This is a genomic window from Streptomyces brevispora, from assembly GCF_007829885.1.
Classification (GTDB): domain Bacteria; phylum Actinomycetota; class Actinomycetes; order Streptomycetales; family Streptomycetaceae; genus Streptomyces; species Streptomyces brevispora.
In genome coordinates, this window is record NZ_VIWW01000001.1 from 1362558 (window position 1) to 1476837 (window position 114280).

Here is a 114280-nt window from a genome sequence, read left to right on the forward strand (position 1 = left end):
CGGCGACCACATCGCCAAGGCCACCGACATCCCGTTCCCGGAGTACGCCCGCCAGGCGGTCCTGGAGCCCCTGGGCATGACCGCGACCACCCTGGACGGCTCGCCCGCCCGCGACGGCGTCTCCACCGTCGACGACCTGCTGCGGTTCGCGGCCGAGGTGCAGGCCCCCCGCCTCCTCGACCCGCGCACGGTGCTCGCCGCGCAGAGCGTCGTCCACCCCGGGCTGAAGGGCGTACTGCCGGGCTACGGCCACCAGAACCCCAACGACTGGGGTCTCGGCTTCGAGATCCGGGACTCCAAGTCGCCGCACTGGACCGGCGCGAACTCCTCCCCCGCGACCTTCGGGCACTTCGGCCAGTCCGGCACGTTCCTGTGGATCGACCCGGTGGCGGGTGCGGCCTGCGTGGCGCTCACCGACCGGGCCTTCGGGCCGTGGGCCGCCGAGGTGTGGACCCCGTTCACGGACGCGGTACTGGCCGAACTGTCGGCGTAACCGGGGCGGCACCCACGCCCGACGCGGCGGCCGGGCACTCGAACCACACGCTGTTGCAGACGGAGGACTACGCGCGGGCCGTACTGGCCACCGGAATGCCGGACGATCTGGAGGCCGTGCTCGCCGCCCGGATGGAGCGTCAGCGCATTCTGGAGCGCGAACGGCCGCCGTTGGCCTGGGCCATCCTGGACGAGGCCGCACTGTACCGGCCGATCGGCTGCGAGGAGGTCATGCGCGCCCAACTGCTCCGGCTGTTGGAGTTCACCACCAACCGGTGGATGCAGATCCAGGTGCTGCCCTTCACCGCAGGTGAACACGCAAGCCTGGAAGGGTCATTCACCACCATGCGCTTCGACGACGACCCGGACATCATCTATACCGAGGACATCATCTCCGGCCATATGACGGCCAGTCCCGACATGGTCAGGGAAGCCTCGCTCCGTTACGCTCACTTGCAGGCCGGCGCCCTCTCCGTGGAGGATTCGGCGGCTCTGATCGCCCGCGTGATGGAGGAGCGTTATGGAGACCGGCCCCGACCTGAAGAGCGCGCAGTGGCGTAAGTCCAGCTACAGCGGAAGCTCTGGCGGCGAGTGTGTCGAGTGCACCGTAACCGGCGGCGCGGCCTGGCGTAAGTCGTCGTACAGCGGTACGAACGGCGGCGAGTGCGTCGAGGTGGCGACCGGCTGCGCCGCCTCCGTTCCCGTCCGTGACAGCAAGAACCCCGGCGGGCCCGTCGTCGTCGTCGGGGCCGATGCCTGGCGGGGCTTCGTGGAGAGTCTCTGCGCGAAGTGACCTTGTCCGGGTTCGTCCGGCGGGGCCCACGATGACGAGGCCCGCCCACTACACCCGGCGTGCCTGAGCCCAGTTGCGGCCCCTGCGGCACCCCGCTGCCGCGCCGACCGCCGCCCGGTGCCGCTGACGCGGCGGCGGCCGTCGCGCCGGCGAGGCCCCCGTCAGCGGCAGCCCGATACCTTCCGCGTGTTGGGGCAGCCCCTCCGGGCGGGGTGGGCGAAACACGTAGAACGGCAGGGCCAAACCTCTCCGTCAACACGGAGCCGGCTCATCGGGAACCTTCGGCCGGTTGCCGGACACGTATAGAGCATGGAACTGAACGACGCTGGTCCCGCCACACCGGTCAGAGGTGTATCTGACCGGGAGTTGTGGATGAGGGCCGTCGGCGGCGACCGGGAGGCGTTCGGCCGGATCTTCGACCGTCATGGCAAGACCGTCTACAACCATCTGTTCCGGCGGACGGCCGACTGGGCGGAGGCCGAAGACCTCACTTCGGCCGTCTTCCTGCATGCCTGGCGTCGGCGATCGGAGACGGTGCTGGACCGCGACTCGGCCTTGCCGTGGCTGCTCGGCATCGCCGACCGTCTGCTGTCGAACACCAGGCGGCGGCTGAGGCGGGCCGAGGCGTTGCTGCACCGGCTCATCTCGCACGACGAGCAGGTGGGCGACCACGCGGAGCGCGTCGCCGTCCAGGTGGACGACGAGCGTCGCATGTCGGAAATCCACCGGGCGCTGGCCCGGCTGCCTCGCCACGAACGCGAGGTCGTCGAGCTCTGCGTGTGGTCGGGCCTGGATCAGCAGGCGGCCGCGGCAGCGCTGAAGGTGGCGGTCGGAACGGTGAAGTCCAGATTGCACCGGGCGCGGCGGAGGCTGGGGGCCGACCACGACCTCATTGGCGGAACCACGGTCACGGCGTCGTTCAGTTCGAAGAATCCCGTCAACGCGGAAGAGGTCGCACGATGAATGACACGCAGGGCATTCCTGCGGCTCCTTCCGATCGTGATCTGCCGAACCACCGGCGGACCCGAGAGGAGCTACTGATGAAGATCGATCCCGAGGAATACCGTGCTTCGCTGCGACGCGGGTGGGCAGTGCCGCTGGGTGTCGCCGCAGGCGTTGCGGCGCTGAGCGTCGCGGCCGTGGCCGGCTTCAGCGGGGTAGGGGACGCCAAGCCGCTTCTCGCCAGCCCCGCCGGAAACCCGACGAACACCACCGCGTCACCGAGTGCGAGCGCAACGCCCGGCTCCACGTCGGGCGGAGCCGGCTCGACACCGTCCTCGGCTCCCGAGTCCCCCGCCCAGGACACGTTCACCATCACCAGCACGAAGACGACCCCGATCGACACCGGGACCGTCGCCAAGATCCTGTCCTCCTGCCTGGGCTCGGACGCGGCGCGCTACCACGCGGTGATCGCGGTCCGCACTCCCGTCGCCTCACAGGACGCGGACGGCGTGGTCGTCGCCGTCGACTCCGCCGGCCAGTACGTGCAATGCGAGTCGAAGGGCGACAAGGGCAACAGTCCGGACTCGCCGCCCACGTTCATCAACAACCGCCTGTGGGGCACCGGTCACACGATCTCGTACTTCGACTCCATCGGCGCGCCCGCCGGCAAGAAGCAGCACCTCATGCTGGGCGCCGGGCACTACGCGTCCAACGTTGCCAAGATCACCATCAGCTACGGCGACAGCCCGAAGCAGTACCCGGCGGTCATGGCAGGCGGCGCGTTCGCCTACGCGGCGGCGCTGACCCCCGGCACGTCTCACTCGGGCCAGCGCTTCACGGGTCCGAACCCTTACGTCCATGCCTACGACGCGTCCGGCAAGGAGATCTACAACCAGAAGAAGGACCCGCAGTTCGCCAACTAGCAGTGGGCCTGCTGCCTTCACTGTGGTCACTGCCGCCCCGGCACATCGCCGGGGCGGCAGTGACCACGTGGCTTTCTTCGAACTGCTCGGCGTCACACGCAGCACCCTCCGAGGGCGTCGTAAGCCCGTACGCGGTGCAACGCCGGGCGCGTCAGCCCGTGGTCACCGTCCAGGGCCCGTGCGGGTCGCCCGGCTTCTGGTTCCGGGTCCACCACTTCGCCCGGTACGTCACGCCCTGGTGGGTCGCGACGTCGCCCGCCAGGAAGATCCTCGACGCGGTCCACACGGCGGTGCCGTCCTCGGCCGTGCTGATCTCCTGCCACGGCCCGTAAGGGTCGCCCGGCTTCTGGTTCCGTGTCCACCAGGCCGCCCGGTAGAACGCGCCCCGGTAGGTGACCATGTCCGTGTTGTCGTAGATCTTCGACGCGTCCCAGGGCTCGGTGCCCACGACCTCGACGGTCGCCGGCCGGTTCGCCGTGAAGCCCCACTCGTCGGTGGCCGTCACCGTCACCGGATAGGCGGCGGGCACCCAGGCGTCCACGCCCGACAGATCGACGTTCACCGCACCCGGTACATCCAGGATCGGTTCGAGCCGCGCCAGGACGGCCGCCTCGTCGAGGGGGTCACCGACGGCGAAGGTCGCGGTGCCGGCGGAGAGGGTCAGTCCGGGGACGGGTGCCACCCGGACGGTGATCGCGACCGGGTTCGAGGTGTAGCGGCCGCTGACCGCCGTGATCAGCACCGTGTACCAGCCGGGGGTGGCGAAATCGATCGTGGCGAGATCGGCCGAGAGGGTCGCGTCGGCCGGGTCGGCGGTGGCGCCCGTCCTCTTGAGGAACGCGGCGACGTCCGCCGGGCCGTGGCCCTCCTGGTACGCGACGGTGCGGTTGTCCACCGAGACGACCGGCAGCTCGGGCGCCGGTTCGGTGGAATCCTCGCCGACGGTGAAGGTGGTGACCGCCGCCGCGTGGTCACTGGCCCAGGAGTTGTCCGCCACGTCGTCCTCGGACGGCCAGCCGACAGTGAGCGGGTGCGCCTCGGCCACCTGGACACCGTCACCGGCGTACCAGACGTAGTCGATACGGTCCTGCGGTTCGGGCTGCCCGTCGGAGTGGGTCGAGGTGATGGGCGACCAGGTGTTGCCCGGGTCGGCCGAGGGGTCGGTGTTGACGACCCGGTAGGAGTCGGTCAGACCGAGGTCCGCGAAGACCTCCGGCACCGGCCAGTCCACGGCGCCCGCGCCGCAGTGGGTGTCCGAGGTCGCCGAGGTCCAGTCGGTGCCCGACGGGGAGGCCAGGTCACCGAGGAGGAGCACCGGGGTGCCACCGCTGCCGGACAGGTCGCCCGCCATCTTCCGGGCGATCTCCCGGGCCTGGGCGTAACGGGTGGTGGTCCTCTCATGTGCCGTCAGGTCTGCGGCGCCGTCGAAACACGCCCGGTAGGGGCCGTAGTCGGCCTCGTCCAGACGCGCGTCCCACACCCGCACCGGCGTACCGGCCACATCGAGGGTGACGGCCGCCGCCGGGGCTGCGTCGCTCGGGGCAACCCGGTCGGTGGCCGCGATCGGGTGGGCGGAGACGATACCGAGATCCCCGGAGGCGTGCACGTGCCAGCCCAGCGCGTCGGCGACCTGCCGGGCCATGTCCGCCCCGCCGTCCTGGAAGCCGATCAGGCCGATGCCCTGGGTGGCGATCACCGCGACGTTCTTCCCCACCGCGTCCGTGACATGGCCTCCGCCCTCCCAGGCGTTCCACGAAGCGCTCTGGATCCGCGGCGCCGCGCCCCGAGCGGCGACCGGGACCTGCACCTCGATCTGCGCGGTCGTCGTGCCGTCGGTGGCCCGGACGGTGATCGTGCCGTCGTCCTGCGGTACGTCGTCGGGGGCGGTGCCCGTGACAACGCCCCCGGGGCTCACGTCGAGCCAGCTGTCCCCCGTCACCTCGGAGAAACTGACCGGCGCATCGTTCTGTTCGGTCCAGCCGGTGCTCCACAGCCCGGCGAGCGGCTGGTCGATGTCGCCGGAGACCACCGTGGCGGGCAGCCTGAAGGTGGCGGACATGAAACCTGCCGTGCCGAGCGGGCCGAGCTTGGTCACCGAGAGCCGGTCGAACGACACGCTCGCCGAGTCGAGTTCCAGACCGAGCACCCCCTTGGCCGTGCGGGGAATCCTGACGCCGGTGAGCACCGGGCGGCCGTTGAGGTGGAGGTTCGCCACCGTGCCGTGCACTTCGAGGGCGATGTCCACATCGGTGCCGGTGCCCAGGTCCGAGCTGTACGCCGCGCTCTTGATGCCCGTCGTGGACGCGGGGAACCGGGTCATCGCGCGGACCCCGTCGGCGGCCGTGGTGTCGGCGGCGACCGCGAAGACCGGGTACGGGCGGACGCCGTTGCCGGGCGTGTCGGCGACCACCCCGAACCACGGGCCGGTGGGCCGGAGCACGCTGTCGAAGCGGGCGGTCGCCCGGAGGACGTAGTCGTCCAGATGCGGGCCGAAGGTGATCAGCGGATCGTCCCCGGCGGCGGGCGAGTTCCCGGTCAGACGGCCGCCGGTCACCTTCCACGAGGCCGAACCGGTGGCCTGGTTCCAGCAGTTGACACCGGCCGCATCCGAGAAGTCCTCGTTCAGGACGACGGACCCGGCGGCGGCGTCGGCCGCGTCCGCGATCCCCTTCCGGTACGCGGAGCAGTCCGGGGCGTCCGGCGGCGGGGCCGTGTTCCGCCGCACGAAGGACGCCACCTGGTCGGCCGAGAGCGCCGAGTCCCAGACATGGGCGGTACTGAGGGTGACCGGCGAGGGGGTCTCGATACCGCCGCCGCCCGCCGAGTCGGCGCCCAGGGTCCAGTTCTGCGCCCCGGCGGCGGGGACGGTGAGCGGGCCCGCGGCGGCCGTGGTCGAGGCGAGGGCGCCGTCGACGTACAGCTTGACGCTCTGGCCGTCCCAGGTGGCGACCGCGTCGTACCACTGGCCGGGCACGATCGGGGCGCGGGTGTACTTGTAGCCGCCGACGTTCACCGAGAACGCCAGCCGGCCGCTGTCGATCTGCAGGTCGGCGCCGCCCGACTGGGCGTTGGAGCAGATCGCCGCCTGCCCCGAGGCGGGCAGGGAATCACCGTTCCAGCGGAACCGGCACTCCACCGAGAACCCACCGGTCAGCTTGGGCCACTGCGCGGCGAACGGATAGGTGTACGCGTCCGTGGTGCCGTTGAAGGTCGCCGCGCGCTTGGCCACGCTCTGGTCGTGGGTGATGGACGGGGTGCCCTTGGTGACGGGCGCAAGATTCTGGGCGTGGTCCGTCGGCTTGCCGTCGGCGAAGTCCACGTCCAGGACGTTCGGATCGGGAACGGGGACGGCGGCTGCCGCTGTCGGCGCGATGTCGGCCGCCGTCGCCGTCATCACGGAGAACGGCGCGAGGAGCGCCGCGAAGGCGGCCGTGGCGGCCACCAGGAGTCTGGCTCTGGGTCGCATGCTCTTCTCTCTCCTCAGACCGTCGAGACACGGCCGGCGTACCGCTGGGTCCAGCCGGTCCCGGTGCTGGCGGTGAGCACCACGTCGTAGTAGCCCTGCTCGGTGGGCCAGTCCACGACGGTGGAGGCGCCGCCGGCGACGGTGTACCTCTGGGTGCCGCCCAGGTAGTCGTTGGCCGTCAGCGTGTAACGGACGGCCTGCGTACCGTCGTTGTGGAGCGTCAGCCTGACCTCGCCGTGCCTGCCCCTGCCCAGCTCCGCCTCGATGCGCGGAATGCCGATGTTCTTCTGGCTCGCGGGAATCACCTGTCCGGCGAAGGAGCGCAGGAAGCCGTCGGGCCCGTAGACGGAGAAGGCGTACTTGCCGTCGGTCTTCTTCACGTCCCAGGTGTACGAACGGGGGGCCGCCTCGGTCACCGTGTACGGCGTGTTGGCGAAGGCGAGGTACTGGTCGGGGAAGACCTGGAGGCTCACCGCCTTGCCCGCCGCACCGCCGGACAGCGTCATGGACGCGGTCACCGTGCCGGCGGAGCGGTTCTCGGTGAACGTGGCGTGCGGGTGGAAGGAGAGGCCGCGCGGCTTCATCCTGTCCGCCGGGAGCTCCGGCGGGGTCCCGGTGACCGGGTCCGCGATGACGACCGGACCCGGCTGCGGGTGCGCGAAGTCGATCGCGCTGGTCAGGTCGCCGGCGACGGCCCGGCGCCAGTCGGTGATGTTCGGGCAGGTGAACGGCTTGCCCAGGGAGGCGGCCCAGGTCTCCAGGAACTTCACCGTCGAGGTGTGGTCGAACACCTCCGACGCGACGTAGCCGCCTCGTGTCCACGGCGAGACCAGCAGCATCGGCACCCAAGGCCCGAACCCGTACGGAGTGGTGCCCGAGAACTCACCGGCCGTGCCCGGCTCCGGGCGCGGGGGCAGTACATGGTCGAACTTTCCGTCGTTCTCGTCGTAGGTGATGATCACCAGGGTGTGGTTCCAGATGTCCTCGTTGCTCTGGAGCGTCCGGAGCACCTTGTTCATGTAGCGCTCACCGTGCACGGTGTCGAAGCCCGGGTGCTCGCTCCACGCGGCGGGCATCACCACCCAGGAGACCTCGGGAAGCGGATGCTCCGCCCCCGGCTCGCAGGCGGCGATCAGGTCGCGGAGGACCGCGTCGAGGTTCGCCTCGGAGTCGTCGTTGGGCGTGGTGGCGCCCGCGTAAACAAAGGAGTTGGCCTTCCAGATCTTGCCGGTGCCGGGTGCGAGATCGTCCTCGTCCGCCGTGTGGGGGTCGAAGGACTTGAAGCTGTTGGTGACATTGCAGCCGTACTCACCGACATAGCCGCTCTGGAGGCTGCCGCCGACGCCCTTGCCGCTGTTGTCGGAGTAGACCCGCCAGTCGATGCCGGCCTGCTGGAGCTGCTCGGGGACCGTGGTCCAGCCGCGGCTGTAGTTGTTCTGGCCGGCGTTGGAGATCTCGCCGCCCGCCGAACCGGTCATCAGGTAGTAGCGGTTCGGGATGGTCGGCCCGTGCAACGAGCAGAAGTTCATGTCGCAGACGGTGTACTGGGAGGCGAGCGAGTACATCCACGGCATGTGGTCGGGCGTGTAGTACCACATGCAGTGGTCGCCCTTGTCCTTCACCCAGGTGTTCCACCGCCCGCCGTTGGCACCGTAGAAGTTGTGGTTGTCGCCCCAGGTGGCGGTCGACACGGCGGGCGTCACGATGGCGCCGGTGGCGTCGCGCTGCTGGAAGACGTCGGTGCCGTCCTGGAACCTCAGGACCTGCTTGTCGTGGTGCCCGCGCACACCGGGCAGCTGACCGAGGTAGTGGTCGAAGGACCGGTTCTCCTGCATGAGGATCACCACATGCTTCAGATCGGACATATCACCGCTGAAGCCCTCGGGCAGGACGTATTCGGCCGCACTGGCCCGCGCCCCGCCGACCGCTTCGGCGACCGGGCCGACAGCCATCGCACCGAGGGCGACGGCGGCCGACTGGAGCATCCGGCGCCGGGTGATGCGGAATTCACCGGCGGGGCTCACGGCGTTTTCGGTGACTCCGGTTCTTTCGGCAATTTCTCTGTCCGAGATGTTCACGATGTTTTCGGTGTTCTCGGTGATCTCGGCGATCTCGGTGTTCTCGGTGATCTCGGTGATCTCGGTGATCTCGGTATTTCCGGTGTTCTCGATGCCGAGGCACGGGGGCTCGATGGTGGTGAGAGTCATCAGGGGACCTCTGGGGGAGAGAGATTCAGGGGGCGAACGGCGGCGCGTGCCTGCGAAAACTAGGCCGTCGGGGCGAACGGCGGGCGAACCACGGCCGTACTCCTGAGACACCGACAGATGATCTCTCGCCCGTTCCGCCGGGTGGGAAAGTACCGAGGCCAACATGCCAACAGGCCGTGCCATCCCGGTAGTCGGAAATCACGAATGGCCGATACCCTCCCTGGCCATGACCGACATAGTCCGTGCCACCGCCTCCGACGTACCGGCGCTCGCCACCGTCCTCGCCAGCGCCTATGCCGAGGACCCCGTCTGGTCGTGGCTGATGCCGCACGACCGGGACCGGCGGCTGCGGCTCCTGTTCACCGCGCACCTGGCGCAGCAGGTCCCGGCGGGCCGGGTGTGGACCGACCCGGACCGCACGGTGGCGGCGGCGTGGGCGGAGCCCGGACAGTGGAAGCTCCCTGCGAGCTACCTGCTGCGCAACGCGGGCACCCTGCTGCGGGCGGCGCGCACCCAACTGCCCCGTACCGGGATGCGGCTGCTCGCCCTGGAGCACCGCCATCCGGCCGACCCCGCGCACTGGTACGTCGAGTACATAGGCACCCACGCCGACGCGCGCGGCACGGGGCGCGGGTCGCAGGTGCTGGGCGGGCTGCTGGCGCAGGCGGAGGCTGACGGGCGTCCGGTGTTCCTGGAGTCGAGCAACCGGCGCAATCTGACGTTCTACGAGCGGCACGGTTTCGCCGTGCACGAGGAGATGACGTTTCGGTCCGGGCCGCCGATGTGGTCGATGTGGCGGCGGGAGAACGATCGGTAGCGCTCTGACCGCATGGGTTCGCCGGCTCGACCGGTGTCCGGGGCTGGAGGTATCGAGCCGGTGGCTGTTCATCGCCGGCCGTCGGGGTGTTCCCCGTCGCCCACCGGCGGAAGAGGATCGGCGCGCCTCGGTGAGGTCGCCTGGTCCGCACCCACGACGCCACCTGCTTTCAGGGAGCTGGCTTCGCCCTCAGCCACCGGTGAAGAACACTGTGGCTGGGATGATGCCTCGGTGAGCCACTTCTCGTACTCCGGCACCGGCCCTGGTCATGAGCGGCAGTATCTTTCGGAGTTCGAGCGAGTCCAGCCCGGTCAGTGGCCGGAGTGGGAGGCCGCGCTCGCCGTGGTCAATCGCGACCTGACGGCGACCCTGCCGGGTCAGGACGCGCTGGTACTGATGGTCGCCCCGCCTTTTCAGCCCTTGCCCCCGAACGGAACCGACAGGGGGCAGGTCTACGTGGCGATGCCCGACGGCCGTTGGCACGGCAATTCGGTGAATGCGGACGACCTGGAGGAGGGCGACCCGCCGGAGCCGGACGATGCGACGACGGTCCTGACCGTGGTCGCGGATGCGGCTCAGGCGACCGTCATGGAGTTGCTCCGGCAGGTCTGGCCGCTCTGCTGGCAGCACAGGATCGGAATGCATCCTCGTCCCGCAGGAACCACTGACGGCTGGTCCCAGGGCGAAACGGACGCGACCGGTCCACCGGTGTGGTGGTGCCGGGGCGGCCGGGACGGCAAGTGCCACGACGTGTCCCTGGTGGGCGAGTTGGCCGCCACCCTGCCATGAGCTCGGCGTCGCGCACTGCGGCGCAGCGAGTGCAGACGAGGCAGCCGATAGCCGTGGGACCGGGCGGTTGCGCCTCGCCGCCGGACGAGAACACAGCGGGACGACCCTGAAGCCGGCCCGGCAGCTCAGCCCGGCAGCTCAGCCCGGCACCTCAGCCCGGCAGTTCCCAGACCAGCGCCTCCGCCGCCCCGCCGCAGCCGACCAGCTCCAGCCCCTCTTCCCCGGTGATCCGCGCCGAGTCGCCCGGCCCCAGCTCCTCGTCGCTGATCCGCACCTCCCCGGCCACCACATGGACGTACACCCGAGGCGCGTCCGGCACCGCAGAACGCTCGCCCTCCCCCAGTCGCCGGACATGCAGCATCGCGCCCGCCTCCGGGAGGGCGTACGGGGTGGAGTCCGCGATGCCGGGGACGGTCGTGTACGAGGGCTCGCCGCCCGGCTCCAGCGGTGCGAGCCACATCTGGAGGAAGGTCAGCGGGACGTCCCCATCGTTGCGTTCGACGTGCCGGACGCCGCCCGCCGCGCTGAGGTGCTGGATGTCCCCGGCCCGCACGACGGTGGCACGGCCGGTGGAGTCGCGGTGGGTCAGCTCCCCCTCCACCACCCAGGTCACGATCTCCGTGTGGCTGTGCGGGTGCTCGTCGAAGCCCGCGCCGGGGGCCAGGCGTTCCTCGTTGCAGGCGAGGACCGGGCCGAAGCGGAGGTTGTCCGGGTCGTAGAAGGTGCCGAAGGAGAAGGAGTGCCGGGACTCGATGCCGGCCGCCTCTTCCCCGCCCCTGAAGCGGTCGCCCGAGCGACGTACGGAAATCACCCGGCCCACGGTAGCCCGCGCCGCCGGACCAGGGCCCCGGCCGTGGGCCACTACCCGACGGAACGACCCGCGGACCGCCCCACCCCTCCGGGTGGCCGTCCGGATAGGGCAGTCTTGTGTCCGTGCCCCGACCCGATCCTGAGCAGCCCGCTGCGAACGACGCCCATCTCCATGCCGCGACCCTGAAACGGCTGGAGCAGTCCTCCGGCCGGCTGGCCGCGAACGCGATCGCCCGCATGGACGAGTCACTGCCCTGGTACCGGGCCATGCCGCCGGAGAACCGGTCGTGGATCGGCCTGGTCGCCCAGGCCGGTATCGCCGCCTTCACCGAGTGGTTCCGGCATCCGGAGACCCCGCAGGCCATCTCGACCGATGTCTTCGGTACGGCTCCGCGCGAGTTGACCCGGGCGATCACGCTGCGGCAGACCGTCGAGATGGTGCGTACGACGATCGAGGTCATGGAGGCCGCGATCGACGAGGTCGCCGCGCCCGGCGACGAGTCGGTGCTGCGCGAGGCACTGCTCGTCTACGCGCGGGAGATCGCCTTCGCGACCGCCCAGGTGTACGCCCAGGCCGCCGAGGCCCGGGGCGCGTGGGACGCCCGGCTCGAATCGCTCGTGGTGAACGCGGTGCTGTCCGGGGAGGCCGACGAGGGCGCCGTGTCCCGGGCCGCCGCGCTCGGCTGGAACTCCCCCGAACACGTCTGCGTGCTGCTCGGCACGGCACCGGACGGGGACAGCGAGCTGACCGTGGAGGCGATCAGGCGGGCCGCCCGGCACGCCAAGCTCCAGGTCCTGACCGGGGTGCTCGGCAACCGGCTCGTCGTCATCGCGGGCGGCAGCGACAATCCGCTCCAGGTCGCGAAGGCCCTGATCGGCCCGTACGCGGCGGGTCCGGTCGTCGCCGGTCCCGTGGTGCCCGACCTGCTGGCGGCCACCCGGTCCGCGCAGGCCGCCGCCGCCGGGCTCAAGGCGTGCAGCGCCTGGCAGGACGCGCCCCGGCCGGTCCTCGCGGACGATCTGCTGCCGGAGCGCGCGATGGCGGGTGACCCGGCCGCGCGGGACCAGTTGGTAGAGGAGATCTACAGACCGCTTGAAGAAGCGGGTTCCGCTCTCCTGGAGACGCTGAGTGTGTATCTGGAACAGGCGAGCAGTCTCGAAGGGGCCGCCAGGATGCTCTTCGTCCACCCCAACACCGTGCGCTACCGGCTGCGACGTGTGACGGACGTCACCGGGTGGTCACCGTCCGATGTCCGCTCGGCGTTCACGCTGCGGATCGCCCTCATCCTGGGGCGTCTGGCCGACAGGGATCCTCAGTCCTAGACTTTTGTCGGACATCAACAATTCCCCATACGGTTCTTCGTCCCTGTCCCCACGGGTGTTCCGGACCGTTCACAAGAGAGAGTGTGAGGGTGCTCGTACTCGTCGCTCCCGGCCAAGGCGCTCAGACGCCCGGCTTCCTGACTCCCTGGCTCGACCTCCCCGGTGCCACCGACCGCATCGCGGGCTGGTCCGACGCCATCGGGCTCGACCTTGCCCACTACGGCACGAAGGCCGACGCGGACGAGATCCGCGACACCGCGGTGGCTCAGCCACTGCTGGTCGCAGCCGGTCTGCTGTCCGCAGCGGCACTCGACGCGTCACCGAACGTCGTCGCAGGTCACAGCGTTGGCGAAATCACTGCGGCCGCTTTTGCCGGAGTCATCGACGACGAGGCCGCCCTCCGTCTCGTACGCACCCGCGGGCTCGCCATGGCCGAGGCCGCGGCGGTCACCGAGACCGGCATGGCCGCGCTGCTCGGCGGGGACCCCGAGGTCACCATCCAGCACCTGGAGAAGCTCGGCCTGACCCCGGCGAACGTCAACGGGGCCGGTCAGATCGTCGCCGCCGGCACCGCCGCGCAGATCGCCGCGCTCGCCGACGACAAGCCCGAGGGTGTGCGCCGCGTGGTGCCCCTGAAGGTCGCCGGCGCGTTCCACACGCACCACATGGCACCCGCCGTCGAGCGGCTCCGCGAGGCCGCCGCGGCCCTGGAGGTCTCCGACCCGGCCGTGACATATGTCTCGAACGCCGACGGGCGGACCGTCGCCACCGGCGCGGAGGTCATCTCCCGCCTGGTCGGCCAGGTCGCCAACCCGGTCCGCTGGGACCTGTGCATGGAGACCTTCAAGGAACTGGGTGTCACGGCGCTGATCGAGGCCTGCCCCGGCGGCACGCTCACCGGTCTCGCCAAGCGTGCGCTGCCCGGCGTGCAGACCCTCGCGCTCAAGACCCCCGACGACCTCGACGCGGCCCGCGCGCTCATCGCTGAGCACGCGGGCGCCTAAGGAGCCCGAGAGCATGTCGAAGATCAAGCCCAGTCAGGGCGCCCCGTACGCACGGATCATGGGTGTCGGCGGCTACCGCCCGACCCGTGTCGTGCCGAACGAGGTGATCCTCGAGACGATCGACTCCTCCGACGAGTGGATCCGCTCCCGGTCCGGCATCGCCACCCGCCACTGGGCCTCCGACGAGGAGACCGTGGCGGCGATGTCCGTCGAGGCGTCCGGCAAGGCCATCGCCGATGCCGGGATCACCCCGTCGCAGATCGGCGCGGTCATCGTCTCCACCGTCTCGCACTTCAAGCAGACCCCGGCCATCGCCACCGAGATCGCCCACAAGATCGGCGCGGGCAAGCCCGCCGCGTTCGACATCTCGGCCGGCTGCGCGGGCTTCGGCTACGGCCTGACGCTCGCCAAGGGCATGATCGTCGAGGGCTCGGCACAGTACGTGCTCGTGATCGGCGTGGAGCGGCTGAGCGACCTCACCGACCTGAACGACCGCGCGACGGCGTTCCTGTTCGGCGACGGCGCCGGAGCCGTCATCGTCGGCCCGTCCAAGGTGCCCGCCATCGGCCCCACGGTATGGGGCTCCGAGGGCGACAAGTCCGAGACGATCAAGCAGACCGTGGCGTGGGACACCTTCCACGCCGAACGACCGGAGAAGTTCCCGGCCATCACGCAGGAGGGCCAGGCGGTCTTCCGCTGGGCCGTGTTCGAGATGGCGAAGGTCGCCCAGCAGGCGCTGGACGCGGCCGGGATCGCCCCGGAAGACCTGGACGTCTTCATTCCGCACCAGGCCAACATGCGGATCATCGACTCGATGGTGAAGACCCTGAAGCTGCCGGAGCACGTCACGGTCGCCCGTGACGTGGAGACCACCGGCAACACCTCCGCCGCCTCGATTCCGCTCGCTATGGAGCGGCTTCTGGCGACCGGTCAGGCGAAGAGCGGCGACACCGCGCTCGTCATCGGCTTCGGGGCGGGTCTCGTCTACGCCGCGACGGTCGTTACTCTCCCCTAGGCACACCGGGTCTTTCCGGCCCGGACACCCGAACCCAGCAGATATACACCGAAGGAGCGCCAACATGGCCGCCACTCAGGAAGAGATCGTCACCGGTCTCGCCGAGATCGTCAACGAGATCGCCGGTATCCCGGTCGAGGACGTCCAGCTGGACAAGTCCTTCACCGACGACCTGGACGTCGACTCGCTGTCCATGGTCGAGGTCGTCGTCGCCGCCGAGGAGCGCTTCGACGTCAAGATTCCCGACGAGGACGTCAAGAACCTCAAGACGGTCGGCGATGCTGCCGACTACATCCTCAAGCACCAGGCCTGATCCAGCCGGCTCGTGTGTCGCCACCCGGCGGTGGCGCCGCTGATTCACGACCCCCTACACGTGGAGAAGATTTTCCAGTGAGCTCGACCAATCGCACCGTGGTCGTCACCGGTATCGGCGCAACCACTCCGCTGGGTGGCGATTCCGCATCGACCTGGGAAGGTCTGATGGCCGGCCGGTCCGGCGTCAAGCCTCTCGAGGGCGAACGTTTCGCCGAACTGCCTGTCCGGATCGCGGCCCTCGCGGCCGTCGACCCGGGTGACGTCCTGCCCCGCCCGCTCGCCCGCAAGCTGGACCGCTCGGCGCAGTTCGCGCTGATCGCGGCCCGTGAGGCGTGGGCGGACGCGGGCTTCACCGGCAAGGCCGGTGAGGACGAGAACATCCAGCCCGAGCGGCTGGGCTCGGTCATCGCTTCCGGTATCGGCGGCGTGATCACCCTGCTCGACCAGTACGACGTGCTGAAGGAGAAGGGCGTACGCCGCGTCTCCCCGCACACCGTGCCCATGCTCATGCCCAACGGTCCGGCCGCCAACGTCGGTATCGAGGTGAACGCCCAGGCGGGCGTCCACACCCCGGTCTCCGCCTGTGCGTCGGGCGCCGAGGCGATCGGGTACGCCGTCGAGATGATCCGCACCGGCCGTGCCGATGTGGTCCTCGCCGGTGGCACCGAGGCGGCCATCCACCCGCTGCCGATCGCCGCGTTCGCCAACATGATGGCGATGTCCAAGAGCAACGACGAGCCCGAGAAGGCCTCGCGCCCCTACGACACCGCCCGGGACGGCTTCGTCCTCGGCGAGGGCGCCGGCATCGTCATCCTGGAGTCCGCGGAGCACGCCGCCGCGCGCGGCGCCCGGGTCTACTGCGAGGTGCTGGGCCAGGGGCTGTCCGCGGACGCCCACCACATCGCGCAGCCCGAGCCGACCGGGCGCGGTATCGCCGCGGCGATGCAGAACCTGCTGGACCAGACGGACCTCAAGCCGTCCGAGGTCGTGCACCTCAACGCGCACGCGACGTCCACGCCGCAGGGCGACGTCGCCGAGCTGAGGGCGCTGCGCAAGATCCTGGGCGACGACCTGGACCATGTCGCGATCTCCGCGACGAAGTCGATGACGGGTCACCTCCTCGGTGGCGCGGGTGGCATCGAGACCGTGGCGACGGTCCTGGCGCTGCACCACCGGATGGCTCCGCCGACCATCAACATCGACAACCTCGACGACGCGGTCGAGGCCGACATCGTGCGTGACACTCCGCGGCCGTTGCCCGAGGGGCCGATCGCGGCGATCAACAACTCGTTCGGGTTCGGCGGGCACAACGTGGTGCTGGCGTTCCGGAGCGTGTGATCCTTTCCCGCTGTACGTGTGAAGCCCGTCTCCCCGGTTCCGGGGAGGCGGGCTTCACACGTCGCGGGGATGAGATCAAGCCTCGCCGGTGTTCGAGGCGCGGGGTCCGCGGCCGGGCCCCGGTCATACGACTCCCCGTCACACGGCCCCCGGTCACACGACCTGGTGGAGCCAGCGGACCGGGGCGCCCTCGCCCGCGTGACGGAAGGACTCCAGTTCGTCGTCCCACGGCTTGCCCAGGAGCGTGGCGATCTCCGCCTCCAGGTCCGTCTCGCCCCGCACCGACCGCGCCAGCGCGGCCCGCAGCCGGTCCTCGGGGATCAGGATGTCGCCGTGCATGCCGGTGACCGCGTGGAAGATGCCCAGCTCGGGCGTGGAGCTGTAGCGCTCGCCCTCCGCGGCCGGCGACGGCTCCGCCGTCACCTCGAAGCGCAGCAGATCCCAGCCGCGCAACGCGGAGGCGAGCTTCGAGGCCGTGCCCGGCCGGGCCTGCCAGGAGAACTCGGACCGCCAGGTGCCGGGCACGGCCGGCTGTCTGATCCAGTCGAGCTGGACCCTCACACCGAGTACACCCTCCACCGCCCATTCCACGTGTGGGCAGAGCGCGCGCGGTGCGGAGTGAACGTACAGAACTCCACGTGTCGTCACCGGGACCTCCAGTCTGGGACGAGGTTCGCCTTCCCCCGCGGCCTCGCGCCCGAACCGTCTCTTCTCGGCCGGTTCCCGAGGCTTTCATCAGTTAACAGCATCGGGAGTTAATCTCCGGAAAAGGGACAGTACGTGACGTGATGTGATGTTCGGAAGCCACCCGAGTGGAGCCTGGCTGCCGAAAGAGCCACTGGTTCGACGGGGAAAAGCTACCGTGCGGCGGCGTCCGAGGTGTGACGTACCGTCGGTCCTGGGCCCATCATTCGCTCTGCATTCACCCGGCGGGGCACGGGGGCCCGCCGACCGGTGCCAGGAGGGTTTGCCGGGGGCATGGGACAGGAGGGGAGCAGGGAAATGCCGGATCGCTTCGCGGGGCGCCGATCGCGCACAGCGCTGGCCGCGGTGGCCGCGCTGTCGTGCCTCGGCACGGCCGCACTGGCCGGCTGCGACTCCGGACCGGACCGCACGACGAAGGGCGCGGCGGCCGGGCAGCGCCCCTCCGCGGCGGCACCGGTCTGGGACCGCAGCCCGGGGTCGGTCGCGGCGGTCGGGGACTCCATCACCCGCGGGTTCGACGCCTGCTCGGTGCTGGCGGACTGTCCCGAGGCCTCCTGGTCTACCGGCACGGACAGCACGGTGCGCAGCCTCGCGGTGCGGCTGCTCGGCGCCTCCGGCGCGGCGGAGCGCAGTTGGAACCACGCGGAGACGGGGGCCCGGATCGCCCAGCTGCCGGAACAGATGGCGCTGGCCGCGAAGGAGGACCCCGATCTGGTGACGGTGATGATCGGCGCCAACGACGCCTGCCGGGACTCGGTGCGGGTCATGACGCCGGTGGCCGATTTCCGTGCGTCGTTCGAGGCGTCGATGCGCCAGTTGCGCAGCACCGCGCCGAAGACGCAGGTGTACGTGTCGAGCGTGCCGGATCTGAAGCGGCTCTGGTCGACGGGGCGCGGCAACCAGCTGGGCAAGGAGATCTGGAAGCTGGGGATCTGCAAGTCGATGCTGGGCGACGCGGACGACATGAGCGCCCCGGCGGTGGCCCGGCGCGCGGCGGTGCGGGAGCGCGTGGTGGCGTACAACGACGTGCTGCGCGAGGTGTGCGCGAAGGATCCGCGCTGCCGTTACGACGGCGGGGCGGTCTTCGACTACCGGTTCACCGGCAAGCAGCTCAGCCCCTGGGACTGGTTCCACCCGGGGCGCAACGGGCAGGCCCGGCTGGCCGAGATCGCGTACCGCAATGTCACGGCGGCCCGGCCCCCCGCGTGAGAACCGGCCGGTCTAGAGTTCGTGATCATGGACACGGGTTCGAGTACGGCGATGCGTACGGAAGACTTCGGCACCCTCGGGGACGGCACGGCCGTGCACCGCTGGACGCTGGAGCGGGACGGCACGCGGGTGCGCGTGCTGACGTACGGCGGTGTCGTGCAGTCGGTCGAGGTGCCGGACCGTGACGGCGTGCGGGCCGGTGTGGCGCTCGGCCTGCCGGATCTCGCCTCGTACCTGAAGTACACCGGGCCGTACTTCGGCGCGCTGGTCGGGCGGTACGCGAACCGGATCGGCGGCGCGGCCTTCGAACTCGACGGCCGGACCCGTCACCTCACGCGCAACGAGGGGCGCAACCACGTGCACGGCGGGGCCCTCGGCTTCGACAAGCGTGTGTGGGACGCCAGGGAGATCGCGGACGGGGTCGAGCTGTCCCTGGTCTCGGCGGACGGCGAGGAGGGCTTCCCGGGGCGGCTGGAGGTCACGGTGGCCTACACGCTGGACGAGGGCGGGGCGCTGCGGATCGCGTACCGGGCGACGACGGACGCGCCGACCGTGCTGAACCTGACGAACCACACGTACTGGAACCTGGCGGGCGCCGACAGCGGCAGCGCGCTCGGGCAGCGGCTGCGGATCGCGGCCGGGCGGATCACCCCGGCCGATGCGGAGTCGCTGCCGACGGGTGAGTTCCTGCCGGTGGACGGGACCCGGTTCGACTTCCGGGAGCCTCGGCCGGTCCCCGAGGAGTACGACCACAACTACGTGCTGGACGAGGGCGTGACGGGTCCGGCGGCCGAGTTGTACGACGAGGTGTCGGGGCGCGCCCTGACCGTCACGACCACGGAACCCGGTCTTCAGCTCTACACGGCGGACCACTTCGACGGGGAGCCGTTCGGGCCGTGCGCCGGGATCGCGCTGGAGACCCAGCACTTCCCCGACTCCCCGAACCGGCCGGAGTTCCCGAGCACGGTGCTGCGGCCGGGCGGCGCGTACGTGTCGACGACGGTGTACGGCTTCTCGGTGCGCTGAGGCGGTACGGGGGAAGAGCCCCGGAGCGGGGTCAGGGACCGCTCCGGGGCTCTTCCGTACATGGGTGCCGCCGGGGGGGGTGGACGGGGGGGGGGGCACCCGGCGCGGGAGTTCTTCACCCACCACTACACCCAGGTCCGGGCGAGCATGGCGGCGATGCTGCGCACCGAGTTCGGGGAGCGGCTGCCGGGCGGGCTCACGCCGGAGCGTGCCGCGCCGCTCCTGATCGCGACGATGGACGGGCTGCAGTACCAGTGGCTGCTGGACCCGGAAGCGGTGGACATGCCGGCAGCGTTCCAGGACTTCCTGCGGCTGCTGCGGCCCGACGCCGCACAGACCTCGCGGCCGGAGTCCGCGGACGCCCCCGAAGCCGAAGGCCACGACCCCGCCCACGACTGACATGACCTGCGGCAACGCCGATACGACAAGATCGTTAAGCGTCACCTGAGGGTGATTCCCGGGCGGTCTACGCGCGTCCATGTGAATGCGCCCGTTTCGCGCCCCCCAGGGTGTCCGCATGACTTCCAAGCCAGCCGAACCGACGTCCGGCCTGCCCTCCAGGCGCACCATGATCGCGGGCGCCGCCGCAGGCGCCACCGCCCTTGCCGCGACCGCCATGACCGCGGCGAACGCCGCCACGCCCGGCTCCCCCGCCGCGCCTGCCGCCCCCGCCCCCGCGGCGGCCCCGGGCTCCGACTGGAACGCCTGCCTGACCGTCGCCCGCGCCATCCTCGTACGCGACGAGCAGGACGAGCCGCTGGTGCCGCACTACCGTGACGTCCTGCTCTCCAAGGGCCTGCCGCGCAGCCGCAAGGCGCCCAAGAAGGTGCTGATCATCGGCGCGGGCCCGGCCGGGCTCACCGCCGCCCGGCTGCTGCGCGACGCCGGACACACCGTCACCGTGATCGAGGCCAACGGCAACCGGGTCGGCGGCCGGATCAAGACCTTCCGCAAGGGCGGCCACGAGAACTCGAAGGCGCCGTTCGCCGACCCGAAGCAGTACGCCGAGGCCGGGGCCATGCGCATCCCCGACAGCCACCCGCTCGTCACCGGGCTCATGGACAGCTTCGCGCTCAAGCGCCGCCGCTTCTACCTCGTCGATGTCGACGAGGCCGGCCGGCCCGTCAACCACACCTGGATCCACGTCAACGGCATCCGGGTCCGCAAGGCGGACTACGCGAAGAAGCCGCAGGCGGTCAACCGCTCCTTCGGGGTCCCCGCCGAGTTCGAGAACAAGGCGGCCTCGACCATCGTGCGGGAGGCCTTCGCCCCCGTGCGCGCGGAGTTCGAGGGCAAGGAGGGCTCGGAACTCGTCAATGGCTGGGCACGCGTCATCCAGCGGTACGGGCACTGGTCGATGTTCCGCTTCCTTACCGAGGCGGCCAAGCTCGACGAACGCACCATCGACCTCATCGGCACGGTCGAGAACCTCACCTCACGGCTCCACCTCGCCTTCGTGCACAGCTTCATCGGGGCCTCCCTGATCAGCCCGGACACCGCGTTCTACGAACTGCCCAACGGCACGGCGACGCTGGCCGACGCGATGTACGCCAAGGTCAAGGACCTGGTGCGGCTGGACCGCCGGGCCGCCAGGATCAGCCACGGGGCCGACGGCGTCCGGGTCGAGACGGTGTCCGAGGGCCGGGACGGCAAGGTCGTGCGGGAGACGTTCACCGGCGACCGCGCGATCGTCACCGTGCCGTTCTCCGGGCTGCGCCACATCCCGGTCACCCCCGCGCTCTCGTACGGCAAGCGGCGCGCGGTGACCGAGATCCACTACGACGCGGCCACCAAGGTGCTGCTCGAATTCAGCCGCCGCTGGTGGGAGTTCGAGGAGAAGGACTGGAAGACCGAGCTGAACAGCATCCGGCCCGGTCTGTACGACGCGTACCGGCTCGGCAAGGCACCGGCCGACGGTTCACTGCTGGGCGCGCACTCCTCCGTACCCTCCGGCCATCTGCCGCCCAACCAGCGCGTGCACTATGCGGCGTACCGCGCGACCGCCCGCAACCAGCCCGAGGCGGCGCACGTCATCGGCGGCGGATCGGTCACCGACAACGCCAACCGGTTCATGTACCAGCCCTCCCACCCGGTCGACAAGAGCAGGGGTGGCGTTCTCCTCGCCTCGTACAGCTGGGCCGACGACGCCCTGAAGTGGGACTCCCTGGACGACGACGAGCGCTACCCGCACGCCCTGGGCGGGGTGCAGGACGTGTACGGGCAGCGCATCGAGGTCTTCTACACGGGGGCCGGTGCCACCCAGTCGTGGATGCGCGACCCGTACGCGTACGGCGAGGCGTCCGTGCTGCTGCCCGGCCAGCACACCGAACTGCTCGCCGATGTGCGCTCCGCCGAGGGGCCGCTGCACTTCGCCGGCTGCCACACCTCGGTCAAGCCCGCCTGGATCGAAGGGGCGTTGGAGTCGGCGGTCCGCACCGCGCTGGAGGTGCACACGAGCTGACGCGTACCGGCGGGCTCAGTCGTTGACGGTGTGCGGCGAGGTGGACGGCAGCATCGCCTCGCCCTCCCCGTCGTCCCCTTCGTCGTCCGTGTCGTCGCCCTGTCCCACCAGTTCGCGCGCCAGCAGGGTCGCACCCGCGACGGCCCCCGGCATCAGGAACACGGCGACGAACGGGACCAGGAAGGCGAGGCCCAGCGGCACGCCGAAGCCGAGGATCAGCAGGCGGCGGCCGCGCAGCAGCACGAGCCGGTCCTTCAGCACCATGCCGCGGCGCTGGAGCGCGACGGCGGTGAGCTCCTCGGCGAGGAAGTAGCCGGTGACGCAGAAGCCGATCAGCGGGACGACGGTCTGGCCGGCGACCGGGACGAATCCGAGGGCGAAGAGCAGGACGGCGTACAGGGCGACCCGCACCAGGATGCGCACGCTGTCCCGGGCGGAGATCCACAGTTCCCGCCAGAGCGTCAGCCCGGAGACGGGGACCTCTCCGCCCTCGGCCCGGTCGACCTCCTCGGAGAGCGACTCGTAGAAGGGCTGCCCGACCAGCAGCGTCACGGCGGTGAACGTGATCACCGCGAGGAACAGGCCGAAGGCGAAGACCAGCACGGTCAGGGTGGTGCGGAGCAGCCCCAGCCAGGGCGAGGACCAGTCGTCGGCGAAGGGGGTCGCCCAGGCCGCCAGGTCGTCGGCCCCGTAGCCGAGGCCGACGAGCGCGCCCGCGTACACCACCAGGGTGATGAGGCCGGGGATCAGGCCGATGCCGAACCACCGTCCGTGCCGGGCGACCCAGCGCTGCCCGTTGAACAAATAGCCGAATCCGGCTGCCGCTTCACGCATTCCGTCAGGGTACTTGCGCGGGTCCGCCCGGCCGACCCGGGAGACGGGTGCCGCCGACGGTGACGGTGGACGCCGGGCCGAGCGTGGAGCGCGGCGCCGGTCACGGCTCCCCCGCCGTGCCCGGAGCACCGGACAGCGCCGAGGGCCGCACCCCGGCTGGGATGCGGCCCTCGGCCACGTACGAGCGGTGTCCGTGGCACGAGCGGTACGTACCGTACGGGTCGTGCGCGCCGTACGAGTCGTGCGTGCCGTACGAGACTTACGCGCGGTACGAGCCGTGCGCGCCGTGCAAGTCGGCCGTGCCGTACGAGTGTTGCGCGCCGTAGAGGTCGTGCGTGCGGTCAGGCGACCGACAGTTCGACCTTGATGTTGCCGCGCGTCGCGTTCGAGTACGGGCACACCTGGTGGGCCTTCTCGATGAGCGCCTGCGCGGTCGCCGTGTCGACGTTCGGAATGGTCGCCGTGATCGCGACCTCCAGGCCGAAGCCACCGGCTTCGGTCTTGCCGATGCCGACCGCGGCGGTCACCGTGGAGCCGGAGATGTCGGCCTTCTCCTGGCGGGCCACGACACCCAGCGCGCCCTGGAAGCAGGCGCTGTAGCCGGCCGCGAAGAGCTGCTCCGGGTTGGTGCCCGCACCGCTGCCGCCCATCTCCTTCGGCGGGTTGACGACCACGTCGAGCTTGCCGTCGTCCGAGGAGACCCGGCCGTCGCGGCCGTTCTCGGCGGTGGCGACGGCGGTGTACGCGACGGCGATGTCCTGAATGGTCATGATGTATGAATCCTTCTGCTGATGCGCCGCGACTCGCGCCCACGATCGCGACGGCCTGGGATGAGCCTAACGGGTGCCTTGACAGCGGTGTCAGCCGAGAGAAACGATCATCTTTCCGGTGTTCTCGCCACGGAGCAACCCGAGGAAGGCCTCGAAGCCGTTCTCGATGCCCTCGACGACGGTCTCGCGGTACTTCAGCTCGCCCGAGGCCAGCCAGCCGGCCACCTCCTGGACGAACTTCCCCTGGAGGGCGGCGTGATCGCCGACGAGCATGCCCTGAAGGCGCAGCCGCTTGCCGATGACGAGGGCGAGGTTGCGCGGGCCCGGGGCCGGCTCGGTCGCGTTGTACTGCGCGATCATGCCGCAGATGGTCGCGCGGCCGTGCACGTTGAACGAGGAGATCGCGGCTTCGAGGTGCTCGCCGCCGACGTTGTCGAAGTAGACGTCGATACCGTCGGGAGCGGCCTCGCGCAGCTGCTCGGCGACGGGGCCGTTCTTGTAGTTGAACGCGGCGTCGAAGCCGTACTCCTCGACCAGCAGCTTGACCTTCTCGTCGGAGCCCGCGGAGCCGATGACCCGCGAGGCGCCCTTGATCCTCGCCAGCTGGCCGACCTGGCTGCCGACCGCACCGGCCGCGCCGGAGACGAAGACCGCGTCGCCCTCCTTGAAGGAGGCGACCTCGAAGAGGCCCGCGTAGGCGGTGAGCCCGGTCATGCCGAGCACGCCGAGGTAGGCGGAGAGCGGGGCGAGGGAGGCGTCGACCTTCACGGCGCGCTCGGCCGGGACGTCGGCGTACTCGCGCCAGCCGAGGCCGTGCAGGACCTGGTCGCCGACCGCGAACCCCTCGGCGTTGGACGCGACGACCTCGCCGACCGCGCCCCCGTCCATGGGGTGGTCCAGTTTGAACGGCGGGGTGTACGACTTCACGTCGTTCATCCGGCCGCGCATGTAGGGGTCGACCGAGAAGTACCGGTTGCGGACGAGGATCCGGCCCTCGGCAGGAGCGGTGACCGGTGCCTCACGCAGCGCGAAATCCTCGGCCTTCGGCCAGCCGTGCGGACGGGCTACGAGGTGCCATTCACGGCTGGACGTGGGAAGTGCTGCAGACATGGGCTCGGTGTCTCCTCAATGTCTCGGGGGGGGAGGGAGGTGCGGGAAGCCGTTCGGCCGGAGCGGAAAAGCTTCACCATGTGAAACAACCATGCGCCTAGATATTTCATGTTGTCAAGTAACCGGCTATCCTGGGCGTCATGGCCACCCGTACAGACCCACTGACCCTCGAAGTCGTCGAGCTCATCGGCACCGTCGTGGCGCGCTACTACGAGGAGTACGAGCAGGCCGCGGCCGCGCACAGCCTCACCGGTGCGCAGGCCCGGGTTCTCGGGCTGCTCTCCCTGGAGCCGATGCCGATGCGCCGGATCGCGCAGAAGCTGAAGTGCGAGCCGTCGAACGTGACCGGCATCATCGACCGGCTGGAGGTGCGCGGCCTGGTAGAGCGTCGGCCCGATCCGGCCGACCGGCGGGTGAAGCTGGCCGCGCCCACCGAGAAGGGCACCCGGACGGCGCGGCAACTGCGTGAATCGCTCGACTTCGCCCGCGAACCACTGGCCGGCCTCTCCGACGCGGACCGCGCGGTGCTGCGGGATCTGCTGCGCCGGATGCTGGGCATGGAACCGTCGGCCTGAACCTCCCGGTTTCGGGCCCCGGGGCTCAGCCTCTGGTGGCCCTCAGCCCGTGGGTCTCGGTCCCCGGGTTTCAGCCAGTGGGTCTCAGTCCCCGGGTCTCAGCCCGTGGGTCTCAGCAGAACCACAGGAACCAGCAGGTGTCCGAAGGGGCCGGCGCCGGGGTGGGGGTCGGCGTGGGCGTGGGTGCCGGCTCTTCGGGGGCCGGGGACTGCGACGGCTCGTCGCCCGTGCCGTCCGGCTCGGACGGCACGGCGGACGGGGTGATGGGCGCCGCCTCGGACGGGGTGACGGACACCTCCGCGGTGGCCGCCGGGGCCGAGGTGGCGCCTTCGGGGCGCGGCCGGCCCGTGCGGCCGGCGCCGGAGGGGTGGGCGTCGGTGGCCGGAACCACCGAGGGGCTGCCCGCGGGGGTGTCCACGGGGCCGGGCGGCTCGACGGTGCCGCTCGTCGTGGGTTCGGGGGCGGGCGCGGGCGCGGTCGTGACGGACGTCGACTCGCGTACGTAGTCCGAGGCGCCGTCGCCGCCGCCGGACTCGGTCGCCAGCTCGGCCAGGCTCAGCGCCCCGGCGGCGAGGACCACCCCGAGCAGCCCCAGCAGCACCGTACGGCCGCGACGGCTACGGGCCCGGCGGCCCCGGCCCGGCCGACGTGAGCCGCGCCCACCGTGCCCCGCCGGGGCGGCGGCGCGCTCCGTCCGGGCAGCGTCGCGCCCGGGGCGGCGCCGGCCTCCGGAACGGGACGGCGCGGTCTTCTCGTCCCGCGCGTCCCGCTCGTGGCGGAGGGGCGCGGGCGCGGCGTAGTGGCTCAGCGCCTCCGCGGGGGTTCCGCATCCGGCACAGGCCAGGGCTCCGTTGAGATGCCGCTGACAGGGGTGGCAGTAATCCATGGCGCCCGCAGATTAGATGCCCATCGGACAAAAGAGAAAGCGACTCAGGTGAGGATGTTGTGTGGAAGCGTTGATTCCATGACCGCCGCCACGCCTTTCGGCCCCCGTGAATTCCAGCTTGTCCTGTTGCGCCGGATGGCCGACCACCAGCCCGGCCTCGTCGAGGACGCCCGGTACGAACTGAGTGCCACGCTCGCCGAGATGCGCGAGGCCAACCGCCGCTGGCAGGCCATGGTGCGGGCGCCGAGGGGGCGGGGGTCGCTGCGCCGCTACCGCTCCGTGCTCGGTGAGCCCGAGTCCTCGCTGCGCCGCACGGTCGGTGATCTGGAGTGCGACGCGCTGCTCTGGCCGGTGCCGCTCTGGCCGGATCTGCGGTTCGAGGTGATGGCCGGGCCGGGCGGGGCCGTATGGAACGAGTGGCTGGTGCGGGCCCCCGGCGCGGCCGCCCCCGCCCTGCACACGGCCGGGGATCTGCGCCCCTGGTCGTGCACCGTGGACGAGGTGGCCCGGGCCTTCGCACCGGCCCGCCCGATGGAGGGCAGCGCGCCGACCCGCTGGGCGCTCGCGATCACCGCTCCGGCCACGGCCACGCCTCCAAAGACCGCTCCGATCACGGCTCCGGGCACCGCCCCGGACACCGCTCCCGCCACCGCGCCGGAAACCGGCGAACCCTACGTCGCCGAGTTCACCTGGGGCCTGCTCCAACGGCTACTCCCGCGCTGACGGGACCGAGAGGTCATCGGCCGACGAGCCGTCAGCGCCTTACCCCCTACGGCCCATCCCGCCGCGCACAACACCTCCCACCGGCGCACGATACGAAGAGAACCGGCTGCCCGTCGGTACCCCCATCAGTGCTCTCGGGAGGACCTGCCGTGACCGTCAGCCTTGAGCAGTTGCGCCGTTGCCATGTCGCTGTCGACCTCGGGGCCGCCCGGACCCGGGTGTACATCAAGGGGCTCGGGCTCGTCGTCGACGAGCCGAGCGCCGCCGCCGTGAACACCCGGACCGGCTCGCTCATCGCCGTCGGCGCGCTCGCCGAGCAGATGACGGGCCGCACCCCCGACTACATCCGGGTGGTCCGTCCGGTCTCCGGCGGAACGGTCGTGGACATCGAGATGGCCCAGCGCATGCTGCGCCAGCTGCTCGGCGAGAAGCTCCGCCGGCAGCTGCGCCGCAAGCCACGGCTGCGCGCCGCCGCCAGCACCCCGCACGACAGCGATCCGCTCGCCCAGCGGGCCGCCGTCGAGACCCTGGTCGGCCTCGGTGCCCGTCGCGTCGAACTCGTCGACACCCTGATCGCGGCGGCCGTCGGCTGCGGACTGCCGGTCGAGCAGCCGACCGCCACCATGATCATGGTGTGCGGGGCCGCGACCACCCAGATCGCGGTCCTCTCGCTCGGCTCGATCGTGACCGCCGTACGCATCCCGATCGGCGGCGACGCGATCGACCACGCGGTGATCGAGCATCTGCGCCAGTACCACGAGCTGATGCTGCCGAGCCAGTCCGTACGCCCCCTGCAACTGGCGCTCAGCGGCATCGGCCCAACCCCCCACGGGCCCACCGTCACCGAGATCCACGGCCGGGACGTGGCGACCGGCCTGGCCCGCTCCGTCCAGGTCGACACCGACTCGGTGCGGCAGGCGCTCCACCGCCCGCTGACCGCGGTCCTCGACGGTCTGGGCAAGGTGCTGCGGGGCTGCCCGCCCGATCTGGTGGCCGACCTCGCCGACTGCGGGATCATGATGGTCGGCGGCAGCGCGCTGCTGCCCGGTCTCGACCAGATGCTGCGCGACGCGACGGGCATGCCGGTGCACATCGCCGAGCGGCCCGACGTCTGCTCCGTACTGGGTCTCGGCGCCATGCTGGACGGCAAGATCCGCCCGATGGTCCTCGACCCGCTCGGCTGCTGAGCGCCACGGGTCGTACGGCGGATGACGGACGAACAGCGCGACGCGACACCCGGCGGAGGAATCCCGCAGGCGCCCCGGCTGCCGATGCTTCTGGAGGCGGTGCTGAGCGTCGGCACCGATCTCGAACTACGGTCCACCCTGCAGCAGATCATCGACGCCGCCACCGCGCTCACCGAGGCCCGCTACGGGGTGCTGGGGGTTCTGGACCCCGAGCGCGGCACCATCGGCGAACTGTTCGTCTCCGGGCTGAGCGACGCCGAACGGGAAGCCATCGGCGACTACCCGGACGGCCACTCGGGCATGCTCGGCGCGCTCATCGACGAGTCGGGGCCGCTGCGCTCCGACGACGTGACCACCGACCCCCGCTCCACCGGGGTGCCGCCCGGGCATCCCCCGACGCGCTCGTTCCTCGGCGCCCCGATCCGGGTGCACAACGAGGTGTTCGGGAACATCTACCTCACCGAGAAGAGCACCGCGCACTTCACCGACACCGACACGGCGCTCCTGCGGATCCTCGCCTCGCAGGCCGGGATCGCGATCGGCAACGCCCGGCTGTACGAGACGGCCCGGCAGCGGGAACGCTGGATCGAGGGCGCGGCCGCGGTCACCAACACCCTGCTGACCAGGAAGAACGCCGCCGACGCCCTGACCACCGTGGCAGAACGGGCCAGGATCCTCAGCGACGCGGCAGCCGGGGTGATCCTCCAGCCGACCGAGGAGGGCGGGATGGAGATCGTCGCCGCCTCCACACTCGACGATCCGGCCGGTCTGGTGGGCACCGCCATCGCACCCGGCTCCCCCGTCCTGGTCCAGCTGCTGGGCGGCGAGCCGGTCTTCATCGAGGACTCGTCGACCGATCCCCTGATGACGACGCCCGTACGGTCCCGGTTCGGGCCCAGCATGCTGCTTCCGCTGCAGAGCGGCGGGCGGCTCATCGGCACCCTCGCCCTGCCCCGGCGGCGCGGCGGCCGCCCGTACACGGCCACGGACCGGCTGCTGGCCTCGCAGTTCGCCTCGCAGGCCGCACTCGCGCTGGTCCTGGCGGACTCCCAGCACGACCGCGAGCAGCTCGCGGTGTACGAGGACCGGGACCGGATCGCCCGCGATCTGCACGATCTCGTCGTCCAGCGGCTGTTCGCCACCGAAATGATGCTGGAGTCGACCCGCCGCCGGGCCGGTGGCGGGGAGACCGACGAGCTGCTCGGCAGGGCCGTCGACGAGCTGGACTCCACGATCCAGGAGGTGCGGACGACCATCTTCGCCCTCCAGCAGCCGCCCGCCGAGGCCCCCACCACCTTCCGCGGTCAGGTGCTGCGGGAGACCCGGGGCGCGGCCGCGGTGCTCGGTTTCCAGCCGTCGGTGCGCTTCACCGGGGCGGTGGACGCCCTGGTGCGGGAGCCGGTGGGCGAGCAGCTGCTCGCCGCGCTGCGCGGGGCGCTGGCGGCCGCGCACCGGCGGACCGGGGTGTCGGAGATCGAGGTGGAGGTCGATGCGACGGCCGTGCTGCCCGACGGCAGGGCCGCGGTCCGGCTGACGGTCGACGACGACGGCCGGGAACGGGACGGCTCGCGCCCGCCGGCCGTCATCTGGCAGGCGCCGCTCTGAGCGCGACCCGGGTGTTGGAGTGGGCGACGCCCGCCTCCCGCCTGAGTCTGCGCAGCAGTGCGTCCAGCGCCGCGGTGTCGGCGGCGGTGGCGCGGACGAGATAGTCGTGCCCGCCCGTCACGTGCACCACCTCGGTGATCCCGGGCAGGGTCAGCACCGCCCGCTCGAAGACCTCGTTGGTGGTGTCCATCCGCAGCGTCACGTCGATGAAGACGACAAGACCGGTCCGGGTGTCGGCGGCGGGGTCGACGATCACGGTGAAGCCGCGGATGACACCGTCCCGGCGCAGCCGCCGCACCCGGTCGGCGGCCGCGTTGGCGCTGAGCCCGACCCGTGCGCCCAGATCCCGGTACGAGATCCGCGCGTCCTCCTGGAGAACGCCGAGGATTTCCCTGTCCAGACGATCCATACCGCGATTGTCTCAGCTTCCGGGTGACAGTGACTGCTCAGGCGCCCGTCGGCGGCGGCCGCCCCCGTTCCCGCATGGAGCAGGCCGACGGGCCCGGAACCGGCTTCCGCCCTTGACTGGCACCGTGGACACAGCCGTCAAGCAGCCCGCCGTGCCGGACACCGCGCAGCCACCCGGCGCCTACCGCAACCTCGCGATGGCCACGATCGGCTTCGCGCTCACCTTCTGGGCGTGGAATCTGATCGCGCCCATGTCCGGGGACTACAAGGACCGGCTGGGACTGAGTTCGTTCCAGCAGTCGCTGCTGGTCGCCGTGCCGGTGCTGGTCGGCTCGCTGGGCCGGATCCCGGTCGGCGCGCTCACCGACAAGTATGGTGCGCGGCTGATGTTCCCGCTGATCTCGGCGCTGACCGTCGTACCGGTGCTGCTGCTGATCCCGGCGAAGGACTCCTACGGCGCGATGCTGGTCGTGGGCTTCCTGCTGGGTCTGGGCGGCACGACGTTCGCGATCGGCATCCCGCTGGTCAACTCGTGGTTCCCGCCCTCCGAACGAGGCCTCGCCCTCGGTGTGTTCGGCATGGGCATGGGCGGCGTGGCGCTGTCCGGGTACTTCACCCCGCGGATCGCCGAGCACGGCCACAACCTGCCGTTCCTCGTGGTCGCCGGAGCGCTCGTGGTGTACGCGGCGCTGGCGGCGGTGCTGGTCGGCGACCGGCCCGGCCGGCAGGTCCCGACCGGCACACCGGCCCGTCGGCTGGCTGCGGCGGGGCGGCTGCGGGTCACCTGGGAGCTGTCGGCGCTGTACGCGATCGGCTTCGGCGGCATCGTGGCGTTCGGCGTCTATCTGCCGACGTACCTGAAGACCTGGTACGACCTCTCGCCGACCGACGCCGGAACGAAGTCCGCCGGATTCGCCCTGGTCACGGTGGTCTTCCGGCCGATCGGTGGCTGGCTCTCGGACCGGATCCACCCGGCGCTGGTCTCCTCGGCGGCGCTCGGAGTGGCCGCCCTGATGGCGATCGTCCAGGCCTTCGACCCGAAGCTGATGCCCGGCGGCACGATCGCGCTGCTGATCATGGCGGCCGGGCTGGGTGCCGCGAGCGGCAGCGTCTTCGCCCTGGTCTCGCAGGTGACACCGCAGGCGAAGGTGGGCAGCGTCACCGGGATCGTCGGCGCGATGGGCGGACTCGGCGGCTTCGTGCCGCCGCTGGTGATGGGCGCGATCTACAGCGAGAAGGGTTCCTACTCGATCGGCTTCATGCTGCTGTCCGACCTGGCACTGGCCGGCTGTGTGTACGCGTACGGGCGGATGCGGAACATCCCGCGGGACGCCTGAGGCCCGGTCCGCCGGCGCACGACGAACGGCAGCGTCCTGGCGGGGACGCTGCCGTTCGTCGTGCGCCGGTTCAGCCCCTTGCCGCGGGCCGGTTCAGTGTGTGCTGGCGACGCAAAATTAATAAGTCAAGGTCGTATCCAAATCCCCGCAGGATGTCCTCTCCAGCCATCCGCCGCCGGTTCGAGAGAGGTATGGGGTCGAAAGCGCTTCACCGATCTAGGGTTCACAGGGTGATGCCACTCCTGCCTGAACTCCAGAACCCGGCCGGCCCTACGGCCGCCCGCGAAGCCGTCCGGTTCGGCGAACACCGCCTCACCTACGCGCAGTTGGCCGCTGCCGCGGACGCGCTCGCGGCCCGGATCGCCGACGCCGGACGGGTCGCCGTCTGGGCCACCCCGGCCCCGGAGACCGTGGTCGCGGTGGTCGCCGCGCTACGGGCTGGGGTACCGGCCGTACCGCTCAACCCGAGGACGGGCGAGCGGGAGCTGGCCCATGTCGTCGCCGACAGCGCGCCCTCCGTGGTGCTGGCCGCGCCCGGTGACGTACTGCCGCCCGCGCTGGCCGCGTTGACGCGGGTGGACGTGGACCCGGCCACCGCCGGACCGGCCGGCTCCGCGCTCACCTCCACGTTCGCCTCCACGTTCGCCGAGCCCTCCCCCGAGTCGCCCGCCCTGATCGTGTACACCTCCGGCACCACCGGCCCGCCCAAGGGGGCGGTCCTGCCGCGCCGGGCGATCGCCGCCTCCCTGGACGCGCTGGAGGACGCCTGGCAGTGGACCGGTGACGACGTACTCGTCCACGCGCTGCCGCTGTTCCATGTGCACGGCCTGATCCTCGGCATCCTCGGCCCGCTGCGGCGGGGCGGTTCGGTGCGCCATCTCGGCCGGTTCTCCACCGAGGGCGTGGCCCGGGAACTGGAGTCGGGCGGCACGATGCTGTTCGGTGTGCCGACGATGTACCACCGGCTCGCGGAAGCGCTTGCCCGCCCCACCGCGTCCGGAGAGCCCACCTCGTCCGCCGGGCCCACCGCGTCCGCCGGGCTCGCGAAGGCTCTGGCGGGCGCCCGGCTGCTGGTCTCCGGATCGGCCGCGCTGCCGGTCCACGACCACGAGCGGATCGTGGCGGCGACCGGCCGCCGGGTCATCGAGCGGTACGGCATGACGGAGACGCTCATGAACACGGGCGTGCGGGCCGACGGCGAACCGCGCCCCGGCACCGTCGGCGCCCCGCTGCGCGGCGTCGAGCTCCGTCTGGTCGAGGAGGACGGCAGCGCCCTCGCCGACCCCGCGTCCATCGGCGAGATCCAGGTGCGCGGCCCGAACCTGTTCACCGGCTACCTCAACCGCCCCGACGCGACGGCCGCCGCGCTCACCGCCGACGGCTGGTTCCGTACCGGGGACATGGCCACCCTCGACCCCGACGGGTACGTGCGGATCGTCGGCCGCAGGGCCACCGACCTCATCAAGAGCGGCGGCTACAAGATCGGCGCGGGCGAGATCGAGAACGCGCTCCTGGACCACCCGGGCGTCCGCGAGGCCGCCGTCACCGGCGAACCCGACCCGGACCTGGGCGAGCGGATCGTCGCCTGGGTGGTGCCGGCCGATCCCGCCGCCCCGCCCCCGGCCGGTGAACTCGCCGACCATGTGGCGGCCCTGCTCTCCCCGCACAAGCGGCCCCGCACGGTCCGCTACCTGGACGCGCTGCCGCGCAACGACCTGGGCAAGATCATGAAGCGGTCGCTCCATGGCTGACCGGCTCTCGGCCCGTGGCGCGATCGCCGCCGTCACCGCCGACTTCACCGAGTCCACCGACCGGCACGAGGACACCGCGGCCGACGGACCGCTCGGCTGGACGGGATACGCGGACTCCCGGGCGCGGGCCACCGCCCGCACCGGCGAGCGGGAATCCGTCGTGCACGGCCTCGCCCGCATCGGCGGGCAGCCCTGTGTCCTGGTCTCGTTCGAGTTCGGGTTCCTCGGCGGCTCGCTCGGGCAGCGCACCGGGGACCGTCTGGAAGCGGCGTACGAGGAAGCCGTGACCCGGCGGCTCCCACTCGTCTCGCTGATCGCCACGGGCGGCAGCCGGATGCAGGAGGGCATGATCGCGCTCACCCAGCTGCACCGGGTGGCCCGTGCGTCGGCGCGGCTGCGGGCGGCCGGTCCGGCGCAGCTCGCGGTCCTGCGCGACCCGACGACCGGCGGCGGCTGGGCGACCCTGGGCGCGGGCGCCGATGTGATCCTGGCGCTGCCGGGGGCCCAGGTCGGGTTCGCCGGTTCCCGGGTGCGGCCGCCCGGCGCGGACCCGCTCGCGTACACCGCCGAGGGTCAGTTGGCGGCCGGCCAGATCGACGCGATCGTGCCGCCGGAGGAGCTGGCCGCCACCCTGGGCCACTGGCTGGGCGTGCTCGCCCACCGCGACTCCGCGCCGGTGCCGGCGCCGGTGCCGGCCGCGCTCTCCATGACCGGGGGTCCCGCGCCCGCGCCGGTCCCCGCCGCGCTCTCCGCGACCGGGCTGCCCCGGACCGGCTGGGACGCCGTGGTCCTGGCCCGCTCCGCGTCCAGGCCGCGCGCCGAGGCGTACCTGGACGCCTACTTCGGGATACGGCTCCCGGTCCACGGGGACCGCTGCGGGGGTACGGACCCCGGGCTGCTCTGCGGATTCGGGCTGCACGAGGGTCGGCCCGTCGCGTATGTCGCCCAGTGCGGCACCGCGACCCGCCCAGCGGGCTACCGGACCGCGGCCCGGGTGATCAGGCTGGCCGACCGGCTCGGCGTCCCGGTCCTCACGCTGGTCGACACCCCGGGCGCCGCCAACGACGCCGAGGCGGAACGGGCCGGTGCGGGTGCGGCCATCGCCGACGCCTTCACGGCGATCGCGGCCGCCCGGGTCCCCGTCACCACCCTGGTGATCGGCGAGGGCGGTTCGGGCGGCGCACTGGCCCTGGCCGCACCGGACAACACCCATGTCACGGCTGACAGTTACTTCTCGGTCATCGCGCCGGAGCTCGCCGCGGCGATCCTGAAGCGCGGGCCCGGCGAGGTGCGGGCCACCGCGGACCAGCTCCGGCTGCGTCCGCAGGATCTGGTCGGCCTCGGTGTCGCCCGCTCGGTCGTCGGCCCGGCCCCCGACCCCGGCCCGGACCCGGACCGGGCCGGCGCCCGCCCGGTCGTCGGTCCGGACCCCGAGCAGGCCCCTGAATGAGCTCCGGCGGGGCAGGGGCCGGACCGCCCGCCCCCAGGCCGGTCGCGTCAGGCCGTCGGAAGGGCCGTGGCCAGTGAGTTGGCCGCCTGCAGCCCGATGTTCAGACCCGCCGCCGCCGGGTCGTCCGACCAGGGCTGCACCTTGGCGCTGGCCGTGATCCGGCGCATCGCCGCGGTGGGCGTGCTGCGTGGCGCGAGCCGGCCCGCCCGCCACGCCTCGCGCAGAGCGATGCCCGCGCCCTTGCTGTTGCGGTGGGCCACCCGGAGCGCGGGAACGAAGTGGACCCGCCCGTCGGCCTGCGCCAGCCGCTCCACCAGGCCGTTGTCGCTCGCCGTGACAACATCGGGAAACCCGTCGGCGGCCAGGAACCGCTCCGTCCACACCGCGGAGTTGCCGCCCGCGAAGAAGGTCACCTCGCTGTACGCCGCGTGCTGGGCGTAGCGCACCTCGTACCGGTACTGGCGGGCGCGGGCCACGACGCTGCTGTCGAAGGGGAGCACCCGGCCGGTGACGGCGGCCCGGTCCTCGGTCAGCGCCGAGTCCAGGACGTGGAACCAGTCGGGCAGGGGCCGGGCGTCGTCGTCGAGGAAGGCCAGCACATCGCCGGTCGCCTCCTTCGCCGCCCAGTTGCGTCCCGCGGCCGCTCCGCGCCGTCGGTCGTTGCGGAGCAGCCGTACGGGGAAGGGGTGCGCCGCGTCGTCGACCCGGAGCGGGGTCTCGGAGGCGTCGTCGACGAGGATCACCTCGTGGACGATGCCGGTGTCGCAGTCCGCTATCGCGGTCAGCAGCACCCGGATGTCGGCGGGACGGTTGCGGGTGGCGACCACCACGGAGACCTTCTTGGCGCGGTCCGGTCGCTGTTCGGTCGTGCTCATGGCCGTACTCCTTGCGGACGTTCGTCGATGGTCACGGGCTGGGCGGTCACGGGGCGGCCCGTCGCAGGTTCGCCGTCGCGGGTTCGCCGTCGCGGGTTCGCGGTGCCGCGAACGGGTCGAGCACCTCGTCGACCTCTTCGAGGAGGTCCCCGAGCGTGGCCTGCGGCCGCGCCCCTCCGGCCGCCGGTTCGGTGGCGATCACGATGCGGGCGGCGGCCTCCCGGGCGCGTCGCACGGCCGTCCCAGTGTCCGCGCCCCGGGCCACGACGTAACCGCAGCGGTCCTCCGACCAGCGCAGTTCGTGCACGGTGTCACCGGCCGCCACCTGGACGTCGACCTGGACGACCCCGTCGGCCGCCTCCGCCTCCTGGACACCGCTCACCGAGGTGACGACACCGGGCTCGGCGACCAGGAACCGGATGGCCGCCGCACCGTCGGCCGCGGGGCCGGCGGGCACCGGGTTCTCCTCCAGGGCCAGCCGGTAGGTGCTCTCCTCCAGGTCCACGCCGTGGACGAGGCGTACGAGATCGTTGATGCGGTCGCCGCCACGCCGGCTGTGCGACTCCACGACGCGGGGCCCGTCGGCGGTGAGGATCAGCTCGGTGTGTGCCGGGCCGTCCACCAGTCCCACCGCGTCGAGCAGCGCCACCACCATGTCGTGGACGGAGGCGAGGTCGGCGTCCCCGATCCGGGCGGGCACCACATGCCCCAGCTCGACCACTCCGCCGCCCGTCTCCTTGCCGGTGAGGGCGACGACGGTGTGGGCGCCGGCGGCGGAGAAGGACTCGACACTCAGTTCGTCCCCGACGAGCAGTTCCTCGACCATGAAGTCCGTCAGGCCGAACTCCTCGCGCCAGGCCCAGGCCCCGTCGACCTCGTCGGGTGACGTGATGACGCGTACGCCCAGGCTCCCGGAGCCCATCGTCGGCTTGAGCACGGCGGCCCCGTGTGCCTTCACGAAGTCGCGCAGCTCGGCGTGGGCGGGGCCGGTCAGGGTGCGGACCGGGCCGATGCCCCGTTCGTTCAGCAGCGCGCGCAGCGCGGGCTTGTCGTGCAGCAGCCGGGTGGTCCGGGCGCTGTTGCCGGGCAGGCCCAACGCCTCGGTGAGGTGGCCCACGACGGCCTGGGCCGCCTCCGTCTGGGTGAACACCCTTGAGATGGGGCGCTGTTCGTGCAGTACGCGGACGAGCGCGGTGACGGTCGGTACGTCCTGGTAGTCGACCAGCAGGAGCTGGGCGCAGTGCTCCACGACGTCCGGGTCGAACGCGGACGGCTTCTGGATGTGCACCACCTCGAAGCCGAGGCCGGCGGCCTTGCGTACGATGCCGGCCTTGCCGCCGACGACGAGAACGCGGGTTGCGGACACGGGGATCACCTCTGCGTGGTTGTCGTGAGCGGTGCGGGGGATGCGGCTTCGCGCAGCGCCGCCCAGACGGCGGCCGTTTCCTGCGGCAGGTCCGCGTCGGGGGCGGCTGCGGGGGTACGGGCTTTGAGGCCGGCGAGATAGGGCCGCAGCTCCAGCCCGGTGAACGCCTCCAGGCGTTCCGTCTCCTCGCCCCCGCACAGGGACCGGTAGTCGATCACCAGCCGGCGGTCTGCGGGGATGCCCGGCGCGAACTCCAGCCAGTGCCCGTTCCACGCCGTCCACTTGTCGACGGCGGCCCGCTCGCTCGTCGGCAGCCAGGGCCGGTCGCCGGTCCAGCTCAGCATGGAACGCGCGGCCTCCGCGGGGTGCCGTACGAGCATCACGTAGCGCGCGTCCGGCAGCACCTCGCCGAACCACGGCAGGTGGAGCAGGTACTCGTTGTACTTGTCCCCCCAGCAGGGCAGGCCCTCGTTGCTCTCCGTGAGGATGCGCCGGGCGAGCACGGCCGGGTCGTCCCCCGCCGCTCCCTCGGCCACGTCGCGTGCCGCCCGACGCAGGGCCTCCTCGACGCGGGCGCGCCAGCGTTCGACACCGGCCCCGTCCGGCGGCCGGCGGTCCAGCGCGTGCAGGATCTCGTCGGTACGCAGATGGCGGGCGGCCAGGTCCTCGCGGCCGAGCCAGCGGTGCAGCAGGTAGGGCAGTTTGCCGTTGACCGTGAAATGCCCTCCCGCGTCGTGGAAGGCCATGTTCATGGCGTAGGCCAGGGCTGTCGTGCCGCAGCGCTGACTGCCCAGCAGAATCACGGGTGTTGTGCTCATGCGTTCGCCTCCGCCGCGTCACCGGGCCGGTCCGGTGACGCGGTGACCTCGGTCAGGGTCCTCGTCATTTCCCGCAGCAGCCGCATGCAGGTGGAGCTCGCCTCGAAGCCGCCCCGGGTGAACTCGTCGCCCCAGGGCTCGTCCCGCTGGGCCTGGGTCAGGACCCGGCCGATCCGCCAGTGCGTCTCCAGGGAGAGCCAGCCGCGGTATCCGTCGTCCGCGAGCCGGCGCAGGATCCGCGGCCACGGCAGGTCGCCTTCGCCCAGCCGGACATAGCTGTCGCGGCCGTCGGGGTCCTTCACGTGGACGTGCCGGATCCGGTCGCGGCCCAGGGCGTAGTCCTGCGGGAACGGCACCGGGTCCCAGCCGCTGAAGACACTGTTGCCGGGGTCCCAGAGGATGCCCAGCCGGTCGTCCCCGAGCTCGTCGAGGAACTCCAGGGTGTGCCGCATGGTCGGGCTGTTGGTGCGCATTCCCGTCTCCACCACGAGCGGGACACGGTCGGCCGGCACGCCGTGCAGTACCTCGCGCGCCGCCCTGGCCGCCGTGACCGGGTCCGGGTCGCCGTCCCGGTAGAAGGTGAAGACACGGACGAACGGCGCGCCCAGCAGTTCCGCCCTGCGCACGGCGTCCACGACCAGGGCCCGCACCGCGGCGATCTCCGCGTCGGTGCGGGGCACGGCGCACTTGAGGGCGGGCGGGTCGAAGCCGACGACCTGGAGCCCGTGACGTGCCACGGAGTCCCGTACGGCGGTCAGTTGGGCGTCGTCCATCAGATGGGGCGGCACTTCGCCGCTCGATCGGATCTCCAGCCCGCCGAAGCCCTGCCGGGCCGCCTCGGCTGCGGCCTCGTCGATGTCCTGGGACAACTCGTCGTTGATGATGGCGAGTCTCACGTGAGGATCTCCTCGCTGGGGGCAGGGGAAGCGCCGGCGGGATACCACGCGAGGAGCTGAGCGGTGTCCTCCGCGAGCGACGGGGCCTTCGACTCGACGGTCACCGCGCGCAGTCCGCCGGCCGCCGCGAGCACCTCGCGGGTCCGCTCGGGACGGGACGCGCCGAGCGGCTGGTGCCGGGAGGTGTCGGGGGCACTCCAGTCGAACCCCTTCACCTGGGCGTACGAGGTCCACGGGGCCAGCCGGGCGGCAGCGGCCACGGGGTCCCGGTCGATCCTGGCCAGGCCCATCGTGTCGAGCAGGATTCCGGTGCCCGCGCGCCTGCACAGCTCCTCGAGTTCCGGGACGGGCGCGTAGCCGTGGTGGGTCTCGACCAGCACCAGGGCGCTGTCGCCGACCCGGCCGGCCAGTGCCCGGACCTGGGCGAGCGTCAGTTCGATGCGGTCGGGCTCCGTGCACCCGGCGGCCGCGAACACCTTCACCGGCAGCCCCGGCTCCGGCCACCGCAGGTCCGCCGCCCCGCCGGGCGGGTGGGCCTGGTCACCGAGGACGGTGGAGACGCCGACGAAGCACACCTCGGCCCCGGCGGCGCGCAGCGCGGGAAGCCCGTCCTGTTCCCAGGCGTGGCCCTTTCCCTCCCGTACGTCGACGGCGGAGCCGCCGAGCGAGAGGGCGAGCCGGGCCAGCTCCCCGGCGGGGAGCCGGGACGCGGAACCCGACGACAGTCCGATCAGGGGAGTCATGCGAGCACCGCCGGTTCCCCGGCCACCGCGGCCAGGATGTCCGTGACGGCGCGCGCGCCCTCGAGGTGGCAGCGCCGGGGAGGCAGCCCGGTCGCCACGGACTCGGCCATCTCCTTGTACACCTCGCCCCGCAGCGCCGCGGTCGGGGCGGTCGGCCAGGTCCGGCCGGTGTCGCCGATCTGGGTGATCACCGTGCCGTCGGTGATGCTCAGCCCGCCGTCGGGTCCGAGCACCTGGAGGCGTTCGGTGCGCACGGTCGACTCGGCGGTCACGGTGAACGCGAGGGTGGCTCCGGACCGGAAGACGACGGTTCCGGTGACCCGGGTGTCGATGCCCTCCGCGAGCTGCCTGGTCGGCGCCAGCGTCACACTGTCCGGCCGGCCCAGCACCTGGCAGGCCAGGTCGAGGTAGTGGACGCCCAGGTGGGCGGCGATGCCGCCGAGCGCCGCGACGGGGTCGCTGCGCCAGCCCGTCCTGCGGTAGTGGGCCGGCGGCCGGAACCGCGACACCTCCAGCACGGCGGTCACGGCGGGGTTGGCCCAGTCCACGGCGAGCACCTGGGCGGGCAGTCGCACCCGGTGCTGGAGCATCACCCCGACCGGCCTGCGGGCCCGTGCGGCGGCGTCCGTGATCATGTCGATCTCGGCGGCGGAGACGGCCGGCGGCTTCTCCAGGAGTATCGCCTTGCCCGCCTCCAGTGCCTCCACCGCCATCCCGGCACGTCCGCCCGGCGGCACGCACAGGGCGACCAGCTCGACGTCCGGGTCGTCCAGCAGTTCCCGCCAGGACCCGGCCCGGCGCAGGTCGCCGGTGTCGACCGAGGCGTCCAGTTCCAGTACGGCGGCCACTCCGGCCTCCGGCATCGGATCCAGTGCGGCGGCATGCTGACGGCCTGCGACCCCGAAGCCGACGATTCCCACTCCGAGGCTCATCGGGCGCTCCCCGAACCGGCGGGGGCCTCGCCCATGGCCCAGCCGAGCCGTTCGACGACCGCGGCGGGCACCGAAACGCCCTGCTCACGGGCGACGGCCTCGGCCAACTGCTCCTGCTGTTCGGGCAGATGGACGTCCGGCGGGCCCTGCGGGTAGCCGGCCGCCACCGCGCCCGAGAGCACCGCGAGCAGCTCGTCCACGGGCGGGTTCCCGAAGGCCGCGGGGGAAAGGGCGAGGAACAACTGGGAGCAGTCCATGGCGCGTTCGGGCTCGGCCCGCTGCTTGTGCACCAGCGGGCTGACCGTGCCGCCCGCCAGGATGCCGGCCAGCACCTCGGTGATCACGGCCACGCCCAGCCCTTTGTAGCCGCCGAACACCGGTACGGCGCCGCCCCGGTCGAGCTCCTCCGGGTCGGTGGTCGGCCGCCCCTGACGGTCCACCAGCCAGCCCGCCGGTATCTGTTCGCCGCGGTGCGCGGCGTGCCTGATCTTGCCGCTGGCGACGGTTCCGGTGGCGAAGTCCACGACGAGCGGGAGTCCTTCGGCGCGGGGGACGACCATGCACACGGCGTCGTTGCCGAGGGTGGGGCGTCCGGCGCCCGGCGCGGCGACGCTGGGGCCGGAGACGTTGAGCACGAGCCCGACGACGCCGTGCCGCACGAAGTGCTCGCGGTAGGCGGCGAGCATGCCCACGTGGTTGTTGCCCCGGACGGCGACGGCGGCCAGACCCGTCTGGGCGGCCCTGCGCGCGCAGGTCTCGGCCGCGCTCTCGGCCGCGATCTGGCCGAAGCCGCCGTGGGCGTCGAGTACCGCGACGGTCCCGCCCTCGCTCAGCCACTCGGGCTTGGCGTCGGGGTCGATGCCCCCGCGCTCCAACCGGTCCAGGTACATCGGGAGCAGTCCGACGCCGTGCGAGAAGTGGCCCCGTACATCGGCGTCGACGAGGACCCGTGCCACCAGTGCGGCGCGGTCGGCCTCGACGCCGGCGGCCGTCAGCGACCCGACGGCCGCGTCGGTCAGCGCCGCGACGGTGAACCGGATCTCCGGTTGTGCCTCCTGCACGGCGTCGGTGCGGGGGGCCCGGTTCAGCTCGACGACCCGGTCGGCGGCCGACGCGATGTCCGCGTCGGTCGTCACCAGGAGCACCGCGCTGCCCCGGCGGGCGGCGGTCCGCGCCTCCTCGGTGTGCGGGTCGGCAGACCCGGACGGGCCGGACACCGCGTCGACCACGACCACCGGTGGAACGGCCTGCCCGGCCGGCGTGTGCTGCCCGGCCCGGACCACCGTGACCCCGGCCGGGCGGACGGGGGTGATCCGCCGGGGCCGGCCCGCGTCGCCCACGGTGATCGAACCGTACTGGGCGCGCCGCCGGCCCGACAGGACCTCGGTCAGGGCCGCCGCCGGTCCGGTGCCGTCCGCGAGTACCGCGACGATCTCACCGGCGGCCACGCTGACGGTCAGCCCTGCGATCAGGATGCGCTCGGCGCCCTCCGGGCCCTCGGCCACGATCAGGTCCGCCATGCGGAATGCGGGCTGCCTGCCCGCTGCTTCGGTCATTTCTGGCTCCTAGTGATGCCGTGGTACGGATGCGGTACGGCGCCGGCCGGTCAGGGACGGTGTGTCAGGAAGCGGCCTTCGGCTCCAGGAACTCCAGCCTGTTGCCGAGCTTGTCGAAGGCGTAGAAGCGGTCGTGGCCGGGGAAGTTGTCGTCCCACGTCACCTCGTGGCCGCCCGCCTCCAGCCGCTTGGCCAGGCCGCCCAGCGAGCGGACGAGGATCCCGGGGTGCGCCTTGAGGGCCGGGGCGAAGTCCTTCTCCACCCCGAGGTGGACCTCCAGGCCGCCGCCGCGGAACCAGCAGCCGCCTCGGGCGGCCAGGACCGGGGGCTTCTCCAGCTCGGTCATGCCGAGCACCTCTCCCCAGAACTGGCGGCACAGGTCCTCGGCACCCGGCGGGATGGCGAGCTGGACGTGGTGCAGGCCGCCGAACGCGTAGTCGGTGGTGTTCTCTGCGGTGTTCTCTGCGGTGTTCTCTGCGGTCATCTTTCTTCTCTCTCTTCTCGCTGTTGTACGGGCGGCCCGCCGCGACGGGTCGCCGTGTGGCCCGGACTGCCTTGCCGTGCAGGTCCGTTGCTGCCGACAGACTCTCAGCCGGAGGCGGTGAGCGCCTCGTGGCGGGCGGCCATACCGTCGCTGCGGACGGTGAACGACAGCTTCCGCACGCCCTCCTGGGCACGCCGCAGCGCCTCGTCCGGTGTCGCGCCCACCGCGCACACATGGGCGCCGCGGGCGAACGAACCGGTCACGCCCTTGAGTCGCTTGCCCACGTCCATCAGCACCTCGACGTCCACGACCCCCTCCAGGGCACGGGCCTCCTCCTCGCCGGAGACCTCGACGATCTCGCCGACGGCGTCGGGGCACGCGTACCAGATCGCGGCGGCGCCCGGCCCCTCCCCGGGCTCCGCCAGGGCGGCCCGCACCTCGTCGAGGACCTTCAGCCCGACGGCCTGCCGGGCGACGAGGCCGATCATGTCGACACCGCGCACACGCGCCCACAGCTCGGGGATCTCGTCGCCCGCGGGCCGCAGATGGGTCTCCACGATGTGCACGGCGTCGGCGGCCACGATCACCTCGGTGTGCGTGACGCCCTGCTGTACGCCCAGGGCCCGGAGCATGTCCCCGACCACGGCGCGGATGCTCTCCTCGTCGGCGTCCGGCAGCGGGGCCGGCACGACGTGCCCGACCTCCACGAAGTGGTCGCGCTCGGAGATCTTGCGGGTGATGCCGACGACCAGGTGCTCGCCGTCCTCGCTGACGCTCTCCACGCTGTACTCGTCGCCCTTGACGTACGGCTCGACGAGCAGGGCCGCGGAGTCCAGGCCGCCGGCCCCGGTGGCCCCCCACTCCAGCGCCCGTTCGATGTCGTCGGGTCCGTCGATCCTGGTGACGCCCTTGCTGGCGACGCCGCGCACGGGCTTGCAGATCAGCGGGTATCCGGTCTTCTCCGCGACCTTGATGACGCCCTCGGCGTCATGGACGGTCTCGGCGGTGACGTCGTCGACACCGGCCGCCGCGAGCACCCGCCGCATCTCGTACTTGTCGGCGACGGCCGCCACCGTGTCCGGGGTGTGCCAGGACAGGCCCAGGTCGAGGCCGATGGCCGCGGTCTTCTCCGTGTCCTTCTCGGTGAAGTTGGTGAGCCGGTCGACGGGGTCGACTGCGTTCACGAACCGCGCGGCGGCCACCCATTCGTCCACGGGGGCGTCCTCGCGCAGCACGATCAGCCGCTGGATCTTCTCCCGGCTGCGCAGCCGCGGCACGACCTCCGGGCGGCAGATCACGGTGGTGCGCAGACCGGGCCATGCGTCGCGGGCCCGGTCGGGCAGGTCTCGGCCACCGCTGACGATCAGCAGATGCCGGGGCTCGGGTGTGTCGGACATGGCAATCCTTCGTCGGTACGGGATCCGTCGGTGCGGAGCGGAATCAGGAGCCGCCGGCGGCGGGCACGGGGTCGGGGTCCTGGACCGCCTGTTCCGGGACGGCGGGCTTCTCCCGGGTGCCGACCCAGCTCAGCGCGGCGGACAGCGGGAAGCAGACGGCCAGGATCAGCCAGCCGCCGGGGCCGGTCCGGGTGAGCAGCCACAGCACCACGGCCGGGCCCGCGATCTCGGCGGCGGAGAAGCCCACGTTGAAGAAGGCCAGGTAGCGGCCCTGGGCTGCCTCGGGTGACAGCGCGAACGAGATCTCCCACGACGAAGCGGAGTGCAGCAGTTCGCCGAAGGTCAGCAGCAGCAGCGCGACCGTCAGCGCCACGATCGCCCACGCCGGGGTGTCCACGACGCCGCTCACCGCGAAAGCCACACAGGCGAACAGCAGGAGTACCGACGACTGGGTGGTGGCACGGGTCGCGGAGGACAGGCTGTTGATGTGCCGGGTCGCCCTGACCTGGGCCACCACGGTGATGACGGTGTTGGTGGTGACCAGGACGGTGATCATCCAGATCGGCGAGCGGGTGTGCTCGGCCACCCAGAGCGGCAGCACGGTGATGAGGATCGCGTCGTGGAGGAACAGCACCCCGTTCGCGGCCGTCGCGGCCACGAACCGCCAGTCGCGGCTCGGTGGCACGAGGGGCTTCGCGTCCTTCGCGTCACCCGTGTCCTTGACGACCGTGCGACCGACCTTGGGCAGCATCGTGATGAGGGCGAAGACGAACAGGAAGCTGATCGCGTTGCCGACGAACAGCAACTGGAACCCTGTCTTCGACCCGGTCGTCAGGGCGATGCCCGCGAGCGAGAATCCCACCGTGAAGCCCAGATTTCGCAGGGACCGGATGAATCCCATGGTGCGGTTGCGTTCCGTGCCGGTGATGAGCCGGCCGACGAGTGCCTGGTTGAGCGGCTGTCCGGCCCGGTCCATGATGTACAGCACACACGCCGTGAAGACGAACTGGGTGAAGCCCTCGACCCGCAGGTACGCGATGTAGCCGATGGCCCGCCAGATACAGACGACGAGCAGGACGTTGCGCGGACCGAACCGGTCCGCGAGCATGCCCATCGGCACGGTGGTGGCGATGCCCATGATGCCCGCGATGCCGAGCCCGACGCCGAGCTGGGTCGCGGTGAGACCCGCGAACCGGGTGAAGTACAGGGCGGAGCCCGCCAGGAACATGCCGGTGCCCATGGAGCCGACCAGCGCGTTCACCGCGATGATCCGGGACTCCCGGGTGGCCGGCATGGCACTGGTCAACCGGTCGCGCCAGGAGGGCTTCTCGGCCGGTTCGGCCCGGGTGGCCGGGTCGGCCCCGGTGGCCGGGTCGTCCTGCTCGGCCGGTTCGGCCTGGGCGGCCGGGTCGGTCGGTTCGGGCATCGGGTTCCCCTCGGAAGGACGGTCGGGACGGACGGCGGGCGTCGGACGTGGGGTGTCGGACTGCGTGCGTCGGACGTGGGGTGTCGGACGTGGGTGTGGGTTACGCCCACCCGGTGCGCCAGTGGCGCACCAGCCCGTCCCATGCGTCGGCCGATCCGGACGGCAGATAGGTGCGCCTGATCGCCTGTGGGCTCTCGGTCCAGGGGGCGGCGGGCGAGCGCACCGTCCCGAAGGCCAGCACCTCGTCCGGGAGTGCGGGATCCTCCGGGACGCCGCCGTACGGATAGGCGAACAGCCGGGCGGGCCCCGGCCCGTACCTGGCCCGGACGTCCGCGAGCGACCCCTCGGTCTCCCGGCGCCCCTCGTCGGCCGGAGCGCGGTCGAGATGCGGGTGGGTGCGGGTGTGGGCGCCGATCAGATGACCGTCGTCCGCGAGCCGGTCGCACTCCTCGTACGTCAGGTGGTCCTGGCGCGGCTGTTCGCTGCGCTGTCCCAGCAGGCCGGTGCAGACGAAGAACACCGCCCGCACGCCGAACCGGTCGAGGATCTCCCTCGCGTGGACCGTGTTGTCGCGGTAGCCGTCGTCGAAGGTGACGAGCACGGCCGGCCGGTCCGGCCGGCGCGGCCCGCCCTCGGCCAGCAGGTCCGCGGGGTCGTAGGGGTCGAAGTCCTTGAGCACCCGCTCCAGGCCGGTCGCGAACTCGTCCGGGGTGACGGACGTGTAGTGCCGCAGCTCGGGGTGGACGTGGTGGAAGTAGAGGACCAGCGGCCAGCCGGGCGCGCTGCCGGTGGCCGGCTGGTGCTCGGCCGGTATGCCGGGGAAGTACGGGGCTTCGGGCACGGTCATCGGGCTGCTCCGGACACGTTCTTCGGGGTGGGCGCCGCGGCGGGGGCGAGCGGGCCGAGGATCTGCCGCATGACCCGGTCGATGTGGCCGGCCAGCGCTTCGACGCGTTCGGGAGCGAAGTGGCCCGTGGAGTACTTGAGGCTCAACTCCAGTTCCCCGCCGACGATGTCGCCCTCCGCCATCAGCAGGTAGCGCTCATGCTGGAGGGGTGAGCGGTGCGCCCCGAAGCTCTCCGCCGCCGGCCTCAGCACGGCGCCGGGCGCCCGCTGTTCCAGCCGCAGGAGATGCCCGCGGAAGTTGAGGCGGACCGCGGGCCGCGCGGCGGAGTCCAGCGCCGCGCGTTCCGCGGCGTCGGGCGAGGAGAACCGCAGCGCGTCGAACCCGTACCGCCGCTCCGGAAGAGCGGCCGGCCGTGCCAGCGCTGTCCGCAGGGCGGCGATCGACTCGCCCTCCCAGCGGAGCACCGCGGGGAACGTGCTCTGTACGTAGCCGACGGTTCGGGACAGGTCGAGGTGGCCCGGGGCGACATCGCGGCTGTGTGCGTACACGTCCACACCGTGTACCGGTTCGCCGGTCCACGCCGCCAGGCCGCCCACCAGGCAGCCGAGTGCGAAATCGTGCGGGGCCACGCCAAGTGCGGGCAGTTCGTGGGTGACCAGCCGGGTCGCGTCGGCGGGCAGCCGGAAGCGGTGGGTGCGCAGGGTGGGCAGCTCGGCGGGGCCGTCGCCGTCGGGTCGCAGGACGGCGAACCCGCCGGACGCCGCCGCCCACACGGCGGCGTCCGCCCGCGCCTGGTCCGTGCGTACCCACTCCTGGAGTGCCTGGCCGACGGCGCGCGGGCCGGTGACGGCCGATTCGGGGGCGTCGCCGCCGAGCAGTGCCTCCAGGTCGTCCACCAGCAGGCCCATGGACACGCCGTCCAGCACGAAGTGATGAACCGTCAGCAGCAGCCGTGCCGTGCCGTCGCCGATCTCGGCGTGCAGCAGCTGGAGGACGCGGCCCGAGGACAGCGACATCGACCGCTGAGAGGCGGCCAGTTCCTCCTCCAGGCGCTCGGTCCGCTCCTGGGGTGCGACCGCCGAGAGGTCCACATGGCGCACGGCGGAGTGGGGCGCCGGTTCGGTGAGTTCGGCCGTTCCGTCGTCGTGCAGCGCGGTGCGCAGCGCCGAGTGGCGCCGCATCAGCGCTCCGGCGACCAGCGCGAGGCGCTCCGCGGGCAGTCCGGAGTCCAGGGTGAACAGGGCGTTGAGGCAGAAGTGGTCGCGTTCGGGGAGGTCGCCGTCGCCGAGCCACCGCCGCTGCGCGGGCAGCAGACGGAGCGGGCCCGCGGGCTCGTCCGCCACGACCGGGACCGGCGCCGCGCGCTCCGCCGCCCGTGCGACCGCCGCGCGGGCGGTGCGCCCGGCGAGCAGGTCCCCGGGGGTCATGGGCACGCCGAGGGCGCGCATCCGGGCACACACGCGCATGGCCATGAGGGAGTCGCCGCCCTGGGCGAGGAAGTCGTCGTCCGGTCCGAGCAGGGGTGCCTGCAGGAGGCCGCGCAGCGCCCGGACCACCGCGTCGAGCGGCGCCGGTCCTTCGCCCCCGGTGTCCGACGGGCCGGTGTCCGCGGCCCCGGCCCGGTCTGCCAGCAGTTCGGCGGCCGCCGCGGCCGCGGCGCGGCGGTCGGTCTTGCCGGAGGTGGTGAGCGGCAGCCGGTCGAGCACGGCGATGCGGCCGGGCACCAGGTAGCCGGGGACCCGGCCCCTCAGGTGTTCGCGGACGGCCCGCGGATCCGGTCCCTGCGCGCTGCGGGCGACGGCGGCGGCGAGCAACTGCCCGCCGTTGCCGTCGTCCAGGGTGAAAGCCGTCGCCGAGCTCACCCCGGGCACGTCGAGCAGGTGCCGGTCGACCTCGTCCAGTTCGATGCGGTGTCCGCGCACCTTCACCTGGTTGTCGATACGGCCCAGGAATTCGAGGGTGCCGTCCTCGTACCGCCGCACGAGATCGCCGGTGCGGTACATGCGGGCCCCCGGCTGCTGGGTGTACGGGTCGGGGCAGAATCGTTCGCGGGTGCGCTGCGGGTCGCGCAGGTAGCCGGCCGCGAGGAGGTCGCCGCCGATCCACAGCTCGCCCGGTTCTCCCGGCGCGGCGGGCAGGCGGTTCTCGTCGAGGACATGGAGGACCCTGGTGCCGACGGGCCCGCCGATGGGCAGTCCCCCGGTCTCGGGAAGGTTGTGGTGGGGTGCGATCACCATGGCCGTCGCGGTGATCACGGTCTCGGTCGGCCCGTATCCGTTCACCAGGGTGGTACCGGCGAGCGGGGTGCGCCGGTGGGTGCGGGCGTCGGCGGTGGTGGCGTTCTCGCCCCCGATGACGACGGTGCGCACGGCCCCGAAGGACGGGCCGGCCGCCCCGTCCAGCTCGGAGCAGATCATCCGCCAGTAGGCGGTGGGCAGTTGGAGGACCGTCACGCCGAGATCGCGGACGAGCGAGGCGAGGTCGTCCGTGCCGGGGACGCCGCCCTCGTGGAAGGCGAGGGTGCCGCCGGCCGCCAGCGTGGGCCAGATCTCCTCCTGTGCGACGTCGAACCCGATGCTCGCGAACTGCAGCACCGTGTCGTGCTCGTCGAGCCCGAACAGACCTGTCGCGGCGGTGACATGGCCGGCCAGCGCCCGGTGTCCCACCAGAACGCCCTTGGGGGCTCCGGTGGATCCGGAGGTGTAGATGAGGTACGCGGCGGGTCCGTCGGCCGTCATCGCGTCCCGGTCGTCTTCCGCTCCGTCGCGCGGGGCGGCCAGAGCCGTCGGTCCGGTCTCCGCGTCGATGAGTGCGACGGCGCGGGAGTGGCCGAGCAGATGGCTGCGGCGTTCCTCGGGGGTCGCGGTGTCGATCGGCAGGAAGACGGCGCCCGCGAGCCAGCTCCCGAGCATGGCGGCGACCGCGCCGGGGCCGGACGGCAACCGCACCGCGACCGTGTCCCCGGGGCGTACCCCCAGTTCCGCCAGGGTCTGTGCGCGTTCCCGCGCCCGCTCCCACAGTTCGGCATAGGTCACGGTGGTGTGCCTGGTGCGGAGCGCGATCGCGGTCGGCCGGTTCTCGGCGTGCGCGCGGACCATCGCCGGCGCGCCCATGGGCTCGGTCATGCGAGTGCCCCGTCCGTGGCAGCGGTCGGCCCGCTGGGGTCCAGTACGAGCCGGGCCTGCGCCAGCAGTTCCGTCCGGTACATCTGGTGGTGCTGGACGACCAGGGTCAGGTCCGCCGTGGCGAGATCGTCCATCAGGTCGCCGCTGGGGCGGACCGCACGGCCACGCGCCGTGAACGTGGTCACGTACGGGTCGTGGAAGACGACCTCCGCACCGGCGGCCAGCAGTTCGACGGCCAGCGGCTCCGCCGGGGAGTGACGGGTGTCGGCGACATCGGGCTTGTAGGTGACACCGAGCAGCAGAATCCGGGCGCCCCGTACGGCGATGCCGCGCGCTGCCAGCATCTCCTGTGCCCGGGCCGCGACCCAGACCGGTACCGAGTCATTGACGCACTGGGCCTGTTCGGCCATCCGGAACGGCATACCCGCCTGCGCGGCGCGGTGCACCAGGTAGAGCGGATCGACCGGGATGCAGTGGCCGCCGACCCCCGCACCCGGCCGGAAGGGGGTGAAGCCGAAGGGCTTGGTCGCCGCCGCCTCGATGGTGTCCCACACGTCGACGCCCAGCCGGTGGCAGATCTGCGCGAACTCGTTGACCAGCGCGAGGTTGACCTGGCGGTAGGTGTTCTCCAGGATCTTCGCGGCCTCGGCCTCCCTGGTGGAACGGGTGACGTGCACGCGTTCGGTGAGCTTGCCGTAGAAGGCCGCCGCCCGGGTGCCGCACTCGGGCGTGAGGCCGCCGACGACCTTGGGCGTGTTGTGGAAGCCGTACCGGGTGTTGCCCGGGTCGACCCGCTCGGGCGAGAAGGCCAGGAAGAAGTCCTCGCCCGCCACCAGTCCCGACTCCTCCAGGATGTCGCGGATCACCCCGTCGGTCGTGCCGGGGTAGGTGGTCGACTCGATGATCACGAGCTGACCGGCGGTCAGATGGTGGCGGACCGTGCGCGCCGCGGACAGCAGCGGTCCCAGGTCGGGCACACCGCGGGCATCCACCGGGGTGGGTACACACAGGGCGATGACGGAGCATTCGCCCAGGTAGTCGGGGTCGGTCGTGGCGTCGAGGAGGTCGGACACCGCACCGAGCTGGGCACGGGTCACGGTGTCCACGGGGGGCCGGCCGATGTTGACCTGCGCGACGAGGAAGTCGCTGAGGTCGAGGCCGCGGGTCCGGTGACCGGCCGCCGCCGCCGCGACGGCGAGCGGCAGGCCCGCGTACCCGATGCCGACGACGGCGACCTCGACCGTCCGGTCGTGGCCGGGCGTGGCGCGGGAGTCGGCCTCTGGGCAGCCGGAGGTGCGGGCCGCTCCCGTCGGGTCGGGCGGCGCGGCGGCGATGACGTCCATCGAGAGGCTCCTGGGAATGCGGGCTGGGAGTGGGTGCGTTGCTGCGCTGCGCGCTGCTACCACCAGCCGTTGTCGTCCACCCGGGCCTCGGGCGCGGCGGGCAGGCCGATCGACGCCAGGTCACGTTCCGGCGCTTCCGCGCCCGGTGCGGCACAGAGTCCAATTCCGGACAGACCGAAGAAAGTGCTACAACGAGAGTCATGGACGGTCACAGACATACGTATCCCCCGGGTGTCTGTTGATGATGAAGGTTCGAGCTGATGACACCGGTGTGCGGGTGGTGTCCTGGCATGCTTGCGCGATCAATGCTGCGGGCCTCGCCCTGCTCGATCAAGCCACAACAGCGGCGTGGACATGCCATGGCGAAAGAAGGACATGCCCCCAAAGTTTCTCACTATGTGAGACAGGAACGGAATGGGAACCGCCAGTTCCGCTACCGCTCCGCGGCTTGGCCCGACTTGGCACGGCACGGCATGACATAGCGCGGCGCGGCCCGGTCCGGAGCCGCACGACTCGGCGCGGCGCGGCGCGACCGCGCGTGACGTGACATGCGCGGCACGACCGCACCTCGTCAGTCCAGCAACCCCAACTCGGCCACCCGCAGGGCCGCCTGGAACCGCGTCTGCGCCCCGAGCCGCTCCAGCAGCCCGGCGATGGAGCGGCTCAGGGTGCGCGGAGAGACACCCAGGCGGCGGGCTATCGTCTCGTCCTTCAGCCCGTCGGCGAGCATCCGCACCACGGCGAGATCCTGGGCGTCGAGCACCGGGTCCGCCGTCCGGCCGGCCGGTGCGAGGTGGGACGGCGTGGCCGCGTGCCAGATGTAGTCGTAGAGCGCGTGCAGCGATCTGACCAGCGCGGGCCCGTGGATCGCGAAGGCGCCCCGGCTGCTGTCGTCCGGATCGATGGGAAGCACCGCGAGGTCGTCATCGAAGATGATCATGCGCAGGGGCAGGTACTCGGCCGTCCTGGCCTCCCTGCCCGGCCGTTCCGCGTCCGCCAGATAGGCCGCCATATGGGGAGTCTCCGCCGTCCGGCGGGAGTACAGCGCCTCCACCCGGATGTCCCGGCTCTCCATCTCCTTGTCGCGCAGCAGCATGTCGTCGATGATCCCCTCCGGCGGGGCGCCGCCCGGGTGCATCGACCGCATGCGGACCGTGGCCGTGCTGCCGGCGTCCTCCAGGAACGCGTTCACCAGCGCCGGCGCCGGCAGGATCTCGATCTCCACCGCCTCGCGCCGCTCGTCCCGAAGCCGCGGGTAGTCGCTGATCAGCGACGATATCGCCGTACGGATCCTCGACACATGCTGGAGGTGGGCCGTGGTCTGCCGGTCCTCGGCCGACAGCAGCCGTGTCAGCGCCGCCTCGGGCGTCACCGTCACATAGCCGCACGGCGCCTCGGACGCCGGAACCAGCAGCCCCACCCCGCTCAGCTCGTCACAGACCTGCTCGGCCTCCGCCAGGGAGCAGCGCACGTCCCGCGCCATCTCCTCAAGGGAGCGGTCCGGGTTCCGGTGGATCAGCCCGTACAGCCTCCAGCGCACCCGTTCGGGTCCCACGGTCACGAAGCCCCCCTGCCCCACATCCGGTCCCGGGGCCGTCGGCCCCGGGCGGGCCGTCCGCCGGACGGCCTCCGATGGGCCACATGTTGGCACAGGAGTACGAGCCATATACATGCAAGGGCCATACGAGTGGGATCTCCTGTTACCCGCCTCCGACCATGCCGTCACATTTCACCGACACGCCCGACGCGCAGGGGAGGCAATGGGTGGTTAACGTAAGAAAACGGACCACCGTCGCATGACGGGTACCGAGTGGATCAAGTGAGGAGAGGACCGGCCATGGCCGCAGAATCAGAGGGCACACCCTGCTGGGCCGATGCGACGTTCGGTGACTTCCCGGCGGCGAAGCGCTTCTACGGTGAGCTCCTGGGCTGGACCTACGGTGACGCGCGGCCCGAGTTCGGCAACTACACCCAGGCCTACGTGGACGGCAAGGCGGTCGCCGCCCTGATGCCTCCCGTGCCCGGCCATGACCTGCCGGCCGCCTGGACGCTGTACCTCGCGTCGCCGGACGCCGCGGCCACCGCCGCGAAGATCCGCGAGCACGGCGGCGAGGTGCTGGTGGGGCCCATGCGGGTCGGGGAGTTCGGCACGATGGTGCTGGCCCGCGACCCGGGCGGGACGGCCTTCGGGGTGTGGCAGGCGGGCAGCCACGAGGGGTTCGGTGCGCGCGCGGTGCCCGGTGCCTACACCTGGGCCGAGGTCTTCACCCGGGAGCCGGAGAAGGCGGACACCTTCTTCCGCGCCGTCTTCGGGTACGGGGTGAAGCGCATGGAGGACGACGCGATCGACTTCACGCTCTACGACCTGGGCGCGGACCCCGTGCTCGGCAGGATGAAGATGACGGAGGACTTCCCGCCCGAGGTGCCCCCGTATCTGAACTTGTACTTCACGGTCGCGGACTGCGACGCGGCGGTGGAGAAGGCGCAGGAACTCGGGGCGCAGCTCCGGTTCGGCCCGCTGACGATCCCGTTCGGCCGGTTCGCCTCCCTGACCGACCCGCAGGGCGCGCCGTTCTCACTGATCGACAACAAGACGACCGGGGGCGAGCTGCCGAAGATCTCGGATGTCTCCTGACGGGACGGCACCCCCTACGCTTCTGGATGGCGTGCGTCGTACCGCGCGAACCTGGGCCACCGCAGCGCCAGCAGCCCCACGGCGACCACGCACGCGATCCCTCCCCCGGTCACCGCGAGGCCCGGGGAGGCGAGGTCGGCGACGGATCCTGCCAGGAAGTCTCCGAGGCGTGGGCCACCCGCCACCACCACGACGAACACGCCCTGGAGCCGTCCTCGCATCTCGTCCGGCACGGCGGCCTGGAGCATGGTGTTGCGGAAGACCATGGACGTGGTGTCGGCCGCCCCGGCGAGCGCCAGGAAGATCAGCCCGAGCCAGAGCTGCCGGGTCAGCCCGAAGACGGCCACGGCGGTGCCCCAGCTCGCGACCGCGAGAAGCACGGCCAGCCCGTGCCGCCGGATCCGCCCCAGCCAGCCGGAGAACACCCCGCCCAGCAGCGCCCCCAGCGCGGGGGCGGCGACCAGCAGTCCGGTGGTCTTCGCGTCGCCCCCGTACCAGAGGACGGCGACGACGGGGAACAGTGCGCGGGGATTGGCCAGCACCATGGCGCACATGTCGGTGAAGAACGTCATCCGCAGATTGGGCCGGGTCCCGAGGAACCGCAGCCCGTCCATGACCGACGGCCGCTTCCCGGCCGCGGCGCTCTCCGCCCCCCGCTCGGGCAGCATCGCGGGCAGCCGCCACATCGCGTACAGCGAGGCCGTGAAGGTGACGGCGTCGATGCCGTACGCCGCCCGGTACCCCCACCAGCCGACGATGAGGCCCCCGAGCATCGGTCCGACGAGCGCGCCCGTGGTGCTGGTCATGGAGTTCAGCGCGTTTGCGGCGGGGAGTTGCTCGGCCGGCAGCAGCCGGGCGATCATCGAGCTGCGGGCCGGTGAGTTGAGCGCGAAGCAGACGGCCTGGAGCGCCACGACCGCGTACAGCGGCCCCACCCGCTCCACCCCGGCGACGGTGACCGCCACCAGCCCGACGGAGAGCACGAACGACCCGAAGGCACTGACCAGTCCCAGCTTGCGCCGGTCGACGGTGTCGGCGATGGCACCGCCGTACAGTCCGAAGACGACCAGCGGCACGAGCGAGCAGAATCCGATGAGCCCGACGGAGAAGGCGGAGCCGGTGAGTTCGTACACCTGGAGCGAGACGGCGAGCGCCGTCATTCCCTGTCCGACCCAGGAGACCGTGTTCCCGAACCAGAGCCGCCGGTAGTCGGGCGAGGTCCGCAGCGGGGTCAGGTCGGCGAATATGCGGGATCGAGGAACGGGCTCATCGGCCTCGTCCGTCGTTTCGGTCAGGGATTCGGTCACGGAGAATGGTAACGACGGGCCGGAAGCGCCAGCCGTCGGGAGCCTTCCCTACGGCCTGCGGTTCCGGCGCCTCGGAGACCGACGTCGCGGCTGTTGATGCCGGCCAGGGTCTCCCGGCGGACCAGCGGCCGTGCGCCGCCGTCGTGGACGGCCACCACCGGCGGGGTGCCGCCCCGGCACCCCGCCCGTCGTATCACTCCTCGTCGCGCAGACGGGCCGCCAAGGAGATCAGCGGCGCGGCCTCCTCGGCGTGGCCCAGGGCGGTCAGGCGGGAGATCGCCGCGTCGAGCCGGGTGAGGGCGGGGGCCGTGCGTTCCAGGTAGATGCCCTCCACGGCGCCCGCGAGACGGGCGCACTCGGCCCACTCGCCCGCGTCGTCCCCGGCCGCTGTCGGCTCGCCGATCAGGACGAGGGCCTTCTCCAGGGCGGCCAGGGCGTCCTCGTACTCACCGGCGTAGGCGTTGACCCGCCCGTGTTCGTAGGCCAGGGCGGAGTCCAGGGAACGGCCGAAGGCCTCGTACTCGGCGGCGCGGGCCTCGTCGGCGATCCGGCCGGCGCGGGCAAGGTGGGCGAGCGCGTCGGCCAGGCCGTCGGGGCCCTGCTGCTGGGCCTGAAGGCGGGCGATTTCGCGCAGGCAGTTGCTGAGCTGCTCATAGCGCGGGGCCTTGGCATGGGCGGCGAGCGCCTGGTCCGCGACCTCGTGGGCCCGGCCGAACTCGCCGGACTCGGCGAGGAGTACGGCCGTCTCCGAGGCGATCAGGGCGTGGCTCCCCGGGTCGTCGGCCCAGTCGGCCGACTGGGCCGCGAGGGCGACCAGCTCCGCCGTGGCGGCCTTGAGGTCCTCCCCCGCGTGCAGCGCGCGGGCGCGGGTCAGGCGCAGCTGTGCCACGAGCCGGTCGTCGAGCTCTCCGGCGGCGACGTCCGGTTCGGCCAGGAGGGAGTCGAGCAGGGCGATGCAGTCCTCGACGCGGCCCAGGTCGAGGCTGAGCTGCGCCGCGTTGCTGTAGGCGCAGAACGCGTCGGTCCGGTTGCCCCGGCGCAGTTCCAGCTCCGCCGAGCGCGTCAGGTGCCGCAGTGCCTCGTCGGGGCGTTCGAGGTGCATGCATGCCTCGGCCTGATCACCGTGGAGACGGGCGTCGTCGGACACCACGGCCGGCCAGTCGGCGGCCAGTCGCAGAGCCTCGGCCAGGTCCTCGTGCGCCGCCTGCGCGTCCTTGAGGCCGAGCCGGAGCCGGCCACGCAGTCCGAGGGTGCGGGGCAGATGCCAGGCGGGGCCGTGCGTCTTGAGCCGGTCGAGGAGGGTGTCGAGTTCGGTGACCGCGGCGGGCAGGTCGCCGGAGAGCGCGTGCGCGCCGGCCCGCAGCAGCGCGGCGCCGGAGATCTGTGCGCCGATGCCGTGCCGGGTGGCGAACTCGTGCAGCAGGTCCACCTCGGCGAAAGCCGGCGCGATGTGTTCCTCGCTCCCCGACGTCTGCAGGCGCAGGCCGAGCGTGGTCGCCCGCATCCGCAGCAGGCGGGCCTCCTGGTACGGGGCGAGATCAGGTGCCTCCTCGTGCAGGCGGACCATGGAGGCGTGGGCGGCGGTCAGCGCGGCGGCCTTCGCCCCGGCTCCGCCGTCACCCTCCGCGGAAGTCTCGGCAGGAGCTTCAGTGGAGGTCTCGGTGGGGGTCTCGGCAGGAGTTCCGGTGGGAGTCCCGACAGCGGTCTCGGCAGGAGTCCCGGAGGCAGCCCCGGCAGCGGTCTCGGTGGGGATTTCGGCGGTGGCGAGCAGCGCGCAGGCGCGGGCGTGCGCCGCGTGGCCGGGCTCCCCGGCGTCGTCGTACAGGCCCGCGGTCTCCTCGTGGAGGGCGGCGGCGTCGGCGAACTCGCGCTTCTCGCCGGCCCGGACCGCCTCGTCGAACAGCAGATCCGCGCGCAGTCGCACGAGCGGGCCCACGGCCGGGTCGTCGGGGTGGGAGTAGTCGCGGGCGGTGACGAGCGGGCGCAGCTTCGCCCAGCACGCCTGTGCGTCCGGGTGCCCCTGCTCGTCCAGTGCCCGTGCCTGGCGGATGAGTTCGGGCAGCGACTCCGGGAGCGCGGCGGCCGTGCGGGCGGCGGGCGCGGCAACCGGGACGGCCGGGCTCACGTCGTCGAGGCTGCGGGTGCGCAGCGTCAGGTCCAGCGCGTCCAGGAGCGGGGCGCGGCCGAGGCGGATCGCGCGGCGTTCGGTGTGGGCCTCGGTTCCGTTTCGGGCGTCGAAGCGGGCGGCGAGGTCGTCGGCGCGACCCCGCACCTCGGCGCGCAGGCCGGCCACCGTCCAGGTGCGGCCCGGGTATCCGGCGGCGGGCAGTTCGCCGTGGCCGAGGAGTTCGACTCGCTGGAGGAGGACCTCCACGCCGGTGAGGAAGTCGAACAGGTCCAGCGGTGAGTCCACCTCGTCGAACAGGTTCCGGTTCTCGGCGAGCAGCTCCAGGCCGCGTGCCTCGTTGCCGGTCAGCGCGCAGAACTCCAGGTGCCGGCCGACCTCTCCGGACATCGAGGGGTTGCGGCGGCAGCCGCGGTAGCCGACGAGGTGCAGTTCGCGGGCCCGGTCGATGCGGCCGGTGCGCAGCAGGGGCAACAACGCGTACGAGACGGAGCGGGCCGGTTCCTCCAGGCAGGACCCCTTCCCGTCCAGGACGGGCTCCCAGACGGCCAGCGCCCGTTCGTCGTCACCCGCCGTGAGGTGGTGGAGGGCGAACTCGCAGATCTCGCAGGCCTCGCAGTCGCTGAGCTGGGTCCGGGGGCGGGCCGCCCACAACTCGTAGGCGAGGGCGGTGCCCTCGCCCATGTGGGCGGCGAGCTGGTAGGCCTGTCCGTAGTAGGGCTGGAGGCCCAGGCCGGCCTTCGCGTACCGGTCGCGCATCTCCGTCAGCCACTGGCGCAGGCCGGCCAACGGCATCTCGGGCAGCGCGTGCAGGGCGTTGGCCACCCACTTGAACCGCCAGAACAGCGTGTGCCGCCGACGCTCGTCGAAGGCGTCGGGCTGCTCGTCGAACATGGTGAGCAGGCGCGCGAAGACGACGGGCGACTTGCGAGGTTCGGAGCCGTAGGTGTACGCCTCCTGAAGCTCGAAGAGCGCGTGGACGAGGGGAACGGGCTCCGCGAACTGCTCGGCGGCGTCCACGAGCTCCTCGGCGGTGACCGTGCGGGTACGGCCGTAGGGGCGCCGGTCGTTCTCCTGGAGCGCCCGGTACAGCTCGTCGGTGTTCTGGGGTGCGGTCGGCATCGTCAGCTGTCCTTGCGGAGGGCGTGGGCGAGGAGATCGAGGAAGGAGCGGTTGATGAGGCTCGATTCGGCGGGCCTGAGCGGGCGCCTGGACAGCAGCGCGGCCTGCCCGTACAGGGCTTCGGCGCTGGTGCGGGCCAGCTCGGGTTCGTCGATGGCGACGGCGGTGCGGACCAGCGGGTTGAGCTGGTTGAGGATCAGTTGCGCCCGCGGGGCCTCCTGGCGCAGGGCGCCGAGGATGTCGCCCCACAGTCCGCCCTCCTGCTCGCGGGCGAGCTGGGAGCGGGTGCGCTCGTGCCGGGCCTCGCGGCTGTCGACGAGGAGGGCGGGGGCGGAGGCGGGCTGGAAGGTGCGCAGCGCGACGTCGCAGTCGAAGACGGCAAGGGCGTCGCGGGCCCGGGCGAGGTAGGCCGTGGCGGCCAGTTCCGTCTCACGGTCGACGGGGTCGAGGTGGGCGGTGAGGGTCGCCGGGTCGAGGTCGGCGACGCTGACCTCGGACCTGATCTCGGGCAGCCGGTGGACCAGTTCGCGGTCGTAGGTGTAGCCGCCGTTGACGACGCCGAGCCCGGCGGCCGAGGCGATCGCCGCGACCTGCCGGAACTCCTCCACGCTCGACGTCACGAGCACGGTGCGGTGGGTGCGCGCGAACTCGTCGAGGGTGGTGTGCCCGTCGGTGGTCTCGAACGGCAGCCAGGGCAGCAGCATGCGCAGGATCTCGTCGTCGTGCACCGCGAGCGACTTCACCGCCAGGTGGTGGGCCTGGAGGAAGCGGGCGAGCAGGTCCGGATCGCTGGCGGCGGCCCGGGCAATCCACGCGCGTAGCCGCTCGGCGAGGGCGTCGCGAACGGCGGCGAGCGTGTCGTCCTCGTACAGGGCCTCGCGGGACGCCGTCGGGCGCAGGCTCTCGGCGTCGACGACGCAGCGGACGAAGAACGCCCACTCGGGCAGGATCTCCTCGGCCCGCTCGGACAGCAGCATGCCCTTGACGTGCACGCGGTGGCCGTGGCGGCGGCCGGCCGGCACCGCCTCGGGCAGCACGCACGCGATGCCCTTCAGTCCCACGGCGGGCAGGTCCAGCTCGATGGTGTCCAGCGGCTTGAACCCGAAGACGCCCTCGCCGTACGCGGCCAGCGCGCGGGAACGGGCTCCCGGAGTGGGGTACGTACGCGCCCAGGGCGCGGACTCGGGGTTGACGGATGCGCCGGGGCCGCCTGTGCCCGCTGCACCGCCGGGGCCGCCTGCACCACCTGCACCGCCTGTGCCGTCGTCAAAGGTCACCGGGTGGCGCAGCAGGGAGCCGAAGTGCCGGGCCAGCGCGTGCACCTGTGCCGGCCGGGTCCACTCGCCCGTGTCGGCGCGCGGCGTCAGCGTGACGGTGGTGCCCGGCCGGGGGCGGGCGGAGGCGGGCAGGGTGCGGACGGTGTAGCTGCCGTCGCCGCGTCCCCGCCACTCCACGGCGCGTGCGTCGGGGGTGCGGGCGGAGCGGCTCAGGACGTGGATCTCGTCCGCGACGAGGAAGCAGGAGAGCAGACCGATGCCGAACTGGCCGATGAAGTCGCCGCGTTGCTCGGCGATCCTGTCGGCGCGCTTGCTGCTGCGGCCGATCGTGGCGAGGAAGGTGTGCACGTCGGCCTCGGTGAGACCGACGCCGTCGTCCTCGACGCGCACCACCGAACCGTCGGCGTACAGGCGGATGCCGAAGACGTCGGCGGGGGCGCCCGGTTCGAGGCCGCGCCGGGCGGTCAGCGCGTCCACCGCGTTCTGCAGGAGTTCACGCAGGTAGACGCGGGGGCTGGAGTAGAGGTGGTGGGAGAGGAGATCGACCAGGCCGCGCAGATCCACCTGGAAGGTGCGATCGGCGTCGGCCGGGGTCGCTGCGGCGTCGGGCAGAGTCATCGGGCAGTCCGAGGTGAGAGGGGAGACAGGGTGACGGGAGGGACCGGGACCGGCGTGCGCTCAGGAACTGCGCTGCCACCGGGCGAACTGCTTCTCGGGATGCGCGAGATAGGTCCACGGATAGCCGGTGTAGGCGCCGTCGAGCGCCTGGAAGACGCGCCGGACGGTGTGGCGCTCACCAGCCAGCGACAGGGCCATGGCGAACGTGTTGAAGTCCTGCTGCCATCCCGGACGCCGCATGTACGCGGGGTGGAGGATGCTGTGATCGGCCGCGTTCCGCAACTCCGCCTGGATCGCGGGAGTTTCGAGCGAGTCCATCCGGTCCGTCTCGACCCAGTCCTCGATGTGCGCGATGGCGATCACACAGCCGAGCCGGTGCCCCTGCGGGGCGCGGGCGAACGCGTCGCGGGCGAACGCCATGGCCTGGCCCGGCTCGCCGCCCCAACGGGGCTGCAACTGCGCCACCCAGTCGCCGTGGACCCCCAGGTCCAGCGGGTCTCTGCGCAGGGCTGCGTCGCGCCGGGTCTCGTTGATGGCGTTGCCCAGCGACATGCCGCGGCCGGAGGTGAGGAGTTGGCGCCACGGCGTGACCCATTCCGGCCGCAGCTCGGCGGCCTCGAACAGCTGCTCCTCGGCGATGTGGAGCCGCTCGTGGAAGACCCGCCACTGCTCCTGCGTGACGTTCACGGCACGCTCGGCCGTGCGCGCCTCCCAGCCCCAGTTGATGTGGCGGGCCCCGGATATCAGCAGGGCCGTCGCCCGGTGCTCCTCGTCCTCCGCGACGGCCCGGCCGATCCAGTCCTGCACTCCGTCCAGGTCGGCCAGTTGACCGAGGACCTGGTGGTCGCGGCCGAGATCGAAGGGGACCAGCGCCGCCTTGACCGCCGCCCAGTCCCCCGCGTCGGCCGCCTCCACCAGCGCGAGCACCCGCACGTCCCCGAGCGCGCGCAGCGTGTACATCCCGTTCTTCCGCCTGCGCGGGACGGGAAGTGCGTACGGATCCGCCGCCGGCCTCTCCCCACTCCTGCCGAGCAACTTGCCGAACATCCCGAGCCCTCCCCTGGTCCCGCGCGATCATCGGATGCAGCATAAGCGGGCCCACCGACATCGCCTCCACAGGGCGTTCACGAGTGCTTCACCGGCCTGGTCCCGGTTCCGGACTCGGCCCCGATCCCGATGCCGATCCCGATCCCGGCGAGGAAAGACTGCACCTACCCGTTCCCGTGCAAATGGTCCGGGAGCCGTCTCCGTGTGCGGGTGAGGTCGCAAGTGGTTACGGATAGTCAAAAATTGGGCCCCGCACGGGTGACGCGCGCCGGAGTCGACCGCATGGTTGTCAGTGGGCCCTGCTTGACTGTGGCCATCGAACCCGGGGAGCGAGTTGTGCCGACTGTGATCCATAGGACGCGCAGCGAGCTTGAGGCCCAGCGCGAGCGGCTGTTGGCCCGGCGTGAACATGAGCTACGAAGAGCTCGCGGAACGCGCCGCCACGTACAGCCTCAGCATGGACGAGCTGGACGTATGGCACACCATTGAAGGTGTCGACTACCTCCTCGATGGTGACAGCTGAAGAAGCCAAGGCCCTTGATGCGTTGGCAGCAGGTTTCGCCGACCAACTGACGAACTTGACGCGGGGTGTCCTCGGCGAGGACACCCCGCGTTTTCATGCCATCCGGCCCGTGTGCGTCGATCCCCCGCGCTCAAGTCATCAAGACCTCGCCCGATTGCACCGCACCGGCCAGCCCCGCACCTCGGCGCCTGTCAACGACCACGCATTTCCATCAGCCGATAATCGCGACCGGGGCGTCCCACGCGTTGCGGTCAACGTTGATCGTGTAACCTCCGCGGGTTTCCTTGCTGTTGACCATGTACTGGTAGCCGCGGCTGTGGTCGGTGTACTGGGTGGGATTCCACGGCCAGTCCGTGGTGGTCGTGTTCTTCTTGTCCCACAGCGCGTACCAGAGGTTGCCCGGCAGGTCCGTCTTGTTCGTAGCGGTGGCGACGGCCTTGGCACTGGAACTGCTGAAACCGTACAACCCGCCCCGGTAAGTCGCGTTGCGCAGCGTTTTGGTGAAGGAGCGCACGTAGGTGAGGGTGGCCTCATTGCACGCCTTATCAGTGATGTCGTACGACTCCATGTTCAGGTAGATCGGGCTGCCGGCTTTCATCCCGAGCGCTGACGCCTTGGCCACCGCGTCCTTGGCGTTGTCGGCGCCCACGGAGGCAGCCGTGGAGGGGGTGAACCTCTCCGGGTTCGTGCTCTTCTGGCAGGGCGGCTGCGCGCCGACATAGAGCGGGATGAGCTTCCAGCCGGTAGCGTTGACCGACTTCACCCAGGAGTTGGTCAGGTTGGGCTGGGCGCAGCCACGGTTCTTTCCGCCGATGTAGACAGCGGCAGCGCCGTAGAACCCCGTGTGCCACGCCTTCATCGCACTGAGCGAGGGTGCGGTGCACGCGTCGAACGCCCGACCGGTGTACGTCTTCTGTGCAGGCCACGCGGTAGCGGCCATGGATGTCTGTGCCGCGATTCCGGCACCCGCGACCACCACGACCCCTGTGGTCGCCCACGCAATGTAACGGCTCAGCGACGCGAGGGTGGGCCGGTCCAGGAAACCCGCCCAAGCCCGCTGCCAGAGGGGGCGGGCCCGCTGCCGCGCAGCGCCGGCAGTGCGGTGCCCTCGTCCGGCACGGTGGCCCAGCCGAGCCGACTGCCGCCGCCGCACAGTTTCGCCAGCGAGGTCGTGCCCCAGCAGCCGGGCGGCAGCTCCTCCGGCGGCGCGTACCACCGGTAGACCTGATTGACGACCACCTGGTGTCCCGCACGGGCCAGTTCCGCCAGAGCGGCCCGCCCGGCGGTGTCGAGCGAGCGCCCGTCGGGGTTGCGGTACGGGCTGGTCACCCAGACCGTGACCGGCTCGGGGCAGTCCCTTGCGGCGCCGGGCAGTTCCTCCCAGGGCAGCGCGCGCACGGTGGCCGGCCCCGCGAGCACCTGCCCGATGTCGGCGAAGCCTGGCCGCTCCACCAGCGCCGTGCGGGTGCGTCCCGCCCAGCTTCCGGCGAACTGGCGCACCCCGCCGGTGACCACCGTCCGCCCCGGTGGCGCGCCGAACAGGCCGGCCAGCCGTTCCAACAGCTCCGGGTCGCCCTCGGCCGGCGGAGTGGCCCAGCAGTCGGCCCGGTCCAGTGCCCGGTCGTGCGCCGCGCCGAAGCGGCGCACGAGGGCGTGCGGCCAGGGCCGCGGCGGGCCGGTGAGATCCAGGGTCATCCCCGGGCCGCTGAGACCGCGCGGGCACCGGCGATCAGCTCGGGGGCCAGCTGGTAGTCGACCGTGGCCAGGAAGGTCTCGTCCTCGATCAGGACGTACTGCCCGGACGGGGTGTCGAGCCGCTGGATGCCCCGGTCCACCCTGAGCGCCTTGGGACAGCCGGGCGTGGCGGGGTACGTCGGGACCGGTTCGCCCGCGAGGAGATCCTCGGCGATGTCCACCGGCACCAGCCGTACGCAGGTCCAAGGGGTTCAGCCCGAACGGCTCGGCGGCCTCCTGGCCGGCCCGCAGGTCCACGGCCAGCGACAGCCGGTCGCGGTAGTAGCCGTACGCGTCGGCCGCCACCCGCACCGCGGGGACGAGTCCGCCGCGCTGCCACCCGGCCTCGAACGCGTGGACCGTGGTGCCCAGGCAACGCCGCTCCCAGTGCGGCTCGCGCGGGTCCGGGGCCGGCTCCAGGGTGCGTACGCGGGGCAGGGCGCGCAGCCGTTCCTCCTGCGCCGCGGTGAGTGCGGTGCCGGCCCGCAGCTCGTCCACGATGAAGCCGAGGAAGCCCACGAGGCCGGCCTGCCGCAGGCGCGCCGCGAAGCGCGGAACGTCGAACTCCGGCAGCGAGAGCGCCATCAGGAGGTCGTTGGTATGGAGCGCTACGGCTCCCCATCCGCCCTGCGCAAGGCCGGCCGCCGCAGACTCGTGGAGCTGATCCGCCCGAAGGCCCCCCGCATGGCAGCCCGGCTGATCGTCGGCGACGGCACCAACTTCCCCACCGCCGCCCACCTACCCGGTCCTGACGTCGATGCCCGGCGTCGGCGTCAGGACCGCCGCCGTCGCCTCCTACGCCGGCCTCGCCCCCACCACGAGGTCCCCGGGCACCTCCATCCACGGCGAGCAAGCACCCCGAGGCGGCAACCGGCAGCTCAAACGCGCCATGTTCCTCTCCGCCTTCGCCTGCATGAACGCCGATCCCGCCTCCCGCGCCTACTACGACAGGCAACGCGCCCGCGGCAAAACCCACACTCAAGCCCTCCTCCGCCTCGCCCGCCAACGCATCAGCGTCCTGTTCGCCATGCTCCGAGACGGCACCTTCTACGAACCCCGCACACCTGCGGACGTCGAACTCGCCGCATGACCTCAGCAACCAGCACCGGACCACTCGGCAGCTCATCGCGCACAAGACACGTGCGGAAGGGGCGATATCGCATCGATGCGGGGGGGCGGGCAAAGCGCGGCGCCTTCCTGAACGGCCGGGGGACCGTTCCACGACGCTCCCACGGTGGCGTCGCTACAAAACCCCAGGTCAAAACCGTTCAGAGCTCATCTTCAACGTGCCAAGACCCCCGTTCGCCACACCCCCGTGAGGCGAACGCCACACGCGAAACGCCTCCGCGAAACGCGTTTCTCCAGGTCAGAACGATTCTTCCTGGGGATGCTGGGTGGGGCGGGTGGGACTCGAACCTATCCCGGTGATGCGTCTCACCTGCGGTTCACCGACAGAGCGGACAAACACCCCCGTCTCGATCCGGCTGCGTCCCACTCGCTCCTTCACGATCCCAAGCGGTTAGGCGTTCGCCACACCGCTCACCCGCCCGGCTTCCCCAGGCAACCACGTCATCCCAGCGAACAGCTCCGCGGGGCCACACGTGAACACCAGCGCGGCCCGGCCGCACCAAGCCGAACGGGAGCACACGCCCACCCAGGCGCGCTTTCCGCCTCGTTCGTTTCCTCGTTGGCTGCGGTCGGGGCGCAACGACGGCCCAGCAAGGCGCTTCCCCACGATCACCAGGCCGATGGCGACGACCTCGGCGGCCTGGTAGTAGCCGGTCGTCAGGCGGTGTCGAGAGACGCACCGCTCGGCCGCTTCGCCGCGGTTGCGCCACAGGTTGAACCGGTCGGCGACCTGGACGGCGGTGGGCGCCCCGATGCCGGCCCCTTCAGCGAAGAACGGAGCGCGGTCGCAGCAGGACGACCTCGACTCCCGGGCGGTCAGGCTCGTGCGTCCCGTTGCTGCACTTCCTTGAGGACCGCCGCCACCGTGGCGAAGTCGTTGTCCACGTGGAGCACCGTGTGACCGTGGTGGACCGCTGTCGCACACACCAAGAGGTCGATGGCTCCGGCGGCGCGGTGCTGCGCTCGCTGGGTGAGCTTGTACTGCGCGGTTTCGACCCAGCGCCACGCGTTCTTGGGAACCGGCGAGAGATGGCAGAGATCATCCATCTCTTCGGCCAACTCGTCCCGATGGGCCGGACTTGTGGCCGAGTAGAGGAACTCCGCCCTCGTAGGCTCGCAGATATGGAACACGCCGGCAGCGATGTGCCCTTCCCAGGACCGCAACGCCCCCGGCGTACGGAAGAGGTACCACAGGGCGGACGTGTCGAGGAGGTACGTGATCACTCGAAGGCTGCCCGCCGGGCGCGCTTGGCCGCTGCATGAGCCGTAGCCGCAGCCTCGAACTCGCCCCGCTCACCCCGCGCAGCCAGCTTCTCGGCAGCCTCCAGCCGCTTGATGCGCGCCACATAGTCCCGCAGAGCCCCGTTGACCGTCTCCTTCTTCGTCGAAACACCCATGAGCCGCATCGCCTCGGCCAACGCCTCATCATCGAGATCGACCTGGGTCACAGACATACCAGCCACCCCTCACCACGAGTCCGCGATGTACATAACCATGATACGTCACCAACATTCGCGGCGGCAGTTCATTAAGCACGAGGCAGACCAGGTGCGGAGGGGGCGATGTCGCGTCGATGCGGTGGGGTTGGGCGCAGTGCGGCGTCTCCCTCAACGGCCGTGGGACCGTTCCACGACGCTCCCACGGAGGCATCGCCACAAAACCCCAGCTCGAAGCTGTTCAGCGCTCGTCTTTGCTGTGTGAGGACTGGCGTTCGCCGCACCTCCGTGGAGTGTCCGCCGCACGCAAAACGCCCCCGGAAAACACGTTTCCCCAGGTCACAACGATTCTGCCTGGGGTTGCTCGGTGGGGCGGGTGGGACTCGTGTCGGGGGCGTCTGAACTCGGACCCACTTTGGTCGGTTGAATCGTGACCCGTGTGGCGTGTGGTTGTGGTGGTTCAGTCGGTTTCTGTGGTGGCGGTGGGGACACGGCCGAGTTGCCGTCCGCGTCCGCGCATGCGATACGAGTCGCCTTTCACCCGTGGACCCCCATGGACACCACGGGCGACGACAGGCCCGACGTCGTCGCCCTGGCCACCGACGGTGCCCGGGTGCCCCCTCAGGACGACGGCGAGCTGCTCCTCAAGGCGTTCGGACACGGCAAGCAGGTGGGCGGGTGGGTTGCCGACAAGCACCCCCGCCTCCTCGTCGACACCATCGGCGACGGCAGACTCGACATCGTCGGCTGCTACGACGGCGGATTCGTCGCCGGGGTGTGCCGACTGAGGTTGGGTACTCATGTCGGGAGGCTCTCTCGGCCGTGATCCACGGCGGCGACTGGGGCACATCGCTGCAGGTCGGAGAGTTCTAGACGGATACGATCTCAGATTCAAATCGGACTCGAGTCCGCACTCAAGCTAGACTAGAATCACTGACGTGAAGCGTAGAGACCTCATGAAGCGGCTGAAGCAGATCGCAGCTGAGAAGGAGGTTGACTTCACGGGACCGGAAGGCAGCGGACGTGGTCGGCATGAGACGTACAAGATCGGCGCCGCCAAAGTCCATGTCCCCCGGCACTCCGAGATCACGGAGGGCACCGCCGCATCGATCATCCGGACGGCCGAGGAGGCGTGAGCCTCCTCGGCCTCCGGGCCAACCGTCTTCAACTGAGTGAAAAAGGGGCGCACTGAATGACCACGCACAAGGCAACAGCAGAGCGTCAGGGACGCTTTTGGGTCGTGAGCATCGACGGCCTTCCAAAAGGAGAGCAGAACGTCACGCAGGGCCTCACCTGGACCGAGGCCCACGACAACGCGCGGGATCTGGTCAGCCTCGTTCTGGATATCGAGGACGATCCGACTGCCTACACCGTCGAACTCATCCCGGGCGACCCGGCGATGTTCAAGGTCGTGCGGGAGGCCGAAGAGGCCGACGTCGCCGCACGGGAGGCGGAGAGGCGTCGCCGCGTAGCGATGACACGAGCAGCAAAGACACTCGTCGGCCTCGGGCTGACGCAGGCCGAGGCCGGTCGCATGCTCGGCGTCACACACCAGCGCATTGCCCAGCTCGCACCCAAGGCACCGAACAAGAGCGCCAAGAAGAAGCCTGTTGCCGCGCCTGACAGGCATGACGTGAGGGGTGGTTCTGCTGACGCGTCCGACTCGCCGCCTGGCTGAGTTCAACTGTCCTGGTCGGGATGTATCGGTGTGCCAGCGGTTCTGCCGCTCACGAGGTCGGAGGGGTCAAGGCCCCCGCCCGCCGGCACACCCGCAATCGGCTCGGCCGCCCTGGATCAGTGCGGCCGAGCACAGCAGACCATCATGGCTGTCAGGCGGTACGGGCCGCGGCGAGGTCGAGGGCGATGTCGGTGATCATGTCCTCCTGGCCGCCGACCATCTTGCGACGGCCCACCTCTACGAGGACAGCGCGGGTATCGAGGCCGTGACGAGCGGCGGCGGCTTCGGCGTGGCGCAGGAAGCTGGAGTAGACCCCGGCGTAGCCGAGGGTGAGGGTCTCCCGGTCCACTCGGACGTCACGGTCCTGCAGAGGACGGACGATGTCGTCGGCGGCGTCCATCAGCGGGAACAGGTCGCAGCCGTGTTCCCAGCCCATGAGGTCGGCGACCGCGACGAACGCCTCCAGGGGGCAGTTACCGGCGCCTGCGCCCTGTCCGGCCAGTGACGCGTCCACGCGGGTGGCGCCTTCCTCCACGGCGACGACGGTGTTGGCGACGCCGAGAGCGAGGTTGTGATGGGCGTGGATGCCGGTCTCGGTACGCGGGTCGAGGACGTCACGGTAGGCGCGGAAGCGATCGCGCACCCCGTCCATGGTCAGCCGGCCACCGGAGTCGGTGACGTAGACGCAGTTGGCGCCGTAGGACTCCATGAGCTTGGCCTGGCGGGCGAGTTCGGCGGGCTCGGCCATATGGGACATCATCAGGAACCCGGCCACGTCCATGCCCATCTCGCGGGCGGCGGCGATGTGCTGGGCGGAGATGTCGGCCTCGGTGCAGTGGGTGGCGACGCGCACCGAGCGGATGCCGAGGGAGTGGGCCTGCTTCAGCTCGTGCAGGGTGCCGATGCCGGGCAGCAGCAGGGTGGTGGGGATCGCGTGGGTCACGGCATCGCAGACGGCCTCGATCCACTCCCAGTCGGTGTGGGCACCGACGCCGTAGGTGATGCTCGAGCCGGCCAGACCGTCGCCATGGGCGATCTCGATCGCAGCGACGCCGGAAGCGTCCAGAGCGCCGGCAATGGTGCGGGCCTGCTCCACGGTGTACCGGTGCCGGACGGCGTGCATGCCGTCCCGGAGGGTGACGTCCTGGACGTACAGAGGGGTTGTGGGGCTCGTGGTCATCGGGATGCCACCTCCGGGGTGCGGTGTGCGGCCATGCGCTCGGCGGTGCGCAGGGCGGCCGAGGTCATGATGTCGAGGTTGCCGGCGTAGGCCGGCAAGTAGTGGGCGGCGCCCTCCACCTCGAGGAAGACCGACACCTTCGCGGCCCCGCCGGACCGGGAGTCGGACGGAAGCAGCGAGCGCAGCGGGTCATCGGCGGCCACCCGGTCGAACTGCACCTTCTGCTTGAGGCGGTAACCGGGGACGTAGGCCTGGACGCGGGCGATCATCTCCTCCACCGAGGCGGTGACCGCGGCGTCGTCGCAGTCACCGACCAGGCAGTGCACGGTGTCCCGCATGATCAACGGGGGCTCGGCCGGGTTGAGGACGATGATGGCCTTGCCGCGGGCCGCTCCGCCGACCTTCTCGATGGCGGCGGAGGTGGTCTCGGTGAACTCGTCGATGTTGGCCCGGGTTCCGGGACCGGCCGAGCGGGAGGAGATCGAGGCGACGATCTCCCCGTAGTGGACCGGCGTCACCGCGGCGACGGCGGCGACGACGGGGGCGGACGCGAACACGGTCGAGACCGTGCCGAGTCCTTCGATGTGTGCCGAGAACTCGTCGCCCTCAGTGGCGACAGCCATGGGCCCGAGGGCGCCGGTCAGGACGACGTCGCCGGCACGCAGCGGATCGCCCAGGGCCGGCGAGGGTCGAGGCGAGCCAGAGGGCGGCGGTGAGCGGGCTGCCCAGACAGTCGGCGCCGGTCCCCCGCGAGACCGTCTCGCCGTTCTTCGTCAGCGTCATCCGTACGGCACGCAGGTCGACTCGGTCGAGCGGTACAGGGGTGCCGCCGAGGACGAACAGACCGCTGGAGGCGTTGTCGGCGACGGTGTCGACGATGGGTGATGTCCCACCCTGCGATGCGGCTGTCGACGATCTCCAGTGCGGGCAGTGCGAAGGCGGTGGCCCGCAGCAGGTCGGCGACCGTCGGGTCCCGGTGCTGCAGATCCGCGCCCAGCACCAGGGCCACCTCGGCCTCGACCTTCGGCTGCAACAGCCGGCCGGCCTCGATCGGCCGCCCCTGGGGCACCGCCATGTCGGCGAACAGCGCGCCCAAGTCGGGCTGGTCGACGCCGGTGACCACTACATCGCGCTCGGCGAGGTCCGCTCTCTGGACGTGCAGCGGCCGACCTCTCCGCTGCTCTTCTTCCAGGGCGGCTTCGGCGGCTTCGCGCAATCGTCGTTCCTGGCACCGGCCGACCACGACCTGATCCGGGCCGCCCGGCTCAGCGAGGCGGCGATGGAGCCGCTGGCCGCCCTGGCCGCCGAGGAGTCGGCCGATGTCTCGCTGCTCGCGCTGGGCGGCGACCACGACGTGGTGATCGGTACCGAGCGCGGCTCGGCGACGCGCACCTATTTCGAGATCGGCCTGCGGCTGCCGCATCTGCCGCCGACAGGCGCGGTACACCTCGACCCCGGGGACGAAGCCGCCGTCACCCGCTGGCTGGACCGGCTGCCGCGCAAGGACGACGCCGCGCGCGAGCGCTGCCGGGAGATCCTGGAACGGGTGGCCGTCCAGGGCTACTCGCTCAACCTGGTGGGCCACGGCCCGGACCAGAGACCTGGCAGGGCGTCACGCGGTACATCCACGGCGAGCCGACACCGCAACGCCAGCGTCAGGTGCTCACCATGCACCTGGACCACCTCGACTACTACGAGCCCGAGCTGGATCCGGACGACACCTACGACGTCCGCTCCATCACGGTGGCGGTGCCGTTGGACGGCGCCCCGCGGCTGGCGGTGCGGATGTCCTTCCCGCCGGGAGGGGCCGACGGCGCGACCGTCGCCCGGTGGGGCGCCCAGGTGCGCGACCGGGCCGCCGAGGTCGCCGACCTGATCCAGATCCGGTTCGGCCAGGACCGTGTGCTGGGCTGAACCCACCCTCAGAGAACGACTGCAAGGAGAGACATGACCGCCCGTGTCACCGCCCTGGGTTACCTACAGTTCACGGCCACCGACCTCGACCACTGGCAGGACTTCGGCCGGCGGGTGCTCGGGCTGATGGCCGACCGCCGCAGCGACGACCGCCTGCTGTTCCGCATCGACGAGAAGGCCTACCGGCTCGAGGTGCGCCCCGGCGAGCGGGGCGGCGTCTCGGCGGTCGGCTGGGAGACCAAGGGACCCGTCGAGCTCGCCGAACTGGAGGCGCGCCTGGTCGCCGCCGGATACGAGGTGACCCGGCCCGGCAAGGCAGTGGCCAAGGAACGGATGGTCTCGGACCTGATCCGCTTCCGTGACCCCGACGACTGCTACGACCACGAGATCTTCTGGGGCCTGAGCACCTCATCGGTGCGGTTCGCCTCCCCGATCGGCGCGGAGTTCGTCGCCGGGAGCGAGGGCCTGGGACACGTACTGCAGGTGGTCTCGGACCGTGCCCGCTACGAGTCGCTCTCCCTCGACGTGCTGGGCTTCCGGCTCTCCGACCACGTCGACCTCGCCCCGGGCCTGGCGGCGACGTTCCTGCACTGCAACCCGCGCCACCACTCCTTCGCCTTCGCCCCGAAGGTGGAGGGCCGCCCGCTGGGCGTGGGCCACTTCATGCTCGAGGTCACCGACCTCGACGTGATCGGCCGGGCGATGGAGCACATCGAGGACGAGCCGCACCGCCTGCTGAAGACGTTCGGTCGGCACAGCAACGACCGGATGACCAGCTTCTACCTGCTGACCCCGTCCGACGTGGGACTCGAGTTCGGCACCGGCGGCATCAAGATCGACGACGAGACGTGGACGCCCACGCGGTACGACACCGCGCACTTCTGGGGCCACCACTCCGTCGACCACCACTGACCCGACTGCCACACCAGAGAGGAAGGCGCCATGAACGCCGTGCTTGACCGCGTGATGGAACACGCCGAGCTGCTGGAGAGCGACGGACCTGTGTCCGAGGGACTCGGCCGGGTCAGCGACGAGGTCGCTGCCGTGCTGCGCGAGTCCGGTGTGATCCGGATGCTCCAGCCCCGTGACTTCGGCGGCTTCGAGTCCCACCCGACCGACTTCCTGCGCACCGCCTACGAGATCGGCCAGCGCAACGGTGCGGCCGGCTGGGTCACCGGCGTGGTGGGCGTGCACCCGCACGAGCTCGCCCAGGGCGACCCGCGGATGCAGCGCGAGATCTAGGGCGAGGACCCCGACACCTGGGTCGCCTCGCCGTACGCCCCGATGGGCCGGGCGCGGCCGGTGGAGGGCGGCTACGTCTTCAACGGCCGCTGGCCGTTCTCCTCGGGGACCGACCACTGCCAGTGCGTGATGATCGGCGGCCTGATCACCGACCAGATCTTCAAGGTCAGCGGCGGCTCCCAGCTGCACGCGAAGAACCCGATGCAGCGATGTGGCGCGACTGCCAGAGCGCCCTGCACCACGTGCAGAACTACGCCGGCCCGCTGTATCAGGCCTACGGCATGAACTACTTCGGCGGCGAGATGCCTGCGGCGGTGAAGGTCTGATGACGGTCGGCATCCACGAACCGCTCACCCGGGAGTCCACGTCCCGGTTCGTCACGGTCGACGGCACCCGTATCCACTACCACGAGGCGGGCACCGGCCCGGAGGTCCTGCTGTGCGTCCACGGCGGGGCGCCCGGGGCCTCGGGCTGGGGCAACTTCGGCACGAATCTCGCCGAGCTGTCCCGGCATGCCCGGGTCCTGGTCGTCGACCTGCCCGGCTACGGCCGGTCCGACGCCATCGAGCTGTCCGGCGGCAAGTACCGGCCCTACGCCGACGTGTTCGCCGCGATGCTCTCCGAGCTGGGCATCGCGCGAGCGAGCGTGGTCGGCCTCGCGACCAACGGCGCGGTCGCGATGGCCCTGCACCACGCCGAACGCGTGGACCGGCTGGTGCTGGTCTCCAGCGCCGGCGGGGTGCCGCTGTTCAGCACGATGCCCTCCGAGGCCCAGAAGGCGATCCGCTCCTACTACGCGGGCGAGGGCCCGTCGCGGGAGAAGATGCGCGCCTACCTGCGGATGATGATGTTCGACCCCGGGCTGGTCACCGACGAACTCGTCGAGGAGCGGTACCAGGAATCGGTCGCCGGCGGCGAGGAGCGCCGGGCCGGTGCCGAGTCGGCGGGTGTGCCGGCCGAGCCGCTGCGGCAGGAGCTGGGCCGGATCGCGGTGCCGACGCTGGTCGTCTGGGGCACCGAGAACCGGGTGCAGGGCTTCGACAACGCCCTCTTCCTGCTCAAGCAGATCCCCGACGCCCAGCTGCACCTGTTCAAGCGCACCGGACTGTGGGTGCCCCACGAACGCGCCTCGGAGTTCACCTCGCTGGTGCTCGGATTCCTCGCCGAGCGTACGTCCGGCCCGGCCGCCGCCTGAACCCGCCCGAGCCGGGCGCGAGATCCAAGGAGAAGAAGATGACGTGTACGAGCGTGTGGTCCGACCTGGCGCGGGTCGAGTTCCGGCAGGGGTACCTGGAGACGGGACCGTACCGCACCCGGTTCCTCCAGTCGGGCAGCCTGGACAAGCCGTTGCTGCTGATGCTGCACGGGATCACCGGGCACGCCGAGGCGTACGTGCGGAACCTGGCCGCGCACGCGGAGCACTTCAACTGCTACACGATCGACTTCATCGGCCGGTACAACACCACCCTGCTCGAGGCGCGGGACTACGAGGACGTACTGACCCGGCAGCGCTGTGACCGGCTCTCTACGAGCGCTACTACACCGGCGACCCGATCGTCGCCAGGGTGCTGTTCTTCAACGCTCCGAAGACCCGCGAGGCAGAGGCCCTCGCCGAGCGCCTGGTCGGGGCCGCGTCTACGAACTGACCCGCGCTCACCATGCGGGCGTAGGGGGTTTCAGCGTCCCCGCGGCTTACTCCTCCGTGACTACCGAGCGGGGCGCGCCCGCCAGCTCGGGCGAGCGCAGTTGCGGGCCGTCCGGCGGCCCTGCTCGTCATGTCCCGTAGCAATCGGACCCATCCGAACCGTCGCCTCCCAGCAATCCGGAACAGGCTCACGACTCCTCCTGGCCCCGCCACAGCCCTCGCTGGGCGAGGGTCTCGACCAAGGCGTCGCCACCGCTGAGGATGTGGTCGACCATGAGTTTGCGGGCCCGGCGGGCATCGCTGTTGCGCAGCGCCTCGACGATCTGCGGATGGTCGTCATTGGTGTGCTCCACCTGTCCCTCGATGGCCGTGTAGAAGGTGTTCGACAGGTGCTTGACGACCGAGCCGAGCAGCAGCGCGAGCCGCTGCGAGCCGGCCACCATGTTGACCGTCCGGTGGAATTGGTGCCCCAGGACGGCAAGGGCGCGGTCGTCACCCTCGCGGACAGCCACCTTGTACCTTTCGCCGATCGCTTCCAGTTGCGCGATCTCGGCGGGCGTGATCACCTTCGCCGCCCGAGCCCCCAGCTCACCCGCAAGGGTGGCCTGCGCCCAGAAGAGGTCCCGTACGTCCTGGCGGGTGAAGGGCTCCACGACGAAGCCCTTGCGGGGCACGAGCTTGACGAAGCCCTCGCTGCGCAGCGCCAGGAGCCCTTCGCGGACGGGGGTGTTGCTTACGCCGACCGCCTCGGCAATGGGCTCCATCCGGAGAAAATCGCCCGGGCGCGCCTCACCGGAGATGATCAGTTCGCGCACGTACGAGGCAACTTCCTCCGGGAGCTGCTGCCTGGGGCTACGCGCGTTCGCCTTGATCACATACGGGTTCGACATGTGCCCCCTCACATCCCCCAGATAAGATACTAAATATATTGTACGGCACTCCTTCGATCGAGGGCCGCCTTCACGGCACCGCCCGGGTGGATGGCAGGACCGACGTCCCGCCGGCCACCGATGCGGAGGTCATCCCTGGCGGCTGTGCGTCACCACATGACTCATGCACAGCACGGCCCGGTCGGGCTCGCTGTACGTCGGGACCCCGGCCCTCAGGAGTTCCAGCCGCGGCCGTCCGCTGCCCCCGGTCCAGGCGACCAGGAAGGGCTTCTCCGTGCTGCGGTACGCCTTGGCCAGGGTCTCGACGATCTCGTCGGAGCCCTTGTCTGCGTTGCCGAGCACTACCAGGACAGCATCGGTGTCGTCGTTCTCGTTGACGACCCGCAGCGAGCGCTCCAGCAACGACCGGTCGTTGATCATCGACCCGGTCATGTCGATCGGGTTCTTGACCGCGCCGAAGTACGGGAGTTCACCGGCGAGGGCCTCCCGGTCCGCGTCGCTCGCCCATGTGTCCACCTGCAGGCCGAGCTCGACCGCCCGGTCAGCGGCCAGCGCGCCCGCGCCACCGCTGAGCGTGACGATGGTCAGCCGGCTCCCCGCGGCGCGGCGCCCGTCAGCGAAGGCCAGGGCGGCGTCCGACAGCGCTTCCATGCTGTGGACCCGGATCGCGCCCTCGGCGACACTGGCCGCTTCGAACTCCGCGTCGTCCCCCGCGACGCTGCCGGTGTGCGCGGCAACTGCCCGGGCCCCGGCCGCGCTGCGCCCCGACTTCAGCAGTACGAGGGGCTTGTCCTTGGCCTTCGCGGACCTGGCGAGGCCCCGCAGGGCCTCCACATTCTTGACGCCTTCGATGTGTCCGAGGAGAACGTGTACGTCGTCCGCGTCGACCAGTGCCGACAGCACCTCGGGGACCGTGACGTCGGCTTCGTTGCCGGTGTTGGCGAAGTACGTGACACCGAGGCCGAGGCTGTTCATCGTGCTGTAGGTAAAGGTGCCGACCGCGCCGCTCTGCGAGACCAGGGCGATCGGCGAAACCGGCCGCTCGCTCTCGTCGTCGAAGGCCGTGGAGAAGGTGGCGAAGGCCCGGTCGGCCAGCGCGAAGGTGCCCAGGCAGTTCGGGCCGACCACGCGCATTCCGGCGCGGGCCGCGATGTCCGATATCTCCTGCTGCTCGGGGTGGCCCTTCTCCCCGATCTCTGAGAAGCCGGAGGCGAAGACGGTGACGGCTCCGACACCGGCGTCCGCGCACGCGCGCACCGCGTCCACGACCGACGGTGCCGGGACCACGACGATCGCCAGGTCCACCGGGCCGGGTATCTCCCCGACCGAGGCGAATGTCTCCACGCCCTGTACCTCGCTGCGGCGCGGGTTCACCGCGTACAGGCCGCCTTTGTAGCCGAACTTCTTCAAGTAGGCCAGTGGGCGGCCCGACAGCTTGTCCGGATCGGAGGAGGCGCCCAGCACCACGATGCTGCGCGGCCGGAAATACAGGTCGGCAACCGACCGGGTCATGAGTGGGCCTCCGGGCGGAAGACGGGCTTGCGGCGCTCACGGTGGGAGGCGACGCCCTCACGGACATCGGGCCCACCGAAGCCGAGGAACTCCAGGCCCAGCGAGGCATCGAAGATCGGGCCCTGCTGGCGGTACCACTGGTTCATCGAGTGCTTGGTCCAGCGGATGGCCTCCTGCGCACCGCCGCTGAGCTCGTCGGCGATCTTGCGGGCCTGCTCCAGCAGCTCCTCCGGCGCCACCGACAGCGACACCAGGCCGGCGCTCTCCGCGTCGGCGCCGGAGATCTCCCGGCAGGTCAGCAGGAGGTACTTGGCCTTCGCCATGCCGCACAGCAGCGGCCACACCATCGCCGCGTGGTCGCCCGCGGCAACACCCAGGCGAGTGTGGCCGTCGATGATGCGGGCGTTGGTCGCCGCCACGGAGATGTCGGCCATCAGTGCGACCACCAGCCCCGCGCCGACCGCCGGGCCGTGGATCGCGGAGATGATCGGTTTGGAGCAGTTGATGATGTTGTAGAAGAGGTCGCGGGACTCGCGCATGACGCGCATCCGCACGTCGTAGTCCTCGATCTGGGCGTCGATCAGGGCGAAGTCGCCGCCTGCGGAGAAGGCCTTGCCCTCGCCACGGACCAGCACGGCCCGTACCTCCGGGTCGCGGTCGATGACGGGCCAGATCGCGGGGATCTCGCTGTGGGTCTCCTCGTCGACCGCGTTCAGGTTCGGACCGTCGAAGACGATCTCGAGCACGCCGGGGTGGTTCCGTTCGATGCGGAGCCGCTTGAACTGGCTGTAAAGGTCGGTCACGGGATGTCCTTTCGGTCGGCGGCCGGCGCGTCGTCGCGCCAGGCCTCGATGAGCTGGGTCACGCCGGTCCGTTCCCCGGTGGGGGCGGCCGGCTCCCGGGCGGGTGTACGGCTGAACCGCGGGGCGGGAGCGGGGTGAAGCACATCCCCCAATTCCTTGTACAGCCCCCGGTAGGCGTTGTGCGGGTGCACGGCTGCCTCGTCGAAGTCGAGGACGGGTGTGACGCAGGCGTCCGTGCCGCAGTAGGTCTCCGCCCACGCATCACGGCTGCGGGTGCGGATCACACCGGCGATCAGGCCGCGCAGCCGCGGCCACTGGGCACGGTCCTGCTGGCCGGGCCAGTCGTCGGTGTCCACGCCGAGGTGCTTGAGAAACTCCGCGTAGAAGTCGCTCTCCAGCGCCCCGACCGCCAGGTACTTGCCGTCAGCACACGGGTAGGTGTCGTAGAACGGGGCGCCGCCGTCGAGGTAGTTGGTGCCGGCTTCGTCCGAGTAGGTGCCGGCTGCGCGCAAGCCCTGGATGCGGGCCGTCAGCGCGGCCACGCCGTCAACCATGGCGGCATCGATGACCTGGCCGTTCCCGGAGGACTTCGCCTCCAGTACTGCGCAGACGATGCCGAAGGCGGCGAAGGTGCCGCCGCCCGCGTAGTCCCCGAGCAGGTTGATCGGCGGCATCGGCGAGCCGCCCTCACGGCTCAGTGCCTGCAGAACGCCCGACTGCGCCACGTAGTTGATGTCGTGCCCGGCGGTGTGGGACAGCGGCCCGGACTGCCCGTACCCCGTCAGCCGTGCATACACCAGCCGTGGCCGGTGGCGCAGCAGCTCGCCGGGGCCCAGGCCCAGACGCTCGGTGACGCCGGGACGGAAACCCTCGACGAACACGTCCGCCTGCGCCACGAGGTCGAGCACCGCGGCCCGACCCTGGTCGCTCTTCAGATCCAATTCAACGGTGTCGACACCACGGTTGGCGATGTCGTGCGCCGGATCCATGTTCTGCGTCTGCGCCAGGGCCCGCGCGGGCCGGGTGGCCGGGCGTGCGACCCGTACGACATGAGCGCCCATGTCCGCCAGCAGCATGGAGGCGTACGGTGTCGGCCCCATGCCCTCGACCACCACGACCCTGATACCGGCCAACGGCCCGGTTCCCCTGCCCATCTTCGTCACCTCCGCTCGAAGATGGCCGTCAGTCCCTGGCCGCCGCCGATGCACATGGTCTCCAACGCGAAGCGCCCCTGCCTGCGGTCGAGTTCGCGCAGCATGGTGGTAAGGATCCGCACACCCGTCGCGCCAACGGGGTGGCCGAGCGAGATGCCCGAGCCGTTGACATTGAGGCGCTCGAAGTCCGCCTCCCCGAGCCCCCACGCCTTGGTGACGGCCAGGGCCTGGGCAGCGAAGGCCTCGTTGAGCTCGATGATGTCCATGTCGGCCAAGGACATACCTGCCCGGGCCAGGGCCTGTTCGGTGGAGGGCACCGGGCCGATGCCCATACGGCTCGGCTCCACGCCCGCCGCGGCCCAGCTGACCACCCGGCCCAGCGGGCGCAGTCCCAGCTGTTGGGCCTTCTCCGGCGTGGTGACCAGACAGGCGGCGGCGCCGTCGTTCTGGCCGCTGGCGTTGCCGGCGGTGACGGTTGCCTCCGCGTCGACCTTGCTGCGCACGGGGCGCAGCGCAGCAAGGCTTTCCAGCGACACGTCGGGGCGTGGGTGCTCATCCGTGTCGACGACCACGTCACCCTTGCGGGAGGTGACCGTCACCGGGACGATCTCCTCCTTGAACCGGCCGTCCTGCTGGGCGGCGACGGCCCGCTGGTGCGAGGTGTAGGCGAGCCGGTCCTGCTCCTCGCGGGTGACGCCGTACTCGCGGCGCAGGTTCTCCGCAGTCTCGAGCATGCCGCCCTCGACGGGGTGGAACTTGCCGCCGGAGGTGATGCGGCCGCGGGCAATCCGGTCCCACATCGGGCTGGAGTCGCCGCGGAACCCGAAGCGGCCGCCGACCACGTAGTGCTCGGCCTGGCTCATGCTCTCCGCGCCGCCGGCGATCACCACGTCGCAGGCGCCGGTCTGCACCCGCATCGCCGCGTCCAGCACCGCCTGCAGCGCCGAACCGCAGCGCCGGTCGAGCTGTGTGCCCGGCACGGTGATCGGGAAGCCGGCGTCCAGCGCGGCGATGCGGCCGATGGCCGGAGCCTCGCCGTTGGGGTAGCACTGCCCGAACAGCACATCGTCGACCTGAGCCGGGTCGATGCCTGTACGGCTGACCAGCTCCTTCAGAACCGTAGCAGCCAGCTCCGCGGCCGACAGGCTCTTGAAGACCCCGCCGTAACGGCCCACCGGCGTGCGCAGCGGCTCGCAGATGACTGCTTCGCGCATGTCGTCCTCTCTTCGTTCAGGTCCGTGATCTACGCGGGGCGGTCCTCAGATCCCGCGTCCGCCGGTGACTTCGAGTACGGCACCGTTGACGTACGACGCCATCGGGCCTGCCAGGAACACCACCGCGTCGGCCACCTCGTCGGGCGTGCCCGCACGCCCCATGGGCACTTCGGCCTCCTTGGCGGCGAAGATCTCCGGCTTCATGGCGAGCGTCATATCGGTGCGGATCAGACCGGGCTGGACCGCATTCACCCGGGCTCCGGAGGGGCCGAGCTCCTTCGCCGCCGCCTTCGTCAGCCCGATCAGACCGGCCTTCGCGGCGCTGTAGTTGGTCTGACCGGGATTGCCGATCTTCCCCGACAGCGAGGACACATTGACCACGGCGCCGCTGCCCTGCTCACGGAACAACCCCGCCACCGCGCGGGTGCCCAGCCAGGCGCCCTTCAGGCTGACGTCGAGCACCAGGTCGAAGTCGTCGGCTGTCATCTTCGTCATATACCGGTCGCGGGTGACGCCCGCGTTGTTGACGAGGATGTCGACGCCGCCGAAATCCTCCAGGCAGCGCGCCACCAGCTGCTCCTGGTCTCTCTCGCTGGTGACGTCGCATCCGGTGGCCAGTACCGGCGCGCCGGCCGCCCGCCACGGCTCGATCGCCGCGGCCGCCTTGTCACCGTCCACATCCGCGATCACGACCTTGGCACCGTGGTCCAGCAGGGCCCCGGCAATCGCCAGCCCGATGCCCTGGCCGCCACCGGTGACGATGGCGACCTTGCCGTCGAGCATGCGGTCCTTCTTGCTCATGCGCCCCTCCATCAGTACGACTTGGGAAGGCCGAGGATCTTGGTGGAGACGTAGTTGAGCACCATCTCCTGGGAAATCGGCGCCACCTTCAGCAGGCGCGACTCCCTCCAGAACCGCTCGACGTAGTACTCCTTGGCGTACGAGTAGCCGCCCAGCGTCTGCATCGCGCGGTCGCAGGCCTGGAAACCGGCCTCGCTACCGAGGAACTTCGCCGCGTTGGCCTCGGGGCCGCACGGCTGCTCCGCGTCGTACATCTGGGCGGCCTTCATGGCGATCTGCTCGGCTGCCTGCAGACGCATCCAGGAGTCGGCCAACGGGTGGGCCACGGCCTGGTTCTTACCGATGGGGCGGTCGAAGACGACGCGGGAGTTGGCGTACTTCACGGCCTCGTCCAGGGCGGCGCGGCCCAGGCCGATCTGCTCCATGGACACCACGATGCGCTCGGGGTTCAGGCCGTCAAGAAGGTAGGAGAAGCCCTTGCCGACCTCGCCGACGACCTCGTCGTCGCGGACCTCGAGGTTGTCGATGAACAGCTCGTTGGAGTCGACGGCCGAGCGGCCGAGCTTTTCGATCTCACGGACGGTGATGCGCTCGCGGTCCAGATCGGTGAAGAACAGCGTCATGCCGTCCATCGGCTTCTCGTCGGTCCGCGGGGAAGTACGGGCCAGCAGAAGGATCTTCTGGGCGTTCTGAGCGTTGGTGATCCACACCTTCTGCCCGTTGATGACCCAGCCGCCCTCCTGCTTCACCGCACGGGTGGTGATGCGGGAGGTGTCGACGCCGGCGCTCGGCTCGGTCACGCCGAAGGCCATGAGCAGCTCGCCCTTGGCGATCTTCGGGAGGAACTCGCGCTTCATCTCCTCCGAGCCGTGCCGGATGATGGGGCCCGGCGGGAAGATGTAGAAGTGGATCGCCGAGGCACCGGAGGCGCCGGCGCCGGAGTAGCCGATCTCGTGGAGCATGACGGCGGACTCGACGAGGCCGAGACCGATCCCGCCGTATTCCTCGGGGATCATCGCGCCGAGCCAGCCGCCGTCGGCGAACGCCTTCACGAACTCCCAGGGATACTCATGCTTGGTGTCCTTCTGGCGCCAGTACTCCAGGTCGAACTTGCGGGCCAGTTCTCGCGTCGTCTTACGGATCAGTTCGAGGTCCGCAGGGTCCTTCTCTGTCATCGTCACTCTCCTGCTTCGTGGTGGGGTATGTCTTCCAACGGGGTGGCCGGATCGAGCGACGACATGTCTCCGAGCGGCAGGCCGAGGTGGCGTGCACGGATCGCGCGGCGCATGATCTTGCCGTTCTTGGTCTTGGGAAGGGTCGGCACGACGACGACGGCGGGTGCGAACGACCGGCCGACGTGGTGGACTGCGGTGGCGACGAGGTCGTCGTGGTCGGTGCAGTCGCCGACGACCACGAAGGCGACGACGCGCTGCCCGCGGTCGGGGTCGGGGACGCCGACCACAGCCACTTCGGCGATGCGTGGGTCCTTGAGCAGGGCCGCTTCCAGTTCGGCGGGGCCGACCCGGCGCCCCGACACCTTGATCGTGTCGTCGGAGCGTCCGTGGACCCGCCATGTCCCGTCGGCGTCCACGCCGGCCAGATCGCCGTGGTGCCACACCTTCGGCCACCGCTTCCAGTACGTCTCCAGGTAGCGGGGGCGGTCCCGCCAGAAGGCGTGGGTCATACCGGGCCAGGTGTTCCGGACGACCAGTTCGCCCACCTCGCCGATGACTTGCTCGCCGACGTCGTCGAGGACGGCGACGTCCATGCCGGGCAGCGGACCATTGAAGGCTGCCGCCTCGCTGGCCAGGAAGGGATAGGTGACCAGGATGCCGCCGCCGGTCTCGGTGCCGCCGCTGTAGTTGACGATGGGGCGGGTGCCTCCACCGACGGTCTCGAAGAGCCAGCGCCAGGTCGGCTCGTCCCAGGCTTCACCCGTGGAGGCGAAGGAACGTACGGTGGGCAGGTTCGCGGCGTCTCCGCCGCCGGCGTTCTTCACCGCGCGGGCCGCCGTGGGCGCGATGCCCTGGAAGGTGACGTTGTTGCGCCGGGCGATGTCCCACAGCCGGTCGGGGCCGGGATGGGTCGGCACCCCTTCGGTGAACACCACCGTGGCCCCCAACTGCAGCCCACCCATGATCAGCAGCGGACCCAGCATCCAGCCCATGTCCGCGATCCAGGCGATCACGTCGTCCTCATGGATGTCGAAGCCGTACGCGAAGTCGACCGCCGCCTTGACGGCGAAGCCGGCGTGCGAGTGAACGATGCCCTTGGGTGCGCCAGTCGTCCCGGAGGTGTAGATGATCGTCAGCGGATCCTGGGCCTCGGCTTCCACGGTTTCGACCAGCGCCGGGTTCGCCGGAAGGTCGTCCCAGTAGATGTCGCGGCCCGCCTGCATGTCGGTGCCGTCGCCGAGGTGCTGCACCACGACGACGCTGCGCACCGACGGCGCGTTCTTCAGCGCCTCGTCGGCGGTGGCCTTGAGGCCGACTCCCTTTCCGCGGCGGGTGGTGCCGTCGGCGGTCACCAGCGCCACCGCCTCGGAGTCGCGCAGCCGCATGGCCAGCGCTTCCGCGCCGAAGCCGGTGAAGGCCGGCACCGAGATGGCGCCGATCGCCGCGCAGGCCAGGAAGGCCACGACGGCCTCCGGCACCACCGGCAGGAACAGCACGACCCGGTCGCCGCGCATGACGCCCAGGCCCGCGAGGTTGGCCGCGAACCGACGTACCTCACGGTCGAGTTCGGCGTATGTCAGCGCGCGGCGCTGGCCCGCGTCGCCCTCGTAGACGACGGCCGTGGCCGTCGCCCGGTCGCTCGATGCGTGCCGGTGGGAGCACAGGTCGGCCGCGTTCAGCCGGCCCCCGGTGAACCAGCGCGGGAACTCGTGTCCCTCGGAGTCGTCCCGGACTGTCTTGAACGGGGTAGTGAAGGCGACGTCGAGGTCGTCGACCACGGCCCGCCAGAACCACTCCGGGTCCCGGAGCGACCGGTTGTGCAACTCCTCCAGGTCAGAGATGCCCCAGCGATCCAGCGCCCGCAGCAGTCGGCTGCGGCCGCGCTCCGCGTCGCCGGGAACCCAGGCGGGCTCCCGCGGCGCGGCGAACCGTCGCGGCTGTGTCATCAGTTCTTCTCCCCTGTCGGCAGGTTGCTCAGGCGGCGGTCTCAGCGGTGTCCCGCTTGAACATCAGGCCGGCGCGGGCGCAGTCGCACACGATCTCGTCGCGCTGGTTGATGCCGTAGTGGCGGAACTGGACGATCCCGGAGTCCTTGCGGCTGCGGGACTCGCGCTTGCTCACGATCTCGGTGCGCACCCGGACGGTGTCGCCGTGGAACAGCGGCTTGGGAAAGGTGATCTCGCTGAAGCCGAGGTTGCCCAACGTGGTGCCCTGGGTGGTGTCCTGCATGGAGATGCCGGTGACCAGACCGAGGGTGTAGAGGCTGTTGACGATGCGCTCGCCGTAGATGCTGTCCTTGGCGTACTCCGCGTCCAGGTGGAGCGGCGCCAGGTTGAGCGTCAGGGCGCAGAAGGTGATGTTGTCGCTCTCGGAGACGGTGCGACGGGTCTGGTGCTCGATCACCATGCCGGGTTCGAACTCTTCGAAGTACAGGCCGGACATCTTCGGTCCTCTTTCTTCTGTGGGGGGCTTCAGCTGGCTGCGGCGTCGGTGCGCTCAGCGAGGAGGCGGCTGTAGGCGAGCACCTCGCGCGCGGTCTTGATGTGGGCGTAGTCGACGTGCATGCCCTCGTAGAGCACGGCTGCGGCGCCGGCGGCTTCTGCCTTCTCGAAGGCGGTGATCATGCCCTCGTAGAACTCGACCTCGAACGTGGAGGGGCTGAAGACCTCGTTGGCCACCGCGATGTGCGAGGGGTGGATGAGGACCTGGCCGCGGAAGCCCAGTTCACGGTTCTGCTCGGAGAAGCGGCGGGCCCCGTCCGGGTCCGAGAGGTCCTGCCACACGCCGACGAGCGGGAATTCCAGGCCGGCGGCGCGGGCCGCCAGGACGGCGCGGCTGCGCAGGTACAGCGTTTCCAGGCCCTCGGGGGTGAACTGGAAGCCGATGGAACGGGACACATCCGCGTCCCGGGCGGTGCCGGCGAACAGGGTCGCCACCCGCGGGGAAGCCGTGGCCATCGCCTCGCAGTTCGCGTACGCCTCGGCGGTCTCGAGGTTGCAGATGAACTCCACCGAGCCGGGCTCGACGCCGTTCTTCAGCTCGAAGTGGGTCACCAGGGCGTCGAACCGGACGATGTCCTCGGCCCCGTAGGTCTTGGGCAGGCTCAGCCCGCGCAGGCCGGGCACGACCACCGCAGCGATGTCGTCGCCGGCGATGCCGGTGTCCAGGGCGTTGACCCGTACGTACACGCCGGCCAGGGAGCCGGCCTCGTGCAGGCGGGCGATCGAGCGGGCGACTTCGGTCCGGGCCTCGTCCTTGAGGTCGGCCGGGACCGAGTCCTCCAGGTCCAGGATCACCCCGTCAGCACCGGCGGCCAGGGCCTTCTCCACCCAGGTGCCGCGGTGGCCGGGCACGAAGAGAACGGAGCGCATCGGCTTCATCAGAACCTCCTTGTCATGGCATTCAGCGTACATCATATATTTTCCGTGCCAAGACTTTTGAATATCGTATATCTTCAATCGTGACGTGGATCACTCTGCCGGGCGGGCTCGTCAGGCTTCTGCACCGGTGAGCCCTCGCCTCGCTCCGCATCCGGCACGGCCTGAGACCGGCGGACGACGCCCCACACCGCCACGGCCGCGAACGCCATGACGACGGAGGAACCCAACCAGGCCCAGGTGAAGGAGACATGCGTGACCGCCAGGCCGAAGACGGCAGGGCCCAGCAGACCGCCCAGGAAGGTGCCGGACTGTAGACGGGTCGTCGTCCGCACGAGGTGGTACGGATACATCTGGATCGCGGCATGGTGCAGTAGCCCAGGCCACGCCCAGCCCAGACCGAACGTCACCACCGCGGCCGCGCCGACCACGACCGCGCCCTCCCCCAGCGCCAAGCCGAGCATCCCGAAACTGCCGGCCATCAGGCTGAGGACCACACCGGTCAGATGCAGCTGCGGACGCGGCAACCGGTCGGAGACCACTCCGACGACGATGCGCGCCCCCATGCCCAGCCAGGACCCCACCGCCAGAAAGATGGCCGCGGCGCCCGGCGTCGTTCCACCGTGCACCATGCCCTCGACCAGGAACGGCGGGAGCACCGCCCCACCCGAGGCCGCCAACAGACCCGCAGTCGCCAGCAGTCCCAGACCCCGAGCCTCCCCGGGGCCGTCCCAGGGCGCAGAGGACTGCGGCGCTTCGGGCGAGGACCGGGCACTGGGCCCGATCCAGCCCATCGCCGCAATCGTGAGCAGGCACAGAACGGCGTATCCTGCGTACACCGCCCGCCAGTCGTGCCCGTGGCCGACCACGAAGTAGGCCGCCAGCGCGGCCAGCGACGCACCTCCCGGTACGGCCGACATCCGCACTCCGAAGGCGAGGCCACGTCGGTGCGAGGGAACCACCCTGGCGATGAGTAGGTTGACGGCCGGCGTGGACAGGCCGTTGGCGGCCCCGCATATCCCGGCTGCCGCGAAGAGCTGCCATCGGCCGCTCCACAGGGCGACGGTGACGGTGACCGCGGCACACAGGGCGAGGCCGAGGCGGATCAGCGTGAGCTGACTCCATCTGGCCATCAGCCGCCCGGCGAACTGGGCGACCACTGCCGAGGCGAGGTAGAAGCCGGCGAAGCTGAAGCCCACGTCGCTGGCGCTGAACGCGAAGTCCTCGCGGATCGCGAACACCAGGGCGCCGGGCAGCGGGCCGACCATGGCGATGACGGCGCTCGCCAGTCCGGGAAGGACGACGAGCGCCGTCGTTCGCGGTGCGGCTGCCATCCTCAGAGCCGCTCTAGCGCCCGGCGGCCGCCGAACGCCATCGCCAGCGCGACGCCGAGACCCGTCACCACGGTCATCAGCAGGGCGATCACCGCGACCTGGGCGTAGGTGCCGCCGCCATACTCGTCGAACAGGACGACGGACAAGACCTTGGTCGTCGGCCCGCGCAGCAGCAGCGAGACGCCGAACTCGTGGGTGAGCAGCACGAAGACGATCGCCGCCGAGGAGGCGATGCCCGCCCGGGCCAGCGGCAGCAGCACCTGAAAGAAGGTACGCAGCGGATGCGCCCCGCTGACCTGCGATGCCTCCAGCGTCGGGCGGCCCAGCGACATGATCGTGGCCAGCTGGTAGCGGACGGAGTACGGCAGCATGATCGTCACATACGCGATGATCATGCTTGTCTGGCTGCCATAGAGGCCGATGCCCGGGTGGGAGAACGCAAAAAGGAAACCGAAGCCGAGCAGCGCGGCCGGAACGGTCAGCGGCATGTTCGCCATCAGGTCGAGGACCGCCGGCACCGGGCGCCACATGCGGTCCCGATTGTAGATGGCCAGAGAGATCAGCATGCCGAGCGGGATGACTATCGCCACGCCGGTCAGGGACACAGTGAGCGTCGTGGTTACGGCCTGCAGGATCTGCGGGTCGTTCAGCACGGCCGAGAAGTGCTCGGTCGTCATGGCGCCGAAGGAGGGCGTGCCGCTCCAGTACGGCGACAGACCGACGAAGGCGATGGCCAGCAGCGGCAGAAACGCCGCGATCGTCGTGTACGCCAGCACGATGCACGCCGACACCGCGCTGCCCGTACGGGTCAGCTGCCGGTTGTCGAGGGAGGAGGCACCCTGCCCCACGAAGCGGTTCTGGTTCGCCAGCGAACGGGTCTGGAAGATCACCAGGAAGATGGCCAGCAGGAGCAGCGGCGTGCCGAGTGCGGAGGCGAGCTGGTAGTCGACCGGGTACTCCGCGCTCAGCGTGTACATCTTGGTCGTCACGACGTCCAAGCCCTCGCGGCGGCCGAGCAGGAGCGGGCCGGTGAACTGGCCCAGCGCCAGGAGGAAGACCACCACGGAGGAGTAGACCAGGGTGGGGCGCAGCAGCGGCAGGGTGATCGTGAACAGTGCCCGGACGGGGCCCGCTCCGTTCACCCGGGCGGCGAGCGCGTAGTCGGAGCCGAGGTTGCGCAGGCCGGTGTAGACGAACAGGTAGACGAACGCGGCCAGGTGGGTGCCCGTGTACACGACGATCCACTCAAACGTGTACACGTTGATCGGCCCTGAGGCCCCGTCGAAGAACGGCGTGGCGCGCAGCAGGGTGTTGGCGTAACCGTTCTCCGGTGAGAAGAGGAACACAAAGCCGACGACGTGTGCGACGGACGGCACCACCATCGGCAGCACGGGCAGGAACTCGAGCTTCTTCCGCAGCCGCGGCCGCATCGAGTAGGACGCGAGGGCCAGCACCGTCCCGAGCACCATGCCCACGACCAGCGCACCGATCCCGAGGGTCAGCGTGTTGACCGCGACGTTCTGCAGGTCGGACATGCCGACCAGGCGGCGCATGCCGTCGGCGCCGTCGCTCCATGCCTGCCATTGCAGGGGGATCACCGGCACCAGGACCAGGGCGGTGGTGACGACCGTCAGGAGGACCCACGGCCAGTGCGGGCGGGCGGCCCGGCCCACCCGGATTATCGCGGTGCTGCGGTCCGGGTGGTCGGCCGCCTCCGGCGCCGGACGTGTCTGCAGGTCAGGCGCCATGGGTCCAGCCCTCCACGAGTTTGCCGTCGGCGTCGTAACAGAGCGTGTGCCGGGGGTCGATCCCCAGTTCGACGTCCGTCTCGGGCGCGTACCGCTCCTTGCTCGCCGGGATGCCGACCCAGAACCGGATGCCGTTGACGCGCACCACGTGCTCGTTGTGGTTGCCGCCGGGCAGCACCTCGTGGACCGTACCGCCGGTGAGCCAGGAACGGCCCGCCGCGCCTTCGTTGCCGCCCGCGCCCCGCAGTTCGAGGTCCTGGTCGCGGAAGAGGAGGGTGTAGGTGCCGGGCATGCCGGGGCGGAAGAAGCCGCGCAGGGTCTGTCCGTCGACTTCGGCGGTGCCGAGGTCATCGACCTTGACCTCCAGGCGGTTGCGGGCCCCGAGGAAGTCGGCGACGTACGCGGTCGCGGGGCGCCGGTAGACCTCCTCGGGGTCGCCGATCTGCTCGAAGCGGCCCTCGCGCATCACGGCTACGCGGGTGCCCAGCGCCAGAGCCTCCTCCTGGTCGTGCGTGACGTAGACGCCGGTGAAGCCCAGCTGGCGGTGGAGGGAGCGGAGTTGGGCGCGCAGTTCGATGCGCAGCAGCGCGTCCAGGTTGCTGAGCGGCTCGTCGAGCAGGAGCAGGCCAGGGTTGGAGGCCAGTGCGCGGGCCAGCGAGACGCGCTGCTGCTGGCCGCCGCTGAGCTCGGGCGGGTAGCGGTCGGCGAGGTGGTCGCACTGGACGAGCTTGAGGATCTCCTCGACGCGGCCGCCGCTCAGCAGATTCTTCAGGCCGCGCGACTTGAGCGGGTAGGCGACGTTGCGGGCGACGTCCATGTGCGGCCAGAGCGCGTAGTTCTGGAAGACCATGGCGACGTCGCGCCGGTTGGGCTGCACGAAGGTGCGGGTGTCGGCGTCGACCACGGTCCGGCCGGCGAGGTCCACGCGCCCGCCGTCAGGGCGTTCCAGCCCCACCAGGCAGCGCAGCAGCGTGGTCTTGCCGCAGCCGCTCGGCCCGAGGAGGACGAGGAGTTCACCGTCGACGATCTCCAGGTCGATGCCGTGGAGGACCTGGACGGACTCCTTGCGCCGGCGGAAGCTCTTGGTGAGCTTCGAGACCTGCACCTTGGCTGTCGGCGCGGGGCTTTCCGGCTCGGCTGCCACGGTGGGCGGCGCTGCGGTGCTCTTTGTGGTCACGGCGGTGTCCTCCTGGGGTGCGGTCGGGCTTGCGGGGTGGCTCCGAAGCGCCGGAGCCTGTGCATGATGTATTTGATGTGCTGGGACGGTGCTGCAAAGAAGCGGTGGCGGTTCAGTCCGGTCGGCCGGCGGCCTGGCGCAGCAGCGGCCGGACGTCTTCGGCCTTGTCGAGCCCGAGGACGCCCTCGATCAGGGCCTCGGTGTCCGCGTCGGTGAGCACGCCGTCGGCGTTGGCCCGGAACTTGGCAGCCAGCTCGTCCGTCGTCATCGTGGTGTCCGGGTCGGGCGAGGGACTGCCCTTGGGAAAGCTGCGCTCGGCGGCGTAGGTCGTACCGCGGGCGTCGACCTCGATGCGGGTGGGCCGGGCCGACGGGTGCTGCGCGAGCTGCGCCGTGTACTCGGGGTGGACCTCGAAGGTGACCTTGTTCATCAGGCCGAGTACCGAGTCGCCGAAGACGAACTCCGGGGCCTGCCAGGCCCGGCTGGGCGGCAGGTCATGGGCGCCGGCGGCGAGCCCGTGCGCAATGCTGAACTGCGCGTCCTGCACGTGCTCGATGCGGTTGTTCAGCCAGACCGGCTCCTTGATCCACCCCTCGCCCCACAGCCGGATCGCATCGATCTCCGCGGGGGCGATGCCGTGCTCGCGCACGAGCCCGATCAGGGCATCGAGCGGCGCGTGCAGCACCCGGCAGTGGGGGTAGGGCTTGTACGTCGCCTCCGTCGGGAAGCGCCATTCGGTGCCCAGCCCGTCGGTGAGATGGGACGGCTCCCAGCGCGCGGTGGCGATGAAGCGCCGGTAGCCGAACTCGGCGTCGTCCAGGATCTGCCGGTCGCCCCGGTGCCCGAGCTCCGCCATCAGCGCCGCGCTGATGGCGGCCTGCACCAGTGGTCCGGCCGGGGTGTACTTGACGGTCGAGCTCGGGGCGTGACGTATCCAGGCACCGTGGGAGTTAACCGGTGAGAGGGCCCCGGCGATGCCGAGCGCGTGGGCGATGGTCTCCGCGGGGTTGCCACGGACCATACCCACCGCGGCGGCGGCGCCGAACACCGAGCAGGCGTAGCCGACGACGGGGGCGAGTTTCGTCTCGCCGTCCGTCATGTCGCGGACGTAGTCCATGGCCTTGCCGAAGCGGTAGGTCATCTCGTGGGCGACCGCGACCGCTTCGATCAGCTTCCTGCCGGTGACGGCGCCGCTCTCGGCGAACGCCAGGGTCCCGGGAAGGACGTACGGCGAGACATGGCCCGGGGGCAGCACGGCGTCGAAGTCGAGCGCACTGACGAGCTCGGCGTTCGCGAAGGCCGCGCCCACGGGAGACGAGCGGCGGGGTGTGCCGAACACCGTGGCCTCGCCCGCCGAACCGCCCAGCAGCACGCCGTAGTCGATGCCGATCCGGCCCTTGGGTTCGGTGACACCACCCAGTGCGCAGCCGAGAGTGTCCAGGACCAGCCGCTTGGCCTCGTCCACGACCTCGTGCGGCATGGCGCCCATGTCGGCGGTGGCGGCGAACTCGCCGAGTACCTCGGTGAGAGTCTCGTTCATGTCTCTTACGTCCTTGCTGGAGTGCCCTCCGGGCCACGCGGTCAGTGGAACCACTTCTTGAACTTCCTGTTGGACTCCTCGATGCGCTCCGGGGTGTACGAGGAGGAGTCGAGCATCGCCGCGTCCTCGGCCGGCTCGATGGTGCCCTCGACGCCGTCGCGCCCGGCGGCGCCGAAGCCGTCGCCGTTGATCGCGGCCTGGCCCTTCTCGGACATCATGAAGTCGAGGAAGACGCGTGCGGAGTTGGGCCGCTGCGTCTTGTTGAGGGCCGCCGCCCCCCACTCGATCCAGTAGCTGGGATCGGGGACGGTCGCCTCGATCGGCGCGCCCTGGGCCTGCAGCTCCTTCACCGTGGAGGGGATGGAGGCGTTGGTCACGCCGATCTCTCCCGAGGCGACGGCCTGCGTCATCGTGACGACCGAGGGGTAGAACTTGGGGCTGAGCTTGCCGCTCTTGACCAGATGTTCCTCGCCCAGCTCCTTCTCCTGGAAGTCCAGGTAGCCGGCGAGCGACGTGGTGACGTCGGTGCGCAGGCCGAGCTTGCCCTTGACCGAGGGATCGACGGTGTCTTCCCACTTCTTGAAGCCCTTGGGGAAAATCTTCTTGTTCCACACGAACATCGAGTAGGGGTAGGCGGAGGGAATGATCACCTTGCTCTTCACCGCCCAGGCGTCGTCGTTCCAGCCCTTGAGCGACGGACCGTCGGCCTCGAGGAAGGCGCCCTTCTGGTTGGAGAACCAGGCCGGGTCGCTGTAGAGGAAGACGTCGGCGCCCTCCGACTTCGACTTGATCTCCGACTCGACCCGCGCCGGCAGCTCACCCGCACCGCGGGTGAGGTTGACGGTGATCTCCGGGTACTCCTTCTCGAAGGCGTCGACGAGGCGCTTGTTCTGCGCGCCGGGCATCACCGAGTAGAAGCTGACGGCGCCCTCCTCCTCGGCGGCCGCGACCACGTCCTTCCACGGACCCTTGACCGCCGTGCCCTGGGCACCGCCGCCGCACGCCGTCAGCCCACTGGCACTCAGCAGAACGGCCAGCGCTGCGGCTGTACGCCGCACTGAAGTGTGCTTCATGTTTCCTCCATGGTGTCTGCGGCGGTAACGATCGCCATTCCGTGCAACATACTTCATATATAATGTGCGTCAAGGCTTCAGGTTGACCCGGAAGACAATCCGCGGGAAATTCAGTGCAGCAGAATTGCTGTAACGCCCCTGAATATCGGGCAGTTGCTGAAGCATTCAGGAGAACTGCTCGCAGCAAAGGTCGTGAACGCGAATACACGGCGCCTGTACGCGCTCCCGGTGCGGCCCTTTCACCCGAGGGCCGCACCCATTCAGGACAACCCGCCCGTCAGACGCCCGCGAAGAGCACTCCGGAGTCGAGCAGGGCTTTAACGCGCGCCTCGTCGTACACCTCCGAGGCAAGCTCCCAGGTGTGCTCCCCAACCAGGGGAGCCTTGCCGGGGCGCTCGGGCCGGGTGCCGTCGAACCGCCACGGCGGACGCAGCAGGGACAGGCCGTCGCGCTCCGGTTCCACCAACTCCAGCCACTGGGTCTGGGGGTGCTCAATGAAGCCCGACATGGTGAGCACCGGAGCGAAGGGCACGTCAGCCTGGGTGAGCCGCTTCTCCCACTCGGCGGACGTCCTGGCAACGAACTCCGCCTCGACGATCTCCACGAGCTCGGTGTAGTGCTCCATCCGCAGGTTGTAGGTCGTGAAGCGCGGGTCGTCCGCGAGGTCCGCGCGGTCCATGGCCTCCAGGAGGGCGAGCCAGAACTTCTGCGAGGACGACAGGTGCAGGGCGATGTCGTCGCCGACTGCCGTCTTGAGGCAGAAGTTCTGCGCCTGTGGATGGCGACTGCCGCAGGCGGGGTCCTCATGGCCGTTGTCGAAGTACTGCGTCATGGCGTCGATCGTGAGGGTGCTGACCGCTTCCATCATCGAGGTCTCCACGCGCTGCCCGTTCCCGGTCGCAGCCCGCCCGACCAGGGCGGCCAGCACTCCGGTCAAGGCGGTGACGCCGGTGATGAGGTCAGCGAGACAGGAACCGGTCAGCGCCGGGCGCCCAGCCTCCCCGAGGACCGTGTACAGGCCGCCGAAGGCCTGGCCGATGGTGTCGTAGGCGGGCCGGGAGCGCAGCGCGCCGCCGTCGCCGAACCCTGACGCGGAGGCGTAGACGAGGTCGGGCCGCTTCGCGCGGCACTCCTCCTCCCCCAGTCCTAGGGCGGCCAGCTTGCCCGGCCGCATGTTTTCCAACACCACATCGGCGCTCGGGAGCAGGGCCTTCACGGCCTCAAGGCCCTCGGGGCTCTTGAGATCGACGGCGAAACTGCGCTTGCCGGCGTTGTACTGGATGAAATAGGAGCTGCGGTTGTCGACGCCCCGCCGGAAGTCCTCACCGTCCCCCGTCTTCTCGATCTTGATCACGTCGGCGCCCAAGGCGCACAGCATGGAACTCGCATAGGGGGCGGCTATGTATCCCCCGAACTCCAGGACTCGGATGCCCTTGAGAGGCAGGTGCTGCATCGCTGACCTCGCTCTGGCTCAGGCGCCGGCCACTTCGCCGGTCGCACGAGGAAACATTTCGCAAACTTGCGTGTAACGGAACCCCCGTATCGGGGAGTGGTCCGCCGCGGGTCTCAGCCCGCCATGAGGCTCTGACCGCCATCGACCACGAGGGAAGCCCCCGTGATGAAAGCGGCCTCGTCGGAAGCAAGGAACAACGCGGCGCGGGCAACGTCCCAGGCCGTCCCGCCGGGATGCCGCAGAGGTACGCGGGCATTGCGTTCGGCAACCACCTCCTCCCTGCGGGCCCCCGACTTCCGCATGCGGGGCTCGACCGCCATCGGGGTCTCCATCAGCCCCGGCAGCACCGCGTTGGCGCGGATGCCGTATGCGGCGTTGGCGGCGGCCACGTGTTCGGTCAGGGACAGCACGCCGGCCTTCGAGGTGCGGTAGCCGACGTTCGGGTAGTTGATGAGCACCGCGTTGGAGGCGATGTTGATGATCACGCCGCTGCCCTGCTCCCGCATGACGGGCAGGGCGTGCTTGCAGGTGAGCACCATGCCCCGCAGATTGACGGCCACGATGCGGGAGAATGCCTCGGGCTCGATCTCGGTGACCGGCGCATCGCCGGCCGCAGCGGCTGCCACGCCGACGTTGTTGTGCAGGATGTCCAGGCGGCCATAGGCGTCGACGCAGGCAGTGACCGCTGCTTCGATGTCGGCCTCGCTGGTGACGTCGGCCCTCACGGCCAGCGCCCGGCCGCCTTCATCGGCGATCGCCTTCGCGGTCTCCTCCGCGGAGGCCTCGTTCCGGTCGACCGCGACCACTGCGGCGCCTTCGCGGGCCATCAGCAGTGCGGCGGCCCGGCCGTTGCCGACCGTGGCCCCCTCCGACTGCCCTGCGCCCACCACCAGAGCCACTTTGCCGGCTATTCGTTGCCCCCTCATCGCGGCTCCTTCCAGCTCGTCGAGACCAATAATCATGGAAGATACGTAATATATTTTGCTTCTACAAGGAGTCTCACAGGGTCAATCTGTGGCACATTTTATATATGATGCATGAGGATACGGGCTCCGCCGCGCTCCACCCGCACGGCTCGGAACCCGCCCCCGCACCCCTCAGGACCAGGAAGGAACCGCGCATGGGCCGCCTCTGCGAGACCGAGGGCCTCACCGACGTACAGGAGGAGATCCTCCGGACTGTCCGCAGTTACGTGGACACCAAGATCCTCCCCGTCGCCTCCCAGTACGACCGCAAGGACGAGTACCCGGCCGAGATCGTCGAGGGTCTGAAGGGCCTGGGCATCTTCGGACTCACCATCGACGAGGAGTACGGCGGCCTGGGCGAGTCCCTGCTCACCTACGCCCTCGTGGTCGAGGAGCTTTCCCGCGGCTGGATGAGCATCTCCGGCATCATCAACACCCACTTCATCCTCGCTTACATGATCTCCCGTCACGGCACCGAGGAGCAGAAGCGCTCCTACCTGCCGCGCATGGCCACCGGCGAGATCCGCGGGGCGTTCTCCATGTCCGAACCCGACTGCGGCTCGGATGTCTCGGCCATCAAGACCAAGGCGGTCAAGGGCGCCGATGGCACGTACACCATCGACGGCCAGAAGATGTGGCTGACCAACGGCGCCTCGGCGAACCTGGTGGCCGTGCTGGTCAAGACCGATGAGGGACAGGACGCCCCGCACCGGAACATGACCACCTTCCTCGTGGAGAAGAAGGAGGGCTTCGGTGAGACGGCACAGGGCGTCACCGTCCCCGGCAAGATCGAGAAGATGGGCTACAAGGGCGTCGACACGACCGAGCTGCTCTTCGACGGCCACCGCATCGGCGCCGACCGCATCCTGGGCGGCACCAGTGGCAAGGGCTTCTACCACATGATGGACGGCGTCGAGGTCGGCCGCGTCAACGTCGCCGCCCGGGCCGTCGGTGTCGCCCACCGTGCCTACGAACTGGCCGTCGAATACAGCCAGCTGCGGGAGACATTCGGCAAGAAGATCGCCCAGCATCAGGCCGTGCTGTTCCGCCTTGCGGAGATGGCTACCAAGACCGAGGCCGGGCACCAGATGATGGTCCGCGCCGCCCGCAAGAAGGACTCCGGGGAGCGCAACGACCTCGAAGCCGGCATGGCCAAGTACCTCGCCTCCGAATACTGCGCCCAGGTCGTCGAGGGCTCCTTCCGCATCCATGGCGGCTACGGATACTCCAAGGAGTACGAGATCGAGCGGCTCTACCGCGAGGCGCCGATGCTGCTGATCGGTGAGGGCACCGCGGACATCCAGCGCATGATCATCGGCCGCCGCCTGCTGGAGAACCACAAGAGCCAGGGCTGACACCCGACAGCAGCCCCGAAGGACGCAGGACCTGGGACCGGAGGCGTACACACGCCCGGGTTCCGGGCCCTGCGCCGTGGCGGGGCCCAAGCCGTTGCAGGGACCACACAAAGTGGGCTAGAATACTTCATTTCCTATATAAAGTTTGGGAATGCTTCCTCAACCTCTCGGGTGACTGTCAGTATCGACGGAAGCGACGCCGACGAACACGGAGCGGAAGCCAGTGAACAGCAGCCCCCCAGCCACCAGGCGGACCCCCAGCGACAGGCGGAAGCAGCTTCCTGAGGAAGTAGCCGCCTATGTGCGCGAGTTGGTCATCACCGGGGAGGTCAAGGCCGGAGATTTCCTCCGGATGGAGCCCATCGCCGAGGCCGTCGGGGTCAGCAACACCCCTGTGCGTGAAGGGTTGTTGCTCCTGCAGAGCGAGGGCTTCGTACAGCTCGTGCCGCGGCGCGGTTTCATCGTCGCGCCCTTCACCCCCGGCGATGTCCAGGACCTCTTCTGGGCGCAGGCCCGGCTGGGGGGTGAGCTCGCGGCGCGCGCCGCCAAGCGGATCACTCCGGAAGCCATCGCGCGGCTGGAGGCCAACATCGAGGAGTACGAGCGCGCCGCCGAGGCGGGTGACACCCGCTCGCTGGCCGAGCTGGGCCATCTCTTCCACCGCGAGCTCAACCTGGCCGCCGGCTCGCGGCGGCTCGCCCTGCTGCTGGGCACGGTCGTCAAGCAGCTGCCCAATCAGTTCTACGCCACCATCGAGGGGCAGGTCGACAACGCCCGCTCGGAGCATCCGCTCCTTCTCGACGCGCTGAAGAACGGCGATACGCGCAAGGCACGCTCGGTCTTCGAAAAGCACATCCAGGGCAGTGCCGCACGGCTCATCGAGACGCTGGAGAAGCGCGGCATGTGGGCCGAGGAGCAGCAGGCGAGCTGACACATGAGAAGAGGGGCGGTAGGCGCGAGAGCGCCTACCGCCCCTCTTCTCATACAGGCCGGTTCACGGCGTATCCGGCGTACAGCGCGTGCGTGCCGCCGTCGACTTCGGCGATCAGGCCCGAGACGTAGGAGGCCTCCGGCGAGTTGAGGAACAGGGCGACGGACGCCTGTTCCTCGGCTGTGCCGGCCCGCCGCAGCGGGACCACGGCCTCGCGTGCCTCCCAGTAGCCGCTGTCGGCCGCCCGCAGCCGGGTGTTCATTCCGCTCGCGGTCAGGCCGGGGCACAGGGCGTTGACCCGGATGCCGTGCACGCCCCATTCGACGGCGAGCGCGCGGGTCAGGCCCACCACGGCATGCTTGGAGACGACGTACGGCACGTTCCCCGGCAGGCCGTGGGTACCAGCGACGGACGCCGTGTTGAGGACCGCGCCGTGACCCTGCTCGATCATGACGCGCCCGACCGCGGTGACGACGTGGAAGGCGGCGTCGTTGTTGACGCCCATGACGTGCGACCACGTCTCCTCATCGATCTCCGCGGCGCGACCGGGACGGCTGATGCCCGCGTTGTTGAACAGGGCATCGATGCGCCCGTCTGCGAGGTCTCGGGCGGCGCCGACCAGTTGCTGCGCGGCATGGGGTTCGCGGACGTCCGCGGTCACAGTGACGACTCGGTCCGAGGCCAGTTCCCCGAGTGGTCCGGCGCTCACGTCGTTGGCGACGACCAGGGCGCCCTCGGCGACCAGACCGTCGACGACAGCCCGGCCGATGCCGGAGGCCGCCCCGGTGACCACAGCGACCCTGCCGGTGTAGCGGCCCGGTGCGCGAGTGTTCATGAGGCAGCCTTCAGACGGCCCAGCAGCGCCAGCGGGATCAGGCCCAGCACGGCGGCTGCAGCCACGTAGGCGGAGACCAGGAGGGTTCCGTCACCCACGTCCAGGAGGGCGATCATGATCAGCGGCGCCCAGCCGCCGCCTACAATGTTGGCCACCTGATGTCCGAGCGAGGCGCCGGTGTACCGCACCTCGGGCGGGAACATTTCGGCGAACATCGCGACCACCGGTCCCTGCATGGCTCCCACCGCGGCAAGCCCGACGGACAGGCCGAGGATCAGCAGCGGCATCTCTCGCGTGTCGACCAGCGGGAACACCACGAACCCCCAGACGCCCGAGACGACGGCCCCCGCGGCGAACACCGGGCGCCGGCCGATCCTGTCCGACAGGGCGGCGAAGCCGATCGTGCCGGCCGTCCACCCGGCCATCGCGATGAGCACAGCGGTGAGCACGCTGTTCTTGCCCATGCCGAGCTCGTGTACGCCGTAGTCGAGCATGCCAGTGGTAATGATGTAGAAGCTGATGGTGGCCGGGGCGAACGTGCCGGCGGCCAGCAGCACGGCCTTGGGGCGGCGCAGGATCTCCAGCAGCGAGGACTCCGGCACGGACTGCGCCCGGTTGCGGCGTTCCTGCTCTGCCCGGCGGAACTCGGGGCTGTCTTCGATGTTGCGGTGGATCGCGTAGGCGATCGGAAGCATCAAGATGCTGAGCAGGAACGGGATCCGCCAGCCCCAGCTGTCCAAAGCTTCCGGGCCCACCAGGTTCCCCACCAGGATGAAGACCAGGTTGCCGGTGACCATGCCGAAGGGCACGCCCAGCTGGGGAATGGCGCCGTACAGCCCACGCCGGTTGGGCGGTGCGTGCTCCAAGGCCAGCAGGGACGCGCCGCCCCACTGTCCGCCGACGGCCATGCCCTGCGCCACGCGCAGGAGGACCAGCAGCAGCGGTGCCATGATCCCGGCCATGGCGAAGTTGGGGAGCAGTCCGATGAGCGTGGAAGCCACTGCCATCAGGACCATGGCGCTGACGAGGGCGGGTTTACGGCCGCGCTTGTCGCCGATGTGCCCGAACACTGCGGCTCCGAGCGGCCGGGCGGCGAAGCCCACGGCAAAGGTGGCGAACGAGGCCAAGGCGCCCGCTGTCGGGCTCACGTCGGGGAAGAACTGACCATGGAAGATCAGCGCGGCGGCCGTACCGTAGATCATGAAGTCGTAGTACTCGATGGCCGACGCGGAGATGGCGGCAGCCACGGCCTTGGTCCGCGGCTTGCGGTCCGAGACGGCCGGCACGGCGGTGTGCGGCACGTCCTGTTGGATGGTCACTCTGCCTCGATTCGGTGGTGACAGTGGTGCGGCCTCCTGGGAGGTGGCCGGCGGGCTTGGGCCTCGGCCGGACAGACACCTGAATGCTCCACACGATATAAAATGTGTAATGCATGCAGTGTCAAGAGGCAGGCAGGGTCCGGACAGGAGCGGGCTGCGCGGAATACACACCGTGCGGGCGGATCAGTCCCTCCTGCGCAACCGTGGCGACCATGCCCCGGATGGGGCTGTACACCTGGGCGGTGGCCAGTCCACGGCTCCCTCCCGCCCAGTCGGAGGACTTGTCGTACAGCATCCACTGGTCGGCCGGAACGATCTCGTGGAACCACATCGTGTGGTTGACGGTCGCCCGCTGCACCTCGGGGGCAAGGAACGGATAGCCGTGCGGCCGCAGCGCGGTCGACAGCAGCGTCAGGTCACTCATGTAGGCCAGCAGGCAGGAGTTCAGGGCCACTTCCTGACTGTCGAGGGAATCGTGCACGCGGAACCACAGCCGCTCGCGGGACGGCTGCGGCGGGCCGCCCGCCACGGTCCCGTTCTTCGCGGCCTGCGCCGCCGCTTCGCACTCCTGAACAACGCGCAGATCGAGCGCCTTCCACTCCTCACGCCAGAACGACTTCGCATCGACGTCGACACCTTCGAGCGCGTCGACGAGCGGGACCGCGTCCCTCGGCGCCGGCACGTGCGGCATCGGCGCTTGATGCTCGTAGCCGGCCTCGTCGCGGTGGAAGGAGGCGGTGAGCTCGAAAATCTGACGCCCGTGCTGCTCGCCGACCACACGGCGCGAGGTGAATGACCGTCCGTCGCGCACGTGCGTCACGTCGTAGCGCACGGGCTCCTTGGCGTCGCCGCCCCGCAGGAATGAGGCGTGCAGACTGTGGACCGGACGGCCGGACGGGACCGTGCGGTAGGCAGCCATCAGCGCCTGGGCCAGCAGATGACCGCCGTAGGTGCGGACCATCCGACTACGCGGGGCCGCCTGGCCCAGGAAGCCGTCGGTGCCGACCTCGTCGAGGTCGAGCAGGTCCAGCAGGTCTTTCCCCGATGCGGGCATGGGTGCGCCTCCATGGTGCGGATCCGTTGGTCGGATGACCATTGTAGGCGAACAATATATTTTGTATGGTGCACGATGAGCTCCCCATTCATGGAGCGTCCACGTCCCGAGAGGCTGCGCATGACCGCCATCGATCCTTCCCTGGTCAGCCTGTTCACCGTCGCGGGGAAGACCGTCCTCGTCACCGGCGGCAGCCGCGGAATCGGTTTCGCCGTCGCCAAGGGCTTTGTTCGCGCCGGCGCCCGCGTCTACATCTGCTCCCGGAGCGCCGAGGCCTGCGAGGCGGCGGCCAAGGAGCTGTCGCAGTACGGCGAGTGTCACGCGCTGGCGGCGAACCTGGGCAGCGCCGAGGAATGCCGCTCCCTGGCCGACCGGCTCGCCGAGCGGGAGTCCCGCCTGGACGTACTGGTGAACAACGCCGGCGCGATCTGGGCAGAAAAGCTCGAGGAGTACCCGGAGTCGGGCTGGGACAAGGTCTTCAACCTGAACGTGAAGGGCCCGTTCTTCCTGGTGAAGTCGCTGCTGCCGCTACTGAAGGCCGCCGCCTCCCACGAGAACCCCGCCCGGGTGATCACCGTCGGTTCGATCGACGGCTTGCACGTCCCCTCCCACGAGACGTACGCGTACTCCTCCTCCAAGGCCGCGGTGCACCAGCTCAGCAAGCACCTCGCGGACCAGCTCGCCCCGTCGTCCATCACTGTGAACGTGATCGCTCCGGGGATGTTCCACAGCAAGATGCTGAAGGGAACGCTGGAAGAGCGCGGTGAGGAGGCCATGCTCGCACCGGTCCCACTGAAGCGCTTCGCGAACGACACCGACATGGCCGGCACCGCCATCTTCCTCGCCTCACCCGCCGGTTCATACATCACCGGCGCGGTGCTGCCGGTCGACGGTGGCACCGCCACCACTTTGTGACCGACCGCCTCTGTTCCCCCGTACGTCCTGGGGCCGATGGCCCCGTGCATGAAAGGGCCCATGCCTTGAAGATCGTCGTCTGTGTGAAGTACGTGCCCGACGCCACCGGCGACCGGCACTTCGCAAAGGACCTGACCACGGACCGGGATGCCGTGGACGGCCTGCTGTCGGAGCTGGACGAGTACGCGGTGGAGCAGGCCCTGCAGATCGCCGAAGGCCGACTGCAGGAGGGGGCCGATGCCGAGGTCACCGTCGTGACCGTCGGCCCGGAGGACGCCAGGGACGCGATCCGCAAGGCCCTGTCGATGGGAGCGGACGAGGGCGTGCACGTCGAGGACGACGGCATCCACGGTTCGGACGCCATGGGCACCTCGCTGATCCTGGCCAAGGCCATCGAAAAGACCGGTTACGACCTGGTCGTCACCGGCATGGCCTCCACCGACGGCACCATGGGTGTGCTGCCGGCGATGCTGGCCGAGCGCCTGGGCCTCCCGCAAGTCACCTGTCTGTCCGCGATCGACGTGGCCGACGGCAAGGTCACCGGCCGCCGCGACGGCGACGCCGCCTCCGAGGAACTCGAGGCCACCCTGCCGGCGCTGGTGTCGGTCACCGACCAGTCCGGTGAGGTCCGCTACCCGTCCTTCAAGGGCATCATGGCCGCGAAGAAGAAGCCGGTCACGTCTCTGGACCTGGACGACCTCGGCATCGAGGCAGACGAGGTCGGCCTCGATGGCGCCTGGACCGAGGTCGAGGACGCGGCGCCCCGCCCGGCCCGTACGCGGGGCACGATCGTGAAAGACGAAGGCGAGGGCGCCAAGCAGCTCGCCGGGTTCCTGGCCGACCAGAAGTTCATCTGAGCCTGAGCTGCCTGCCCCCGGTCTCCATCGAACAAGGAGTGATTTCCCATGGCTGACGTTCTTGTCTACGTCGACCACATGGACGGTGCCGTCCGCAAGCCGACCCTCGAGCTGCTGACCCTAGCCCGTCGTATCGGTCATCCCGTCGCCGTGCATCTGGGGCCGGGCGGCGCCGACGCCGCGAAGATCCTGGCCGAGTACGGCGCGGTCAGGGTCCTGACCAGCGATGCGGCGGAGTTCTCAGATTACTCGGTCGTACCGAAGGTCGACGCTCTCCAGGCCGCCTACGACGCAGTCTCTCCGGCGGCGGTGCTGGTGCCCTCTTCCGCAGAGGGCAAGGAGATCGCCGGCCGCCTTGCCGTGAGGATCGGCTCGGGCATCATCACCGACGCCGTCGACCTCGAGAACGGCGACGACGGTCCCATCGCGACGCAGTCCGTGTTCGCGGCCGCGTTCACCACCAAATCCCGTGTGTCCAAGGGCACTCCGGTTATCACCGTGAAGCCGAACTCGGCCGCCCCGGAGGTCGCCCCCGCCGCCGGCACGGTAGAGGAGCTGGCCGTGAGCTTCTCCGAGGCTGCGACCGGCACCAAGGTGACCGTCCGCACCTCGCGTGGGTCCTCGGGTCGTCCGGAGCTCACGGAGGCGGCGATCGTGGTCTCCGGTGGCCGTGGCGTCAACGGTGCCGAGAACTTCGTGGTCATCGAGGCTCTCGCCGACTCGCTCGGCGCGGCCGTCGGTGCGTCGCGCGCCGCGGTGGATGCGGGCTGGTACCCGCATGCGAACCAAGTGGGCCAGACCGGCAAGTCCGTCTCACCACAGCTGTACATCGCCGCCGGCATCTCTGGTGCCATCCAGCACCGTGCCGGCATGCAGACCTCCAAGACCATCGTCGCCATCAACAAGGACGAAGAAGCACCCATATTCGAACTCGTCGACTACGGCGTCATCGGCGACCTCTTCGACGTCGTCCCCGCCCTCACTGGGGAAGTCGAAACCCGCAAGAGCTGATACCCGCTGCCGGAACACCAGTTCGCGAAAGGACTTCCTCCATGGCCGTCACCCTCACCCAACACCTCGCCGACTTCACCGCCGCCACCTCGTACAGCAATCTGCCGCACGAGGTGGCGGACGACAGCAAGCGGGTGCTCCTCGACTCGATCGGCTGCGCCCTGGCCGCCGTCGACGAGCCCCGCGGGCGCATAGCCATCGAGTACGCCGGCCTGCTGGGCGGAACGGACGAGTCCGCCACCATCCTCGGCTCGGACAAGCGCAGTTCGGTGTTCGGCGCGGGGTTCGCCAACGGCGAGCTGATCAACGCCCTCGACTTCGACGCCGTTCTCCCACCTGGCCACGTGGCGCCGTACGTGATCCCCGGAGCTCTGGCCGTTGCCGAGGAGCGCGGCGCGAGCGGCAAGGAGCTGATCGCGGCCGTCGCGCTCGCGCATGAGATCACGCACCGCTTCGGCAAGTCCATGGACTACCTGCGCGACACCAAGGACGGCAAGACCGCTCTGTCACCCGTGGTGGGCTTCAGCAGCACCATCTTCGGTGCCACCGCCGCGATCGGCAGGCTCCGCGGGCTGTCCGCCTCGACCCTCGCGCACGGCCTCGGCATCGCCGCCACCTCCTCCCCCGTCAACGCCCACCGCGCGTGGATCGCGCACGCTCCCAGCTCCACCGCCAAATACCACCTCCAGGCCGGAACCCTGGCGCAAACCGCACTGACCGCGAACTGGATGGCGGAGCTGGGCCACCGCGGCGATCTGCAGGTGCTGGACGACGCCGAGGTCGGCTACCGGCGCTTCATCGGCACCGGCCGCTGGGCCCCCGAGAACCTGACCGACGGTCTCGGCACCCGCTGGGACTTCCCCGCCCAGCACAGCTACAAGCCGTACCCGCACTGCCGCATTCTGCACGCCCCTCTGGACGCGCTGATCGAGATCGTCGAGACCCACGACATCAAGCCGCAGGAGATCGAGTCGATCCGCGTCTGGGGCGAGGGCTGGGTCATGGAGCCGGTGTGGCTCAGCCGTGAGGTGGAGCACGTGCACGACGCGCAGTTCAGCATCGCGCACGGCATCGCTGTCGGCGCCCACCGCATCACCCCCGGCCGTGGCTGGCAGGACCCGGACCTGGTCTTCGGCTCCTCAGTACGTAGTCTCATGGACAAGGTCACCTATGAGTCCCACCCCGACTACGTGACCGCGATCGAGGCGAACCCCTCGGCCCGCCCCACCCGCGTCGAGGTCACCACACGCGGCAGGACGTACACCGCCGAACGCAGTTTCGCCAAGGGAAGCCCCTCCCTGGACCTCGCGACGTACGCGACGACGGACGAACTGGTCGGCAAGTTCCGGCACAACGCCTCGGGGGTGCTCAGCGAGGCGGACACGGACCACGCAGTCGAAACACTGCTCAATCTGGAGACGGCCACGGACGTGAGTACCGTGCTGCGCGCGCTGACCCCTTCCGGCTCGCGCCGGTAGCCCCACCCACCCCCAGAGCCCCACGGACCAGTTGGAGACAAGGATGCCGCTGACCGCGGACGAACTCGCAGCCCACGTCGATTCCTGGGCCCCGACCGCGCTGGTGCGCAAGGATGATCTGTCCCCCGGCCCGGCAGCCGCCTTCGCCGCGCTGCTCGGCCGGCCCGAGGACGGGCCCGCCGCCGGAGATCCGCTGCCACCGCTGTGGCACTGGCTGCACTTCCTGGAGTGGGTGCCGCAACAGGACCTCGGCCCGGACGGGCATCCACTGCACGGCCACTTCCTGCCGCCGATCCCGGACCGCCGACGCATGTTCGCCGGCGGCCGGTACGAGGTGAGCCGCCCTCTGCTCACCGGCGTCCGCACCCGGCGGACCAGCAGCCTCGGTACGGTATCGGTCAAGCAGGGCTCCGCCGGCCCCCTGCTGTTCACCACCGTGCGGTACGAGTACGCCCAGGAGGGCCACGTCTGCGCCGTCGAGGAGCAGGACATCGTGTACCGCTCCGGCTCTGCCCCAGCGGTACCGACTGCACTCACAGCGTCGGAGGAGCCCGAGTCCAAGGAGAGCTGGCAGCTTCCGCTGGTCCCGGACCCGGTGTCGCTGTTCCGCTTCAGCGCGCTCACCGCCAACGCCCACCGCATTCACTACGACGCCCCGTACGCCCGGGAGACCGAGGGGCACGCCGCGCTGGTCGTACACGGTCCGCTGCTGGCACTGCTGATGTTGGAGCTCGCCCGCCGGAACGAGCCCCGCACCGTGCGGAACTTCTCCTTCCGCCTCCGCAGTCCGGTCTACACAGGCGAGCCACTGCTCGCTCATGGGACACCGGACGGCGACCGTGCCGCTCTGCGCGTCTCGACCGGCCGAGCGGACCGGCACAGCACCGGCGAGGTGACCTTCGCGTGAACAGTGCCCTCACCCGGGCCCGCACCCTCCTCTTCGTGCCGGCCGACCGCCCCGACCGCTTCACCAAGGCAGCCGAAAGCGGCGCCGGCGCCGTCATCCTCGACCTGGAGGACGCGGTGGCTCCGGAGCGCAAGGAGGAGGCCCGTCGGCATGCGGCCGCCTGGCTGTCGTCGAACGGGCACGCCTTGCTCCGGGTCAACGGCCCGGGGACGCCCTGGTATGAGGCGGATGTGGCGATGGCCGCCCGGTCCGGGACGCCGGTCGTCGTACCCAAGGCGGAGGACCCCGCAGCCCTCTCAGAACTCGGCGACCGCCTCGGCCCCTCCGTAGTCATCGTCGCCCTCGTCGAGACGGCGCTCGGCGTCGAGCGGGCCTTCGATGTGTGCTCCTCACCCGGCGTCGTGCGGGCTGCGCTGGGGAACGTCGATCTTGCGGGTGAGCTGGGCGTTTCCCCCGACGACCACGCAGCGCTGGCCTATGCCCGCAGCCGTCTGGTGTGCGCCGCAGCTGCAGCTGGGTTGGCGCCGCCCGTGGACGGCGTCACCACCGCCGTCCGGGACGAGACCGCTCTGACCGCCGATCTGGCCCACGCCCGTCGCCTCGGTTTCGCCGGGAAGCTGTGCATCCATCCGGCTCAAGTGGCGCAGTCCGAAAAGGCGTTCGCCCCCACGGAGGAGGAGCTTCGCTGGGCCCGGGAGGTCACGGCTGCACGGGAGGGGGTGTCCGTGGTGAACGGAAAGATGGTCGACAAGCCCGTGCTCGAACGGGCCCGCCGGATGCTCGCCTCTCCTTGAGGACGCGGATGGGCTCCACCGTGCCGGAGCCCATCCGCATTTTCAGAACGGGGCCACGACACCCCGGTCGACCAACCCGCCCAGCTCTGCTCCGTCCAGGCCGAGCACCTCGCCAAGCACCTCCCCAGTGTGCTCGCCGAGCCTCGGCGCCGTAGCCACCGGCCCGTACTCCTCGCCCCGGCGCAGGGGCGAACGCGCGGTGAGCACCTCCCCGATGCCGGGCTGATCCACCTGCCCGATCACTCCGGACCCGCCGCCCGCGCGGATCTCGGCGGCCACCTCCCCCATGGTCCGGTACCCGCTCCACAGGACATGGGCCGCGTCCAGCTCCCGCGTCACCTCATCCAGCACGCGGGCCTCGAACCAGGGGCGCAGCACTGCGGCAATGGTTTCGCGCAGCCGGAAGCGCTCGGACTCCTCGTCCAGGTCGACACCCAGGACGTCCTCCAGGGCTGCGAACACCTTCTCCGTTCCGGTGACGGTGCGCAGCGCCGCCCACTGCCGTGGGGTGAGCGCCACCACCATCACGCGCCGCCCGTCCCCTGTGGCGAAGTCGACGCCGAAGCTGCCGTACAGATGGTTGCCGTGGCGCGACCGGTCCCCCTGCTCCTCGGCCTCGGCGAGCCAGCCCATGCCGGCCACCCCGGCCAGGGCCACATCGTGCAGGGCCAGTTGAAGGAAGGCGCCCTGCCCACTGCGTTCCCTTCTGTGCAGCGCAGCGAGCAGGCCGGTAACGGCCGTCATGCCCGCGAGGAGATCCCAGGCGGGCAGGACGTGGTTGACCGGGTCGCCGGACCCCGCGGGGCCGGTGAGATGTGGCACGCCGACCTCGGGGTTCACCGTGTAGTCCACTGCCGGACGGCCGTCTGCGTAGCCCTGGATGTGCACCTGGATCACGTCTGTGCGCCGCTCGGCCAGGACCTCGTACGACAGCCAGGGACGCCCTGCGTTGTTGTCGACGACGATGCCGTTGTCCCTGCCGGAAGCTGTGGCGAGTGCGATGACCAGCTCGCGTCCCTCCGGGCTGCGCAGGTCGACGGCGACGGAGCGCTTGCCCTTGTTCAGCGCCGTCCAGTACAGACTCTTCCCCGTGCGCTCCGACACCGGCCACCGTTGATAGTCGGGGCCACCGCCGATGGGGTCGACGCGAATGATGTCGGCGCCGAGCTGACCGAGCGTCATGCAGCCCGACGGGCCAGCAACGAAGCTCGCACACTCCACAACGCGCAGCCCCTCAAGGGGTTTTCCTGTTGAACCGGGCATTGTCACAGCAGACCTCCAACTGGCGCGCATGCGGAGCGAGCGCACATGCATTAAATCTATTACGCATGATATATCTTCTAGCCGCTAGAGGGTACGCCATACAGGCGGTGGAATCGGAGGCGAACGTTCGCGATGACAGCATCACCGAAGGCACTGCAACGCCTGGTCGACCGGCAGGAGATCCAGGATGCGCTGGCCCGCTACGCCCGCGGGGTGGACCGCGGCGACTGGGAGCTGGTCAGGTCCGCCTACCACCCGGACGCCCACGACCAGCACGGATCCTTCAACGGCGATATAGACGGCCTGATCTCCTGGCTTACCGACCGCTTCGAGGGGGTCGACAACTCCGTGCACTTCCTGGGCAATTGCCTGATCGAGCCGACCGGTCCCGATAGCGCCGTCGTCGAAACCTACTTCGTCAGCGCGCGCCTCACCACGAAGGACCCACATCGCACGATCGACGACGGTGACGCGCTCAGCCGACAAGCATGGGGGCGTTACGTGGACCGCTTCACGCGGCGCGACAGCATGTGGCGCATCGCACGTCGCACAGTCGTTGTCGACGGCCGGTTCCAGTCCCCCGCACTCGGCGGCGCCCGCACGGCCGATGGCTCCTGGGGCGCCCGGAACCGAACCGATCCGCTCCACGTGGCCCGCTCCGCCGCAGGGCTTACCGACTGAACGCACACCGGCCGGGTCGGCGATACCCCCGTCGGCCAACAGGGAGCCCGATCGAGTCAGTGGCCATGCTCCGGGTCCTGCCCACGATCGACTTCCCTGCATAGATGCCCTGATTCGAGGCGTGGACGCTGGCGAACAACCTCATCGAGCTCGACCTCTCGGCCCATCCGGCCGAGGTCAGTCGAGGTCAGGGCATGCCTGCGATACCGTATGTCATTAGTTCAGCACGAGATCGACGCCGGACAGCGGCCGGGGACGACGACGGAGGAGTCCGCCCAGCTCAAGGCACTGAAGAAGGAGAACGCCGAGCTGAAGCGGGCGAACGACATCTTGAAGGCGGCGGCGTCTTTCTTCGCGGCCGAGCTCGACCGGCCACACACACGCTCGTAGCGTTCATCGACGAGCACCGGGACCGCTTCGGCGGGGTCGAGTCGATCTGCAGAACGCTCACCGAGCATGACTGCAAGATCGCCCCTTCCACGTACTACGCCTGCAAGAAACGCCTCGAAACTCCCTCGGCCCGTTCCGTGCGCGACGAGGGTCTCAAGGAGTGGATCCAGGACGTCTACACGTCCAACTACCGCGTCTACGGCGCGAGGAAGATCTGGCGCGAGCTGAACCGGCAGGGACATGCCGTGGCCCGCTGCACCGTCGAGCGCCTGATGCGCGAGCTCGGCATCCAGGGTGCGGTGCGCGGCAAGCGCGTCATCACCACCCTCCCCGGCGGACAGACCGAGCGGGCTCCCGATCTGGTCGACCGCGACTTCGTCGCCGCCGCCCCGAACCGGTGCTGGGTCGCGGACTTCACCCACGTGAAGACCTGGGCCGGCGTCGTCTACGTCGCGTTCGTCGTGGACACCTTCTCCCGCCGGATCGTCGGCCGGTCCGCCGCGACCGTGAAGGAGACAGTCTTCGTGCTGGACGCCCTGGAGACGGCGATCTGGCAACGCGACCGCGACGAACAGCCCGTCCGGCCGGGTGAGTTGATCCATCATTCCGACGCCGGGTCGCAATACACGAGTTTCCGGCTCGCCGAGCATCTGGACGCCGCCGGCATCGCCGCCTCGATCGGATCGGTCGGCGATGCCTACGTCAATGCCCTGATGGAAAGCACGATCGGCCTGTTCAAGACCGAGCTGATCAAGCCCCGACGGCCATGGAAGACGCTGCCCGATGTCGAGCTCGCCACCGCCGAGTGGGTCGACTGGTACAACCACCGACGACTCCACGGTGAGATAGGCCCCGTCCCACCCGTCGAATACCAAGCCAACTACTACACCGAACTCACGAAACCCCAGGTCATCACCACAATCTGAGATCTCTACCGAACCCGGGGCGGTTCATCTGTGAGCGACGGTGGAAGACGTACAAGGACACCGGCCTGTTCAGCGACATGTGGTCCGCGGACGCAGGAAAGCCGATCACCGACAAGAAGAGCTGCGACGAGTTCACATTCGCCAATTCCCTGCAGAGCGGCGGAAACGTCAACGGCCCCAACCCCGTCTCGTACAGCGGAGCAGAATGCGTGCAGACCTATCTCAGGCGCAATCCCGACGACACCATGAGCCTGAATCTGCGCCCGGACGCACCGGCACCCACCTGGAAGGAGCCCTGCGGCCGGTCGTCTATGTCGAACTGGGTCAACCCCCAGTCGATGCAGCCCTTCGGGACCTTCATCAGCGTTGAGCGTCTGACGGAGGACGACGACTACTGGCTGGACCTCGACGGTTTCACCGCACCCACGCCGTAGCAGTGCAGTGAAGTGAGAATGCCCCCCACGGCCGGCCGTGGGGGGCATTCCTGTTCTGTTTGCCGAATCCTCGCAGCGACGGCGACATCTTCGGGATGCGCCTCCCGCACGACTGCGTCACGACCTCCTGGGTGATGCTCCGGCCACGCTGCGGTGCTCGGGGTCAAGTGCCTCGACAACCGGGATACTTCACGTCACGACCAGAGGAGTCGCCCTTCGTCGACCTTGCAGACCGGGTGGTCTCCGTCGGCGATCTTCCTCAGCATCTCTGCCAGGGAGTCGAAATACTGGGCCAGTGATTCGTACTCACCCGTGATGGTGATCTCCCCGACGAACCACCTGCCGATCCGCCCGTCCCGCGTGTCGATGAACTTTCCGGCCCAGCCGTCCTGGTCGGACAGGAAGGGGATCCACTCATTACGCCAGAACGGATTGTCCGGCTGGTCCGGCGGGTCGAACCCACCCGGCCTGGAGCGGTTCGCATAGAGGCTCTCGATGGATCGGATGCCCAGGAAGAAGCTGCCCTCGTCCGGGAATCCGGCGTAGCCACAGCATTCGACGTCCTCGTCCACGTCTTCCTCAGGAAGATCCAGATTGTTCTGCAGCAGCCACGCCCGCAGGTCCTGAGGGAGGGCGACGCCCATGCGCTCCTCGGCGGCCGCGAGCATGTTCTCCGTAGCCGGCCCGGGAAGATCCGCGTGATCACCCGGGGCGTGCTGCTCAAGCAGACCCATCACCCGGGACCAGCCCTCCTCGACACTCATTCCCCTCTTCCTCCCTGCTCGGATGTCCCCGCGACTGCGCCACCGCGGGTGAGACCGCTCGAAGCGTCGGTGTCGGCCGCTGAAGTCCCGAAGCCCGTGGGTGGAAAAGCCATCTGTGGGAGAGCGCCGACCGGCAAACCTCGCAGGGATAGTACTCGGCGCGAACCACCTGCACCGTCCCACCCCCACCTGGTGCTTTCCGGCCGCGTCCGGCGATGAGCCGGGCCGGCCGACTCGTCGTTGCAGGTCCTGGCCGGAACGGGGTGTGAGGCCCGTGGGCCAATTCCACCTCATCGGATCCGTGGCGATGGCGCCGACGATCCGGACCAGTAGGCGCGGGGGGGCAGACGTCGGTCACCACGGCCGGGGGCGCGGGTCCCGGCGGGGTCCGCCGTGATGGAACCGACTGACCTCCTGTGCCCGGACCTGCTCGGCCTGGCGCAGGCGCACGTCCTCTGTCCCCTCCAGCAGATATGCATTGCACAGCATGCACCTGCCTCCACTGCGCACCCATACGGCGAGTACCGCCTTGGATGAAAGACGGCTCCGCTTCCCGCCGCCCCCGCTCATCAACACCGCCTCCGTCCCTCCCGTCAGACCAGACGCTAGACGACACCTCCCCTGTTACCAGAGGGATTTGACAAAGCGCGGCGCGGCCCTCGAAGTGCATCTTCCGCTGAAGGAACGAGGACTCTGGCAAGCGCAGCCACGTCGAGCTGAGGAAGGCTCTCGGCGTGAGTGCACAGATGCCGTGCCCCGGAACGCAGCACCGGGGCGAATACGCTCTCTCCGGCCGGGCGGGACTCCAGCCGGTGATGGGCGCGGGCGGCCGCCAGCAGCGGCCGGGCAGCCCGGAACCACGTACAGGGCGCAGGACCGGTGTGCGGTGTGCGGTGTCATGGATCTGAATGACAGAGATGTCGCCTGTGATGTCAAGGTCGCGTGTACTCCGCAAGCTGCAGAGCCTGACCCGGACGAAGGCCAGCACGCTCAGCGCCCCGGCGATGAGTGGATGCGCGAGAGCATTCAAAACAACTGTGCCCTGCGGTGAGACGTGGACCGCGGGTGCGGCGTCCATCAGGTGCGCCGCCGCATCGCACCCAGGCAAGCAGAAGCCGCCCGCTCCGGGCCGCGCCGATGCAGGCGGTGTCTCCTGGCAGACCGGGCACGGCAGGGAGCGGGGACGTCATGCGATGTGGCGGGTTGTGGACGGAGCGCGAAGCCTCCCTCGGCGGCCGTGGGACCGCGCCACGACGCTCTCTAAGGAAACCGCCGTAAAAGACCAGGTCAGACGCCCCTGAAGTGCGCTGACACGCTGCGACAGCGGGTCAGTACCGCACGGTGCGCGGCCAGTACCGCACGGAAAACAGCCGGGCAATCCACGTTTCCGCAGGTCAGAACGTTTCCGCAGGGTAAAACTGGTGGGGCGGGTGGGACTCGAACCCATAAGAGTGACGCCTCTCACCTGCGACGATGCCGAAACAACGGACATAGCCACCCGTTTCCATCCGGCTGTATCCCCCTCGATCCGGCATGAACGGGGGACCGTGCAGCGTTCGCTGCACCAGTCCTTCTTCACTTCAACGCGACCACGGCCCCCGAGGCGTAGGGCGGAGCCACATTCGAGGGGCAACGGATCACCCGGGCTGCGGCGAGCTTCGTGAGCCCCCTGACACCGTGACCAACCCACGGCGCGGCTACGTTCCGTAGCGGACAGGCCGGCGACAAAAGCATCGGGTCGCGATGTCGCCGGGGGTGCGACGTGCGGAAGTATGCCGCTCAGGTGCGGACCAGCAGTGCGTCGCGGGCGATGCCCTCCCTGCATCAGCTCGCCGTCGGTGTGCTCCGCCTAGCAGGGCGGAACGACATCACCGAGGGCCTACGCCATCACGGACGGGATCTGACCCGGCCGCCGGCGCCCCCGGACTCACATGATCATTTCCAACCGATCGCGATAGCGACGCAGTTGTGGGGCGCCGCGGCCATGCACCATTGCGGGCCGGGGAATACGCTTCTCGAAAGTTCGGCCGCGCCTGCCCCAAGCACGGCGTCTTTCGGTTCATGGGCGTGCTCACTGCTCGGCAAGTCGGTAGGTGGCGCTGTCCGGGTCGATCTTCACGATGACGCCTGTTGCGGCAAGGTCGCGGAGGGCTTTGCGGGCTCGCTTCTCTTGCTGCCGCTGGTTGCCGTCACCGTGACCGGCGTCGCGGAGCGCGGTCACGGCGCGCCGGGTGTCCCAGGTGGCCACCGAGGGCCCGGATGCGCTTCTCCAAGATCTGCGCGATGGTCACGGGCGTGGGCCTTATTTCTCGGCGCGGTGATACTTGCGCTTGTGATTGGCGATGCTCTCCGCCGTTCCTCGATAGCCGGGTTCGCTGGAGCACTCGCGGCACTCCTCCCAGACGCCGGCGTCGACCGCAGCGCGGCTGACGGAGTGATGGGGCCCATAGCCGTGGGCGTGGAGGAACTCGGGCACGGAAGAGCCGTACTTGATGGCGATGACGGCGGCTTCGGCGACCTTGTCGTGGCCGGGTGCGAAGAACTTGCCGAGGCCGACTTCCTTCTCACAGCCGCACCAGCACGTGCCGGTGGGAATGAGGCGGAGCTTCTTCTCTGTCATGGGTCGAGCATGCCAAACCCTTGCATTGATTCCAAGGGTTTGACCCAAGGATTACCCCCAAGGGTTACTTTGCATCCGGGACAGCAACTGCCCACATCGAGCGGGCCCTTGAACCATGAGCACCGCACCTGGACCTCACGAAGCCGGGCGGCCCAGCAGGGGGAAGTTCATCCCAGCCGTCACCTGACAGCCGAGCGCCGTCCCGATAAGGAACAGAAAGGAGAAGACCGGCAGCACTCCGGGTCCGTGGAACCCAGCAACCCGCGGCGACACGCGCCGGCGCGCCTCGAACGACCCGAGGTCGTTACGGGCGACCTGCCGAGCAGGTCAACCACCGAACTCCACTGACGGTCTCAACCAGGCCCTCGTCCGGTTCACCCCCGCTCGCGCGGGAAGCACGTCTGCGAGGGGAAGGCGGGGATGCCGAGGAACGGTTCACCCCCGCTCGCGCGGGAAGCACCGTCGCGAGTGCCCCGGCCCGGAGTGCCTTGACGGTTCACCCTTCCTGACCTGCGACTTCAGGGACGCTTTGCCGTTTCTTGACCGTCGTCTCTCCTCATCGCTACTCATGATGTCAGACGCCTGTTTGAAGTACCGGCGGTGTCAAAACCTCATAGCAACAATGCAGTTGGGGGGGGTACTCGTGGCGGTGCGGAGGTCGTTGACGCTGGAGGAGCGTGAGGAGATCGCGGCGGGTCGTGCAGTTCGGGGAGCGGCGGGCCCTGTCGTTGATGAGCGACGCGAAGGCCACGGCCAGACGGATGGCGAGCGCCGCACCTCGTCAGTTCCCGGACCAGCCAAGTATGGAGTCATGTCAGCTCGACGGCATGGCAAGTGGGAGTACGCGCCCCACCCCAGTGCCCCCATCTCACCTGCGGTCCGCCAAAGGACCGGAGACGGGTCCCGGAGCGGGCGTGACGCCCCCGGACCCGCCCCGCCCGCTCGCGCAGGCCGCGTCAGCCGGCCAGCGGCAGCGCCTTCTGCGACGGCACCGCGCTCAGCAGCTCCGCTCCCACCGGCTCCCCGCTGTCCGCGTCGAGGAAACTGACGCGGACCAGGGGGTCGCCGGGGGTGTCGCGGCTGGATGTGGCGTCGAGTGCGAACACCACGGAGACCGGCCGGACCTCCTCCGCAGTCTCGTACACACCCGAGAACTGAAGGATGCGCCAGCCGGCCTCCTCCCAGTGGTCCAGCAGAGCCGACCGGACCACGGGTGAAGCGGCTTGCCAGGCCAGGGACGCCTCCAGCAGCTCGACGCTCGCGGCGACCGGCACCTGCTCTCCCGCCCCGGTGCCGAAGAGCGGGTGGCCGAAGACCCGCAGTCGCGCCCGGCGCAGCGGCAGCAGCCACCACCGGTCGAGATCGGCCGAGAGCGCGATCAGTACGATCGCGGCGGCGGCCAGGAATCCGAGCGACGCGGCGGGCCGCCCGGAGACGATGGACCACCAACTGCCGTGTGCCACGGCCGCCGCCACCCCGCTCACCAGCACCGTCGCGGCGCGTGCGAACGCGCGCCAGGTGATCGGGGTGTCCTCGTTCGCCGAGCAGCCGCACGAGGACTCCGGGGCGAGCGCCCGCCCGTAGCCGAGGTAGCCGAGGAACCCCGCGCCGAGAAGGGCGGCGGCCGCCCCCGGCGCCGGGTTGGCGGGTACGGCCAGCAGCCCTGCGGCGACGAGCAGTTCTGCGGCGCCGACACCGCGCAGCACCAGCACCGCTCGCTCGCTGCTGCTGAGCATGCGGGCCAGCGCCGTCTTCGGTGCCTGGAGCACGGTGCCGCGGCCGAACAGCTTGACCGCGCCGGTCCAGCCCAGCAGACCGGCAAGGACCAGCGGGGCGAGGCCCGTTGTCAGTGAGAGCATCTCTCCGTCCTCCTCCTCGGTCCCGCCATCAGTGCCCGACCGAGATACGGACGACGTCCACGGAGTTGTCGGACGGCCGCCAGGCCCCGAGGACCTGAGCACTCTGCCCGATGCGCAACTGGGACAGGTCGGACGTGAGCGCGCGGCCCGCGTACGAGGCGTTGGTGGCGTCCGGGAGGACGTTGCCGACGACCTCGTGCTGACCGTGGGCGAGGTGGAGCCGGTTCCTCGCGATGCCGCGGATCTGGGTATCGAGGTTCACGATGTTCACCCACACCGCGTCGGCGGCGACCGTGCCGTCGGGCATCGGTACGCCGCGGGCGTAGAGCCCGTCACCGATCTCGATCGCCGCGGCGGTGGTGGCACGGACCTTCCACACACTGGTCACGTTGGTCATCTGGACCCGCGCGTGGTCACCGTAGGAGCCGGCGACCTCCAGGATGCTGCCGGTGATGCCGGTGATCCGGCCCTCCACGAAGGAGGACTTCGCGATCGCGGGGTCGAGTGACGGCTCGGCGGCGAAGGCGGCGTCGGCGTCGATGCCGCCGAGCGCGGTCGCGCCGATGATCGTGGCGCCGCTGAGGGCGGCGGTGGTGAGGAAGCGACGGCGGCCCAGGCCGCGGCGGTCGTCCTGACTAGAGGTCATTTCCATGTCTCTCCTCACTCGTATATGTAGACCGGCAGCTTGCCGGAGCTGAGGTTGCCGATGGCCGAGAAGGCGGCCGGGGTCAGATCCAGGACGCGGTTGGTGCGACAGGTGCCGTTGCAGCAGGCGGCCTCGCCGCACCACTCCTTGGTACGCGGTCCGCAGTCGGTGATCGTGATGCATACCGTCGCGCCGGAACACTGGTGTCTGACGTTCATCACGGCACCGCAGCCGCGTCTGGGGATGTTCTCGCCGCACAGGTCGGGCCGGGTAATGTTCCAGCAGGCCTGTGACGCGTTGGGCCAGGCGCCGTGGTTGGCGCTCGACCGGCAGTT

General features: G+C 70.5%; 101 protein-coding genes and 5 pseudogenes (1 of these 106 running past the window's edge). 44 read left to right on the forward strand and 62 right to left on the reverse strand.

Going from position 1 to position 114280, the window contains the following annotated elements; translation table 11 throughout:
* The 5 genes and pseudogenes from FHX80_RS06385 to FHX80_RS06405 form a co-directional block, all read left to right on the forward strand.
* A protein-coding gene (locus FHX80_RS06385; protein WP_145763308.1) for a serine hydrolase domain-containing protein crosses the window boundary here: on the forward strand, window positions 1-493 show its 3' portion. The gene continues 323 nt to the left of window position 1, outside the view; the window shows 493 of its 816 coding nt (coding positions 324-816); its start codon lies beyond the left edge, outside the window; its stop codon occupies window positions 491-493.
* 50 nt (window positions 494-543) lie between these two features.
* A pseudogene (locus FHX80_RS06390) lies at window positions 544-1053 on the forward strand (DUF5753 domain-containing protein); the annotation flags it as partial.
* Window positions 1013-1285, forward strand: coding sequence for a DUF397 domain-containing protein (locus FHX80_RS06395; RefSeq protein ID WP_145763309.1), 273 nt, complete (start codon window positions 1013-1015; stop codon window positions 1283-1285). The pseudogene FHX80_RS06390 and the gene FHX80_RS06395, both read left to right, overlap by 41 nt.
* Before the next feature lie 309 nt (window positions 1286-1594).
* A complete protein-coding gene (locus tag FHX80_RS06400) occupies window positions 1595-2248 on the forward strand; it encodes an RNA polymerase sigma factor (RefSeq protein ID WP_145763310.1) in 654 nt (217 codons plus the stop codon).
* Between the two features lie 77 nt (window positions 2249-2325).
* A complete protein-coding gene (locus FHX80_RS06405) occupies window positions 2326-3150 on the forward strand; it encodes a hypothetical protein (RefSeq protein ID WP_167523369.1) in 825 nt (274 codons plus the stop codon).
* A gap of 151 nt (window positions 3151-3301) precedes the next feature.
* Here the strand turns inward: FHX80_RS06405 and FHX80_RS06410 are convergent, their stop codons facing one another.
* Both FHX80_RS06410 and FHX80_RS06415 read right to left on the reverse strand, forming a co-directional pair.
* A complete protein-coding gene (locus tag FHX80_RS06410; protein WP_145763312.1) occupies window positions 3302-6616 on the reverse strand; it encodes a LamG-like jellyroll fold domain-containing protein in 3315 nt (1104 codons plus the stop codon).
* Between the two features lie 14 nt (window positions 6617-6630).
* Window positions 6631-8823 (reverse strand): alkaline phosphatase family protein, encoded by a 2193-nt coding sequence (locus FHX80_RS06415; protein WP_244318148.1) that lies wholly within the window; start codon window positions 8821-8823, stop codon window positions 6631-6633.
* Window positions 8824-9049: 226 nt separating this feature from the next.
* On the opposite strand from FHX80_RS06415, the gene FHX80_RS06420 reads away from it, so the two are divergent.
* Both FHX80_RS06420 and FHX80_RS06425 read left to right on the forward strand, forming a co-directional pair.
* A complete protein-coding gene (locus FHX80_RS06420) occupies window positions 9050-9640 on the forward strand; it encodes a GNAT family N-acetyltransferase (RefSeq protein ID WP_145763313.1) in 591 nt (196 codons plus the stop codon).
* 231 nt (window positions 9641-9871) lie between these two features.
* Entirely contained in the window at window positions 9872-10429 is a 558-nt protein-coding gene (locus FHX80_RS06425; protein WP_244318149.1) for a hypothetical protein, read from the forward strand.
* Between the two features lie 151 nt (window positions 10430-10580).
* Here FHX80_RS06425 and FHX80_RS06430 read toward each other — a convergent pair whose 3' ends face one another.
* Entirely contained in the window at window positions 10581-11240 is a 660-nt protein-coding gene (locus FHX80_RS06430) for a pirin family protein (protein WP_145763314.1), read from the reverse strand.
* Between the two features lie 122 nt (window positions 11241-11362).
* Here FHX80_RS06430 and FHX80_RS06435 point away from each other — a divergent pair, with 122 nt between their 5' ends.
* The 5 genes from FHX80_RS06435 (at window position 11363) to fabF (ending at window position 16234) form a co-directional block, all read left to right on the forward strand.
* Window positions 11363-12562 carry a PucR family transcriptional regulator gene (locus FHX80_RS06435; protein WP_208764589.1) on the forward strand — a complete coding sequence of 400 codons (1200 nt, stop codon included), beginning with the start codon at window positions 11363-11365 and terminating at the stop codon, window positions 12560-12562.
* A gap of 89 nt (window positions 12563-12651) precedes the next feature.
* Window positions 12652-13566: an ACP S-malonyltransferase gene (locus FHX80_RS06440; RefSeq protein WP_145763316.1), complete on the forward strand. Its 915-nt coding sequence runs from the start codon at window positions 12652-12654 to the stop codon at window positions 13564-13566.
* A 13-nt stretch (window positions 13567-13579) separates the two neighbouring features.
* Window positions 13580-14581 (forward strand): ketoacyl-ACP synthase III, encoded by a 1002-nt coding sequence (locus FHX80_RS06445; RefSeq protein WP_145763317.1) that lies wholly within the window; start codon window positions 13580-13582, stop codon window positions 14579-14581.
* 64 nt (window positions 14582-14645) lie between these two features.
* Entirely contained in the window at window positions 14646-14894 is a 249-nt protein-coding gene (locus FHX80_RS06450) for an acyl carrier protein (protein ID WP_024490626.1), read from the forward strand.
* Between the two features lie 77 nt (window positions 14895-14971).
* A complete protein-coding gene (gene fabF / locus FHX80_RS06455) occupies window positions 14972-16234 on the forward strand; it encodes a beta-ketoacyl-ACP synthase II (protein ID WP_145763318.1) in 1263 nt (420 codons plus the stop codon).
* Between the two features lie 153 nt (window positions 16235-16387).
* Here the strand turns inward: fabF and FHX80_RS06460 are convergent, their stop codons facing one another.
* Window positions 16388-16882 carry a DUF3145 domain-containing protein gene (locus FHX80_RS06460; protein WP_145763319.1) on the reverse strand — a complete coding sequence of 165 codons (495 nt, stop codon included), beginning with the start codon at window positions 16880-16882 and terminating at the stop codon, window positions 16388-16390.
* Between the two features lie 354 nt (window positions 16883-17236).
* Between FHX80_RS06460 and FHX80_RS06465 the strand changes: the two genes are divergently transcribed.
* From FHX80_RS06465 to FHX80_RS06480, 4 genes and pseudogenes are all read left to right on the forward strand, one after another.
* Window positions 17237-18148, forward strand: coding sequence for a GDSL-type esterase/lipase family protein (locus FHX80_RS06465; RefSeq protein ID WP_145763320.1), 912 nt, complete (start codon window positions 17237-17239; stop codon window positions 18146-18148).
* Between the two features lie 27 nt (window positions 18149-18175).
* Complete coding sequence (locus FHX80_RS06470) at window positions 18176-19174, forward strand: aldose epimerase family protein (protein ID WP_145763321.1); 999 nt, start codon at window positions 18176-18178, stop codon at window positions 19172-19174.
* 90 nt (window positions 19175-19264) lie between these two features.
* A pseudogene (locus FHX80_RS06475) lies at window positions 19265-19573 on the forward strand (TetR family transcriptional regulator C-terminal domain-containing protein); the annotation flags it as partial.
* A 118-nt stretch (window positions 19574-19691) separates the two neighbouring features.
* Entirely contained in the window at window positions 19692-21635 is a 1944-nt protein-coding gene (locus tag FHX80_RS06480) for a flavin monoamine oxidase family protein (RefSeq protein WP_145763322.1), read from the forward strand.
* Between the two features lie 15 nt (window positions 21636-21650).
* Here FHX80_RS06480 and FHX80_RS06485 read toward each other — a convergent pair whose 3' ends face one another.
* The 3 genes from FHX80_RS06485 to FHX80_RS06495 all read right to left on the reverse strand — a co-directional run bounded on the left by FHX80_RS06485 (window position 21651) and on the right by FHX80_RS06495 (window position 24349).
* A complete protein-coding gene (locus FHX80_RS06485) occupies window positions 21651-22469 on the reverse strand; it encodes an EI24 domain-containing protein (protein WP_145763323.1) in 819 nt (272 codons plus the stop codon).
* A gap of 341 nt (window positions 22470-22810) precedes the next feature.
* Complete coding sequence (locus FHX80_RS06490) at window positions 22811-23239, reverse strand: organic hydroperoxide resistance protein (protein WP_145763324.1); 429 nt, start codon at window positions 23237-23239, stop codon at window positions 22811-22813.
* A 90-nt stretch (window positions 23240-23329) separates the two neighbouring features.
* The gene (locus FHX80_RS06495) at window positions 23330-24349 is read right to left on the reverse strand and encodes an NADP-dependent oxidoreductase (protein WP_145763325.1); all 1020 of its coding nucleotides are present in this window, start codon (window positions 24347-24349) and stop codon (window positions 23330-23332) included.
* A 140-nt stretch (window positions 24350-24489) separates the two neighbouring features.
* On the opposite strand from FHX80_RS06495, the gene FHX80_RS06500 reads away from it, so the two are divergent.
* Window positions 24490-24924, forward strand: coding sequence for a MarR family winged helix-turn-helix transcriptional regulator (locus tag FHX80_RS06500; RefSeq protein WP_145763326.1), 435 nt, complete (start codon window positions 24490-24492; stop codon window positions 24922-24924).
* Between the two features lie 112 nt (window positions 24925-25036).
* On the opposite strand, the gene FHX80_RS06505 is transcribed toward FHX80_RS06500, so the two are convergent.
* Window positions 25037-25810, reverse strand: a complete 774-nt coding sequence (locus FHX80_RS06505; RefSeq protein ID WP_145763327.1) for an SCO2400 family protein — start codon at window positions 25808-25810, stop codon at window positions 25037-25039.
* A 78-nt stretch (window positions 25811-25888) separates the two neighbouring features.
* On the opposite strand from FHX80_RS06505, the gene FHX80_RS06510 reads away from it, so the two are divergent.
* From FHX80_RS06510 to FHX80_RS06520, 3 genes are all read left to right on the forward strand, one after another.
* Entirely contained in the window at window positions 25889-26533 is a 645-nt protein-coding gene (locus FHX80_RS06510) for a hypothetical protein (RefSeq protein WP_145763328.1), read from the forward strand.
* A 149-nt stretch (window positions 26534-26682) separates the two neighbouring features.
* Window positions 26683-27720, forward strand: coding sequence for a rod shape-determining protein (locus tag FHX80_RS06515; protein WP_145763329.1), 1038 nt, complete (start codon window positions 26683-26685; stop codon window positions 27718-27720).
* A gap of 21 nt (window positions 27721-27741) precedes the next feature.
* A complete protein-coding gene (locus FHX80_RS06520) occupies window positions 27742-29325 on the forward strand; it encodes a GAF domain-containing protein (protein WP_145763330.1) in 1584 nt (527 codons plus the stop codon).
* Here the strand turns inward: FHX80_RS06520 and FHX80_RS06525 are convergent.
* The gene (locus FHX80_RS06525) at window positions 29303-29734 is read right to left on the reverse strand and encodes an Lrp/AsnC family transcriptional regulator (protein WP_145763331.1); all 432 of its coding nucleotides are present in this window, start codon (window positions 29732-29734) and stop codon (window positions 29303-29305) included. The two genes, FHX80_RS06520 and FHX80_RS06525, sit on opposite strands and share 23 nt — an antisense overlap.
* Before the next feature lie 124 nt (window positions 29735-29858).
* Here FHX80_RS06525 and FHX80_RS06530 point away from each other — a divergent pair, with 124 nt between their 5' ends.
* From FHX80_RS06530 to FHX80_RS06540, 3 genes are all read left to right on the forward strand, one after another.
* Window positions 29859-31070, forward strand: coding sequence for an MFS transporter (locus FHX80_RS06530; protein WP_208764590.1), 1212 nt, complete (start codon window positions 29859-29861; stop codon window positions 31068-31070).
* A 233-nt stretch (window positions 31071-31303) separates the two neighbouring features.
* Window positions 31304-32821, forward strand: coding sequence for an acyl-CoA synthetase (locus FHX80_RS06535; protein ID WP_145763332.1), 1518 nt, complete (start codon window positions 31304-31306; stop codon window positions 32819-32821).
* Window positions 32814-34271, forward strand: a complete 1458-nt coding sequence (locus FHX80_RS06540; RefSeq protein WP_145763333.1) for a carboxyl transferase domain-containing protein — start codon at window positions 32814-32816, stop codon at window positions 34269-34271. Before FHX80_RS06535 ends, FHX80_RS06540 begins: the two co-directional genes overlap by 8 nt.
* Before the next feature lie 47 nt (window positions 34272-34318).
* Here FHX80_RS06540 and FHX80_RS06545 read toward each other — a convergent pair whose 3' ends face one another.
* The 14 genes from FHX80_RS06545 to FHX80_RS06610 form a co-directional block, all read right to left on the reverse strand.
* Window positions 34319-35146: a glycosyltransferase family 2 protein gene (locus FHX80_RS06545; RefSeq protein WP_145763334.1), complete on the reverse strand. Its 828-nt coding sequence runs from the start codon at window positions 35144-35146 to the stop codon at window positions 34319-34321.
* Between the two features lie 46 nt (window positions 35147-35192).
* Window positions 35193-36512 carry an ATP-grasp domain-containing protein gene (locus FHX80_RS06550; protein WP_167523370.1) on the reverse strand — a complete coding sequence of 440 codons (1320 nt, stop codon included), beginning with the start codon at window positions 36510-36512 and terminating at the stop codon, window positions 35193-35195.
* Window positions 36513-36517: 5 nt separating this feature from the next.
* Complete coding sequence (locus FHX80_RS06555) at window positions 36518-37330, reverse strand: sulfotransferase (RefSeq protein ID WP_145763335.1); 813 nt, start codon at window positions 37328-37330, stop codon at window positions 36518-36520.
* Window positions 37327-38226 carry a sugar phosphate isomerase/epimerase family protein gene (locus tag FHX80_RS06560; protein ID WP_145763336.1) on the reverse strand — a complete coding sequence of 300 codons (900 nt, stop codon included), beginning with the start codon at window positions 38224-38226 and terminating at the stop codon, window positions 37327-37329. The genes FHX80_RS06555 and FHX80_RS06560 overlap by 4 nt, the downstream gene beginning before the upstream one ends.
* Complete coding sequence (locus FHX80_RS06565) at window positions 38223-38969, reverse strand: hypothetical protein (RefSeq protein WP_145763337.1); 747 nt, start codon at window positions 38967-38969, stop codon at window positions 38223-38225. Before FHX80_RS06565 ends, FHX80_RS06560 begins: the two co-directional genes overlap by 4 nt.
* Window positions 38966-39901 carry a Gfo/Idh/MocA family protein gene (locus FHX80_RS06570; RefSeq protein WP_145763338.1) on the reverse strand — a complete coding sequence of 312 codons (936 nt, stop codon included), beginning with the start codon at window positions 39899-39901 and terminating at the stop codon, window positions 38966-38968. The genes FHX80_RS06565 and FHX80_RS06570 overlap by 4 nt, the downstream gene beginning before the upstream one ends.
* Complete coding sequence (locus FHX80_RS06575) at window positions 39898-41457, reverse strand: Ldh family oxidoreductase (RefSeq protein WP_145763339.1); 1560 nt, start codon at window positions 41455-41457, stop codon at window positions 39898-39900. The genes FHX80_RS06570 and FHX80_RS06575 overlap by 4 nt, the downstream gene beginning before the upstream one ends.
* Window positions 41458-41521: 64 nt before the next feature.
* Window positions 41522-41941: a VOC family protein gene (locus FHX80_RS06580; protein WP_145763340.1), complete on the reverse strand. Its 420-nt coding sequence runs from the start codon at window positions 41939-41941 to the stop codon at window positions 41522-41524.
* 104 nt (window positions 41942-42045) lie between these two features.
* Window positions 42046-43338, reverse strand: coding sequence for an ATP-grasp domain-containing protein (locus FHX80_RS06585; RefSeq protein ID WP_145763341.1), 1293 nt, complete (start codon window positions 43336-43338; stop codon window positions 42046-42048).
* Between the two features lie 43 nt (window positions 43339-43381).
* Window positions 43382-44764, reverse strand: coding sequence for an MFS transporter (locus FHX80_RS06590; RefSeq protein ID WP_208764591.1), 1383 nt, complete (start codon window positions 44762-44764; stop codon window positions 43382-43384).
* Window positions 44765-44864: 100 nt separating this feature from the next.
* Window positions 44865-45611: a polysaccharide deacetylase family protein gene (locus tag FHX80_RS06595; RefSeq protein WP_145763342.1), complete on the reverse strand. Its 747-nt coding sequence runs from the start codon at window positions 45609-45611 to the stop codon at window positions 44865-44867.
* Entirely contained in the window at window positions 45608-48736 is a 3129-nt protein-coding gene (locus FHX80_RS06600) for an amino acid adenylation domain-containing protein (RefSeq protein ID WP_145763343.1), read from the reverse strand. Before FHX80_RS06600 ends, FHX80_RS06595 begins: the two co-directional genes overlap by 4 nt.
* A complete protein-coding gene (locus tag FHX80_RS06605) occupies window positions 48733-50079 on the reverse strand; it encodes a nucleotide sugar dehydrogenase (protein ID WP_145763344.1) in 1347 nt (448 codons plus the stop codon). Before FHX80_RS06605 ends, FHX80_RS06600 begins: the two co-directional genes overlap by 4 nt.
* A 571-nt stretch (window positions 50080-50650) precedes the next feature.
* Window positions 50651-51640, reverse strand: coding sequence for a helix-turn-helix transcriptional regulator (locus tag FHX80_RS06610; RefSeq protein ID WP_167523371.1), 990 nt, complete (start codon window positions 51638-51640; stop codon window positions 50651-50653).
* A 276-nt stretch (window positions 51641-51916) separates the two neighbouring features.
* On the opposite strand from FHX80_RS06610, the gene FHX80_RS06615 reads away from it, so the two are divergent.
* Window positions 51917-52714, forward strand: a complete 798-nt coding sequence (locus tag FHX80_RS06615) for a VOC family protein (RefSeq protein ID WP_145763346.1) — start codon at window positions 51917-51919, stop codon at window positions 52712-52714.
* A 14-nt stretch (window positions 52715-52728) separates the two neighbouring features.
* Here the strand turns inward: FHX80_RS06615 and FHX80_RS06620 are convergent, their stop codons facing one another.
* The 7 genes from FHX80_RS06620 to FHX80_RS06655 form a co-directional block, all read right to left on the reverse strand.
* On the reverse strand, window positions 52729-54021 hold the full coding sequence (locus tag FHX80_RS06620; RefSeq protein WP_411977542.1) for an MFS transporter: 1293 nt from the start codon (window positions 54019-54021) through the stop codon (window positions 52729-52731).
* 193 nt (window positions 54022-54214) lie between these two features.
* On the reverse strand, window positions 54215-57268 hold the full coding sequence (locus FHX80_RS06625) for a hypothetical protein (RefSeq protein WP_145763347.1): 3054 nt from the start codon (window positions 57266-57268) through the stop codon (window positions 54215-54217).
* A gap of 2 nt (window positions 57269-57270) precedes the next feature.
* Window positions 57271-59163: an HSP90 family protein gene (locus tag FHX80_RS06630; RefSeq protein ID WP_145763348.1), complete on the reverse strand. Its 1893-nt coding sequence runs from the start codon at window positions 59161-59163 to the stop codon at window positions 57271-57273.
* 60 nt (window positions 59164-59223) lie between these two features.
* Window positions 59224-60210: a hypothetical protein gene (locus FHX80_RS06635; RefSeq protein ID WP_145763349.1), complete on the reverse strand. Its 987-nt coding sequence runs from the start codon at window positions 60208-60210 to the stop codon at window positions 59224-59226.
* 734 nt (window positions 60211-60944) lie between these two features.
* Window positions 60945-61673 (reverse strand): glycoside hydrolase domain-containing protein, encoded by a 729-nt coding sequence (locus FHX80_RS06645; protein WP_145763350.1) that lies wholly within the window; start codon window positions 61671-61673, stop codon window positions 60945-60947.
* Window positions 61674-61744: 71 nt separating this feature from the next.
* The gene (locus FHX80_RS06650) at window positions 61745-62428 is read right to left on the reverse strand and encodes a PLP-dependent aminotransferase family protein (protein ID WP_145763351.1); all 684 of its coding nucleotides are present in this window, start codon (window positions 62426-62428) and stop codon (window positions 61745-61747) included.
* On the reverse strand, window positions 62425-62649 hold the full coding sequence (locus FHX80_RS06655; protein WP_145763352.1) for a hypothetical protein: 225 nt from the start codon (window positions 62647-62649) through the stop codon (window positions 62425-62427). The genes FHX80_RS06650 and FHX80_RS06655 overlap by 4 nt, the downstream gene beginning before the upstream one ends.
* A gap of 418 nt (window positions 62650-63067) precedes the next feature.
* On the opposite strand from FHX80_RS06655, the pseudogene FHX80_RS06660 reads away from it, so the two are divergent.
* Window positions 63068-63557: pseudogene (locus FHX80_RS06660) on the forward strand (transposase); the annotation flags it as partial.
* Window positions 63558-64411: 854 nt separating this feature from the next.
* Here FHX80_RS06660 and FHX80_RS06670 read toward each other — a convergent pair.
* On the reverse strand, window positions 64412-64819 hold the full coding sequence (locus FHX80_RS06670) for a PIN domain nuclease (protein ID WP_145763353.1): 408 nt from the start codon (window positions 64817-64819) through the stop codon (window positions 64412-64414).
* Window positions 64816-65049: a type II toxin-antitoxin system VapB family antitoxin gene (locus tag FHX80_RS06675; RefSeq protein ID WP_145763354.1), complete on the reverse strand. Its 234-nt coding sequence runs from the start codon at window positions 65047-65049 to the stop codon at window positions 64816-64818. Before FHX80_RS06675 ends, FHX80_RS06670 begins: the two co-directional genes overlap by 4 nt.
* Before the next feature lie 535 nt (window positions 65050-65584).
* Here FHX80_RS06675 and FHX80_RS06680 point away from each other — a divergent pair.
* From FHX80_RS06680 to FHX80_RS35505, 3 genes are all read left to right on the forward strand, one after another.
* Complete coding sequence (locus FHX80_RS06680; protein ID WP_326594958.1) at window positions 65585-65857, forward strand: hypothetical protein; 273 nt, start codon at window positions 65585-65587, stop codon at window positions 65855-65857.
* A gap of 112 nt (window positions 65858-65969) precedes the next feature.
* Window positions 65970-66167 carry a type II toxin-antitoxin system HicA family toxin gene (locus tag FHX80_RS06685; RefSeq protein ID WP_145763355.1) on the forward strand — a complete coding sequence of 66 codons (198 nt, stop codon included), beginning with the start codon at window positions 65970-65972 and terminating at the stop codon, window positions 66165-66167.
* A 56-nt stretch (window positions 66168-66223) separates the two neighbouring features.
* Entirely contained in the window at window positions 66224-66709 is a 486-nt protein-coding gene (locus FHX80_RS35505; protein ID WP_244318150.1) for a type II toxin-antitoxin system HicB family antitoxin, read from the forward strand.
* A 151-nt stretch (window positions 66710-66860) separates the two neighbouring features.
* On the opposite strand, the gene dmpG is transcribed toward FHX80_RS35505, so the two are convergent.
* The 3 genes and pseudogenes from dmpG to FHX80_RS35100 all read right to left on the reverse strand — a co-directional run.
* Window positions 66861-67889: a 4-hydroxy-2-oxovalerate aldolase gene (gene dmpG, locus FHX80_RS06695; RefSeq protein ID WP_145763356.1), complete on the reverse strand. Its 1029-nt coding sequence runs from the start codon at window positions 67887-67889 to the stop codon at window positions 66861-66863.
* Window positions 67886-68440: pseudogene (locus tag FHX80_RS06700) on the reverse strand (acetaldehyde dehydrogenase (acetylating)); the annotation flags it as partial. The pseudogene FHX80_RS06700 and the gene dmpG, both read right to left, overlap by 4 nt.
* Window positions 68435-69051: pseudogene (locus tag FHX80_RS35100) on the reverse strand (2-keto-4-pentenoate hydratase); the annotation flags it as partial. The pseudogenes FHX80_RS35100 and FHX80_RS06700, both read right to left, overlap by 6 nt.
* A gap of 506 nt (window positions 69052-69557) precedes the next feature.
* Here FHX80_RS35100 and FHX80_RS35510 point away from each other — a divergent pair.
* The 4 genes from FHX80_RS35510 (at window position 69558) to FHX80_RS06720 (ending at window position 72240) form a co-directional block, all read left to right on the forward strand.
* A complete protein-coding gene (locus FHX80_RS35510) occupies window positions 69558-69803 on the forward strand; it encodes a hypothetical protein (protein ID WP_244318151.1) in 246 nt (81 codons plus the stop codon).
* Between the two features lie 33 nt (window positions 69804-69836).
* Window positions 69837-70715 carry a VOC family protein gene (locus tag FHX80_RS06710; protein ID WP_145763357.1) on the forward strand — a complete coding sequence of 293 codons (879 nt, stop codon included), beginning with the start codon at window positions 69837-69839 and terminating at the stop codon, window positions 70713-70715.
* A 30-nt stretch (window positions 70716-70745) separates the two neighbouring features.
* Window positions 70746-71045, forward strand: coding sequence for an acyl-CoA dehydrogenase family protein (locus FHX80_RS35515; RefSeq protein WP_244318152.1), 300 nt, complete (start codon window positions 70746-70748; stop codon window positions 71043-71045).
* 325 nt (window positions 71046-71370) lie between these two features.
* Entirely contained in the window at window positions 71371-72240 is an 870-nt protein-coding gene (locus FHX80_RS06720) for an alpha/beta fold hydrolase (RefSeq protein WP_145763358.1), read from the forward strand.
* A gap of 638 nt (window positions 72241-72878) precedes the next feature.
* On the opposite strand, the gene FHX80_RS06730 is transcribed toward FHX80_RS06720, so the two are convergent.
* The 17 genes from FHX80_RS06730 to FHX80_RS06810 all read right to left on the reverse strand — a co-directional run bounded on the left by FHX80_RS06730 (window position 72879) and on the right by FHX80_RS06810 (window position 92867).
* On the reverse strand, window positions 72879-73580 hold the full coding sequence (locus FHX80_RS06730; RefSeq protein ID WP_145763359.1) for a GntR family transcriptional regulator: 702 nt from the start codon (window positions 73578-73580) through the stop codon (window positions 72879-72881).
* Between the two features lie 129 nt (window positions 73581-73709).
* Entirely contained in the window at window positions 73710-75092 is a 1383-nt protein-coding gene (locus FHX80_RS06735; RefSeq protein ID WP_145763360.1) for an acetate--CoA ligase family protein, read from the reverse strand.
* Window positions 75089-75895 (reverse strand): enoyl-CoA hydratase/isomerase family protein, encoded by an 807-nt coding sequence (locus FHX80_RS06740; RefSeq protein WP_145763361.1) that lies wholly within the window; start codon window positions 75893-75895, stop codon window positions 75089-75091. Before FHX80_RS06740 ends, FHX80_RS06735 begins: the two co-directional genes overlap by 4 nt.
* Window positions 75892-77049, reverse strand: coding sequence for a CaiB/BaiF CoA transferase family protein (locus FHX80_RS06745; RefSeq protein ID WP_145763362.1), 1158 nt, complete (start codon window positions 77047-77049; stop codon window positions 75892-75894). The genes FHX80_RS06740 and FHX80_RS06745 overlap by 4 nt, the downstream gene beginning before the upstream one ends.
* Window positions 77050-77054: 5 nt before the next feature.
* Window positions 77055-78263, reverse strand: a complete 1209-nt coding sequence (locus FHX80_RS06750; RefSeq protein WP_145763363.1) for an acetyl-CoA C-acetyltransferase — start codon at window positions 78261-78263, stop codon at window positions 77055-77057.
* 45 nt (window positions 78264-78308) lie between these two features.
* Entirely contained in the window at window positions 78309-79064 is a 756-nt protein-coding gene (fabG, locus tag FHX80_RS06755; protein WP_145763364.1) for a 3-oxoacyl-ACP reductase FabG, read from the reverse strand.
* An 11-nt stretch (window positions 79065-79075) separates the two neighbouring features.
* Window positions 79076-80239 carry an acyl-CoA dehydrogenase family protein gene (locus FHX80_RS06760; protein WP_145763365.1) on the reverse strand — a complete coding sequence of 388 codons (1164 nt, stop codon included), beginning with the start codon at window positions 80237-80239 and terminating at the stop codon, window positions 79076-79078.
* 2 nt (window positions 80240-80241) lie between these two features.
* Window positions 80242-82185 carry an AMP-binding protein gene (locus FHX80_RS06765; protein ID WP_145763366.1) on the reverse strand — a complete coding sequence of 648 codons (1944 nt, stop codon included), beginning with the start codon at window positions 82183-82185 and terminating at the stop codon, window positions 80242-80244.
* A 28-nt stretch (window positions 82186-82213) separates the two neighbouring features.
* Window positions 82214-82681, reverse strand: coding sequence for a MaoC family dehydratase (locus FHX80_RS06770; RefSeq protein ID WP_145763367.1), 468 nt, complete (start codon window positions 82679-82681; stop codon window positions 82214-82216).
* A gap of 29 nt (window positions 82682-82710) precedes the next feature.
* Window positions 82711-83619, reverse strand: a complete 909-nt coding sequence (locus FHX80_RS06775) for an HpcH/HpaI aldolase/citrate lyase family protein (RefSeq protein WP_145763368.1) — start codon at window positions 83617-83619, stop codon at window positions 82711-82713.
* 74 nt (window positions 83620-83693) lie between these two features.
* Complete coding sequence (locus FHX80_RS06780) at window positions 83694-84950, reverse strand: MFS transporter (RefSeq protein ID WP_145763369.1); 1257 nt, start codon at window positions 84948-84950, stop codon at window positions 83694-83696.
* A gap of 2 nt (window positions 84951-84952) precedes the next feature.
* Window positions 84953-86698 carry an ABC transporter permease gene (locus tag FHX80_RS06785; protein ID WP_145763370.1) on the reverse strand — a complete coding sequence of 582 codons (1746 nt, stop codon included), beginning with the start codon at window positions 86696-86698 and terminating at the stop codon, window positions 84953-84955.
* Window positions 86688-87875 (reverse strand): ABC transporter ATP-binding protein, encoded by a 1188-nt coding sequence (locus FHX80_RS06790; RefSeq protein WP_167523372.1) that lies wholly within the window; start codon window positions 87873-87875, stop codon window positions 86688-86690. The genes FHX80_RS06785 and FHX80_RS06790 overlap by 11 nt, the downstream gene beginning before the upstream one ends.
* A gap of 112 nt (window positions 87876-87987) precedes the next feature.
* The gene (locus FHX80_RS06795; RefSeq protein ID WP_145763372.1) at window positions 87988-89415 is read right to left on the reverse strand and encodes an MmgE/PrpD family protein; all 1428 of its coding nucleotides are present in this window, start codon (window positions 89413-89415) and stop codon (window positions 87988-87990) included.
* Window positions 89416-89456: 41 nt separating this feature from the next.
* Complete coding sequence (locus FHX80_RS06800) at window positions 89457-90488, reverse strand: ABC transporter substrate-binding protein (protein ID WP_167523373.1); 1032 nt, start codon at window positions 90486-90488, stop codon at window positions 89457-89459.
* A 277-nt stretch (window positions 90489-90765) separates the two neighbouring features.
* Window positions 90766-91941 (reverse strand): CaiB/BaiF CoA transferase family protein, encoded by a 1176-nt coding sequence (locus tag FHX80_RS06805; protein ID WP_145763374.1) that lies wholly within the window; start codon window positions 91939-91941, stop codon window positions 90766-90768.
* A 113-nt stretch (window positions 91942-92054) separates the two neighbouring features.
* Complete coding sequence (locus FHX80_RS06810; RefSeq protein ID WP_244318153.1) at window positions 92055-92867, reverse strand: SDR family NAD(P)-dependent oxidoreductase; 813 nt, start codon at window positions 92865-92867, stop codon at window positions 92055-92057.
* A gap of 194 nt (window positions 92868-93061) precedes the next feature.
* Here FHX80_RS06810 and FHX80_RS06815 point away from each other — a divergent pair, with 194 nt between their 5' ends.
* Window positions 93062-94261 (forward strand): acyl-CoA dehydrogenase family protein, encoded by a 1200-nt coding sequence (locus FHX80_RS06815; protein ID WP_145767117.1) that lies wholly within the window; start codon window positions 93062-93064, stop codon window positions 94259-94261.
* A gap of 223 nt (window positions 94262-94484) precedes the next feature.
* Window positions 94485-95192 (forward strand): GntR family transcriptional regulator, encoded by a 708-nt coding sequence (locus tag FHX80_RS06820; RefSeq protein WP_145763376.1) that lies wholly within the window; start codon window positions 94485-94487, stop codon window positions 95190-95192.
* 49 nt (window positions 95193-95241) lie between these two features.
* On the opposite strand, the gene FHX80_RS06825 is transcribed toward FHX80_RS06820, so the two are convergent.
* The 3 genes from FHX80_RS06825 to FHX80_RS06835 all read right to left on the reverse strand — a co-directional run bounded on the left by FHX80_RS06825 (window position 95242) and on the right by FHX80_RS06835 (window position 98400).
* Window positions 95242-96027 carry an SDR family NAD(P)-dependent oxidoreductase gene (locus FHX80_RS06825; protein ID WP_145763377.1) on the reverse strand — a complete coding sequence of 262 codons (786 nt, stop codon included), beginning with the start codon at window positions 96025-96027 and terminating at the stop codon, window positions 95242-95244.
* On the reverse strand, window positions 96024-97346 hold the full coding sequence (locus tag FHX80_RS06830; RefSeq protein WP_145763378.1) for an MFS transporter: 1323 nt from the start codon (window positions 97344-97346) through the stop codon (window positions 96024-96026). Before FHX80_RS06830 ends, FHX80_RS06825 begins: the two co-directional genes overlap by 4 nt.
* A 121-nt stretch (window positions 97347-97467) precedes the next feature.
* A complete protein-coding gene (locus FHX80_RS06835) occupies window positions 97468-98400 on the reverse strand; it encodes an acyl-CoA thioesterase (RefSeq protein WP_167523374.1) in 933 nt (310 codons plus the stop codon).
* 90 nt (window positions 98401-98490) lie between these two features.
* Here FHX80_RS06835 and FHX80_RS06840 point away from each other — a divergent pair, with 90 nt between their 5' ends.
* The 6 genes from FHX80_RS06840 (at window position 98491) to FHX80_RS06865 (ending at window position 104362) form a co-directional block, all read left to right on the forward strand.
* Entirely contained in the window at window positions 98491-99315 is an 825-nt protein-coding gene (locus FHX80_RS06840) for an SDR family oxidoreductase (protein WP_167523375.1), read from the forward strand.
* An 83-nt stretch (window positions 99316-99398) separates the two neighbouring features.
* On the forward strand, window positions 99399-100172 hold the full coding sequence (locus tag FHX80_RS06845; RefSeq protein WP_145767118.1) for an electron transfer flavoprotein subunit beta/FixA family protein: 774 nt from the start codon (window positions 99399-99401) through the stop codon (window positions 100170-100172).
* Window positions 100173-100220: 48 nt separating this feature from the next.
* Window positions 100221-101183: an electron transfer flavoprotein subunit alpha/FixB family protein gene (locus FHX80_RS06850; RefSeq protein ID WP_145763381.1), complete on the forward strand. Its 963-nt coding sequence runs from the start codon at window positions 100221-100223 to the stop codon at window positions 101181-101183.
* 41 nt (window positions 101184-101224) lie between these two features.
* Window positions 101225-102661 (forward strand): MmgE/PrpD family protein, encoded by a 1437-nt coding sequence (locus FHX80_RS06855; protein WP_145763382.1) that lies wholly within the window; start codon window positions 101225-101227, stop codon window positions 102659-102661.
* A 43-nt stretch (window positions 102662-102704) separates the two neighbouring features.
* Window positions 102705-103568: an HTD2 family dehydratase gene (locus FHX80_RS06860; protein WP_145763383.1), complete on the forward strand. Its 864-nt coding sequence runs from the start codon at window positions 102705-102707 to the stop codon at window positions 103566-103568.
* Entirely contained in the window at window positions 103565-104362 is a 798-nt protein-coding gene (locus tag FHX80_RS06865; protein ID WP_145763384.1) for an HpcH/HpaI aldolase/citrate lyase family protein, read from the forward strand. The genes FHX80_RS06860 and FHX80_RS06865 overlap by 4 nt, the downstream gene beginning before the upstream one ends.
* 42 nt (window positions 104363-104404) lie before the next feature.
* On the opposite strand, the gene FHX80_RS06870 is transcribed toward FHX80_RS06865, so the two are convergent.
* Window positions 104405-105676: a CoA transferase gene (locus FHX80_RS06870; protein WP_341874007.1), complete on the reverse strand. Its 1272-nt coding sequence runs from the start codon at window positions 105674-105676 to the stop codon at window positions 104405-104407.
* Window positions 105677-105757: 81 nt separating this feature from the next.
* On the opposite strand from FHX80_RS06870, the gene FHX80_RS06875 reads away from it, so the two are divergent.
* From FHX80_RS06875 to FHX80_RS06885, 4 genes are all read left to right on the forward strand, one after another.
* Window positions 105758-106306 (forward strand): nuclear transport factor 2 family protein, encoded by a 549-nt coding sequence (locus FHX80_RS06875; RefSeq protein WP_145763386.1) that lies wholly within the window; start codon window positions 105758-105760, stop codon window positions 106304-106306.
* A gap of 210 nt (window positions 106307-106516) precedes the next feature.
* The gene (locus FHX80_RS35520; RefSeq protein WP_244318657.1) at window positions 106517-106696 is read left to right on the forward strand and encodes a hypothetical protein; all 180 of its coding nucleotides are present in this window, start codon (window positions 106517-106519) and stop codon (window positions 106694-106696) included.
* Between the two features lie 5 nt (window positions 106697-106701).
* Window positions 106702-107622, forward strand: a complete 921-nt coding sequence (locus FHX80_RS06880) for an IS3 family transposase (protein WP_244318538.1) — start codon at window positions 106702-106704, stop codon at window positions 107620-107622.
* A gap of 77 nt (window positions 107623-107699) precedes the next feature.
* On the forward strand, window positions 107700-108056 hold the full coding sequence (locus FHX80_RS06885; RefSeq protein ID WP_208764593.1) for a hypothetical protein: 357 nt from the start codon (window positions 107700-107702) through the stop codon (window positions 108054-108056).
* 194 nt (window positions 108057-108250) lie between these two features.
* Here FHX80_RS06885 and FHX80_RS06890 read toward each other — a convergent pair whose 3' ends face one another.
* The 6 genes from FHX80_RS06890 to FHX80_RS36530 form a co-directional block, all read right to left on the reverse strand.
* Window positions 108251-108820: an SMI1/KNR4 family protein gene (locus FHX80_RS06890; protein WP_145763388.1), complete on the reverse strand. Its 570-nt coding sequence runs from the start codon at window positions 108818-108820 to the stop codon at window positions 108251-108253.
* Window positions 108821-110891: 2071 nt separating this feature from the next.
* On the reverse strand, window positions 110892-111068 hold the full coding sequence (locus FHX80_RS34610; protein WP_167523376.1) for a hypothetical protein: 177 nt from the start codon (window positions 111066-111068) through the stop codon (window positions 110892-110894).
* A gap of 54 nt (window positions 111069-111122) precedes the next feature.
* Complete coding sequence (locus FHX80_RS06895) at window positions 111123-111440, reverse strand: hypothetical protein (protein ID WP_145763389.1); 318 nt, start codon at window positions 111438-111440, stop codon at window positions 111123-111125.
* Window positions 111441-112396: 956 nt separating this feature from the next.
* Complete coding sequence (locus FHX80_RS06900; RefSeq protein ID WP_145763390.1) at window positions 112397-113299, reverse strand: MauE/DoxX family redox-associated membrane protein; 903 nt, start codon at window positions 113297-113299, stop codon at window positions 112397-112399.
* A gap of 28 nt (window positions 113300-113327) precedes the next feature.
* Window positions 113328-113945 (reverse strand): cell wall protein, encoded by a 618-nt coding sequence (locus tag FHX80_RS06905; protein ID WP_145763391.1) that lies wholly within the window; start codon window positions 113943-113945, stop codon window positions 113328-113330.
* Window positions 113946-113959: 14 nt separating this feature from the next.
* A complete protein-coding gene (locus tag FHX80_RS36530) occupies window positions 113960-114163 on the reverse strand; it encodes an RlpA-like double-psi beta-barrel domain-containing protein (RefSeq protein ID WP_326594910.1) in 204 nt (67 codons plus the stop codon).
* Window positions 114164-114280: the final 117 nt, after the last annotated feature.

Excerpts from the sequence above, each read along its gene's own strand:
- dmpG (WP_145763356.1), bottom strand. The coding sequence starts at position 67,889 with ATGACCACGAGCCCCACAACCCCTCTGTACGTCCAGGACGTCACCCTC.
- FHX80_RS06875 (WP_145763386.1), top strand. The coding sequence starts at position 105,758 with ATGACAGCATCACCGAAGGCACTGCAACGCCTGGTCGACCGGCAGGAG.
- FHX80_RS06675 (WP_145763354.1), bottom strand. The coding sequence starts at position 65,049 with ATGTCTGTGACCCAGGTCGATCTCGATGATGAGGCGTTGGCCGAGGCG.
- FHX80_RS06495 (WP_145763325.1), bottom strand. The coding sequence starts at position 24,349 with ATGTCTGCAGCACTTCCCACGTCCAGCCGTGAATGGCACCTCGTAGCC.
- FHX80_RS06645 (WP_145763350.1), bottom strand. The coding sequence starts at position 61,673 with ATGGCCGCTACCGCGTGGCCTGCACAGAAGACGTACACCGGTCGGGCG.
- FHX80_RS06585 (WP_145763341.1), bottom strand. The coding sequence starts at position 43,338 with ATGTCCGACACACCCGAGCCCCGGCATCTGCTGATCGTCAGCGGTGGC.
- FHX80_RS06395 (WP_145763309.1), top strand. The coding sequence starts at position 1,013 with ATGGAGACCGGCCCCGACCTGAAGAGCGCGCAGTGGCGTAAGTCCAGC.
- FHX80_RS06730 (WP_145763359.1), bottom strand. The coding sequence starts at position 73,580 with ATGTCGAACCCGTATGTGATCAAGGCGAACGCGCGTAGCCCCAGGCAG.
- FHX80_RS06470 (WP_145763321.1), top strand. The coding sequence starts at position 18,176 with ATGGACACGGGTTCGAGTACGGCGATGCGTACGGAAGACTTCGGCACC.
- FHX80_RS06485 (WP_145763323.1), bottom strand. The coding sequence starts at position 22,469 with ATGCGTGAAGCGGCAGCCGGATTCGGCTATTTGTTCAACGGGCAGCGC.
- FHX80_RS06420 (WP_145763313.1), top strand. The coding sequence starts at position 9,050 with ATGACCGACATAGTCCGTGCCACCGCCTCCGACGTACCGGCGCTCGCC.
- FHX80_RS06580 (WP_145763340.1), bottom strand. The coding sequence starts at position 41,941 with ATGACCGCAGAGAACACCGCAGAGAACACCGCAGAGAACACCACCGAC.
- FHX80_RS35510 (WP_244318151.1), top strand. The coding sequence starts at position 69,558 with ATGCACCTGGACCACCTCGACTACTACGAGCCCGAGCTGGATCCGGAC.
- FHX80_RS06770 (WP_145763367.1), bottom strand. The coding sequence starts at position 82,681 with ATGTCCGGCCTGTACTTCGAAGAGTTCGAACCCGGCATGGTGATCGAG.
- FHX80_RS35520 (WP_244318657.1), top strand. The coding sequence starts at position 106,517 with ATGTCATTAGTTCAGCACGAGATCGACGCCGGACAGCGGCCGGGGACG.
- FHX80_RS06735 (WP_145763360.1), bottom strand. The coding sequence starts at position 75,092 with ATGACCCGGTCGGTTGCCGACCTGTATTTCCGGCCGCGCAGCATCGTG.
- FHX80_RS06895 (WP_145763389.1), bottom strand. The coding sequence starts at position 111,440 with ATGACAGAGAAGAAGCTCCGCCTCATTCCCACCGGCACGTGCTGGTGC.
- FHX80_RS35505 (WP_244318150.1), top strand. The coding sequence starts at position 66,224 with ATGACCACGCACAAGGCAACAGCAGAGCGTCAGGGACGCTTTTGGGTC.
- FHX80_RS06870 (WP_341874007.1), bottom strand. The coding sequence starts at position 105,676 with ATGCATGTGCGCTCGCTCCGCATGCGCGCCAGTTGGAGGTCTGCTGTG.
- FHX80_RS06850 (WP_145763381.1), top strand. The coding sequence starts at position 100,221 with ATGGCTGACGTTCTTGTCTACGTCGACCACATGGACGGTGCCGTCCGC.
- FHX80_RS06605 (WP_145763344.1), bottom strand. The coding sequence starts at position 50,079 with ATGGACGTCATCGCCGCCGCGCCGCCCGACCCGACGGGAGCGGCCCGC.
- FHX80_RS06780 (WP_145763369.1), bottom strand. The coding sequence starts at position 84,950 with ATGGCAGCCGCACCGCGAACGACGGCGCTCGTCGTCCTTCCCGGACTG.
- FHX80_RS06505 (WP_145763327.1), bottom strand. The coding sequence starts at position 25,810 with ATGGATTACTGCCACCCCTGTCAGCGGCATCTCAACGGAGCCCTGGCC.
- FHX80_RS06855 (WP_145763382.1), top strand. The coding sequence starts at position 101,225 with ATGGCCGTCACCCTCACCCAACACCTCGCCGACTTCACCGCCGCCACC.
- fabG (WP_145763364.1), bottom strand. The coding sequence starts at position 79,064 with ATGAGCAAGAAGGACCGCATGCTCGACGGCAAGGTCGCCATCGTCACC.
- FHX80_RS06535 (WP_145763332.1), top strand. The coding sequence starts at position 31,304 with ATGCCACTCCTGCCTGAACTCCAGAACCCGGCCGGCCCTACGGCCGCC.
- FHX80_RS06905 (WP_145763391.1), bottom strand. The coding sequence starts at position 113,945 with ATGACCTCTAGTCAGGACGACCGCCGCGGCCTGGGCCGCCGTCGCTTC.
- FHX80_RS06885 (WP_208764593.1), top strand. The coding sequence starts at position 107,700 with ATGTGGTCCGCGGACGCAGGAAAGCCGATCACCGACAAGAAGAGCTGC.
- FHX80_RS06835 (WP_167523374.1), bottom strand. The coding sequence starts at position 98,400 with ATGCCCGCATCGGGGAAAGACCTGCTGGACCTGCTCGACCTCGACGAG.
- FHX80_RS06450 (WP_024490626.1), top strand. The coding sequence starts at position 14,646 with ATGGCCGCCACTCAGGAAGAGATCGTCACCGGTCTCGCCGAGATCGTC.
- FHX80_RS06680 (WP_326594958.1), top strand. The coding sequence starts at position 65,585 with ATGGACACCACGGGCGACGACAGGCCCGACGTCGTCGCCCTGGCCACC.
- FHX80_RS06545 (WP_145763334.1), bottom strand. The coding sequence starts at position 35,146 with ATGAGCACGACCGAACAGCGACCGGACCGCGCCAAGAAGGTCTCCGTG.
- FHX80_RS06795 (WP_145763372.1), bottom strand. The coding sequence starts at position 89,415 with ATGAACGAGACTCTCACCGAGGTACTCGGCGAGTTCGCCGCCACCGCC.
- FHX80_RS36530 (WP_326594910.1), bottom strand. The coding sequence starts at position 114,163 with ATGAACGTCAGACACCAGTGTTCCGGCGCGACGGTATGCATCACGATC.
- FHX80_RS06555 (WP_145763335.1), bottom strand. The coding sequence starts at position 37,330 with ATGAGCACAACACCCGTGATTCTGCTGGGCAGTCAGCGCTGCGGCACG.
- FHX80_RS06900 (WP_145763390.1), bottom strand. The coding sequence starts at position 113,299 with ATGCTCTCACTGACAACGGGCCTCGCCCCGCTGGTCCTTGCCGGTCTG.
- FHX80_RS06775 (WP_145763368.1), bottom strand. The coding sequence starts at position 83,619 with ATGAAGCCGATGCGCTCCGTTCTCTTCGTGCCCGGCCACCGCGGCACC.
- FHX80_RS06860 (WP_145763383.1), top strand. The coding sequence starts at position 102,705 with ATGCCGCTGACCGCGGACGAACTCGCAGCCCACGTCGATTCCTGGGCC.
- FHX80_RS06415 (WP_244318148.1), bottom strand. The coding sequence starts at position 8,823 with ATGACTCTCACCACCATCGAGCCCCCGTGCCTCGGCATCGAGAACACC.
- FHX80_RS06745 (WP_145763362.1), bottom strand. The coding sequence starts at position 77,049 with ATGGGCAGGGGAACCGGGCCGTTGGCCGGTATCAGGGTCGTGGTGGTC.
- FHX80_RS06570 (WP_145763338.1), bottom strand. The coding sequence starts at position 39,901 with ATGAGCCTCGGAGTGGGAATCGTCGGCTTCGGGGTCGCAGGCCGTCAG.
- FHX80_RS06490 (WP_145763324.1), bottom strand. The coding sequence starts at position 23,239 with ATGACCATTCAGGACATCGCCGTCGCGTACACCGCCGTCGCCACCGCC.
- FHX80_RS06625 (WP_145763347.1), bottom strand. The coding sequence starts at position 57,268 with ATGCCGACCGCACCCCAGAACACCGACGAGCTGTACCGGGCGCTCCAG.
- FHX80_RS06465 (WP_145763320.1), top strand. The coding sequence starts at position 17,237 with ATGCCGGATCGCTTCGCGGGGCGCCGATCGCGCACAGCGCTGGCCGCG.
- FHX80_RS06635 (WP_145763349.1), bottom strand. The coding sequence starts at position 60,210 with ATGTTCGGCAAGTTGCTCGGCAGGAGTGGGGAGAGGCCGGCGGCGGAT.
- FHX80_RS06400 (WP_145763310.1), top strand. The coding sequence starts at position 1,595 with ATGGAACTGAACGACGCTGGTCCCGCCACACCGGTCAGAGGTGTATCT.
- FHX80_RS06615 (WP_145763346.1), top strand. The coding sequence starts at position 51,917 with ATGGCCGCAGAATCAGAGGGCACACCCTGCTGGGCCGATGCGACGTTC.
- FHX80_RS06520 (WP_145763330.1), top strand. The coding sequence starts at position 27,742 with ATGACGGACGAACAGCGCGACGCGACACCCGGCGGAGGAATCCCGCAG.
- FHX80_RS06765 (WP_145763366.1), bottom strand. The coding sequence starts at position 82,185 with ATGACACAGCCGCGACGGTTCGCCGCGCCGCGGGAGCCCGCCTGGGTT.
- FHX80_RS06595 (WP_145763342.1), bottom strand. The coding sequence starts at position 45,611 with ATGACCGTGCCCGAAGCCCCGTACTTCCCCGGCATACCGGCCGAGCAC.
- FHX80_RS06840 (WP_167523375.1), top strand. The coding sequence starts at position 98,491 with ATGGAGCGTCCACGTCCCGAGAGGCTGCGCATGACCGCCATCGATCCT.
- FHX80_RS06760 (WP_145763365.1), bottom strand. The coding sequence starts at position 80,239 with ATGACAGAGAAGGACCCTGCGGACCTCGAACTGATCCGTAAGACGACG.
- FHX80_RS06710 (WP_145763357.1), top strand. The coding sequence starts at position 69,837 with ATGACCGCCCGTGTCACCGCCCTGGGTTACCTACAGTTCACGGCCACC.
- FHX80_RS06445 (WP_145763317.1), top strand. The coding sequence starts at position 13,580 with ATGTCGAAGATCAAGCCCAGTCAGGGCGCCCCGTACGCACGGATCATG.
- FHX80_RS06575 (WP_145763339.1), bottom strand. The coding sequence starts at position 41,457 with ATGACCGAAGCAGCGGGCAGGCAGCCCGCATTCCGCATGGCGGACCTG.
- FHX80_RS06600 (WP_145763343.1), bottom strand. The coding sequence starts at position 48,736 with ATGACCGAGCCCATGGGCGCGCCGGCGATGGTCCGCGCGCACGCCGAG.
- FHX80_RS06540 (WP_145763333.1), top strand. The coding sequence starts at position 32,814 with ATGGCTGACCGGCTCTCGGCCCGTGGCGCGATCGCCGCCGTCACCGCC.
- FHX80_RS06785 (WP_145763370.1), bottom strand. The coding sequence starts at position 86,698 with ATGGCGCCTGACCTGCAGACACGTCCGGCGCCGGAGGCGGCCGACCAC.
- FHX80_RS06510 (WP_145763328.1), top strand. The coding sequence starts at position 25,889 with ATGACCGCCGCCACGCCTTTCGGCCCCCGTGAATTCCAGCTTGTCCTG.
- FHX80_RS06590 (WP_208764591.1), bottom strand. The coding sequence starts at position 44,764 with ATGCCCGAACCGACCGACCCGGCCGCCCAGGCCGAACCGGCCGAGCAG.
- FHX80_RS06800 (WP_167523373.1), bottom strand. The coding sequence starts at position 90,488 with ATGAAGCACACTTCAGTGCGGCGTACAGCCGCAGCGCTGGCCGTTCTG.
- FHX80_RS35515 (WP_244318152.1), top strand. The coding sequence starts at position 70,746 with ATGAACGCCGTGCTTGACCGCGTGATGGAACACGCCGAGCTGCTGGAG.
- FHX80_RS06480 (WP_145763322.1), top strand. The coding sequence starts at position 19,692 with ATGACTTCCAAGCCAGCCGAACCGACGTCCGGCCTGCCCTCCAGGCGC.
- FHX80_RS06650 (WP_145763351.1), bottom strand. The coding sequence starts at position 62,428 with ATGACCCTGGATCTCACCGGCCCGCCGCGGCCCTGGCCGCACGCCCTC.
- FHX80_RS06815 (WP_145767117.1), top strand. The coding sequence starts at position 93,062 with ATGGGCCGCCTCTGCGAGACCGAGGGCCTCACCGACGTACAGGAGGAG.
- FHX80_RS06750 (WP_145763363.1), bottom strand. The coding sequence starts at position 78,263 with ATGCGCGAAGCAGTCATCTGCGAGCCGCTGCGCACGCCGGTGGGCCGT.
- FHX80_RS06410 (WP_145763312.1), bottom strand. The coding sequence starts at position 6,616 with ATGCGACCCAGAGCCAGACTCCTGGTGGCCGCCACGGCCGCCTTCGCG.
- FHX80_RS06890 (WP_145763388.1), bottom strand. The coding sequence starts at position 108,820 with ATGAGTGTCGAGGAGGGCTGGTCCCGGGTGATGGGTCTGCTTGAGCAG.
- FHX80_RS06525 (WP_145763331.1), bottom strand. The coding sequence starts at position 29,734 with ATGGATCGTCTGGACAGGGAAATCCTCGGCGTTCTCCAGGAGGACGCG.
- FHX80_RS06805 (WP_145763374.1), bottom strand. The coding sequence starts at position 91,941 with ATGCAGCACCTGCCTCTCAAGGGCATCCGAGTCCTGGAGTTCGGGGGA.
- FHX80_RS06825 (WP_145763377.1), bottom strand. The coding sequence starts at position 96,027 with ATGAACACTCGCGCACCGGGCCGCTACACCGGCAGGGTCGCTGTGGTC.
- FHX80_RS06810 (WP_244318153.1), bottom strand. The coding sequence starts at position 92,867 with ATGAGGGGGCAACGAATAGCCGGCAAAGTGGCTCTGGTGGTGGGCGCA.
- FHX80_RS06565 (WP_145763337.1), bottom strand. The coding sequence starts at position 38,969 with ATGACTCCCCTGATCGGACTGTCGTCGGGTTCCGCGTCCCGGCTCCCC.
- FHX80_RS06630 (WP_145763348.1), bottom strand. The coding sequence starts at position 59,163 with ATGACTCTGCCCGACGCCGCAGCGACCCCGGCCGACGCCGATCGCACC.
- FHX80_RS06720 (WP_145763358.1), top strand. The coding sequence starts at position 71,371 with ATGACGGTCGGCATCCACGAACCGCTCACCCGGGAGTCCACGTCCCGG.
- FHX80_RS06500 (WP_145763326.1), top strand. The coding sequence starts at position 24,490 with ATGGCCACCCGTACAGACCCACTGACCCTCGAAGTCGTCGAGCTCATC.
- FHX80_RS06405 (WP_167523369.1), top strand. The coding sequence starts at position 2,326 with ATGAAGATCGATCCCGAGGAATACCGTGCTTCGCTGCGACGCGGGTGG.